This is a genomic window from Nocardioides humi (genome assembly GCF_006494775.1).
Lineage (GTDB): Bacteria > Actinomycetota > Actinomycetes > Propionibacteriales > Nocardioidaceae > Nocardioides > Nocardioides humi.
The window spans coordinates 6,073,160-6,183,286 of record NZ_CP041146.1 but is presented as its reverse complement, the minus strand read 5'-3'; the positions used below and the strand labels follow the sequence as shown (position 1 = coordinate 6,183,286).

At 72.7% G+C, this 110,127-nt stretch carries 115 protein-coding genes and 6 pseudogenes (2 of these 121 only partly in view); 70 read left to right on the top strand and 51 right to left on the bottom strand.

The features are described 5' to 3' along the window. A protein-coding gene (locus tag FIV44_RS29880) for a Zn-ribbon domain-containing OB-fold protein (protein ID WP_141007615.1) crosses the window boundary here: on the bottom strand, positions 1-772 show its 5' portion. 179 nt of this gene lie to the left of the window's left edge; the window shows 772 of its 951 coding nt (coding positions 1-772); the start codon lies at positions 770-772; its stop codon lies off the left edge, out of view. A gap of 80 nt (positions 773-852) precedes the next feature. Between FIV44_RS29880 and FIV44_RS29875 the strand changes: the two genes are divergently transcribed. Further along, on the top strand, positions 853-1,896 hold the full coding sequence (locus FIV44_RS29875; protein ID WP_141007614.1) for an LLM class F420-dependent oxidoreductase: 1,044 nt from the start codon (positions 853-855) through the stop codon (positions 1,894-1,896). A 99-nt stretch (positions 1,897-1,995) separates the two neighbouring features. Here the strand turns inward: FIV44_RS29875 and FIV44_RS29870 are convergent, their stop codons facing one another. After that, complete coding sequence (locus tag FIV44_RS29870) at positions 1,996-2,685, bottom strand: M24 family metallopeptidase (RefSeq protein WP_141007613.1); 690 nt, start codon at positions 2,683-2,685, stop codon at positions 1,996-1,998. 71 nt (positions 2,686-2,756) lie between these two features. On the opposite strand from FIV44_RS29870, the gene FIV44_RS29865 reads away from it, so the two are divergent. From FIV44_RS29865 to FIV44_RS29840, 6 genes are read left to right on the top strand one after another with little or no spacing between them, the layout of a single operon-like run. Further along, a complete protein-coding gene (locus FIV44_RS29865) occupies positions 2,757-3,146 on the top strand; it encodes a hypothetical protein (protein ID WP_141007612.1) in 390 nt (129 codons plus the stop codon). A 57-nt stretch (positions 3,147-3,203) separates the two neighbouring features. Then, positions 3,204-4,802: a fatty-acid--CoA ligase FadD8 gene (fadD8, locus tag FIV44_RS29860; RefSeq protein ID WP_141007611.1), complete on the top strand. Its 1,599-nt coding sequence runs from the start codon at positions 3,204-3,206 to the stop codon at positions 4,800-4,802. Positions 4,803-4,858: 56 nt separating this feature from the next. After that, a complete protein-coding gene (locus tag FIV44_RS29855) occupies positions 4,859-7,030 on the top strand; it encodes a serine/threonine-protein kinase (RefSeq protein ID WP_141007610.1) in 2,172 nt (723 codons plus the stop codon). A 7-nt stretch (positions 7,031-7,037) separates the two neighbouring features. Continuing rightward, a complete protein-coding gene (locus FIV44_RS29850) occupies positions 7,038-9,080 on the top strand; it encodes a serine/threonine-protein kinase (protein WP_141007609.1) in 2,043 nt (680 codons plus the stop codon). Positions 9,081-9,131: 51 nt separating this feature from the next. Continuing rightward, positions 9,132-9,632, top strand: coding sequence for a hypothetical protein (locus FIV44_RS29845; RefSeq protein ID WP_141007608.1), 501 nt, complete (start codon positions 9,132-9,134; stop codon positions 9,630-9,632). 12 nt (positions 9,633-9,644) lie between these two features. Then, positions 9,645-10,226: a cytochrome b/b6 domain-containing protein gene (locus FIV44_RS29840; protein WP_141007607.1), complete on the top strand. Its 582-nt coding sequence runs from the start codon at positions 9,645-9,647 to the stop codon at positions 10,224-10,226. Between the two features lie 19 nt (positions 10,227-10,245). On the opposite strand, the gene FIV44_RS29835 is transcribed toward FIV44_RS29840, so the two are convergent. Both FIV44_RS29835 and FIV44_RS29830 read right to left on the bottom strand, forming a co-directional pair. Next, positions 10,246-10,944, bottom strand: a complete 699-nt coding sequence (locus FIV44_RS29835; protein ID WP_141007606.1) for a type III secretion system chaperone family protein — start codon at positions 10,942-10,944, stop codon at positions 10,246-10,248. 34 nt (positions 10,945-10,978) lie between these two features. Further along, positions 10,979-11,761, bottom strand: coding sequence for a crotonase/enoyl-CoA hydratase family protein (locus tag FIV44_RS29830; protein WP_141007605.1), 783 nt, complete (start codon positions 11,759-11,761; stop codon positions 10,979-10,981). A gap of 46 nt (positions 11,762-11,807) precedes the next feature. On the opposite strand from FIV44_RS29830, the gene FIV44_RS29825 reads away from it, so the two are divergent. Genes FIV44_RS29825 through FIV44_RS29815 form a run of 3 tightly spaced genes read left to right on the top strand, consistent with a single transcriptional unit; the run spans position 11,808 to position 16,020 of the window. Next, a complete protein-coding gene (locus tag FIV44_RS29825) occupies positions 11,808-13,439 on the top strand; it encodes an acyl-CoA synthetase (RefSeq protein WP_141007604.1) in 1,632 nt (543 codons plus the stop codon). Further along, entirely contained in the window at positions 13,439-14,545 is a 1,107-nt protein-coding gene (locus FIV44_RS29820) for an NAD(P)H-dependent flavin oxidoreductase (RefSeq protein WP_141007603.1), read from the top strand. The genes FIV44_RS29825 and FIV44_RS29820 overlap by 1 nt, the downstream gene beginning before the upstream one ends. Before the next feature lie 14 nt (positions 14,546-14,559). After that, positions 14,560-16,020: an LVIVD repeat-containing protein gene (locus FIV44_RS29815; protein ID WP_141007602.1), complete on the top strand. Its 1,461-nt coding sequence runs from the start codon at positions 14,560-14,562 to the stop codon at positions 16,018-16,020. A 15-nt stretch (positions 16,021-16,035) separates the two neighbouring features. Here FIV44_RS29815 and FIV44_RS29810 read toward each other — a convergent pair whose 3' ends face one another. From FIV44_RS29810 to FIV44_RS29790, 5 genes are read right to left on the bottom strand one after another with little or no spacing between them, the layout of a single operon-like run. Further along, positions 16,036-16,389 carry a hypothetical protein gene (locus FIV44_RS29810; protein ID WP_141007601.1) on the bottom strand — a complete coding sequence of 118 codons (354 nt, stop codon included), beginning with the start codon at positions 16,387-16,389 and terminating at the stop codon, positions 16,036-16,038. Beyond that, positions 16,359-16,682 carry a hypothetical protein gene (locus FIV44_RS29805; RefSeq protein ID WP_141007600.1) on the bottom strand — a complete coding sequence of 108 codons (324 nt, stop codon included), beginning with the start codon at positions 16,680-16,682 and terminating at the stop codon, positions 16,359-16,361. The genes FIV44_RS29810 and FIV44_RS29805 overlap by 31 nt, the downstream gene beginning before the upstream one ends. Positions 16,683-16,734: 52 nt before the next feature. Continuing rightward, positions 16,735-17,568, bottom strand: a complete 834-nt coding sequence (locus tag FIV44_RS29800) for a transglutaminase family protein (RefSeq protein WP_141007599.1) — start codon at positions 17,566-17,568, stop codon at positions 16,735-16,737. A gap of 29 nt (positions 17,569-17,597) precedes the next feature. Further along, complete coding sequence (locus FIV44_RS29795; RefSeq protein WP_141007598.1) at positions 17,598-18,524, bottom strand: alpha-E domain-containing protein; 927 nt, start codon at positions 18,522-18,524, stop codon at positions 17,598-17,600. Beyond that, a complete protein-coding gene (locus FIV44_RS29790; protein ID WP_141007597.1) occupies positions 18,518-20,104 on the bottom strand; it encodes a circularly permuted type 2 ATP-grasp protein in 1,587 nt (528 codons plus the stop codon). The genes FIV44_RS29795 and FIV44_RS29790 overlap by 7 nt, the downstream gene beginning before the upstream one ends. 129 nt (positions 20,105-20,233) lie before the next feature. On the opposite strand from FIV44_RS29790, the gene FIV44_RS29785 reads away from it, so the two are divergent. Then, on the top strand, positions 20,234-20,848 hold the full coding sequence (locus FIV44_RS29785; RefSeq protein WP_141007596.1) for an SDR family oxidoreductase: 615 nt from the start codon (positions 20,234-20,236) through the stop codon (positions 20,846-20,848). Positions 20,849-21,357: 509 nt separating this feature from the next. On the opposite strand, the gene FIV44_RS33765 is transcribed toward FIV44_RS29785, so the two are convergent. From FIV44_RS33765 to FIV44_RS29765, 4 genes and pseudogenes are all read right to left on the bottom strand, one after another. Beyond that, positions 21,358-21,786, bottom strand: a complete 429-nt coding sequence (locus FIV44_RS33765) for an AMP-binding enzyme (protein ID WP_246087081.1) — start codon at positions 21,784-21,786, stop codon at positions 21,358-21,360. 99 nt (positions 21,787-21,885) lie between these two features. Continuing rightward, positions 21,886-22,865, bottom strand: a pseudogene (locus tag FIV44_RS33455) (AMP-binding protein); the annotation flags it as partial. Between the two features lie 7 nt (positions 22,866-22,872). Next, a complete protein-coding gene (locus FIV44_RS29770; RefSeq protein WP_141007595.1) occupies positions 22,873-23,886 on the bottom strand; it encodes an acyl-CoA dehydrogenase family protein in 1,014 nt (337 codons plus the stop codon). 18 nt (positions 23,887-23,904) lie between these two features. Next, positions 23,905-25,095, bottom strand: coding sequence for an acyl-CoA dehydrogenase family protein (locus tag FIV44_RS29765; protein WP_141007594.1), 1,191 nt, complete (start codon positions 25,093-25,095; stop codon positions 23,905-23,907). Positions 25,096-25,168: 73 nt separating this feature from the next. Here FIV44_RS29765 and FIV44_RS33450 point away from each other — a divergent pair, with 73 nt between their 5' ends. Genes FIV44_RS33450 through FIV44_RS29750 form a run of 4 tightly spaced genes read left to right on the top strand, consistent with a single transcriptional unit; the run spans position 25,169 to position 27,730 of the window. Next, positions 25,169-25,864, top strand: a complete 696-nt coding sequence (locus tag FIV44_RS33450) for a 3-ketosteroid-9-alpha-monooxygenase, oxygenase component (protein ID WP_281285784.1) — start codon at positions 25,169-25,171, stop codon at positions 25,862-25,864. Then, positions 25,822-26,304, top strand: coding sequence for a hypothetical protein (locus FIV44_RS33445; RefSeq protein ID WP_281285783.1), 483 nt, complete (start codon positions 25,822-25,824; stop codon positions 26,302-26,304). Before FIV44_RS33450 ends, FIV44_RS33445 begins: the two co-directional genes overlap by 43 nt. After that, entirely contained in the window at positions 26,304-26,606 is a 303-nt protein-coding gene (locus FIV44_RS29755; RefSeq protein WP_141007593.1) for a hypothetical protein, read from the top strand. The genes FIV44_RS33445 and FIV44_RS29755 overlap by 1 nt, the downstream gene beginning before the upstream one ends. A gap of 26 nt (positions 26,607-26,632) precedes the next feature. Further along, positions 26,633-27,730 (top strand): ferredoxin--NADP reductase, encoded by a 1,098-nt coding sequence (locus FIV44_RS29750; protein ID WP_141007592.1) that lies wholly within the window; start codon positions 26,633-26,635, stop codon positions 27,728-27,730. Between the two features lie 128 nt (positions 27,731-27,858). On the opposite strand, the gene FIV44_RS29745 is transcribed toward FIV44_RS29750, so the two are convergent. Further along, positions 27,859-28,209 carry a VOC family protein gene (locus tag FIV44_RS29745; protein ID WP_219996223.1) on the bottom strand — a complete coding sequence of 117 codons (351 nt, stop codon included), beginning with the start codon at positions 28,207-28,209 and terminating at the stop codon, positions 27,859-27,861. Between the two features lie 189 nt (positions 28,210-28,398). On the opposite strand from FIV44_RS29745, the gene FIV44_RS29740 reads away from it, so the two are divergent. Then, a complete protein-coding gene (locus FIV44_RS29740) occupies positions 28,399-29,007 on the top strand; it encodes a DNA-3-methyladenine glycosylase I (protein WP_141007591.1) in 609 nt (202 codons plus the stop codon). Here the strand turns inward: FIV44_RS29740 and FIV44_RS29735 are convergent. Together FIV44_RS29735 and FIV44_RS30975 are read right to left on the bottom strand one after the other, a co-directional pair. Further along, positions 28,991-29,521: an NUDIX hydrolase gene (locus tag FIV44_RS29735; RefSeq protein ID WP_246086715.1), complete on the bottom strand. Its 531-nt coding sequence runs from the start codon at positions 29,519-29,521 to the stop codon at positions 28,991-28,993. The genes FIV44_RS29740 and FIV44_RS29735 overlap by 17 nt on opposite strands. Beyond that, on the bottom strand, positions 29,518-29,667 hold the full coding sequence (locus tag FIV44_RS30975) for a hypothetical protein (protein ID WP_181410890.1): 150 nt from the start codon (positions 29,665-29,667) through the stop codon (positions 29,518-29,520). Before FIV44_RS30975 ends, FIV44_RS29735 begins: the two co-directional genes overlap by 4 nt. Positions 29,668-29,672: 5 nt before the next feature. Between FIV44_RS30975 and FIV44_RS29730 the strand changes: the two genes are divergently transcribed. Beyond that, positions 29,673-29,906: a hypothetical protein gene (locus FIV44_RS29730; RefSeq protein ID WP_141007590.1), complete on the top strand. Its 234-nt coding sequence runs from the start codon at positions 29,673-29,675 to the stop codon at positions 29,904-29,906. Between the two features lie 24 nt (positions 29,907-29,930). On the opposite strand, the gene FIV44_RS29725 is transcribed toward FIV44_RS29730, so the two are convergent. From FIV44_RS29725 to FIV44_RS29715, 3 genes are read right to left on the bottom strand one after another with little or no spacing between them, the layout of a single operon-like run. Beyond that, positions 29,931-30,602, bottom strand: a complete 672-nt coding sequence (locus FIV44_RS29725; RefSeq protein ID WP_141007589.1) for an MBL fold metallo-hydrolase — start codon at positions 30,600-30,602, stop codon at positions 29,931-29,933. Continuing rightward, positions 30,599-30,931: a DinB family protein gene (locus FIV44_RS29720; RefSeq protein WP_141007588.1), complete on the bottom strand. Its 333-nt coding sequence runs from the start codon at positions 30,929-30,931 to the stop codon at positions 30,599-30,601. Before FIV44_RS29720 ends, FIV44_RS29725 begins: the two co-directional genes overlap by 4 nt. Further along, on the bottom strand, positions 30,931-31,302 hold the full coding sequence (locus FIV44_RS29715) for a maleylpyruvate isomerase N-terminal domain-containing protein (RefSeq protein WP_181410889.1): 372 nt from the start codon (positions 31,300-31,302) through the stop codon (positions 30,931-30,933). Before FIV44_RS29715 ends, FIV44_RS29720 begins: the two co-directional genes overlap by 1 nt. A 135-nt stretch (positions 31,303-31,437) precedes the next feature. On the opposite strand from FIV44_RS29715, the pseudogene uvrA reads away from it, so the two are divergent. The 3 genes and pseudogenes from uvrA (at position 31,438) to FIV44_RS29700 (ending at position 35,401) form a co-directional block, all read left to right on the top strand. Next, positions 31,438-34,454, top strand: a pseudogene (gene uvrA / locus FIV44_RS29710) (excinuclease ABC subunit UvrA). 33 nt (positions 34,455-34,487) lie between these two features. Then, positions 34,488-34,982, top strand: a complete 495-nt coding sequence (locus FIV44_RS29705; protein ID WP_141007586.1) for a Rieske (2Fe-2S) protein — start codon at positions 34,488-34,490, stop codon at positions 34,980-34,982. Then, the gene (locus tag FIV44_RS29700; RefSeq protein ID WP_141007585.1) at positions 34,979-35,401 is read left to right on the top strand and encodes a Rieske (2Fe-2S) protein; all 423 of its coding nucleotides are present in this window, start codon (positions 34,979-34,981) and stop codon (positions 35,399-35,401) included. The genes FIV44_RS29705 and FIV44_RS29700 overlap by 4 nt, the downstream gene beginning before the upstream one ends. Before the next feature lie 95 nt (positions 35,402-35,496). On the opposite strand, the gene FIV44_RS29695 is transcribed toward FIV44_RS29700, so the two are convergent. Beyond that, complete coding sequence (locus FIV44_RS29695; RefSeq protein ID WP_181410888.1) at positions 35,497-36,912, bottom strand: tetratricopeptide repeat protein; 1,416 nt, start codon at positions 36,910-36,912, stop codon at positions 35,497-35,499. 37 nt (positions 36,913-36,949) lie between these two features. On the opposite strand from FIV44_RS29695, the gene uvrC reads away from it, so the two are divergent. The 9 genes from uvrC (at position 36,950) to FIV44_RS29650 (ending at position 45,648) form a co-directional block, all read left to right on the top strand. Continuing rightward, complete coding sequence (uvrC, locus tag FIV44_RS29690; protein WP_141007584.1) at positions 36,950-38,950, top strand: excinuclease ABC subunit UvrC; 2,001 nt, start codon at positions 36,950-36,952, stop codon at positions 38,948-38,950. After that, positions 38,934-39,812, top strand: a complete 879-nt coding sequence (gene rapZ / locus FIV44_RS29685; protein ID WP_425465142.1) for an RNase adapter RapZ — start codon at positions 38,934-38,936, stop codon at positions 39,810-39,812. The genes uvrC and rapZ overlap by 17 nt, the downstream gene beginning before the upstream one ends. After that, positions 39,805-40,773: a gluconeogenesis factor YvcK family protein gene (locus FIV44_RS29680; RefSeq protein ID WP_141007582.1), complete on the top strand. Its 969-nt coding sequence runs from the start codon at positions 39,805-39,807 to the stop codon at positions 40,771-40,773. The genes rapZ and FIV44_RS29680 overlap by 8 nt, the downstream gene beginning before the upstream one ends. A gap of 45 nt (positions 40,774-40,818) precedes the next feature. After that, positions 40,819-41,805, top strand: coding sequence for a DNA-binding protein WhiA (whiA, locus tag FIV44_RS29675; protein WP_141007581.1), 987 nt, complete (start codon positions 40,819-40,821; stop codon positions 41,803-41,805). A gap of 126 nt (positions 41,806-41,931) precedes the next feature. Next, on the top strand, positions 41,932-42,930 hold the full coding sequence (gene gap, locus FIV44_RS29670) for a type I glyceraldehyde-3-phosphate dehydrogenase (protein WP_141007580.1): 999 nt from the start codon (positions 41,932-41,934) through the stop codon (positions 42,928-42,930). A gap of 25 nt (positions 42,931-42,955) precedes the next feature. Then, entirely contained in the window at positions 42,956-44,155 is a 1,200-nt protein-coding gene (locus FIV44_RS29665; RefSeq protein ID WP_141007579.1) for a phosphoglycerate kinase, read from the top strand. A gap of 1 nt (position 44,156) precedes the next feature. Beyond that, on the top strand, positions 44,157-44,954 hold the full coding sequence (tpiA, locus tag FIV44_RS29660; RefSeq protein ID WP_141007578.1) for a triose-phosphate isomerase: 798 nt from the start codon (positions 44,157-44,159) through the stop codon (positions 44,952-44,954). A 27-nt stretch (positions 44,955-44,981) separates the two neighbouring features. Next, complete coding sequence (gene secG, locus FIV44_RS29655; protein WP_141007577.1) at positions 44,982-45,218, top strand: preprotein translocase subunit SecG; 237 nt, start codon at positions 44,982-44,984, stop codon at positions 45,216-45,218. 70 nt (positions 45,219-45,288) lie between these two features. After that, positions 45,289-45,648, top strand: coding sequence for an RNA polymerase-binding protein RbpA (locus tag FIV44_RS29650; protein ID WP_141007576.1), 360 nt, complete (start codon positions 45,289-45,291; stop codon positions 45,646-45,648). Positions 45,649-45,761: 113 nt separating this feature from the next. On the opposite strand, the gene FIV44_RS29645 is transcribed toward FIV44_RS29650, so the two are convergent. The 5 genes from FIV44_RS29645 to tkt form a co-directional block, all read right to left on the bottom strand. Continuing rightward, positions 45,762-46,580 carry a hypothetical protein gene (locus FIV44_RS29645; RefSeq protein ID WP_246086714.1) on the bottom strand — a complete coding sequence of 273 codons (819 nt, stop codon included), beginning with the start codon at positions 46,578-46,580 and terminating at the stop codon, positions 45,762-45,764. A gap of 359 nt (positions 46,581-46,939) precedes the next feature. Next, positions 46,940-47,479 (bottom strand): 6-phosphogluconolactonase, encoded by a 540-nt coding sequence (gene pgl, locus FIV44_RS29640; protein WP_342778868.1) that lies wholly within the window; start codon positions 47,477-47,479, stop codon positions 46,940-46,942. Positions 47,480-47,684: 205 nt separating this feature from the next. Then, entirely contained in the window at positions 47,685-49,334 is a 1,650-nt protein-coding gene (gene pgi, locus FIV44_RS29635; RefSeq protein WP_141007574.1) for a glucose-6-phosphate isomerase, read from the bottom strand. A gap of 3 nt (positions 49,335-49,337) precedes the next feature. Beyond that, positions 49,338-50,444, bottom strand: coding sequence for a transaldolase (gene tal, locus FIV44_RS29630; RefSeq protein ID WP_141007573.1), 1,107 nt, complete (start codon positions 50,442-50,444; stop codon positions 49,338-49,340). Between the two features lie 33 nt (positions 50,445-50,477). Continuing rightward, positions 50,478-52,589, bottom strand: a complete 2,112-nt coding sequence (gene tkt / locus FIV44_RS29625; protein ID WP_141007572.1) for a transketolase — start codon at positions 52,587-52,589, stop codon at positions 50,478-50,480. A gap of 112 nt (positions 52,590-52,701) precedes the next feature. On the opposite strand from tkt, the gene FIV44_RS29620 reads away from it, so the two are divergent. Continuing rightward, positions 52,702-53,649, top strand: a complete 948-nt coding sequence (locus FIV44_RS29620; RefSeq protein WP_246086713.1) for a heme o synthase — start codon at positions 52,702-52,704, stop codon at positions 53,647-53,649. Between the two features lie 186 nt (positions 53,650-53,835). Here the strand turns inward: FIV44_RS29620 and FIV44_RS29615 are convergent, their stop codons facing one another. The 6 genes and pseudogenes from FIV44_RS29615 to FIV44_RS29590 form a co-directional block, all read right to left on the bottom strand. Further along, positions 53,836-54,717 (bottom strand): COX15/CtaA family protein, encoded by an 882-nt coding sequence (locus FIV44_RS29615; RefSeq protein ID WP_246086712.1) that lies wholly within the window; start codon positions 54,715-54,717, stop codon positions 53,836-53,838. Between the two features lie 2 nt (positions 54,718-54,719). Continuing rightward, positions 54,720-55,490, bottom strand: coding sequence for an ABC transporter permease (locus FIV44_RS29610; protein WP_141007569.1), 771 nt, complete (start codon positions 55,488-55,490; stop codon positions 54,720-54,722). After that, entirely contained in the window at positions 55,487-56,428 is a 942-nt protein-coding gene (locus tag FIV44_RS29605; RefSeq protein ID WP_246086711.1) for an ABC transporter ATP-binding protein, read from the bottom strand. Before FIV44_RS29605 ends, FIV44_RS29610 begins: the two co-directional genes overlap by 4 nt. Before the next feature lie 24 nt (positions 56,429-56,452). Next, positions 56,453-57,826: pseudogene (locus FIV44_RS33760) on the bottom strand (flavin monoamine oxidase family protein); the annotation flags it as partial. Positions 57,827-58,246: 420 nt separating this feature from the next. Further along, positions 58,247-58,582, bottom strand: a pseudogene (locus FIV44_RS33755) (nitrilase-related carbon-nitrogen hydrolase); the annotation flags it as partial. A 118-nt stretch (positions 58,583-58,700) separates the two neighbouring features. Continuing rightward, on the bottom strand, positions 58,701-59,009 hold the full coding sequence (locus FIV44_RS29590) for an Lrp/AsnC family transcriptional regulator (RefSeq protein ID WP_141007568.1): 309 nt from the start codon (positions 59,007-59,009) through the stop codon (positions 58,701-58,703). A 42-nt stretch (positions 59,010-59,051) separates the two neighbouring features. Here FIV44_RS29590 and FIV44_RS29585 point away from each other — a divergent pair, with 42 nt between their 5' ends. The 11 genes from FIV44_RS29585 (at position 59,052) to FIV44_RS29535 (ending at position 67,579) form a co-directional block, all read left to right on the top strand. Continuing rightward, entirely contained in the window at positions 59,052-59,417 is a 366-nt protein-coding gene (locus tag FIV44_RS29585) for a hypothetical protein (protein WP_141007567.1), read from the top strand. Then, the gene (locus FIV44_RS29580) at positions 59,410-59,829 is read left to right on the top strand and encodes a hypothetical protein (protein WP_141007566.1); all 420 of its coding nucleotides are present in this window, start codon (positions 59,410-59,412) and stop codon (positions 59,827-59,829) included. Before FIV44_RS29585 ends, FIV44_RS29580 begins: the two co-directional genes overlap by 8 nt. 78 nt (positions 59,830-59,907) lie before the next feature. Next, positions 59,908-60,903: a leucine-rich repeat domain-containing protein gene (locus tag FIV44_RS29575; RefSeq protein ID WP_141007565.1), complete on the top strand. Its 996-nt coding sequence runs from the start codon at positions 59,908-59,910 to the stop codon at positions 60,901-60,903. Between the two features lie 89 nt (positions 60,904-60,992). Further along, complete coding sequence (locus tag FIV44_RS29570; protein WP_246086710.1) at positions 60,993-61,691, top strand: helix-turn-helix transcriptional regulator; 699 nt, start codon at positions 60,993-60,995, stop codon at positions 61,689-61,691. After that, entirely contained in the window at positions 61,688-63,106 is a 1,419-nt protein-coding gene (sufB, locus tag FIV44_RS29565; protein WP_141007564.1) for a Fe-S cluster assembly protein SufB, read from the top strand. The genes FIV44_RS29570 and sufB overlap by 4 nt, the downstream gene beginning before the upstream one ends. Positions 63,107-63,189: 83 nt before the next feature. Further along, complete coding sequence (sufD, locus tag FIV44_RS29560) at positions 63,190-64,371, top strand: Fe-S cluster assembly protein SufD (protein ID WP_141007563.1); 1,182 nt, start codon at positions 63,190-63,192, stop codon at positions 64,369-64,371. Beyond that, entirely contained in the window at positions 64,368-64,703 is a 336-nt protein-coding gene (locus FIV44_RS29555) for a non-heme iron oxygenase ferredoxin subunit (protein WP_141007562.1), read from the top strand. Before sufD ends, FIV44_RS29555 begins: the two co-directional genes overlap by 4 nt. Then, positions 64,700-65,458: a Fe-S cluster assembly ATPase SufC gene (sufC, locus tag FIV44_RS29550; RefSeq protein ID WP_141007561.1), complete on the top strand. Its 759-nt coding sequence runs from the start codon at positions 64,700-64,702 to the stop codon at positions 65,456-65,458. Before FIV44_RS29555 ends, sufC begins: the two co-directional genes overlap by 4 nt. A gap of 2 nt (positions 65,459-65,460) precedes the next feature. Further along, a complete protein-coding gene (locus FIV44_RS29545) occupies positions 65,461-66,732 on the top strand; it encodes a cysteine desulfurase (protein ID WP_141007560.1) in 1,272 nt (423 codons plus the stop codon). Between the two features lie 2 nt (positions 66,733-66,734). Next, positions 66,735-67,214: a Fe-S cluster assembly sulfur transfer protein SufU gene (sufU, locus tag FIV44_RS29540; protein WP_141007559.1), complete on the top strand. Its 480-nt coding sequence runs from the start codon at positions 66,735-66,737 to the stop codon at positions 67,212-67,214. Continuing rightward, on the top strand, positions 67,214-67,579 hold the full coding sequence (locus FIV44_RS29535; RefSeq protein ID WP_141007558.1) for a metal-sulfur cluster assembly factor: 366 nt from the start codon (positions 67,214-67,216) through the stop codon (positions 67,577-67,579). Before sufU ends, FIV44_RS29535 begins: the two co-directional genes overlap by 1 nt. A 4-nt stretch (positions 67,580-67,583) precedes the next feature. On the opposite strand, the gene FIV44_RS29530 is transcribed toward FIV44_RS29535, so the two are convergent. From FIV44_RS29530 to FIV44_RS29520, 3 genes are all read right to left on the bottom strand, one after another. Then, positions 67,584-68,801: a type II toxin-antitoxin system HipA family toxin gene (locus FIV44_RS29530; protein ID WP_141007557.1), complete on the bottom strand. Its 1,218-nt coding sequence runs from the start codon at positions 68,799-68,801 to the stop codon at positions 67,584-67,586. Beyond that, on the bottom strand, positions 68,798-69,025 hold the full coding sequence (locus FIV44_RS29525; protein ID WP_141007556.1) for a helix-turn-helix transcriptional regulator: 228 nt from the start codon (positions 69,023-69,025) through the stop codon (positions 68,798-68,800). The genes FIV44_RS29530 and FIV44_RS29525 overlap by 4 nt, the downstream gene beginning before the upstream one ends. Positions 69,026-69,186: 161 nt before the next feature. Continuing rightward, positions 69,187-69,684: an SRPBCC family protein gene (locus FIV44_RS29520; RefSeq protein ID WP_219996220.1), complete on the bottom strand. Its 498-nt coding sequence runs from the start codon at positions 69,682-69,684 to the stop codon at positions 69,187-69,189. Between the two features lie 41 nt (positions 69,685-69,725). Here FIV44_RS29520 and FIV44_RS29515 point away from each other — a divergent pair, with 41 nt between their 5' ends. Both FIV44_RS29515 and FIV44_RS29510 read left to right on the top strand, forming a co-directional pair. Further along, positions 69,726-70,340, top strand: a complete 615-nt coding sequence (locus FIV44_RS29515) for an acVLRF1 family peptidyl-tRNA hydrolase (RefSeq protein ID WP_141007555.1) — start codon at positions 69,726-69,728, stop codon at positions 70,338-70,340. A gap of 207 nt (positions 70,341-70,547) precedes the next feature. Next, entirely contained in the window at positions 70,548-71,966 is a 1,419-nt protein-coding gene (locus FIV44_RS29510; protein WP_141007554.1) for a glycoside hydrolase family 16 protein, read from the top strand. A gap of 38 nt (positions 71,967-72,004) precedes the next feature. Here the strand turns inward: FIV44_RS29510 and FIV44_RS29505 are convergent, their stop codons facing one another. After that, complete coding sequence (locus FIV44_RS29505; RefSeq protein ID WP_141007553.1) at positions 72,005-72,463, bottom strand: GNAT family N-acetyltransferase; 459 nt, start codon at positions 72,461-72,463, stop codon at positions 72,005-72,007. A 33-nt stretch (positions 72,464-72,496) separates the two neighbouring features. Between FIV44_RS29505 and FIV44_RS29500 the strand changes: the two genes are divergently transcribed. The 5 genes from FIV44_RS29500 to FIV44_RS29480 all read left to right on the top strand — a co-directional run bounded on the left by FIV44_RS29500 (position 72,497) and on the right by FIV44_RS29480 (position 77,687). Beyond that, a complete protein-coding gene (locus FIV44_RS29500; protein ID WP_141007552.1) occupies positions 72,497-73,402 on the top strand; it encodes an ABC transporter ATP-binding protein in 906 nt (301 codons plus the stop codon). Next, positions 73,399-74,967, top strand: a complete 1,569-nt coding sequence (locus FIV44_RS29495; RefSeq protein ID WP_141007551.1) for an ABC transporter permease — start codon at positions 73,399-73,401, stop codon at positions 74,965-74,967. Before FIV44_RS29500 ends, FIV44_RS29495 begins: the two co-directional genes overlap by 4 nt. A 47-nt stretch (positions 74,968-75,014) precedes the next feature. Beyond that, positions 75,015-75,596 carry a TetR/AcrR family transcriptional regulator gene (locus FIV44_RS29490; RefSeq protein ID WP_141007550.1) on the top strand — a complete coding sequence of 194 codons (582 nt, stop codon included), beginning with the start codon at positions 75,015-75,017 and terminating at the stop codon, positions 75,594-75,596. A gap of 120 nt (positions 75,597-75,716) precedes the next feature. Further along, positions 75,717-76,745, top strand: a complete 1,029-nt coding sequence (locus FIV44_RS29485; RefSeq protein WP_141007549.1) for a hypothetical protein — start codon at positions 75,717-75,719, stop codon at positions 76,743-76,745. A 36-nt stretch (positions 76,746-76,781) separates the two neighbouring features. Continuing rightward, positions 76,782-77,687 (top strand): phosphotransferase, encoded by a 906-nt coding sequence (locus FIV44_RS29480; RefSeq protein ID WP_141007548.1) that lies wholly within the window; start codon positions 76,782-76,784, stop codon positions 77,685-77,687. A gap of 35 nt (positions 77,688-77,722) precedes the next feature. On the opposite strand, the gene ypfJ is transcribed toward FIV44_RS29480, so the two are convergent. Further along, positions 77,723-78,697, bottom strand: a complete 975-nt coding sequence (gene ypfJ, locus FIV44_RS29475; protein WP_141008134.1) for a KPN_02809 family neutral zinc metallopeptidase — start codon at positions 78,695-78,697, stop codon at positions 77,723-77,725. A gap of 72 nt (positions 78,698-78,769) precedes the next feature. Here ypfJ and FIV44_RS29470 point away from each other — a divergent pair. Then, positions 78,770-80,367: pseudogene (locus FIV44_RS29470) on the top strand (ABC-F family ATP-binding cassette domain-containing protein). Positions 80,368-80,376: 9 nt separating this feature from the next. Here the strand turns inward: FIV44_RS29470 and FIV44_RS29465 are convergent. The 3 genes from FIV44_RS29465 to FIV44_RS29455 are packed head-to-tail and all read right to left on the bottom strand — an operon-like array spanning position 80,377 to position 83,203. After that, positions 80,377-81,921, bottom strand: coding sequence for an FAD-dependent oxidoreductase (locus FIV44_RS29465; RefSeq protein ID WP_141007547.1), 1,545 nt, complete (start codon positions 81,919-81,921; stop codon positions 80,377-80,379). Further along, positions 81,918-82,784, bottom strand: coding sequence for an FAD:protein FMN transferase (locus tag FIV44_RS29460; RefSeq protein ID WP_141007546.1), 867 nt, complete (start codon positions 82,782-82,784; stop codon positions 81,918-81,920). The genes FIV44_RS29465 and FIV44_RS29460 overlap by 4 nt, the downstream gene beginning before the upstream one ends. Next, positions 82,781-83,203, bottom strand: coding sequence for an FMN-binding protein (locus FIV44_RS29455; RefSeq protein WP_141007545.1), 423 nt, complete (start codon positions 83,201-83,203; stop codon positions 82,781-82,783). Before FIV44_RS29455 ends, FIV44_RS29460 begins: the two co-directional genes overlap by 4 nt. A gap of 144 nt (positions 83,204-83,347) precedes the next feature. Here FIV44_RS29455 and FIV44_RS29450 point away from each other — a divergent pair, with 144 nt between their 5' ends. Together FIV44_RS29450 and FIV44_RS29445 are read left to right on the top strand one after the other, a co-directional pair. Continuing rightward, the gene (locus FIV44_RS29450; RefSeq protein WP_219996218.1) at positions 83,348-84,073 is read left to right on the top strand and encodes a helix-turn-helix domain-containing protein; all 726 of its coding nucleotides are present in this window, start codon (positions 83,348-83,350) and stop codon (positions 84,071-84,073) included. A gap of 51 nt (positions 84,074-84,124) precedes the next feature. Beyond that, the gene (locus tag FIV44_RS29445) at positions 84,125-85,006 is read left to right on the top strand and encodes a hypothetical protein (protein WP_141007544.1); all 882 of its coding nucleotides are present in this window, start codon (positions 84,125-84,127) and stop codon (positions 85,004-85,006) included. Between the two features lie 23 nt (positions 85,007-85,029). Here FIV44_RS29445 and FIV44_RS29440 read toward each other — a convergent pair whose 3' ends face one another. Next, positions 85,030-87,588, bottom strand: a complete 2,559-nt coding sequence (locus FIV44_RS29440; RefSeq protein ID WP_141007543.1) for an ABC transporter permease — start codon at positions 87,586-87,588, stop codon at positions 85,030-85,032. A gap of 1 nt (position 87,589) precedes the next feature. Then, complete coding sequence (locus FIV44_RS29435; protein WP_246086708.1) at positions 87,590-88,354, bottom strand: ABC transporter ATP-binding protein; 765 nt, start codon at positions 88,352-88,354, stop codon at positions 87,590-87,592. Positions 88,355-88,436: 82 nt separating this feature from the next. On the opposite strand from FIV44_RS29435, the gene glpK reads away from it, so the two are divergent. From glpK to FIV44_RS29420, 3 genes are read left to right on the top strand one after another with little or no spacing between them, the layout of a single operon-like run. Next, a complete protein-coding gene (glpK, locus tag FIV44_RS29430) occupies positions 88,437-89,966 on the top strand; it encodes a glycerol kinase GlpK (protein WP_141007541.1) in 1,530 nt (509 codons plus the stop codon). Further along, positions 89,963-91,720, top strand: a complete 1,758-nt coding sequence (locus FIV44_RS29425) for a glycerol-3-phosphate dehydrogenase/oxidase (protein ID WP_141007540.1) — start codon at positions 89,963-89,965, stop codon at positions 91,718-91,720. The genes glpK and FIV44_RS29425 overlap by 4 nt, the downstream gene beginning before the upstream one ends. Continuing rightward, entirely contained in the window at positions 91,720-92,481 is a 762-nt protein-coding gene (locus FIV44_RS29420; RefSeq protein WP_141007539.1) for an SDR family oxidoreductase, read from the top strand. The genes FIV44_RS29425 and FIV44_RS29420 overlap by 1 nt, the downstream gene beginning before the upstream one ends. Here FIV44_RS29420 and FIV44_RS32955 read toward each other — a convergent pair. Then, positions 92,367-92,675, bottom strand: coding sequence for a hypothetical protein (locus tag FIV44_RS32955; protein WP_246087087.1), 309 nt, complete (start codon positions 92,673-92,675; stop codon positions 92,367-92,369). The two genes, FIV44_RS29420 and FIV44_RS32955, sit on opposite strands and share 115 nt — an antisense overlap. Positions 92,676-92,806: 131 nt before the next feature. Beyond that, positions 92,807-93,241, bottom strand: a pseudogene (locus FIV44_RS32945) (SURF1 family protein); the annotation flags it as partial. Between the two features lie 104 nt (positions 93,242-93,345). On the opposite strand from FIV44_RS32945, the gene moaA reads away from it, so the two are divergent. Then, complete coding sequence (gene moaA, locus FIV44_RS29410) at positions 93,346-94,338, top strand: GTP 3',8-cyclase MoaA (protein WP_219996217.1); 993 nt, start codon at positions 93,346-93,348, stop codon at positions 94,336-94,338. A 19-nt stretch (positions 94,339-94,357) separates the two neighbouring features. On the opposite strand, the gene FIV44_RS29405 is transcribed toward moaA, so the two are convergent. Both FIV44_RS29405 and FIV44_RS29400 read right to left on the bottom strand, forming a co-directional pair. Then, a complete protein-coding gene (locus FIV44_RS29405) occupies positions 94,358-94,570 on the bottom strand; it encodes an acetone carboxylase (RefSeq protein ID WP_141007537.1) in 213 nt (70 codons plus the stop codon). Next, positions 94,560-94,853 (bottom strand): DUF3099 domain-containing protein, encoded by a 294-nt coding sequence (locus FIV44_RS29400; RefSeq protein ID WP_141007536.1) that lies wholly within the window; start codon positions 94,851-94,853, stop codon positions 94,560-94,562. The genes FIV44_RS29405 and FIV44_RS29400 overlap by 11 nt, the downstream gene beginning before the upstream one ends. Before the next feature lie 43 nt (positions 94,854-94,896). Between FIV44_RS29400 and FIV44_RS29395 the strand changes: the two genes are divergently transcribed. The 3 genes from FIV44_RS29395 (at position 94,897) to fabI (ending at position 96,849) form a co-directional block, all read left to right on the top strand. Beyond that, a complete protein-coding gene (locus FIV44_RS29395) occupies positions 94,897-95,112 on the top strand; it encodes a dodecin (protein ID WP_141007535.1) in 216 nt (71 codons plus the stop codon). A gap of 242 nt (positions 95,113-95,354) precedes the next feature. Further along, positions 95,355-96,065, top strand: a complete 711-nt coding sequence (locus tag FIV44_RS29390; protein WP_181410887.1) for a beta-ketoacyl-ACP reductase — start codon at positions 95,355-95,357, stop codon at positions 96,063-96,065. Between the two features lies 1 nt (position 96,066). Continuing rightward, positions 96,067-96,849, top strand: a complete 783-nt coding sequence (gene fabI, locus FIV44_RS29385; protein ID WP_141007534.1) for an enoyl-ACP reductase FabI — start codon at positions 96,067-96,069, stop codon at positions 96,847-96,849. Between the two features lie 74 nt (positions 96,850-96,923). Here fabI and FIV44_RS29380 read toward each other — a convergent pair whose 3' ends face one another. Then, positions 96,924-97,601 (bottom strand): YwaF family protein, encoded by a 678-nt coding sequence (locus FIV44_RS29380; RefSeq protein ID WP_141007533.1) that lies wholly within the window; start codon positions 97,599-97,601, stop codon positions 96,924-96,926. 17 nt (positions 97,602-97,618) lie between these two features. On the opposite strand from FIV44_RS29380, the gene FIV44_RS29375 reads away from it, so the two are divergent. After that, entirely contained in the window at positions 97,619-98,128 is a 510-nt protein-coding gene (locus FIV44_RS29375) for a SixA phosphatase family protein (RefSeq protein WP_141007532.1), read from the top strand. On the opposite strand, the gene serB is transcribed toward FIV44_RS29375, so the two are convergent. Both serB and FIV44_RS29365 read right to left on the bottom strand, forming a co-directional pair. After that, the gene (gene serB / locus FIV44_RS29370; RefSeq protein ID WP_141007531.1) at positions 98,129-99,352 is read right to left on the bottom strand and encodes a phosphoserine phosphatase SerB; all 1,224 of its coding nucleotides are present in this window, start codon (positions 99,350-99,352) and stop codon (positions 98,129-98,131) included. Positions 99,353-99,366: 14 nt separating this feature from the next. After that, on the bottom strand, positions 99,367-100,116 hold the full coding sequence (locus FIV44_RS29365) for a hypothetical protein (RefSeq protein WP_141007530.1): 750 nt from the start codon (positions 100,114-100,116) through the stop codon (positions 99,367-99,369). A gap of 30 nt (positions 100,117-100,146) precedes the next feature. On the opposite strand from FIV44_RS29365, the gene FIV44_RS29360 reads away from it, so the two are divergent. From FIV44_RS29360 to FIV44_RS29345, 5 genes are all read left to right on the top strand, one after another. Beyond that, on the top strand, positions 100,147-100,944 hold the full coding sequence (locus FIV44_RS29360; RefSeq protein WP_141007529.1) for an ABC transporter ATP-binding protein: 798 nt from the start codon (positions 100,147-100,149) through the stop codon (positions 100,942-100,944). A gap of 63 nt (positions 100,945-101,007) precedes the next feature. Next, the gene (locus tag FIV44_RS30970) at positions 101,008-101,148 is read left to right on the top strand and encodes a hypothetical protein (protein WP_181410886.1); all 141 of its coding nucleotides are present in this window, start codon (positions 101,008-101,010) and stop codon (positions 101,146-101,148) included. A 48-nt stretch (positions 101,149-101,196) separates the two neighbouring features. After that, complete coding sequence (locus FIV44_RS29355; RefSeq protein ID WP_141007528.1) at positions 101,197-101,670, top strand: NfeD family protein; 474 nt, start codon at positions 101,197-101,199, stop codon at positions 101,668-101,670. Beyond that, a complete protein-coding gene (locus tag FIV44_RS29350; RefSeq protein WP_141007527.1) occupies positions 101,667-102,737 on the top strand; it encodes an SPFH domain-containing protein in 1,071 nt (356 codons plus the stop codon). Before FIV44_RS29355 ends, FIV44_RS29350 begins: the two co-directional genes overlap by 4 nt. Then, complete coding sequence (locus FIV44_RS29345) at positions 102,734-103,540, top strand: sulfite exporter TauE/SafE family protein (protein ID WP_141007526.1); 807 nt, start codon at positions 102,734-102,736, stop codon at positions 103,538-103,540. The genes FIV44_RS29350 and FIV44_RS29345 overlap by 4 nt, the downstream gene beginning before the upstream one ends. Here FIV44_RS29345 and FIV44_RS29340 read toward each other — a convergent pair. Continuing rightward, positions 103,533-103,925 (bottom strand): DUF4267 domain-containing protein, encoded by a 393-nt coding sequence (locus FIV44_RS29340; protein ID WP_141007525.1) that lies wholly within the window; start codon positions 103,923-103,925, stop codon positions 103,533-103,535. The two genes, FIV44_RS29345 and FIV44_RS29340, sit on opposite strands and share 8 nt — an antisense overlap. A 50-nt stretch (positions 103,926-103,975) precedes the next feature. On the opposite strand from FIV44_RS29340, the gene FIV44_RS29335 reads away from it, so the two are divergent. Further along, a complete protein-coding gene (locus FIV44_RS29335; RefSeq protein WP_141007524.1) occupies positions 103,976-104,371 on the top strand; it encodes a DUF4190 domain-containing protein in 396 nt (131 codons plus the stop codon). Here the strand turns inward: FIV44_RS29335 and FIV44_RS29330 are convergent. Further along, positions 104,353-105,357, bottom strand: a complete 1,005-nt coding sequence (locus tag FIV44_RS29330; RefSeq protein WP_141007523.1) for an alpha/beta hydrolase — start codon at positions 105,355-105,357, stop codon at positions 104,353-104,355. The genes FIV44_RS29335 and FIV44_RS29330 overlap by 19 nt on opposite strands. A 46-nt stretch (positions 105,358-105,403) precedes the next feature. On the opposite strand from FIV44_RS29330, the gene FIV44_RS29325 reads away from it, so the two are divergent. The 4 genes from FIV44_RS29325 (at position 105,404) to FIV44_RS29310 (ending at position 109,175) form a co-directional block, all read left to right on the top strand. Beyond that, positions 105,404-106,117, top strand: a complete 714-nt coding sequence (locus FIV44_RS29325) for a PP2C family protein-serine/threonine phosphatase (RefSeq protein ID WP_141007522.1) — start codon at positions 105,404-105,406, stop codon at positions 106,115-106,117. A 77-nt stretch (positions 106,118-106,194) separates the two neighbouring features. Further along, positions 106,195-107,349 carry an LLM class flavin-dependent oxidoreductase gene (locus FIV44_RS29320; protein ID WP_141007521.1) on the top strand — a complete coding sequence of 385 codons (1,155 nt, stop codon included), beginning with the start codon at positions 106,195-106,197 and terminating at the stop codon, positions 107,347-107,349. After that, positions 107,346-107,993 carry an FMN reductase gene (locus FIV44_RS29315; RefSeq protein WP_141007520.1) on the top strand — a complete coding sequence of 216 codons (648 nt, stop codon included), beginning with the start codon at positions 107,346-107,348 and terminating at the stop codon, positions 107,991-107,993. Before FIV44_RS29320 ends, FIV44_RS29315 begins: the two co-directional genes overlap by 4 nt. 30 nt (positions 107,994-108,023) lie before the next feature. Next, entirely contained in the window at positions 108,024-109,175 is a 1,152-nt protein-coding gene (locus FIV44_RS29310; protein ID WP_141007519.1) for an acyl-CoA dehydrogenase family protein, read from the top strand. Positions 109,176-109,262: 87 nt separating this feature from the next. On the opposite strand, the gene FIV44_RS29305 is transcribed toward FIV44_RS29310, so the two are convergent. Continuing rightward, entirely contained in the window at positions 109,263-109,790 is a 528-nt protein-coding gene (locus FIV44_RS29305; protein WP_141007518.1) for a YbhB/YbcL family Raf kinase inhibitor-like protein, read from the bottom strand. Between the two features lie 71 nt (positions 109,791-109,861). Between FIV44_RS29305 and cobA the strand changes: the two genes are divergently transcribed. Then, positions 109,862-110,127, top strand: partial view of a uroporphyrinogen-III C-methyltransferase gene (gene cobA, locus FIV44_RS29300; RefSeq protein WP_246086707.1) — the 5' end (the start) only. The gene runs 961 nt beyond the window's last position; only the first 266 of its 1,227 coding nucleotides appear in the window; it begins with the start codon at positions 109,862-109,864; its stop codon lies off the right edge, out of view.

Genomic DNA, 110,127 nt, shown 5'->3' with positions numbered 1-110,127 from the left:
CCGCTCCGTCGAGCAGGATGTACGCCGAGACGTAGGGCGGCGTGATCTTCTGGCCCAGGAAGGGCACGTTGACGATGCAGAAGGTCGTCACGGTGCCGGTGTCGGACAGCTCGATCTCCTCGACCGTCGGCACGCCGTCGACCGGGCAGGCCGGCCGCGGCGGCACGTACACCTTCCGGCACTGCGGGCAGCGCTGGCCGACGATCCGGCCCTCGGCGAGGCCGCGGAAGAAGGCGGACTCCTCCGGGGAGGCGGCGTAGGTGTAGTCGAGGCTGACCGGCGTGACGATGCCGGTGACGTCGCCCTCGGTGGCCGGGGGCACGAGGGCGCTCGCCGTACCGGTGTCCGGCTCGAAGACGACGTCGGTGATCGCGCCGGTGCGCTCGGCGGCCCAGCGGGCCCGGACCCGCAGGCCGGTGCTGATCTCGTCGGGGCTCGCCACGTCGACCGCGTGCAGCAGGGGCGCGTCGGCGCCGTCGAGCGTGACGAGCGCGAACGCGAACGGGCGGTCGAACGGCTGCCCGGCGACCGGCTCGCTGACCCACGTCCACGAGGTCACCGTGCCGGTCTCGGCGACGTCGACGAAGTCGGTCGTCGCGCGGTGGGTGAGCGGGTCGAACTCCGGGGGCGGTACGACGACGCGACCGTCGCTGAGCAGGGCGCCGACGAACCGGCCGTCGCGGAGCCCGGTGAGGAAGCGGCCGAGCACGGGGCCGACCGATCGGGTGTAGTCGAAGGACACCGTCACAGGTGCCGAGAGGGTGCGACTCATGAGCCAAAGTGAAACATGTTCTGCCAGAAAGTGAAACACGTTCTAGAAATGGATCTACGTCATCCGCCATGATGCGGAGCATGAAACTGGGCTTGCAGCTGGGGTACTGGTCCGCACAACCGCCGCAGGGCGTCGGCGAGCTGGTCGCCGCCGCGGAGGACGCCGGCTTCGACGCGATCTTCACCGCGGAGGCCTGGGGGAGCGACGCGTTCACGCCGCTGGCGTGGTGGGGCCGGGAGACCTCGCGGGTCCGCCTCGGCACCTCGATCGTCCAGATGTCGGGCCGCACGCCCGCCTCGATCGCCATGCACGCGCTGACCCTCGACCACCTCACGAACGGCCGGGTGATCCTCGGCATGGGCGTCAGCGGTCCCCAGGTCGTGGAGGGCTGGTACGGCGTGCCCTTCGCCAAGCCGCTGGCCCGTACCCGCGAGGTCGTGTCGATCATCCGGCAGGTGCTGGCCCGCGAGGCGCCGGTGACCAACGCCGGCCCGCACCACCCGCTGCCGTACGACGGCCCCGGCGCGGTCGGCCTCGGCAAGCCGCTCAAGCCGATCGTGCACCCGCTGCGCGTCGACCTGCCGATCTGGCTGGGCGCCGAGGGCCCCAAGAACGTGGCCCAGACCGCGGAGATCGCCGACGGCTGGATCCCGATCTTCTACACGCCCAAGAGCGCCGGCATGTACCAGCCGTGGCTCGACGAGGGCTTCGCGCGGCCGGGCGCGCGTCGTACCCGCGCCGACTTCGAGATCGCCGCGACCTGCCACCTGCAGATCGTGGAGACCTCGGCGCAGAGGCAGGCGGTCATCGAGGCCATGAAGCCCTTCGTCTCGCTCTACATGGGCGGCATGGGCGCCAAGGAGCAGAACTTCCACCACCAGGTCTTCACGCGGATGGGGTACGGCGAGCTGGCCGACGAGGTCCAGGAGCTCTACCTGTCCGGCGAGAAGGACAAGGCGACCGCGCTCATCCCCGACGAGCTCGTCGACGACATGCACATCATCGGCACGCCGGTGGAGGTGAAGGAGCGGGTCGCGCAGTGGGAGGAGACGGGCGTGACCACGCTGCTGCTCTCGTGCCGGAGCGCCGGTGAGATCCGGCAGATCGCGGAGCTGCTCGCCTGAGCTCCGGCAGTCGTCGCCGGCATCCGAGCGTGGTCGACCGCGATCCGGCGCCGCTGCGCGCGGGACGGCCGCAGCAGGCCGTGCCGGGGCCGCGTCTTCCTAGATGTCGAGGAGCTGCTCGAAGAACCCGCCGAAGCCGCGGTCGCGGTCGACCAGGTGGATCTCGAGGATCCAGTGGCACGGGTGGCCCGCGGCGTCGGCGCGGCGCATCGGCTGGTCGTTGTCGGTGGTGATGTAGCAGTCGAGCTGGTCGCCGTTGATCCGCTCGTGGGGGAACTCGCCGACCAGGTGGCCGGCGTGCGCGGCGCCGTGGCCCCAGCCGGCCTCGGCGATCAGGCCGAGGACGTGATCGAACAGCTGTGCGCCGGTGATGTCCGGCGTGGCCAGGAAGTGCGCCCGGCCGGCCTCCCAGATGCGGGGGAGGTCGGCGGCCAGCCGGTGCTTGTGCGGGTCGTCGCCCAGGACGTACGTCCGGCCGAAGTCGGCCTCCCACTCCTCCAGCAGCGGTCCGAAGTCGAAGAAGAGGATGTCGTCCGGGGCCACGACCCGGTCGGGCGGGTTGGAGCGGTAGGGCTCGAGCGTGTTCACGCCGGCCCGCACGATCCGCTTGTGCCAGAACCGCCGGACGCCGAGCAGCTCGCCGGCCAGGTCGCGCACCTCGTCCGAGAGCTGTCGCTCGGTCTTCCCGGCGACCACCAGCCCGCGGGCCTCGATCTCGGCGAACAGGTGGGCGGCTTTGGCCTCGGCATCGCGCAGCGCGGCGATCCGGTCGGCGTCGACGAGGGACACCTCGCGATCCTACGACCCGCCGAGGGCGCGGGCTCTGGCCGTTGTCGGCGGCGCGGGCTACCGTCCTCGGCATGAGGCGCGAGCCGCACGAGAACGTCGCCACCGTGCTGGTCGACCCTGCCCTGCTGCCCGACCTCGAGCTGGAGCTGGTCGAGCTCGACCTGTGGGTGTGGCCGGTGCGCTCGGCGCCGATCTGCATCGACGGGCCGCGGACGGCCTTCCAGGTGCGCCGACGCCTGGTCGAGGCGCAGCGCGGCGCGTGGGACTGCGCCGCGGACTGGACGCCGGTGTGGATCAGCTTCGGCGAGCGCTGGGCCTCCGGCGACGACCCGCTGCCGTGGGCGGCGCACCGCGCGCTGTGGCAGGTCCTCGACGCCCATGCCGAGCAGGTCCGCTTCCACCGCCGGCTCGGCGGGGTGCGGCCGCTGGTGGCGCCGGTCGAGCGGCGCCCCGCGAGCTGAGCCGCTCGGCGGACCGGGGTCCTTGCCCGTGAATAGAACACGTTCTAGTCTGCGAGGGTGACCGACACGCTCCGCACCCCCGCCCACAACGGCCACCTCATGGTCGCCGCCCTCAAGCGCCACGCGCACCGCCCGATCGTGCACCTGGGCGACGTGACGCTGACCGGCAAGGAGACGGCGGACCGGATCTCGCAGTACATCCAGGCGTTCGAGTCCCTCGGCGCCGGACGCGGTACGCCGGGCGCGCTGCTCGCGCTGAACCGGCCCGAGGTGCTCTTCATCCTCGGCGCGGGGCAGACCCAGGGCTTCCAGCGCACGTCGCTGCACCCGCTCGGGTCGGCCGACGACCACGCCTACGTCATCAACGACGCCGGGATCACCACGCTCGTGATCGACCCCTACTTCGCCGGGCGCGCGGTCGAGCTGCTCGGCAAGTGCCCGGGCCTCAAGCAGGTGCTGACCATCGGTCCGGTGCCGCCGGAGCTCGCCGAGGTCGGCACCGACCTCACCGAGGTCGCCGCGACCTTCGCGCCGCAGCCGCTGCAGGCCGCACTGCTCGAGCCCGACCACATCACCTCGATCACCTACACCGGCGGCACGACCGGCAAGCCCAAGGGCGTGGTCGGCACGGTCCGGGCGTTCTCGACGATGGCCCAGATCCAGATGGCCGAGTGGGAGTGGCCCGAGGAGCCCCGGTTCCTCATGTGCACCCCGCTCTCGCACGCCGGCGCGGCCTTCTTCGTCCCGGTCGTCCTCCGGGGCGGCACGCTGTTCGTCTCAGCGCGCTTCGACCCCGCGGAGGTCCTCAAGACCATCGAGGAGAGGCGGATCAACTCGCTGATGCTCGTGCCGACCATGCTCTACGCGCTGATGGACCACCCGGACTCGCACACCCGCGACCTGTCCTCCCTCGAGACCGTCTACTACGGCGCGTCGGCGATCAACCCGGTCCGGCTGAAGGAGGCGATCGAGCGGTTCGGGCCGGTCTTCGCCCAGTACTACGGGCAGTCCGAGGCGCCGATGGTGATCAGCTACTTCCCGAAGGGCGACCACGTCGACGCCGACGGGAGGCCGGTGGAGAGCCGGCTGACGTCGTGCGGCCGGCCCTCGGCGTACCTCCGCACGGCGCTGCTCGGCGAGGACGGCAACCCGGTCCCGCAGGGCGAGCCCGGCGAGATCTGCGTCGCCGGGCCGCTGCTCTCGGCCGGCTACTGGCAGCTGCCGGAGGCCACCGCGGAGACCTTCCGCGACGGCTGGATGCACACCGGCGACGTGGCGCGCGAGGACGAGGACGGCCTGTGGTACATCGTCGACCGCACCAAGGACATGATCGTCACCGGCGGGTTCAACGTGTTCCCGCGCGAGGTCGAGGACGTCGTCGCCGAGCACCCCGCCGTCGCCCAGGTGGGCGTCATCGGCACCCCGCACGAGAAGTTCGGCGAGGCCGTGACCGCGGTCGTCGTCCTGCGCGAGGGGCACGAGCTCACCGACGCCGTCGTCGCGGAGATCAAGGACGCGGTCAAGGAGCGCAAGGGCTCGGTGCAGGCGCCCAAGGACGTGATCGCGGTCGACGCGCTGCCGCTCACCGCGCTCGGCAAGCCGGACAAGAAGGCGCTGAGGGCGCGGTTCTGGACGGGGGAGCGCAGCGTGGGCTGAGCCCCGCAGCCCCGGGGCGGCGATTCCGTGCGCCGCATCGGGGTAGGAGGCGACCCATGACTCGGGTGCCGCGTCCTGGCGACGTCATCGGCCGCTACCGCCTCGTGCGCGAGCTGGGTCGCGGCGGCATGGGCGTCGTGTACGCCGCCACCGACACCCGGCTGGACCGGCCGGCGGCGCTCAAGGTGATGCTCGGCCACATCGCGGGCGAGGAGGCCTTCCTCGCCCGCTTCGCCCGCGAGGCGGCGACCCTGGCCCGGATCGAGTCCGCCCACGTCATCGAGATCTACGACTACGGCGAGTGCGACGGCCTCCCGTACATCGCCACGCAGTACGTCGACGGCGGCGACCTCGGCTCCGCGCTCGCCGCCCGCGGCCCGCTGCCCCCGCGACCGGCGCTGGAGGTCTGCGCCCAGGTGGCCGAGGGCCTGGCCGCGACCCACGCGGCGGGCGTGGTGCACCGCGACGTGAAGCCCGGCAACATCCTGCTGCGCGACCCGGGCGCCGCCGACCTGCACGTCCACCTCTGCGACTTCGGCATCGCGCAGACCGCCGCCGCGAAGCTGACCGCGACGGGCGTCGTCGCCGGGACCTGGGCCTATCTCGCGCCGGAGCGGGTCCAGGGGGCGGCCGGCACGCCGGCCAGCGACGCCTACGCGGTGGGCTGCGTGCTGTGGGAGTGCCTCACCGGCGCCACGCCGTACGTCGGCACCGCCCTGCAGATGGCCTACGCGCACGTGTCGGCGCCGGTGCCGCAGCTCGCCGGGACGGGCGCGCTGGCCGAGGCGCTCAACCGGGTGCTCGGGCGCGCCCTCGCGAAGGATCCCGGGGAGCGCTACGACGACCTGCGGGCGATGGCCGGCGAGCTGCGCGCCGCCCTGTCGCTCACCGCGCTGCCCGGCTTCGAGCCCCGGGCGACGGTGCAGCCCGTCCCGCCGGCGCTGCCGCGGATGCGTCGCCGGCGCGGGCGCGTCCTGGCGGCGGTGGGAGCCGGCGTCGTCGTGGCGCTGGTCGCGGGTGGTGCGGTGTGGGCGGTACGCGGCGGCGACGAGCGCCCCTCCGGCGGCGCCGAGGAGCGGGGCCGGGCCGGCGAGGTGGTGACCGGCGACCTGGACGGCGACGGGCTCGGAGACCTGGCCGCGTCGACGGTGACGGTCGACGATCGCGAGGAGCGTGTCCAGTGGCGGTCGCGGGGCACGGCCTTCGGCACGGGGGAGCGGACGGCCGCGGAGGGCTATCTCGACGCTGTCGCGGGCGACTTCGACGGCGACGGGCGGCTCGACACCGCGCTCGTCTCGAGCTCGGTGGAGTACGAGCCGGCGTACGCGCTGATCGACTTCGGCGACGGCCGCGACGAGAAGGTGGCGATGGAGCTGCCGCAGGCGCCGCACGACCGCGGCGCGCAGCCGACCCTCGTGGGCGACTTCGACGGCGACGGCCGCGACGACCTCGCCTTCGCGATCCAGCCCGAGGACGCCGACGAGGCCCCGCCGCTGGACCTGGAGACCGGCCGGACCGCGACCCAGACCTGCACCCTGTGGGTGGTCCGCGACGTCGCGGGGAAGCCGCCTCCCGCCGAGTCCTGGCACGAGGGCGTCCCGTGCTTCGTCCCGGAGATGGCGGTGGGCGACCTGCAGGGCGACGGCCGCGCCGACCTCGTCGTCCTGATCGACCCGGACACGTCGTGGGAGGGCTCGGTGTCCGAGCGGCCCCGGCTGCTGCCGCTGCTCTCCGACGGGTCGAGCCTGGCCGCGGGCGCTCTCGTCGACCTGGCCGGCCAGCCCTACGGCCGGGTGCGGCTGACGGCGGGCGATCTCGACGGCGACGGCGACGACGAGGTCGTCGCCGCGGTCGAGGCGCCGGACGACGACGAGCAGGTGGGCGTCGCCGTCGAGGTCCGGGTGCACGGGGCAGACGAGAGCGGTGCTCTCGGGGACGGCCAGGTCTGGCTGAGCACCAGGCGCTACGAATGGGGGCTGGATCCCGCGCTGCTGTCGGTCTCCGACGTCGACGGCGACGGCCGGGACGACGTGCTGTTCGCGCTGGTGATCGACGACGCCCTGAGCTACCCGGAGGACGGGCCGCGGCCGGGCGAGGACGTGCCCGTCGACGTGCTGCTCTCCGACGGAGCCGCCCTCGCGGAGCCGGCCCAGTGGGCGGTCTGCGCCGGGTGTGCGGGCTACTTCAGCCTCTACGGGCCGGTCGCGGTCACCCGGTCGGGACAGTGACCGTCGCGTGAGCGATCTCGGACCGGGCTCCGTCGTCGGCGACTACCGGCTGGGCGAGCGGATCGGCATGGGCGGCATGGGCGTCGTCCACGGGGGCGTCGACCTGCGCCTGGACCGCCGCGTGGCGATCAAGATCCTGTCCGGCCGGCTGGCCGGCGACCCCGCCCAGCTGGCCCGCTTCGATCGCGAGGCACGGGCGCTGAGCACCCTCGACTCGCCGTACGTCGTGCGGATCTTCGACCACGGAGTGGCCGGCGGGGCGCCGTACATCGTGACGCAGTACGTCGGCGGCGGCGACCTCGGACGCCTGCTCTCCGTCCGCGGCCCGATGCCGGTGGCCGCGGCCGCGCGGGTCTGCGGACAGGTCGCCCGGGCGCTCGCCGCCGCCCACGCGGCGGGCATCGTGCACCGCGACGTCAAGCCGGGCAACGTGCTGATCGCCGATCCCGAGGCGCCGCGCCCGCATGCGCTGCTCGCCGACTTCGGCGTCGCGCACACCCGGGACGCCCGGCTGACGGTCGCGGGCGCCGTCGTCGGCACGGCGGACTACCTCGCGCCCGAGCTCGCCGACGGGGCGGAGCCGTCGACGGCCAGCGACGTGTACGCCCTCGGGTGCCTGCTCTGGGCCTGCCTCTCCGGCGGCGCCCCGCCGTACGGCGGCAGCGAGATCGAGGTCGCGCTGGCCCACCGGTCGGCGCCGGTGCCGCAGCTGCCCGGCCGCGGCGCCGGCGTACGCCAGGTCAACACGGTGCTGCGGCAGACGCTGGCCAAGCATCCCGCCGACCGCACCACCCGTGCCGACCGGGTGGCCGAGCTGCTCCGGGAGATCGCCGAGGGAGCCGACGGAGCCGACGGAGCCGGTGGCGCTCCGGGCCGTCGGACCGTGCCGCGGGTGGCGGTGGGCATCGCCGCGGCGGTGGTCGCGGTGGTCGCGGTGGCCGCGCTGGGGACGGGCGTGCACCTGCTGCGGGACCGCGGCCCCACTCCCGGGGAGTCGACCCGGCCCGCGCCGGACGTCTCGTCCGGCGCCCCGGCGGCAGAGGGGCCGGAGCTGACGGTCACCGCGCCGGCCGCGGGGGCGACGCGCGCGGACCTCACCTGGCGCACCGGCGTGACCGGGTTCAGCGGACCGGCGACCGCGACGTCCGACCTGGCCGAGGGCGCACTGCCGCTGCTGGCCGACCTCGACGGGACGGGAGCGGCGCAGCGCGTCGACCTGCGGCTGCGGGCCGACGGTCGCGGCCGCTCGGTGCCGGTGGTGACCCGTCACGACGACGGCCGGGTGTTCGAGGGGACCGCGCTGCCGGCGAGGCGGCTCGCGGTCGCCGTGGCGGACGTCGACGGGGACGGCGACGACGACCTGGCCCTGGTCGGCGCGAGGGCGCCGCTGCGCGTGTGGGTGATGCCGGCCGAGGAGGGCGGGTACGGGCCGCCCGCGCTCTGGCTCGAGGCGGACCGCCCCCGATCCGTGGTCGCGGTCGAGGCGGGCGACCTCGACGGCGACGGCGACGACGATCTCGTCGTGCGCGCCGCGGGCCGGCCGGACCAGGACGCGGGATCGCTGGAGCTCCTGCGCGCGGAGGCCGGCGGACGGTTCGCGGCGACGCCGCCCGCGCTGCTCCAGGCCGGGCCGCTGGACGACGTGACCATGCGGGTCGCGGACGTCGACGGCGACGGCCGGGCCGAGGCGGTGCTGTACGTCGCTCCGTACCGCGACCGCGACGTCCGGGTCGACGTGCTGACGTACGCCGACGACGGCTGGTCGCCGCCGGTGCGCTGGCTCGCCTACGAAGGGGCCGACATCTGGCTGATCGAGGACTGGCGCGCCCTGCTGACGGTGGTCGACGTCGACGCCGACGGGCGCGACGACCTGGTGCGGATCAGCGGACCCGACCCCGACAACGGGTGGCTCCTGGACGTGCTCCGCTCCAGCGGCCAGGCGTTCGAGCGCCCACCGACGGCCACGACGTGGGCCTGCGGCGAGCAGTGCTCGCTGGCGCCGGTCGTGGTCTGGGCGCGGGCCGGCCTGGCGGCGGTGGCGCGCTACTAGAGGTTCCGCCAGCAGACGGCGCCTGCCGGGGGAGCCTCTAGGATGCCCGTCATGCGTCCTCTCTCGCGGGCGGTCGCGGTGGCGTTCCTGGCCGTCGCGCTGCTGGTCACGTCGTCCCCCGCCCCCGTCCATGCCGCCGGCAGCGTCGTCGCCGAGCGGGCGAAGCCGAAGGGGCCGGGCGGCACCTACACCGGCGCCGAGACGCCGACGGAGCCGAACCCGCTCGACCGGCTGGAGATCGGCTTCGAGGTGTCCAAGAACGGCCGCAAGATCAAGAAGTGGCTGGTCACCATGAACGTGATCTGCGGGCTCGACGTGCGCCTGATCGCGCAGTCCATGCCCACGATGAAGGTCAAGAGGAACGGCCGGTTCCACAGCGTCTACGCCGGCACGCTCGACGGCACGGACTACCGCGTCGAGGTCGGCGGCAAGCTGGTCGCCAAGAAGCGCAAGGTCAAGCAGGGCACCCTGTCCTACGAGGTCGGCTGGTGCCAGCGCGGCAACGACGCCGGCAACCCGTTGCGCTGGAAGGCCAAGCGCACCGGCCGGTGACCGCGACCGGTCATGCGCCTGCGCAACGATGAGCACGGCTACGGCGCGGTCACCCGGGCACTGCACTGGGTGACCGTCCTGCTGCTCGCCGCGCAGTTCGTGGTCGGCTACACGATGGAGGCCGACGACGACCGTGTCGTGCGCGTCGACTGCGACCCGCCGGGCGAGGACCGCAGCGGCGGCGACACCAGCGACGCCGAGGAGGACCTCCTCGACCGGCTCGAGGAGGAGTGCGAGGAGCGCCAGGAGCGCCTCGAGGAGGCGGCGGAGGACCGGCCGAGCCCGGCGCACGTCACGCTCGGCCTCCTGCTGCTCGTGGTGGCGCTCGCGCGGGTGATCTGGCGCCGGCTCACCCCGCTGCCGCCCTGGGACCCGCGCCTGGGCCCGGCCGGCAGACGACTGCTGCACGCCAGCGAGGTCTCCCTGCTGACGATGCTCTTCGCGCTGCCGCTGACCGGGCTGCTCCTGGTGATCGGCTCCGACGACCTCGTGCCGCTGCACGTCGCCGCGCACGTGGGGTTCTTCGCCGCGCTCGCGGGGCACCTGGCGGTCGTGCTCGGCTACCGCCTGCTGCCCCGGATGCTGCGGCTCTAGCGGCGCCATCCGGGCGCGGTCAGCGCGGCTGCTCCCCGCGCAGCCGGTCCCACACGGGGGAGGGCACCCGGTCGAGCAGCGCGTCCATCATGTGCAGCTTCGCGTCGACCTCGGCCGGGGTGTGCGTGCCCGCGCGGATCACGAGCAGGGAGTCGCCGGCGATCCGCCAGGAGACCTGCGGGTGGTGGCGCATCACGTCGCGCACCTCGGAGAGCAGCACGTCGGCCGCGAACTCCGGCGACGGCGAGTGCACCGTGAAGTGGTGGTCGAACTCCGGGTCGCCGATCTCGATGTCCCGGCCGGTCAGCGAGTCGACCCAGCGGCGCAGGGTGCTCGTCGGCCCGACGGCCAGGTCGGGCGCCCGGACGCCGAGGTTCAGCGCGACCACGGAGTAGGCGTGCTGGCGGCGGTCGTCGCCGGAGCCGGTGGTGAAGGTGTAGTCGAAGGCGGTGAACGGCCGGCCGTCGTACCGGCCGAGGAGGACGTTGGACGCGCGGCGGCCGTGTCCGCGTCCGAACGGCCCGCCGGCGAACCGGTCGACCAGGCCGGGGTCCTCCGCGCGGTACTCCCACTCGCGCTGGTGCGCGATCGCCGCCAGCCCCTGCCGGCGCTCGGCGGCGCGCTTCTGGGCCTCGACCGCCGCGACGACGATCAGCACGACGACGGCGGCGAAGACCAGGCCGAGCAGCCCGAGGAGGGCGAGGGGGACGACAGCCATGCCGCCATCCTGCCCGGCATCGGCGTGCCTTGAACTACCTCCCCTTGAACTCCGGCGCCCGCTTCTCCAGGAACGCCCGCGGCCCCTCCTTGGCGTCCTCGGAGGAGAAGACCGCGGCGCCGATCCTCGCGTCGTCGGCCCAGCAGTCCTCCTCGTGCCTGCCCTCGGAGTCGCGCATCGTCTTGAGGATCGCCTGGACGGCGAGCGGGCCGTTGGCGGCGATCCGGTCCGCGATCTCGTGGGCCTTGGCCAGGGCCTCGCCGTCGGGGACGACGTGCCCGATCAGGCCGAGCTCCTTCGCCTCGGGCGCGAGCAGGGTGCGACCGGTCAGCAGCAGCTCGGCCGCGACGGTGTAGGGGATCTGGCGGGGGAGGCGGACCGCCGAGCCGCCCAGCGGGTACAGGGACCACCGGGCCTCGGCGACGCCGAACTTGGCCGACTCCCCGGCGACCCGGATGTCGGTTCCCTGCAGGATCTCGGTGCCGCCGGCGATCGCCGGACCCTCGACCGCGGCGATCAGCGGCTTCGTCAGCCGGAAGCCCTTGAGCAGGCCCTTGATCGTCGTGGGGTCGTAGGCGCCGGACTCGAAGCTCTCCGACGGGGGCCTGTCGTCGGCCGCCTTGAGGTCCATGCCCGCGCAGAAGTAGCCGCCCGCGCCGGTGAGGATGCAGACCCGGATCTCCGGGTCCTCGTTCACCCGGTCCCAGGCGTCCTCCATGATCCGTAGCATCTCGCCGGACAGCGCGTTGCGCCGCTCGGGACGGTTCATGGTGACGACCAGCTTGTGGCCGTCCTGCTCGACGAGGCAATCACTCATGTGAACAACGCTAGCGAAAAAGTGAAACGTGTTCTACTGTCGGCGCGTGGCCCTGAACATCGCCGATCTCTTCGAACACGCCGTCGACGCCGTGCCCGACAAGCCCGCCGTTCAGGTGGGGGACCGCGTCATCTCCTTCGCCGAGCTGGAGGCGCAGTCCAACCGGCTCGCCCACTACCTGCAGGCCCAGGGCATCGGTCCGGGCGACCACGTCGGCCTCTACGCCAAGAACAGCATCGAGCACGTCATCGCCCTCATCGGGATCCTCAAGGCCCGCGCCGTGGCGATCAACGTCAACTACCGGTACGTCGCCGGCGAGCTCGAGTACCTCTTCGACAACGCCGACCTGGTCGGTCTGGTCCACGACCGGGTCTACGCGCCGCTGGTCGCCGAGGTGCTGCCGAAGGTGGGCGCCATGAAGGCGGTGATCGCGGTCCCGAACCCGCTGGAGCCGGACGACGCGAGCGACATCGCGTCGTACGGCGGCGTCACCCTCGAGGAGGCCCTGGCCGGCCGGTCCGACGCGCGCGACTTCGGCGAGCGCAGCCCCGACGACATCCACATCATCTACACCGGCGGCACGACCGGATTCCCGAAGGGCGTCATGTGGCGCCACGAGGACTTCTGGCGGGTGCTCGGCGGCGGCATCGACTTCATGACGTCCGAGCCGCTGGAGGAGTACGACCAGTCGAAGAAGGCGCTGCAGGACAGCCTCGTCACGCTCCCGCTCAGCCCGCTGATGCACGGCGGCGCCCAGGCCTCGCTGCTCATGCACCTCTTCGCCGGCCAGGTCACCATCCTCGAGCCCAAGTTCGACCCGGTCCGGACCTGGGAGCTCGTCGACCAGCACGGCGTGCAGATGCTCTTCATGACCGGCGACGCGATGGCGGTCCCGCTGATCGACGCCTACGAGGAGGGCGGCTTCGACGGCCAGACCCTCTTCGCCATCGCCTCCAGCGCCGCGATCTTCTCCAAGTCGGTGAAGGAGCGCTGGATGAAGCACTTCCCGAACGCCGTCTTCACCGACTCCGTCGGCTCGTCGGAGACCGGCTTCCAGGGCACCGGCCTGCAGGACGCGAGCGCGCTGTCCACGGACGGCCCGGTCATCTCGCTGCCGCCGACCACGGTGATCATCGGCGACGACGACCGGATCCTCGACCCGGCCACGGACGTCGGCAAGATCGGCCGCACCGCCCGCTCGGGCAACGTCCCGGTCGGCTACTACAAGGACCCCGAGAAGTCCGCGAGGACCTTCGTCGAGATCGACGGCGTCCGCTACTCCATCCCCGGCGACAACGCCCGGATCGAGGAGGGCAACCGGATCACGCTGCTCGGCCGCGGCTCGAACTGCATCAACACCGGCGGTGAGAAGGTCTACCCCGAGGAGGTGGAGCAGGCGATCAAGGCCCACCCAGGCGTGTACGACGTGCTGGTGGTCGGCCTGCCCGACGAGAAGTACGGCCAGTGCGTGGCCGCGGTCGTCGAGCCGCGCCCCGGTCACACCGTGGAGCTGGAGGAGCTGCGCACCTTCCTGCGCGCCCATCTCTCGGGCTACAAGCTCCCGCGCGCGCTGACCATCGTCGAGGAGATCCCGCGCAACGCCACCGGCAAGGCGCAGTACCCGCGGGCCAAGGAGCTCGCCCTGGCCGACCGGACGAACGTAGGGGAGAACGCCTGATGCGCACCGCGCTGTGCGATGCCTTCGGCATCGACCACCCGATCTTCGCCTTCACCCCGTCGGAGCACGTCGCCGCGGCCGTGTCGCGCGCCGGTGGCCTCGGCGTGCTGGGCTGCGTCCGGTTCAACGACACCGACGAGCTGGACCGCGTGCTGACCTGGATGGACGACAACACCGACGGCCGGCCGTACGGCGTCGACGTGGTCATGCCGATGAAGATCCCCACCGAGGGCACCTCGGCCGACCTGTCGTCGTACATCCCCGAGGAGCACCGGAGGTTCGTCGACGAGACCCTGCTCGAGCTCGGCGTCCCACCGCTGCCGGAGGGCGAGGGCCGCGAGGGCGTCCTCGGTTGGCTGCACTCGGTCGCACGCTCCCACGTGGACGTCGCGCTGCAGCATCGGCCGGTGCTCATCGCCAACGCGCTCGGCTCGCCGCCGGTCGACGTCATCGAGCAGTGCCACGAGGCCGGCCTCAAGGTCGCCGCGCTCGCCGGCGCGCCGAAGCACGCGCTCAGCCACGTCGCCAACGGCGTCGACATCATCATCGCCCAGGGCTACGAGGCGGGCGGACACACCGGCGAGATCGCCAGCATGGTGCTCACGCCCGACATCGTCGACGCGGTCGGCCCGGACGTCCCCGTCCTCGGCGCCGGCGGGATCGGCTCGGGGCGGCAGATCGCCGCGTCGCTCGCGCTCGGCGCGCAGGGCGTGTGGACCGGCTCGATCTGGCTCGGCACCGAGGAGTACCGCAACCTGGCCGGCAACAAGGGCTGGGAGACCGCCTTCCTGCGGGCGACCTCGTCCGACACGGTGCGCACCCGGATCTACACCGGCAAGCCGGCGCGCCTGCTCAAGACGAAGTGGACCGAGGCGTGGTCGGAGGAGGGCGCGCCGGCGCCCCTGCCGATGCCGCTGCAGAACCTCCTCGTCGCCGACGCCCACAACCGGATCAACGCCTCCGGCGACCCCGACGTGATCTCGATGCCGGTCGGCCAGATCGTGGGCCGGATGAACGAGGTGCGGCCGGTCGCCGAGGTGATCGGCGAGCTGGTCGCCGAGTTCGAGGCGACGGTGAAGAAGCTCGACGGGATCGCCGGCATCTGACGAAGGGGAACGCCATGGGGACGGTGCGCGGCTGGATCGGCGACCCGGTACGACGACGGGTGAGCGTGGCGCTGGCCGCGGCCGCCGTCCTGGTGGGCGGCGCGTTCGCCGCGGCCGCCGACCCGCCCGCGGTCCCGCAGCCGGTGGCCGAGGCGACCTGCGGACCCGGCTCCCGCCCGGAGACCACCGCGCTGCAGGGGCGCGCCCCGAAGGCGGACTTCGCCTCGGGCCGGGCCCAGCAGGGCTACACCTGCAACACCGTGGAGGTCGGCCACCACGGATCCACCGGCGGGTTCAAGACGCTGCGCTACACCGACGCCCAGGGTCACACCTGCGCGTTCTACGACTCCACCCGGATGCTCGGCCTCGACGTCGTCGGCAACCTGCTCAACGGCACCGGCCTCGGGGTGGTCGTCCTCGACATGTCGGACCCCGCCCACCCGCGCAAGACGGCCAACCTGATCACGCCCGCGATGCTGAGCCCGCACGAGTCGCTGCTGGTCAACGCGGAGCGCGGCCTGCTGGTGGGCGTGCTCGGGACGCTCGCCACCGCGCCCGGCGTGCTCGACGTGTACGACGTGCGCACCGACTGCCGCCGTCCGCGGCTCCTCTCGACCACGCTCTCCGGCGTCCTCGGGCACGAGAGCGGCTTCGCGCCCGACGGGAACACCTTCTGGACGGCGGGCGCGGCCGGCTTCACGATGACCGCCGTCGACCTGACCGACCCGCGCCGGCCCCGGACCCTGATGACCAAGGCCGGCGTCGTCGCCCACGGGCTGCGGTTCTCCGACGACGGCGCCACCATGTACGTCGCCAACATGGGCACTCCGTCGGCCAACGCCGTGCTCGACGACCCGAGCCTGCAGGTCTACGACGTCTCCGAGGTCCAGGCCCGGGCGCCGCGGCCGTCGATCTCCCTGCTCGGCGAGGTCGACTGGCCCGGCATCTCCATCCCGCAGGTCGCCGAGCCGTTCCACCGCGACGGACGCCGGTACGTGCTCGAGGTCGACGAGTTCACCGACTGGTTCGGGGACGGCTGGACCGTGGACTTCCGCAACGGCCCGGTCGGGGGTGCGCGGATCATCGACGTCACCGACCCGAGCGTGCCCGCGGTCGTCTCCGACATCCGGCTCGAGGTGCACCAGCGGGAGAACCGGACCCAGGAGGTCCTGTCCGACCCGGGCTCGGGCCTGCCCATCGGCGGCTACTCCGCCCACTACTGCTCCGTCCCGACCCGCGAGGCGCCGAAGCTCGCCGCCTGCTCGATGATCGGGTCCGGCCTGCGGATCTTCGACATCAGCGACGTCCGGCACCCCCGTGAGGTGGCGTACTTCAACAAGCCGGCGAAGGGCGGCGCGAGCGCGCTCTCCCAGCCCGCGTGGGACCCGGCCGGGGACGCCGTCTGGTACACCGACGGCACCAGCGGCTTCTACGTCGTCCGGCTGACCAACGGCGTGGAGGACCTGCTCGACTGAGCTCCGGCAGCGGGCTCAGGGGATCAGCTGGCCGGCATAGGCGCAGTCGGTGCCCGACTGGGTGGCCGTGATCTCCAGGCCGACGGTGCGATGGGTGCTCAGGTCGGTGAACCACAGGGTGCCGACGATGGCGCTCGTCGGGCTCACGTTGCTGAAGTAGATGGTGCTCGTGCTGGCGACCACCTGGGCGGTCGTGCCCGACGGGCCGAATCCGAGGATCCCGCCGATGCGCATCACCGGACCGCCGGCGTACGCGGCGGTGAAGCGCGGCCCGTAGGCGTCGCACGCGGCGCTCACCGTGAGGCCGTCCAGCGCGGCGATCGTCCCGTGGCTGCCGTTCACCGTGCTGAACGCCCGGTCGAAGTCCACCGTCCCCGGTCCCTGGGCCCCTGGGGTCCCGGCAGGCCCTGGGGTCCCGGCAGGCCCTGGGGTCCCGGGACGCCCTGCGGGCCGGACGCCGGTGCGGCGGGGGCGATGGCGCGGGGCTTGGTCCCCTTCGGGCACGCGCCCTTCTTCGAGGCGCCGCGCACGACTCCGGCCTTGGTGGCGCAGACCGTGACGGTGTCGGGGGCGGCGGTGGTCGCGGCGTACGTGATGGTCGCGGTCCCGGCCACCAGGAGCAGGGTCAGGACGGCGACGAGCCAGCGTCGAGGGATGCGCATGGACGCATGATGGGGCCCGGACCGCCTCCGCGACAGTAGGGATCGGTCGTGATCAGGCCAGCCGGGTGATCTGCACGTCGACGAACATCCGCGAGGTGCCCGCGCCGGTGTAGATGCCGCTGAGCGGGCGCACGTCGGCGTAGTCGCGCCCGGTGGCGACCACGACGTGGCGCTCGCCGGGCGGCTGGTCGTTGGTGGGGTCGTAGGCCTGCCAGCCGCCGGCCCACCACTCGACCCACGCGTGCGACTCGCCGTGGGTCTCCTCGCCGACGACCGGGTCGGTGCGGGGCAGCAGGTAGCCGGACACGTACCGGCTGGGGATCCCGGCCTGGCGGAGGGCGCCGACCGTGAGGTGCGCGATGTCCTGGCACACGCCGCTGCGCTGGCTCCAGGCGGTCGCGGCCTCCGCGTGCACGTCGGTCGACCCGGGGCGGTACTCGACGCCGTCGTGGACCAGCCGGCAGACCTCGCGGGCGACCTCGGCCGGTGCGGCGCCGTCGGCGACCAGCCCGCGGGTCAGGGCGGCCAGGTCGGCCGGGGGACGGACCCGGTCGGTGAGGGCGAGGTACTCGCCGAGGTCGTCGCCGGGAGCGGCGAGGTCCTCCCAGGAGACGACCGGCCCGGCCGGCGGCGCCGCCTCGGTCCGGACGACGGAGGTGGCGGTCACCACGAGCTCGCGGTGGGGCGCGAGGACCTCGAAGGCCGTCACCATCGTCCCCCAGTAGTCGCGATAGGTCTGCGCCCACGGGTGCGGCTCCACCTCCACCCGGGAGTGGGTGACCGTCTGGCGGGCGGCGGTCTGCGGCGTCATCCGGGCCTCGTTGTACGACGCGCTGACCAGCCCGTCGTACTCGAAGCCGGTGACATGCGCGATCCGGAGCTGCATGGTCGGGTTCCTCACTGTCGGCACCGCCCTCACTGCCGGGTGCCGTGCCAGGCGAGCGCCTCGGAGCCGGCGAAGAAGTGGCGGGTGATGGCGTCGGTGGCGGCCGCGCACGAGCGCTGGAAGCGGTCCATGGCGCCGGGCAGGTCCGCGAGCAGGTCGTTGACCGAGCGGTACTCCAGCTCCGAGCGGGCCCGCCCCAGGATGCGGCGGGCATCGCTCTCCACGCCGGCGCGATGGGCGTCGGACTCGAGATTGGCCAGGCACCGCTCGGCGCCGGTCACGGAGTAGGCGACCGAGCCGGGGAAGAGCCGGTCGAGGAGCAGGAAGCCCACGACCTCCCGGTCGATCTCCAGCCCGCGCCGGGCCCGCAGGAACGCCTCGTGCGCCCCGCACGCCCGCAGCGTGGTGGTCCAGGCGTGGCCGGGGGAGAGCGCGGCGCTGGCCAGCAGCCGCGCGGTCATGTCCGCCCGCTCGAGGGTCCGGCCGAGGACGAAGAACTGCCAGCCCTCGTCCCGGGTCATCGTCGCGTCCGCGGTGCCGTTGATCAGCGCCGCCTGGTCGCGCACCCAGCGCAGCCCCCGGTCGCGGCGCATCGCGCGGAACGAGCCGGAGTCGATCGCGCGGTACGTCGTGTTGATCGCCACCCACAGCGGCTCGGACAGCGTCTCGCGCGCTCGCCACGCGCTCTCCCTCGCCGCCTGCAGGCAGGCGGCGATGGACTCCGGCGAGGACTGGTCGTGGGCGAGCAGCTCGACCAGGCGCGTCACGTCGAGGTCGTCGTCGCCCGGCGGGCGCGCGCCCATGATCGACAGCACCGCGCGGCAGGTGGCGGCCTCGTTGGCGGCCGGGTCCTCCAGCACCAGCTGGGTCTGCACGTCGAGGATGCGGGCGGTGTCGTCGGCCCGCTCGACGTACCGCCCGATCCAGAACAGCGACTCCGCGATCCGGCTCAGCACGGCCCGGGCCCCGTCTGCTGCTGCTGTTCCTGCTGGGCCTGCCGGCCGGTGAGGTCGCGCAGCGCCGGGCCCGCGACCTGGGGCGACGCCTGCTCGGGAGCAGGTACGACGGCCGCCGGCGCGGACGCCGGCACGGGACGGGTCGTCCGCCCCGCCAGCACCCAGGTGTCCTTGGAGCCGCCGCCGCGCGAGGAGTTCACGATCAGCTCGCCCTCGGGCAGGGCCACCCGGGTCAGCCCACCCGGCAGCACCCACACCCGGTCGCCGTCGTTGACCGCGAACGGACGCAGGTCCACGTGCCGCGGCCGCATCGCGCCGTCGGCGTACGTCGGGACGGTCGACAGGCTGACGACCGGCTGGGCGATCCAGGCGCGCGGGTGCGCGCAGATCTCCGCGCGCAGCCGGTCGAGCTCGCTCCGGGACGCGGCCGGGCCGATCACGATGCCCTTGCCGCCGGAGCCGTCGACCGGCTTGAGCACCAGCTCGTCCAGCCGGTCGAGCACCTCCTCGCGGGCGGCGTCGTCGCCGAGCCGCCAGGTCTCCACGTTGGGCAGCGCCGGCTCCTCGCCGAGGTAGTAGCGGATCAGGTCGGGGACATAGGTGTAGATGAGCTTGTCGTCGGCGATCCCGTTGCCGATGGCGTTGGCGAGGGTGACATTGCCGGCGCGGGCGGCGTTGACGAGCCCGGGGCAGCCGAGCATCGAGTCGGCCCGGAACTGCACCGGGTCGAGGAACTCGTCGTCGACCCGCCGGTAGATCACGTGCACCGGCTCCAGGCCGCGGGTGCTGCGCATCAGCACCCGGCCGCGGCGGCACTCCAGGTCGCGGCCCTCGACCAGCTCCACCCCCATGGTGCGGGCGAGCAGTGCGTGCTCGAAGTAGGCGCTGTTGTACACGCCGGGGGTCAGCACGACGACGGTCGGGTCCGCGACGCCGGCCGGCGCCGCCGCGCGGAGCGCCGCGAGCAGCGCCTGCGGGTAGCCCGCCACCGGCCGGATCCGGTGCGCCGACATGACCTCCGGCAGCACCGAGCCGATCGCGCGCCGGTTGGTCATCACGTAGGAGACGCCCGACGGCACCCGCACGTTGTCCTCGAGCACGAGGAACCGGCCGTCCTCGTCGCGGATCAGGTCGGTGCCCGCGACGTGGCAGCGGACGCCGTTGACCGGCACGATGCCGGCGGCCTCGCGGTGGAACGCGCCCGACGACACCACTGCGCTGCGGGGGAGCACGCCGTCCGCGAAGACCCGCCCGACGCCGTACGCGTCGGCGAGGAAGGCCTCCAGCGCCCGCACCCGCTGCTGCACGCCGGCGTCGATCCGGGCCCAGTCGTCGGCGCCGATGATCCGCGGCAGGATGTCGATCGGGAACGCCCGCTCCTCCCCGCCGATGTCGAAGGTCACCCCCTGGTCGAGGTACGACGTCGCGAGGGTGTCGATGCGCGAGCGCAGGTCGGCGCCGTCGAGGGTGTCGAGCGAGGAGCGGAGGGCGTCGTACTCGGGGCGCACCGCGGCGCCGTCGTACATCTCGTCGTACGCCCGGGTGCCGTGGTCGGGCGCCCACTCCACCGCCGTTGCCATGGCCGAACGCTAGGGACGCGGTGTCACCGCCGTGTTTCGCCGGCGTCACACCCGCGCACGGGGGTATCCGGCGTGTCATTAGATTGATCACATGACGCGCAACGTGCTGATCGCCGGAGCCGGCCCGGGGTGAGCGGCTCGCTCGCCCGCCTCTACGCCGCCGAGGGCGGCAGCGTCGGCCTGCTCGGCGCCGACGAGGACGTGCTCGCCGCCCTGCGCGCCGACGTCGAGGCCGCGGGCGCGACCGCCGGCTCGACGCTGGTCGACCTCACCGACGACACCGCGACCCGGGCCGCGGTCACCCGGATGGGCGAGCACGTCGGCCACCTCGACGTCGTCCACTTCAACCCGTCCGCCTACCGCGAGAAGGACCCGCTCTCGCTCACGGTCGACGAGCTGCTCGAGGACGTCCGCCTCGGCGTCGGCGCCCTGCTCCCCGTCCTGCAGGCCGCCCGCCCGTTCATGGGGCCCGGCGGCCGGGTCACCGTCACCGGCAGCATGGCCGCCGACACGCCGTGGTTCGGCGCCGCCTCGCTCGGCGTGCAGAAGGCCGGCGTCCAGAACCTGGTCCACAGCATCGACGCCGTCCTGAAGGACGACGGCATCCGGGCCGTGTCGGTCACGGTGCGAGGCCTGCTGAAGGACGAGGGACCGTTCGCGCCCGACAACGTCGCCAGGGCGCTGCGGGCCGCGATCGACCAGGACGAGGACGACTGGCGGACCGAGATCCCCTACGCGGGCTGAGCCGGTCGGTGACGAACGACGGCCCGGGCCCGGCGCGCGGGCCGGACGTCACTTCAGGGAGCCAGGCGAACCTGGACACCATCGCGGCCTGGCTGGCGCTGGAGGATCCGTGGCCGGACCGGGTCGACCTGGTTCTCCTGTTCGGCGGCTCGATGCCGCGGACCTGGCAGGTCGCGGCCGACGCGGTGGTCGCCGGGCGGGCCGGGACCCTGATGCTCGTCGGCGGTCGCGGCCACACCACGGACGCGCTGCTCGCGGCTCTCGGCGTCGACCCGAGCTCTCCCGAGGGACGGACCACGAGCGAGGCGGACCTGATGGCGTCGTGGCTGCGAGCGAGCCACGGCATCGACGAGGTCCTCCTCGAGACCGCGACGACGGACACGGCTACGGGCCCCGCGGGTCCGGCTTCATCGCCCACGTCGACATCCCGGACGAGGTCGCCGCGGCCTACAACGCCCTGCGGACCGCCCACCCGGAGTGGGAGCGTGCGATGCCCGTGCATCGATCATCTAGGACGCGTACGACGTCCCGCGCTCGTCCCGCACCCACACCCCGCCACCGGCCGGGTCGACGCCGGCGGCGGCGAGCTCGCGCTTGACCACCTTGTTGGTGGCGGTGCGCGGCAGCGCGTCGACGACCCGCACGAACCGCGGCCAGGCCTTGGCGGACAGGTCGTCCTGGGCGGCGAGGAACTCCTCGAGGCCCTGCGGCGTCAGCGGCCCGCGCAGGATCAGCGCGGCGGCGACCTGGTCGCCGACCCTCGGGTCGGGTACGGCGTACACGGCCGCCTCGCCGATCGCGGGGTGGCGCAGCAGGATCCGCTCGATCGGGGCGGCGGCGAGGTTCTCGCCGTCGACGCGCAGCCAGTCGCCGGTGCGGCCGGCGAAGTGGACCCAGCCGTCGGCGTCGCGGTAGGCGAGGTCGCCCGACCAGTACATCCCGCCGCGCATCCGCTCCGCCTCGGCGGCCTCGTCGTTGTAGTAGCCCGCGAAGGCGCCCGCCCCGGCGGTGTTGACCAGCTCGCCGATCGCCTCGTCGGGGTTCACCAGCCGTCCGGCACCGTCGAAGACCGCGTCCGGCGTCTCCTCGCCGGTCTCGGGGTCGAGCACCTTGATGCCGTCGAGCGGCATCCCGAGCGCCCCGGCGGGCATGCCGGGGCGCCGCTGGACGATGACGGCGTTCTCGGTGGACGAGTAGGAGTCGACGACCTCGCACCCGAACCGCCGGCCGAAGGCGGCGATGTCCCCCTCGTTGGCCTCGTTGCCGAACACCAGCCGCAGTGGGCTGTCGCCGTCGTCGGGGTGCTCGGGGTGGCCAGCACGTAGGTGAGCGGCTTGCCGACGTAGTTCGCGTACGTCGCCCCGAAGTCGCGTACGTCGCGGAGGAAGCCGCTCGCCGAGAACGGCGCGACCGCGAACGCCGCGCCGGTGGTCAGGGCGGGCGCCCAGCCGGCCATCACCGCGTTGGAGTGGAACAGCGGCATGGACACGTAGTGCACGTCGTCGGGCGTCAGCCCGAGCCGTCCGACGAGGTGGGTGCCGGGCCGGGTGATCTTCTCGTGGGTGATCTTGACGGCCTTGGGCGAGCCGCTGGTGCCGCTGGTGAAGATCAGCATGAACAGCGAGTCCGGCGTGGGCGCGGCGTCCGGGACCGGCACGGCGGCCCCGGCGAGCGACTCCATCGCCGGAGCGGGGGAGTCGACCACGACCTGGCAGTCCGCCTTCGCGATGTCGGCGTCGAGGGCCGCGCCCCGGCGCGTGGAGTTGAGCCCGACCAGGACGTGCCCGCCGAGACCCGCGGCCGCGAGGTGCAGCGCGAAGGCCGGCCCGTTGGGCAGCAGGACGCCGACGTGCGGCGGCCGTCCGCGATCGAGCCGCGCCTCGAGCCGCTCGGCCAGCCGGGCCGCCGCGGCGACGTACTCGCGCCAGGAGAGCGACCGGGCCGCGCCTGCCTCCCGCCAGCGCAGCGCCGGCCGCTCGTCCTCGGCGCGGGCGAGCAGCAGGTCGCGAACCGTCACGTGGCGGTCACGCGAAGGAGCGGCCGATCGCCAGCGCCTGCTCGGTCGCGCCGCCGAAGAGGAACTCGAACCGCTTGCCACTGGTGAAGTAGCGGTGCGCCTCGCCGTCGAGGTCGATGCCGACGCCGCCGTGGACGTGGACGGTGGTGTGCGCGATCCGGTGGCCGGCGTCGGCGGCCCACAGCTTCGCGGTGGCGACCTCGGTCGCGGCGGGCCGTCCCTCCTGCAGCCGCCAGACCGCCTGCCAGAGCGTGAGCCGCTGGCCGAGGACGTCGATGAACCCGTCGGCGAGCCGCTGCGAGACGGCCTGGAAGGTCCCGATCGGGCGGCCGAACTGCTCGCGGGTCTTGGCGTACTCCGAGGTCAGCCGCAGCGCGCCCTCGGTGACGCCGAGCTGCTCGGCGGCCGACAGCGCGACCAGCAGCCGGCCCAGGCGCTCGGCCGCCGCGGCGTCGCCGACCCGCTCCGCCGGCGTGGCGGCGAAGGTGATCAGCGCGGCGGCGTCGCCGTCGCTGGTCCGCTGCGCGACCCGCTCGACGCCCTCGGCGGAGGCGTCGACGAGGTAGACGCCCACGCCGTCCGGCCCGGTCGCGGTCACGAGGAGCGCGTCCGCGGCCATACCGGCCCGGACCAGGGTCTTGGTGCCGGTGAGGGCGCCGTCCGCGGACGCCGTCACGGTCGGCGCGGCCGGCAGGTGAGCACGCTCCTCGGCGACGGCCGCGGCGTAGAGCCCGCGATCGGCGCTCAGGCCCGCGCCGGCCAGCAGTGTCGTGCACGCGGCGTGCACGGCCAGTGGGACGGGCGCGATGTGCCGGCCGACCTCGACGAGCACCCGGGCGAGGGTGATCAGGTCCAGGTCGGCCCAGTCGAAGGCCTCGCCCAGCGTCGCCCACAGGTCGCGGTCGAACCGGTCGCCGCCGGCCTCGACCTCCTTGAGCCGCTCGTTGGTGGTCTTGTCGGCGAGGATCCGCGCCGCGAGCTCGGCGGCCTCGTCCTGCTCGGGGGTGAAGAGGAAGTCCATGGTCTGCTCCTTCGGCGCTCAGGCTCGCTTGGCGGCGGGCAGGCCGAGGCCGACGTACCCGATGATGTCGCGCTGGATCTCGTTGGTGCCGCCGCCGAAGGTCATCACGAGGGCGGAGCGGTGGTAGCGCTCCAGCCGGCCGGCGAGCACGGCACCGGGCGAGTCCCCGGTGATGCCGGCGTGCGGCCCGACGATCTCCATCAGCGAGCGGTAGACCTCGGTCGCCAGCTCGGATCCGTAGATCTTGGTCGCCGACGCCTCCGCGGGGGAGAGCGGTACGCCGTGGTCGGCGTCGGCCGCGAGCTTCCAGTTGATGAGCGAGAGCGCCTCGACCCGGGCGTGCGCGCGGCCGAGCGCGATCTGCACCCACTCGGTGTCGATGACCCGGGAGCCGTCGGGGTCGCGGGTCTCGGCGGCCCAGTCCCGCACCAGCTGCAGCGAGTGGACCAGGGGAGCGGCCGAGGTGAGGGCCACCCGCTCGTGGTTGAGCTGGTTGGTCATCAGCGCCCAGCCGCCGCCGCGCTCGCTGATCAGGTTGGAGGCGGGGACGCGGACGTCGGAGTAGTACGTCGCCGACGTGCCGACCCCGGCGACGGTGTGCACCGGCGTGTACGAGAGGCCGGGTGCGTCGGCCGGCACCAGGATCATCGACAGGCCCTTGTGGCGCGGGGCGTCGGGCTCGGTGCGACAGGCCAGCCACAGCCAGTCGGCGTACTGGATGAGCGAGGTCCACATCTTCTGGCCGTTGATCACCCATTCGTCGCCCTCGAGGGTCGCCTTGGTCCTGAGCGAGGCGAGGTCGGTGCCGGAGCCCGGCTCGGAGTAGCCGATCGAGAAGTGCAGCTCGCCGGCGAGGATCTTGGGGAGGAAGTACTCCTTCTGCTCGTCGCTGCCGAAGCGCATGATCGTCGGGCCGACCGTGTTGAGCGTCAGGTACGGGATCGGCACGCCGGCGATGGCGGCGGCGTCGGTGAAGATGAGCTGCTCCACCATCGAGCGCGCCTGCCCGCCGTACTCCTTCGGCCAGCCGATCCCGAGCCAGCCGTCCTTGCCGATCTGGCGGATGACGTCCTTGTAGACGCTCGCCTCGCCGAACTCGCCGGTGGCCGAGGCCAGGCCGGCGCGGATCTCGGGGGTGACGAGCTCGGCGAAGTACGCGCGGAGCTCGTCGCGCAGGGCCAGCTGCTGCGGCTCCAGGTCGATGTGCATCGGGTCTCCTGTGACGGTTCCGGGGGTGGGCCGGTTGTTGTCAGTCTAACGGCAAAACTGTAACGTGTTCTACATGACCGACACCCGACTTCTGGATCAGGGGAATGCGCCCATCCGTTTCGCGCGCGGGTGGCACTGCCTCGGACTCGCCGAGGACTTCCGCGACGGCAGGCCGCACGCGATCGAGGGCTTCGGCACCAAGCTCGTGGTGTGGGCCGACTCCCAGGGCGAGCTCAAGGTCCTCGACGGCTTCTGCCGTCACATGGGCGGCGATCTCACCCAGGGCGAGGTCAAGGGCGACCACATCGCCTGCCCCTTCCACGACTGGCGCTGGAGCGGCGACGGCAAGTGCAAGGAGATCCCGTACGCCCGCCGGGTGCCGCTGCGCGCGCGCACGCAGCGCTACGAGACCTCCGTGCGCAACGGGCAGCTGCTGATCTGGAACGACCCCGAGGGGTCCGCGGCCGACCACGACCTGCTGCCGCCGGAGCTGCCCGACGTGATGACGGACAAGTACACGCCGTGGTCGTGGCACGTGAAGGAGATCAACGGCTCCCACTGCCGCGAGCTGATCGACAACGTCGCGGACATGGCGCACTTCTACTACGTGCACTTCGCCTTCCCGACGAGCTTCCGCAACATCTTCGAGGGCCACACCGCCACCCAGTTCATGGAGTCGAAGGGGCGCCCGGACAAGGCCGGGGCGGCTACAGCGGCGAGGACTCGATGCTGCGCTCCGAGGCCACCTACTACGGCCCGTCGTACATGATCAACTGGCTGGAGGTCGACTACAAGGGCTTCGTCACCGAGGTCATCCTCATCAACTGCCACATCCCGACCGGCCCGGAGAGCTTCCGGCTGCAGTACGGCATCAGCGTGCGCAAGCCCGAGGGGCTCGACGAGAAGTCGGTCGACTACATCGCCGAGGCCTACACCAAGTCCTTCGGCGACGGCTTCCTCCAGGACGTGGCGATCTGGGAGAACAAGGTAGCCGTGCAGAACCCCCTGCTCTGCGAGGAGGACGGTCCCGTCTACCAGCTGCGCCGGTGGTACGAGCAGTTCTACACCGACATCGCCGACGTCAAGCCGGAGATGACCGACCGCTTCGAGTTCGAGGTCGACACCACCAAGGCCAACGAGTACTGGCACGCGGAGGTGGCCGAGAACCTCGCGAAGATGGCGGCCGACGGCGAGCACGCCCACCACTGATGGCTTCCTTCGTCCCCACCAGCCCCGACACCGTCGAGGACCAGCGGCTCTACACCGAGGCCCGGCTGGTGGAGGTGGCCTGCCTCGACTGCCTGGCCCGGGTGCTGGTCAAGAAGAACAGCGAGCACCACACCTCCGTCCAGTGGAGTGGACGATCTCAGGCGGATTGTCAAGAGTTCCAGCGACGAGGCGAGTCGCCCGGAAGGCGGGACGTGCACAAGCCGTGCCCGCGGATGATGGCTAGCATCGAGGACGCGGTTCGGGCCGGCGATGTCCCGATCGGCGCGTACGACGGCTACTGAGCCATCTTTACTCGTAGGGGAGTTCTGTGGACATCGAGTCCTTCGTGCTGGACGTCGTCGACGTGGTCGAGGAGACCGCCGACGCGAAGTCGATCAGCTTCGGCGTGCCCGCGGGCGCGGAGGAGAAGTTCGCCTACAGGCCCGGCCAGTTCCTGACCGTGGCGGTGCCGAGCACCCAGACCGGCATCGCCGCCCGGTGCTACTCGCTGTCCAGCAGCCCCCACGACGGCGGGCCGCTCACCGTCACCGTCAAGCGCACCGCCGACGGGTACGCCTCGAACTGGATCTGCGACAACCTCGCCGTCGGCGACACGCTGCGCGTGCTGCCGCCGTCCGGCATCTTCACGCCCTCCTCGATCGACGCCGACCTGCTGCTCCTCGCCGGCGGCTCCGGCGTCACGCCGATCATGTCGATCACCCGCACCGCGCTGGCGCACGGGTCGGGGAGGATCGTCGTCTTCTACGCCAACCGCGACGAGAGCTCGGTGATCTTCGCCTCCGAGCTGACCCGGCTCGCCGCCGACCACCCCGACCGGCTGCAGGTGATCCACTGGCTGGAGTCGGTGCAGGGCATCCCGACCGAGGCGCAGATGAGGGCGTTCTGCGCGCAGTACGGCGGATTCGACTCGTTCGTGTGCGGTCCCGCGCCGTTCATGAAGATGGTCACCACCGTGCTCAAGGAGCTCGAGGTCCCGCGCAGCCTGCGCCACCAGGAGAAGTTCGTCTCCCTGGGCGGCAACCCGTTCGGCGACATCGCCGAGCTCCAGCAGGCCGAGGAGGAGATCGCCCTCGCCGAGTCCGACGAGGACGGGTCGGCGGCGGACGTGTTCGCCGACGCCCCGGCCGGCCCGGTCAAGATCGAGGTCGAGCTGGACGGCGAGGAGTTCACCTTCGACGACTGGGACCCGCGCACCAAGCTGCTGGACTTCCTCGAGAGCAAGGGCGTCAAGGCGCCGTACTCCTGTCGCGAGGGCGAGTGCTCCGCCTGCGCCATCCGGCTGATCGAGGGCGACGTCAGGATGCTCCACAACGACGTCCTCGACAAGGAGGACCTCGAGGACGGCATCCGGCTCGGCTGCCAGTCCGTCCCGCTGACCGACACCGTGAAGGTCAGCTACTCCTAGCGCGGCCCTCGTTGGGAGCGGCCGCCCGCTGCACCCCCCGAGGATGCAGCCGGCGGCCGGTGAGCGCCGTGTGACGGCCCTCACCGACTACATGTGCGCGGACGGCCGGATCGTTACTCCCCGGATCGCTACTCCTTGCCGGCGACGCAGAACTCGTTGCCGTCCGGGTCGCTGAGCGTGACCCAGCGGAACCCGGGCATCTCGCGGTCGCCGACATGGCCCGCCCCGGCCTCCCGCAGCAGGGCGACGGCCCCGTCCAGGTCGTCGGCGACGAAGTCGACGTGCAGCCGGTTCTTGCCCGGCGTCGGGTCCGCGACCTTCTGGAAGCCCAGCCGGGGCCCGGCGGGCAGGGCGACGACGACGAACCAGCCGTCGTTCTCCTCGAGGATCTCGCCGCCGGTCTGCGTGGCCCACCACCGGGCGAGCGGTAGGGCGTCGGTCGTGTCGACGGTGATCATGGCGGGTTGGAGGACGGGCATGGGAGGCTCCTTGGGTCTGCTCCGGTTGGGGTGCTCGGGACGCTAGCGGCGCCCGCCGACAGCGGTCGGTCGGCGGGTCTCTGCCGGTGGTGTGCCGGCGGCCTGTGGGCGGATCTGTGGGCGGATCTGTCGGCGGATCTGTGGGCGGGTCTGTCTGCGGGTCTGTCGGCGGCGTGGGAGGGTCTCGGCATGAGCGTTGCCGTGCCCGGGCCCGACGGCCTGCCCCGCTGCCCGTGGGCGGTCTCCGCCCCCGAGTTCCCCGCCTACCACGACACCGAGTGGGGATTCCCGGTCGCCGACGACCAGCGGCTGTTCGAGAAGGTCAGCCTCGAGGGCTTCCAGTCCGGCCTGAGCTGGCGCACCATCCTGGTGAAGCGGCCGGCCTTCCGCGAGGTGTTCGCCGGCTTCGACCCCGAGGTCGTCGCGGCCTATGACGAGCGCGACGTCGAGCGCCTGCTCGGCGACGCCCGGATCATCCGCCACCGCGGCAAGATCGAGGCCGTGATCAACAACGCCGCCCGCGCGGCCGAGCTGGTCGCGGAGCGGGGCTCCCTGGCGGCGTACTTCTGGGGGTTCGAGCCTCCCGTCGAGGAGCTCGGCGACCCGCAGACCCTGACCACCTCGCCCGCCGCGGTCGCGATGTCGAAGGACCTGAAGAGGCGCGGGTGGCGGTTCGTGGGACCCACCACGGCGTTCGCGTTCATGCAGGCGATGGGACTGGTCAACGACCACGTGGCGGGGTGCGTGACCCGGGACGAGGTCGCCGCCGCGCGGGCGGCGTTCACGCCTCCGGCATGATCCGGCTCCCGAGGAGGGCGAGCGTGTCCGGCACGAACGGCCTCGTCGCCACCATCTCCCGCAGCTCCTCGACCGTCACCCACGCACCCCACGCGACCTCCTCGGGCTGCCAGGTGATCGGGCCGTCGTACACGCACGTGTAGGCGAACGCGTGGTACGACGTGTCCTCGTCGGCGTAGTCGCCCTCGCCCCACGGCTGCAGCGCGACGCCGGTCACGCCCAGCTCCTCCGCGGCCTCGCGCACCGCCGCGTCGTACGGGACCTCACCGGCTTGGAGCACGCCGCCGGCCGCGAAGTCGTACCGCCCCGGGAACACGTCCTTGGTCTCGGTGCGCCGGTGGACGTAGACCTGCCCGGCGGCGTTGCGGACGACCACCAGCGTCGCCGCGTGACGCAGGTTGCGGGCCCGCACCTCGGACCGCGGTGCGACCTCGCCCGTCGGGCGCCCGACGGTGCCGTACAGCGCGACCTGCTCGTCCACCGGCGCTCCGGACTGCTTCTCTTCGGGACTCAAGAGAACCTCGGCAGCAGGCCGTGCCGATCCTGGCGGTCGTGAAGGAAGATCGTCAGGTCGACGACGTCAAGATGTTCGTGCACGACGTACAGCACGCTGTACGGGAAGTGCGCGTGCATGTGCATCGCGCGTGTCGCGCCGCTCAACGGCCGTGCTGCTCACGGAGCTCCGCGCGGAAGTGCTCCCAGGTCCGGCCTGCGCCGGGCTCGGCGACGGCGACCGCCTGTCGCTCGTCGATCTGATCCGCCAGGGCCGGATCCAGAGCGTCCTGCGCTGCCTCGAACAGCTCACGTCGGTCGTCAGCGCTGAGCCTGACAACTTGCTCGAGGAGAACCGGATCGACCATGGTGCAAGGCTATCTCGTGCTGCCGACGGAGTCCCCTGATCGCGGTACGGCTGTGGAGATCGACTACCAACCCCGCTCTCTCCACTCCGCCAGGTGCGGCCGCTCGACGCCGAGCGTCGAGTCGTTCCCGTGGCCGGGGTAGAACCAGGTGTCGTCGGGGAGCGTGCCGAAGAGCTTGGTCTCGACGTCGTCGATCAGCGTGGCGAACGCGTCGGCGTCGCCGAAGGTGTTGCCGACACCGCCGGGGAAGAGCGAGTCGCCGGTGAACAGGTGCGCCGGACCGGAGGGGTCGCGGTAGAGCAGGCAGATCGAGCCGGGGGTGTGGCCGGTGATCCGGATGACCTCGAGCTCGCAGGAGCCGACGGCGACCGTGTCGCCGTCGGTGACCCGCCGGTCGACGGCGACGCCGGTCTGCTCGGTGATGGCGTCGGCATCGGGCTGGCCGGCGACGACGGAGGCGCCGGTCTCCCGTACGACGTCCGCGAGCGCCCGGTGGTGGTCCCAGTGCTGGTGCGTCGTGACGACCGCGGTCAGCCCGTCAGTGCCGATGAGGGGCAGCAGGACCTCCGGGGAGGCGGCGGCGTCGATCAGGACCTGGTCGCCGGTCGAGGCGCAGCGCAGCAGGTAGCAGTTGTTCGACATCTTCTCGTCGACGGCGACCTTGGTGATCGTCAGCCCGGCCAGCTCGCGGACGTCGGCGGACCCGCCGACGGTGACCTCTCCGGTGTAGCTCATCGTCCCTCCAGGCTCGGCAGCGTTCCTTCCGAACTGGACAGTACCGAGCCGGGGTCGCGGCCGGTGGCCCACCATGCGAGTGCCCGGATCGGGCCGGTCACGGTGTGGGTGCCGGGTCCGCGGGCGGCGGCGTAGCCGAAGGTCCAGCTGTAGCGGGCGTCGGTCGCCTCGACGTGGAAGCCCTCGGACCGCCAGCGGTCACCGTCATCCCTGAGGAACTGTCGCGCGGTGTCCATCGGCCAGTCCGCCCAGGAGTACCCGGCGCCGAGGTCGGCGTGGTGGATCTCCACCTCCCGCAGCCGGAGGAACGGCACCGCGTCCGCGGGCATCAGCCGACCGCCGGGGTGCGCTCGAAGGTGGTGCCCCGAGCCAGCCCCTCGGCGACGTCCACCACCTCGTCGAGCGCCGCGCACCCGGCCACCAGCCGATCGAGTACGACGCCGGCGGGCTCGGCCGCCAGCACGTCGATGTCGCCGTCGCGCGCCTCGTCGGAGGGGTACATCGTCACCGGCGATCCGTCGCGGAACCCGCGGAGAACGCCGGCCAGCCCCTCCGCGTTGAGCGCGAGGTGGGCGAGGACGTGGGCGCGGGTCCACCCGGCGCACAGGGACGGGGCGGGCCACGCCTCGGCGGGCAGGGCACGGGCGGTGGCGAGCAGCCGGCCGGTGGCGGAGGCCAGGGCGGAGGAGGTGGAGGTCACGCGCCCATCATGCCCGCGAAATATCGTTGTCGGCGGTGGGTGAGAAGGTGGTTCCCGTGCGTGGCGACTTGCCTGCCGACGTACCATGGCGAACACTTGTTCGAACACGTCTACCTTCGAGGAGAAGGACCGGTAGTGACCGATCAGCTGATCATCCGCGGGGCACGCGAGCACAACCTCAAGGACGTCTCGATCGACCTTCCCCGCGACTCCCTGATCGTGTTCACCGGCCTCTCCGGCTCGGGCAAGTCGAGCCTGGCGTTCGACACGATCTTCGCCGAGGGCCAGCGGCGGTACGTCGAGTCGCTCTCGGCGTACGCCCGCCAGTTCCTCGGCCAGATGGACAAGCCCGACGTCGACTTCATCGAGGGACTCTCGCCGGCGGTCAGCATCGACCAGAAGTCCACGAGCAAGAACCCGCGGTCGACGGTCGGCACGATCACCGAGGTCTACGACTACCTCCGCCTGCTCTACGCCCGCGCCGGCCGCGCCCACTGCCCGACGTGCGGCGCGCCGATCGAGCGGCAGACCCCGCAGCAGATCGTCGACCGGATGCTGGCGCTCGAGGAGGGCACCCGGTTCCAGGTGCTGGCGCCGGTCGTCCGTGGCCGCAAGGGCGAGTTCGTGGAGCTCTTCCGCCAGCTCCAGGCCCAGGGCTTCTCCCGGGCCCGCGTGGACGGCGAGACCCACAACCTCGACAGCCCGCCGACCCTCGACAAGAAGTACAAGCACACGATCGAGGTCGTGGTCGACCGGCTCGCGGTCAAGGAGTCGGCCAAGCGCCGGCTCACCGACTCGGTCGAGACCGCGCTCGGGCTGGCCGGCGGCCTGGTCGTGTTCGACCTGGTCGACTCCGGCCAGGAGCTCAGGTTCTCCGAGAAGATGGCGTGCCCCAACGAGCATCCCATCGAGACCGACGACCTCGAGCCGCGCTCGTTCTCCTTCAACTCGCCGTTCGGCGCCTGCCCGGCCTGCACCGGCCTCGGCACCCGGATGGAGGTCGACCCGGAGCTCGTCGTACCCGACCCGACGGCGACCCTCGCCGAGGGCGCGCTCCAGCCGTGGAGCCACGCCCACGTCGCCGACTACTTCGGCCGCCTGCTGATCGCGCTCGGCGACGAGCTCGGCTTCGACGTCGACACCCCCTGGGAGCAGCTCGCGCCGAAGGCGCGCAAGTCGATCCTCGAGGGCCACCCGACCAAGGTCCACGTCGTCACCCGCAACCGCTACGGCCGCGAGCGGTCCTACTACGCCGACTTCGAGGGCGTCCGCACGTACGTCGAGCGCCGGCACCGCGAGGCCGAGAGCGACACGAGTCGCGAGCGGTTCGAGGGCTTCATGCGCGAGGTCCCGTGCCCGGTCTGCGCCGGCAGCCGGCTCAAGCCGGTGTCGATGGCGGTCACCCTCGGACCGCGCGACCGCGGCGGCAAGAACATCGCCGAGGTCTGCGCGCTGCCCATCAACGAGGCGGCCGCCTACCTCGCCGACCTCGACCTGTCCGCCCGCGAGCGGCAGATCGGCGAGCGGGTGCTCAAGGAGATCCAGGAGCGGCTCAACTTCCTGCTCGACGTCGGCCTCGACTACCTCTCGCTCGACCGGCCGTCGGGCTCGCTCTCGGGCGGCGAGGCGCAGCGGATCCGGCTGGCGACCCAGATCGGCGCCGGCCTGGTCGGCGTCCTCTACGTCCTCGACGAGCCGTCCATCGGCCTCCACCAGCGCGACAACCAGAAGCTGATCGAGACCCTGGTCCGGCTCAAGGACCTCGGCAACACCCTCATCGTCGTCGAGCACGACGAGGACACCATCCGGGTCGCCGACTGGATCGTCGACATCGGCCCGGCGCCGGCGAGCACGGCGGCCAGGTCGTCCACTCCGGCACGGTCAAGGAGCTCCTGGAGCACCCGGACTCGATGACCGGGCAGTACCTCTCCGGGCGCCGCGAGATCCCCGTGCCCGCCGTACGCCGCCCGCGCACGAAGGGCCGCGAGCTCAAGGTGATCGGCGCCCGCGAGCACAACCTCCAGAACGTCGACGTCGCCTTCCCGCTCGGCGTCTTCACCGCGGTCACCGGCGTCTCCGGGTCCGGCAAGTCGACCCTGGTCAACGACATCCTCTACACCTCGCTGGCCAAGCAGATCTACAACGCCCGCGCCATCCCCGGGCGGCACCAGAAGATCACCGGGCTCGAGCACGTGGACAAGGTGATCCACGTCGACCAGTCGCCGATCGGGCGTACGCCGCGCTCCAACCCGGCGACGTACACCGGGGTGTTCGACCACGTCCGCAAGCTGTTCGCGCAGACGCCCGAGGCGAAGATGCGCGGCTACCAGCAGGGCCGGTTCTCGTTCAACGTCAAGGGCGGGCGCTGCGAGGCGTGCGCCGGCGACGGCACGATCAAGATCGAGATGAACTTCCTGCCGGACGTCTACGTCCCGTGCGAGGTCTGCCACGGCGCCCGCTACAACCGCGAGACGCTCGAGGTCCACTACAAGGGCAAGACCATCGCCGAGGTCCTCGACATGCCGATCGAGGAGGCCCAGGAGTTCTTCGCCGCGGTGCCGCCGATCGCGCGGCACATGAAGACGCTGACCGAGGTCGGCCTCGGCTACGTCCGGCTCGGGCAGCCGGCGACCACCCTCTCCGGCGGCGAGGCGCAGCGGGTCAAGCTGGCGGCGGAGCTGCAGAAGCGGTCGACCGGGCGCACGGTCTACGTCCTCGACGAGCCGACCACGGGCCTGCACTTCGAGGACATCCGCAAGCTTCTCGGCGTGCTGTCGGGCCTGGTCGACAAGGGCAACACGGTCCTGGTCATCGAGCACAACCTCGATGTGATCAAGACCGCCGACTGGCTGATCGACATGGGTCCCGAGGGCGGCTCGCGCGGCGGCACCGTGGTCGCCGAGGGCACGCCCGAGGACATCGCCGCGACGCCGAGCAGCTACACCGGGCAGTTCCTCCGGCCGCTGCTCGACGGGCGGGCCGCGCTGCAGCCGTCGGCACCGAAGCGGGCGGCGGCAGCGCCGGCGAAGAAGGCGCCCGCCAAGAAGGCACCCGCGAAGAGGGCGATGGCGACGAAGGCGGCGCCGGCGAAGAAGGCGGCGCTCGCCAAGAAGACCGCCGCCCGGAAGAGCACGGCCAGGGCGAAGTCCTAGCTCGCTCTCAGACAGCGCCCGTAGCCTGACGCCATGACTTCCTCGGTGAGCAGGAGACGTGCCCTGGCCGGTGCCGCGACCCTGGGCGTCGGCGTACCCCTGCTCGCCGCCTGCGGGGACGACGGCTCGACGGCGGACGACCCCGCGGGCGACCCGAGCTCGGACGCGCCGTCGGCCGACCCGTCCTCGGCGCCACCCGCCGAGACCGACACCGCGTCCACCGCGCCCGACGGAGGCGCCCTGGACGGCCTGGTCGCCGCCGACGAGGTCCCGGTCGGCGGCGGGGTGATCCTCGAGGACGAGGAGCTCGTCGTCACGCAGCCCGCGGCGGGCGACTTCAAGGCGTTCGAGGCGATCTGCACCCACCAGGGCTGCCTGGTCGGCTCGGTCACCGGCGGCCAGATCGTCTGCCCCTGCCACGGCAGCACCTTCTCCATCAGCGACGGCTCCAACGAGGGCGGCCCGGCGTCGGGCCCGCTGGCCTCGGTCGCGGTCACCCTCGTCGACGGCCAGGTCCAGCGCTCGTGAGGTCGCTGGCCGAGGTCCGGGCCAACCGCCGCATCGTCTTCTCCGGCCTCGGCGCGCTCGGCGTCGCCACCGCGCTCGGAGGCTGCGCCGGCAGCGGCGGGGGCAGCTCGTCCGGCCCTGCGGTGGACGCCGGCACCGAGCTCGCCGCGACCTCCGAGGTCCCCGTCGGCGGCGGCCTCATCCTGGCCGACGAGAAGGTCGTGCTGACCCAGCCGAGCGCCGGCACCTTCGAGGCGTTCACCGCCGTCTGCACCCACCAGGGCCTGCTGGTCACCTCGGTCGAGGACGGCACGATCCATTGCGCCAACCACGGGTCGTCCTACTCGGCGAGCACCGGCGAGGTCGAGGGCGGCCCGGCGCCGTCCGCCCTGGCGAAGGTGGACATCACCGTCGAGGGCGACCGGATCCTGGCCGCCTGAGCGTCGGCGACCTGCGCTCGTGGCCGGTCCGCGGGCCGGGTGCACGAGTGGGTCGGGCGGCCGGGAGGTCGGCTGCGGGGCGCGAGTGCGGGGCGCTAGAACCTGTTTCGATTGGGCAGAGACTGCATGTCTCGGGCCGGAATTGTTGCGGTTTGGGACCAAACCGCAACATTCGGCGGCCCACCCGGACGCCCGGAAGCCCCCGGCTCGGGCCGGCGCGGGGCGGCGATCCCGGGCGAGGAGGCGGTCGCCCGCCACCGCTGGTCGCGGGGCGACACCCGCCGGTCCAGCCGGTCGTCGAGCACCCGGCGCGCCTCGTCGTACCGTCCCGCGCGCAGCAGCGCCGCGATCCGGGCCTCCTCGACGATCTCCCGCTGGGCGTCGGATCCGCCGAGCCGCCAGGTCGAGGAGGCCAGGGCGGCGAGCCGGTCGGCGGCCGCGGAGCAGCGCCCGGCGGCGAGCAGGCCGAGCGCGGCGGCGAGGGGTGCGACGACCTCGCGGTGCGTCGGGTTGGGGTGCGCCGCGCACCAGGTGGCCAGGTTGCGCAGCCCGACCCGGTCGCCGGTGGCGAGCAGCGCGACGGCGGCGTGCAGGCCGAGGAAGGCGGTGCCGGGCCGCTCCAGCACACCGCGGCCGGTGACGGCGACGACCTCGTCGAGGGTGGGTACGTCGGTGGCGTCCGGCGTGATCGCCCAGCGGAAGAGCAGCGACCCGCTGTCGACGAGGGCGCGGCAGCCGACGGCGTGCCGCGGCTGGAGCTGGGTCTCGTACCGCGCCCGCACCGCGTCGAGGTCGCCGATCGACAGCTCGTGCAGCGCGGCGTGCCAGGAGAAGTGGGTGAGGCTGTCGGTGGCGGCGCCGTCGCCGACGATCCAGGCGTCCATCCAGGCCAGCCCGGCGGCGTGGTCGCCGGTCTCGTAGTGCGCGTGCGCCCGCGCGTGCGCGGCGTGGCCGCCGGCCGGCTCGAGCGCGAGCGAGCGGCAGGACAGCTCCATCGCCTCGTCGAAGCGTCGCTGCTCCTGGCGCACGAAGGCCATCAGGCCGGTGATCCACGGGTCGTCGCCGTACGCCGGCGCCGCGTCCTCGACGATCCGCCACGCCTGCTCGGGCACGTCGGTGACGCCGGCGAACGCGATCGTCGGCATGGCCACCGAGAGCAGCAGCGCGTCGCGCGGGTACGCCGCCAGGTGGGCGATGAGGGGAGCGCCGTCGCCACGCAGGTGCCGTTCGACGGCGTGGACGTGGCTGCGCTCGCGCTCGGTCGCGCGGCCGGCGTGCAGGCGGGCGTCGGCGAGCCGGGCGGCGATGTCGACCTGGACGCACATCTCGTGGCCGAGCAGGGCGAGCGCGGCATGCCCGAGGGCGAAGGTCGGGTCGAGGGCGATGGCGGTGGCGATCCGGTCGGCCGCGCCGGTGCGCAGCCGGAGCAGGTCCCGCACCCCGTCGACGTACGCCGCGGCGGCGAGCGGTCCGGTGGTGAGGTCGTAACCGTAGGCATCCCGACATCGCATAAGTCAAGTAAACCACGTGACTAACGACGATAAAGACATGTCGGTGCATCTCCGTAGGGTTGTTCTCGTGTCACCCGCGTTGAGCTACCGGCCGAAGCCCGGCTCGATCCCCACCCAGCCCGGGGTCTACCGGTTCCGCGACCGCACCGGCCGGGTCGTCTACGTCGGCAAGGCGAAGAACCTGCGGGCCCGGCTGTCGTCGTACTTCCAGGACATCGCGAACCTCCACCCCCGCACCGCGACCATGGTCACCACCGCGACCTCGGTCGAGTGGACGGTCGTCGGGACCGAGGTCGAGGCGCTGCAGCTGGAGTACTCCTGGATCAAGGAGTACGACCCGCGGTTCAACGTGAAATACCGCGACGACAAGTCCTATCCCTGGCTCGCGGTCACCGTGTCCGAGGAGTTCCCCCGGGTCATGGTCGGGCGCGGCGCGAAGCGCCGGGGCACCCGCTACTTCGGCCCCTACAGCCACGCCTGGGCGATCCGCGAGACCGTCGACATCCTGCTGCGGGTCTTCCCGATGCGCTCGTGCAGCAACGGCGTCTTCAAGCGATCCAGCCAGATCGGCCGCCCTTGCCTGCTCGGCTACATCGACAAGTGCTCGGCGCCCTGCGTCGGCAACGTCTCTCCCGAGGACCACCGCGCGATCGTCGACGACTTCTGTGAGTTCATGGCGGGCCGGACCCGGCCGTTCATGAGGCGTATCGAGCAGGAGATGTACGCCGCCTCCGACGCGCTCGACTTCGAGAAGGCCGCCCGGCTGCGCGACGACCTCGGCGCGATGAACAAGGCCCTCGAGAAGCAGGCCGTCGTCTTCGGCGACGGCTCCGACGCCGACGTGATCGCCCTGGCGGAGGACCCGCTCGAGGTCGCCGTCCAGGTGTTCTACGTCCGCGGCGGCCGGATCCGCGGCCAGCGCGGCTGGGTCGCCGACCGCACCGACGAGGGCGACACGGCCGCGCTCGTCGAGGACTTCCTGCTCCAGCTGTACGCCGGCGTGGCGCCCGAGGACGCGCGCGACGCTGTACCTCGCGAGATCCTGGTCCCGGCGCTCCCGGCCGAGCACGCCACCTTCGAGCAGCTGCTCTCCGACCTGCGCGGGTCGCGCGTGGAGATCCGGGTCCCGCAGCGCGGCGACAAGCGGACCCTGCAGGAGACCGTCGCCCGCAACGCCACCGAGTCGCTGGCGCTGCACAAGACCAAGCGGGCCAGCGACCTCACCACCCGCAACCGGGCGCTCGCCGAGATCGCGGAGGCGCTCGAGCTCGACGAGGCGCCGCTGCGGATCGAGTGCTACGACGTCTCCCACATCCAGGGCACCGAGATCGTCGCCTCCATGGTGGTCTTCGAGGACGGCCTGGCCCGCAAGGGGGAGTACCGCCGGTTCGTGATCAAGGACCAGGACGGCTCCGACGACGTCCGCGCCATGCACGAGGTGATCACCCGCCGGTTCCGCCGGTTGCTCGACGAACAGGCGCGCTCGGAGCTGCGACCGGGCGACCCCGAGGCCGGCACCGGGCCGATGCTGGTCGATCCCGACACCGGACGCCCCCGGAAGTTCGCCTACGCGCCGGGACTGGTGGTCGTCGACGGCGGTGCGCCGCAGGTCGCCGCCGCGCAGCGGGCGCTCGACGAGCTCGGCATCGACGACATCCCCGTCTGCGGCCTCGCCAAGCGGCTGGAGGAGGTGTGGGTGCCCGGCGAGGAGGACCCGGTCATCCTGCCCCGCACCTCCGAGGGCCTCTACCTCCTGCAGCGGGTCCGCGACGAGGCGCACCGGTTCGCGATCACCCACCACCGCAACCGGCGGTCCAAGTCGATGGTCGAGAGCCTGCTCGACGACGTCCCCGGCCTGGGCGAGGTACGCCGCCGGACGCTGCTGCGCCACTTCGGCTCGCTGCGCAAGCTCCGTGCCGCCACCGTCGAGGAGATCGCCGCGGTGCCCGGCGTCGGGCCCCGGACCGCCACCGCGATCAAGGACGCCCTGGACGCCGACCGGCAGCCGGACAGTCGGCACAATGGCGCCCATGGATGACAGCACGCACGGGCAGCTCGTCGTCGTCACCGGCATGACCGGCGCGGGCCGCAGCACCGCCGCCAAGGAGCTGGAGGACCTCGGCTTCTTCGTGGTCGACAACCTGCCCCCCAGCCTGCTGCCCGACGTCGTCCGCCTCGTCGACGAGACCCACGGACCGGCCCAGCCGGTGGCGGTCGTGGTCGACGTACGCTCCGGCTCCTTCTTCCAGGGCCTGCGCAGCGCGCTCGCCCACGGCGTCGCCGGCCGCGACACCACGCTGGTCTTCCTCGACGCGACCGACGAGGTGCTGGTCCGCCGGCAGGAGGCCGCGCGCCGCCCCCACCCGCTCCAGCAGGGCGGCCGCCTGCTCGACGGCCTCCGGCGCGAGCGCGTGGTGCTCGCCGACCTGCGCTCCGAGGCCGATCTGGTCATCGACACCACCAGCCTCAACGTCCACCAGCTGACCGACCGGATCGCCGACTCCTTCGGCACCACCGAGGCCACCCGGCTCCGGGTCTCGGTGGTCAGCTTCGGCTTCAAGTACGGCATCCCGGTCGACGCCGACTACGTCGCCGACATGCGCTTCCTGCCCAACCCCCACTGGGTGCCCGAGCTGCGGCCCCGCACCGGCCAGGACGCCGAGGTGGCGGCGTACGTCCTCGGCCGCCCGGGCGCCGCGGAGTTCGTCGACGCCTACGTGCCCCTGCTGGCCGGCGTCGCCGAGGGCTACCTCCGCGAGGGCAAGCGGTTCATGCGGGTCGCGATCGGCTGCACCGGCGGCAAGCATCGCAGCGTCGCGATGACCGAGGAGATCGCCCGCCGGCTGGGGGAGCAGGGGTACGTCGCCCGCGCGATCCATCGTGACCTCGGCCGTGAGTGAGCGGGCGCAGGCGGTCGTGGCGCTCGGCGGCGGCCACGGCCTCCACGCCTCGCTGAGCGCCCTGCGCCAGCTCGTCGACGACCTCACCGTCGACGAGCTCACCGCGGTCGTCACCGTCGCCGACAACGGAGGCTCGTCCGGGCGGCTGCGCGGCGAGTTCGGGGTGCTGCCGCCCGGCGACCTGCGGATGGCGCTCGCCGCCCTGTGCGGCGACGACGCGTGGGGCGACACCTGGGCGCGGGTGCTGCAGCACCGGTTCGCCGGCGACGGCGAGATGCGCGGCCACGTCGTCGGCAACCTGCTCATCGTCGGCCTCTGGGAGCTCCTCGGCGACCACGTCGACGCGCTCGACTGGGTCGGGCGGCTGCTCGGCGCGAAGGGCCGGGTGCTGCCGATGGCGATGACGCCGATGGACATCACCGCGGAGGTGCGCGGCCTGGTGCCGGGCCGGCCCGACGTGCTCACCTCCGTGCGCGGACAGGTCGAGGTCGCCACGACCGACGGCGTCATCACCTCGATCGCGCTCGACCCCGCGGACCCGGAGGTGAGCCCGGCCGTGGTCGACGCGATCGCCGAGGCGGACTGGGCCGTGCTCGGGCCGGGCTCCTGGTTCACCAGCGTCCTCCCGCACCTGCTCGTCCCGCGGCTGCGGGAGGCCCTCGTCGCCACGGACGCCCGGCTGGTCGTCGTCCTCAACCTCGCGGAGCAGGCCGGCGAGACCGGCGGCTTCGGCCCGGCCGATCACCTCGCGGTGCTCGCCGAGCACGCCCCCGAGCTGGGCATCGACGTCGTGCTCGCCGATCGCGGCTCGGTCGGCGACGACCTCGGCGAGCTGGAGGAGACGGTGGCGGCGCTCGGCGCGCGGCTGGTGGTCGACGACGTCGCGGCCGACGACGGCTCCCCGCGGCACGACCCGGTGAAGCTCGCGGCGGCGTACGCACGGATTCTCGGCCTGCGCTGACGGGCTCGGCCCGGGGTCGTTGACCACCGTGGGAGGATCGGGCTCATGGCGATGACGGCACAGGTGAAGGCGGAGCTGGCCAACATTCCGGTCACGAAGGTCTGTTGCCGCAAGGCCGAGGTGGCCTCGATGCTGCGCTTCGCCGGTGGTCTGCACATCGTCGGCGGCCGGATCGTGGTGGAGGCCGAGCTCGACACCGGCGCCGCCGCCCGCCGCCTGCGCAAGGACATCTCCGAGATCTACGGGCAGGGCTCCGAGGTCGTGATGGTGCAGGGCAACGGCTTGCGCAAGGGCAGCCGCTATATCGTCCGGGTCGTCAAGGACGGCGAGGCGCTGGCCCGCCAGACCGGACTGCTCGACCAGCGCGGCCGTCCCGTGCGCGGCCTGCCGCCGGCGGTCGTGTCCGGAGGCGCGTGCGACGCCGTGGCCGCGTGGCGCGGCGCCTTCCTCGCCCACGGCTCGCTCACCGAGCCGGGCCGGTCGTCCTCGCTCGAGGTCACCTGCCCGGGCTCCGAGGCGGCGCTCGCGCTCGTCGGGGTCGCCCGCCGGCTCGGCATCCAGGCCAAGGCCCGAGAGGTCCGCGGGGTCGACCGGGTCGTGATCCGCGACGGCGACGCGATCGGCCAGCTGCTGGCCCGGCTCGGTGCCCACGAGACGCTGATGGCCTGGGAGGAGCGGCGGATGCGCCGCGAGGTCCGTGCCACGGCCAACCGGCTCGCCAACTTCGACGACGCCAACCTGCGCCGCTCCGCCCGGGCCGCGGTCACCGCCGGCGCCCGGGTGCAGCGGGCGATGGAGATCCTCGGCGACGAGGTCCCCGACCACCTGCGGATGGCGGGCGAGCTCCGCCTGGAGCACAAGCAGGCCTCGCTCGAGGAGCTCGGGCAGCTCCACGACCCGGTGCTCACCAAGGACGCCATCGCCGGGCGGATCCGCCGGCTGCTGGCGATGGCGGACAAGCGGGCCGAGGAGCTCGGCGTACCCGACACCGAGGCGTCGCTGACCCCGGAGATGCTCGCCGGCGACGCCTGACGCGCTCGGGTGCCCGAGGGCTCGTCCCAGCATGTGATGCGGGTCACCCCCGCCCACCGCCGGCCGCCCCCTGCGGGATAGGGTCGAGGCACCGCTGAAGACCTCGCTCTCTCACAGGAGAACCCCATGACTGTTCGTGTCGGAATCAACGGATTCGGTCGGATCGGCCGCAACTTCTTCCGCGCCGTGCGCGCGAGCGGAGCCGATATCGAGATCGTGGGCGTCAACGACCTCACCGACAACGCGACCCTGGCCCACCTGCTGAAGTACGACTCCATCCTCGGCCCGCTCGACGCCGACGTGGAGTCGACCGACGACGCCATCATCGTCGGCGGCGCCGAGATCAAGGCGTTCGCCGAGCGCGACCCCGCCGCGCTGCGCTGGGCCGACCTCGGCGTCGACATCGTCGTCGAGTCGACCGGCTTCTTCACCGACGCCACCAAGGCCCGCGCCCACGTCGACGGCGGCGGCGCCAAGAAGGTGATCATCTCCGCGCCGGCCTCCCACGAGGATGTCACCGTCGTGATGGGCGTCAACGAGGGCGACTACGACCCGGCCGCGCACACCGTCATCTCGAACGCGTCCTGCACCACCAACTGCCTCGGGCCGATGGCGAAGGCGCTCAACGACGGGCTCGGCATCGTCAAGGGCCTGATGACGACGGTGCACGCCTACACCGCCGACCAGAACCTGCAGGACAACATCCACAAGGACCTGCGCCGGGCCCGCGCCGCCGCCCTCAACATCGTGCCGACCTCGACCGGCGCGGCGAAGGCGATCGGCCTGGTGCTGCCGGAGCTCAAGGGCAAGCTCGACGGGTACGCCCTGCGGGTGCCGACGCCGACCGGCTCGCTCACGGACCTGTCGTTCGAGGCCTCGCGGGAGACGTCGGTCGAGGAGGTCAACGCGATCGTGAAGGCGGCCGCCGACGGCCGGTTCCTCGTCTACTCGACCGACCCGATCGTGTCCTCCGACATCGTCACCAACCCGGCGTCGTGCATCTTCGACGCGCCGCTCACCAAGGTGATCGGCAACCAGGTCAAGGTCGCGGGCTGGTACGACAACGAGTGGGGCTACTCCAACCGGCTGGCCGACCTCATCCTGCACGTCGGCGCGAGCCTCTGACACCCGGCGCTAGGCTCTGACGCTTGTGACTGACTTCAACGGCCTGGGCGACGTACGCGGCAAGCGCGTCCTCGTCCGCTCCGACCTGAACGTGCCGCTGGACGGCAGCCGGATCACCGATGACGGCCGGATCCGTGCGAGCGTGCCGACGATCAGGGCGCTGGCCGACGCCGGCGCCCGCGTCGTCGTCACCGCGCACCTCGGCCGGCCGAAGGGGGAGCCGGACCCGGCGTACTCCCTGGCTCCGGTCGCCGCCCGTCTCGGCGAGCTGCTCGGCGTGCCGGTGGCCTTCGCCACGGACACCGTCGGCGCCTCGGCGCAGGAGACGGTCGCGGCGCTGGCCGACGGGCAGGTCGCGCTGCTGGAGAACGTCCGGTTCAACGCCGGCGAGACGAGCAAGGACGACGCCGAGCGCGGCGCCTTCGCCGGTCAGCTCGCGGCGCTGGCCGACGCGTTCGTCTCCGACGGGTTCGGCGTCGTGCACCGCAAGCAGGCCAGCGTCTACGACGTCGCGCAGCGGCTCCCGCACGCCATGGGCGGTCTCGTCGCGGCCGAGGTCGAGGTGCTGCGTCGCCTGACGGTCTCGCCTGAGCGGCCCTATGTCGTGGTGCTCGGCGGCTCGAAGGTCTCCGACAAGCTCGGCGTGATCGACAACCTGCTCGGCAAGGCCGACCGGCTGCTCATCGGCGGCGGGATGGTGTTCACCTTCCTGAAGGCCGACGGGCTCGAGGTCGGCAAGAGCCTGCTCGAGGAGGACCAGCTCGACACCGTGCGGGCCTACCGGGCCCGGGCCGAGGAGCTCGGCGTCGAGATCCTGCTGCCCACCGACATCGTGGTGGCCGACGCGTTCGGGGACGAGGCGTCGGCCCGGGTGGTCGCCGCCTCGGAGATTCCCGCGGACGCGCTCGGGCTCGACATCGGTCCGGAGTCCGGCGCGGCCTTCGCCGCCGCGCTCGCGGACGCCAAGACGGTGTTCTGGAACGGGCCGATGGGGGTCTTCGAGCAGCCGGCCTTCGCGGAGGGCACGCGCGCGGTCGCCGATGCGCTGACCAAGGTCGACGGGCTCTCGGTCGTCGGTGGCGGCGACTCCGCGGCCGCCGTACGCACCCTCGGGTTCGACGAGGCCGCGTTCGGTCACATCTCGACCGGCGGCGGCGCGAGCCTGGAGTACCTCGAGGGCAAGGAGCTGCCCGGCATCACGGTCCTCGAAGAGGAAGGCGCCTGACATGGCCGCTGCACGCACCCCGCTGATGGCGGGCAACTGGAAGATGAACCTCAACCACGCCGAGGCCGTGGTGCTGGTGCAGAAGCTCGCCTGGACGCTGTCCGACAAGCGGCACGACTACGGCAGGGTCGAGGTCGCGGTGATCCCGCCGTTCACCGACATCCGCTCGGTGCAGACCCTCGTCGACGGCGACCGCCTCTCGATCCGGTACGGCGCCCAGGACGTCTCGCAGCACGCCGGAGGCGCCTACACGGGCGAGATCTCGGCGGCGATGCTCGCGAAGCTCGGCTGCTCCTATGTGGTCGTCGGGCACTCCGAGCGCCGGCAGTACCACACCGAGACCGACGAGATCGTCAACGCCAAGGCGAAGGCCGCGCTGGGGTCCGACATCACCCCGATCGTCTGTGTCGGCGAGGGCCTGGAGGTCCGGCAGGCCGGCGAGCACGTGCCGTACACCATGGCGCAGGTCGAGGGCTCGCTCGCCGGGCTGTCGAAGAAGCAGGTCGCCGGGCTGGTCATCGCCTACGAGCCGGTCTGGGCGATCGGCACCGGCGAGGTGGCCACCCCCGACGACGCGCAGGAGGTCTGCGCCGCCATCCGCGGGCAGGTGCGGGAGTCCTACGGCGACGAGGCCGCGGACGCCGTACGCATCCTCTACGGCGGCTCGGTGAAGGCCGCGAACGTCGCCGGGATCATGGCCAAGCCCGACGTCGACGGCGCGCTCGTCGGCGGCGCGAGCCTCGAGGCGGACGAGTTCGGCGGCATCTGCCGGTTCTACGACATGCCGGTGCTGTCGTAGTACCGGACCTGACGTAGGATTCCTCGCGTGTCGACGCTTCTGACTGTGCTGCTCATCCTGACGAGCCTGATCATGATCCTGCTGGTGCTGCTGCACAAGGGTCGGGGCGGCGGCCTCTCGGACATGTTCGGTGGCGGCGTCTCGAGCTCGCTCGGCGGCTCGTCGGTCGCCGAGCGCAACCTCGACCGGTTCACGGTCGGGATCGGCGTCATCTGGTTCGCCTGCGTGATCGCGCTGGGCCTGCTGCTCGCCTATCAGAACTGACAGCACAGACCGTCTAGAGCAACCGCATCCGGCGAGGCCGGGGCGTCCGAGGGCTTGAGGAGAGAATCCGTTGGCTGGTGGTGGGAACGCGATCCGCGGTAGTCGCGTCGGTGCGGGTCCGATGGGCGAGGCCGAGCGTGGCGAGGCCGCTCCCCGTCAGGCGGTCACGTACTTCTGTGCGAACGACCACCGCTCGGTGATCACCTTCTCCGTCGAGGCGTCCGTCCCGGACTCGTGGGACTGCCCCAAGTGCGGCCTCCCCGCCGGCCTCGACTCCGAGAACGCGCCCCCGGCGCCCAAGATCGAGCCGTACAAGACGCACCTCGCCTACGTGAAGGAGCGCCGCTCCGACAAGGAGGCCGAGGTCATCCTCGACGAGGCCATCCAGCTGCTCCGCTCCCGCCGCAAGTCCGGCGAGATCATCTTCTAGCGCGACCCGGCGCATCCTGACCTGATTCTCGCGCTGACCCGGCTGCTCCTGACCCGGGATTTGCGTCGACCCGGCGCATCCTGACCTGTGGTGGTCGCCGACCCGGCGCATCCTTACCCGACACGTGAGCATCGCTGACTCGGACGACGGCGGGCTTCGACGATGCCGCGACGCAGGACTGCCTCGGCATCGGCCTTCGGCCCGAAGAGGTTCTCCTTCCTGAGCGCCTTGATGAGGTACGGCGTCTCGGCCTCGACGAGCGCACGCCGTTCGCGGTCGTGCCGCAGCTGGTCAGGCGTCGAGTGCCACTCGTCGCCGTCGTACTCCGCTGCGAACCACAGCTCCTCATTGCCGAGATCGAGTCTCGCCAGGAACATGCCATCGGCGTTGTGAACCTCGAGCTGGGGAACGGGTGTGGGCAGATTGGCCTGGATCCATCGGAGCCTGAGGATCGACTCGGGCGGCGACTCGGCGCGGCCATCGGCGTACCCGGCCATGACGCGAAGCGTCCGCACCCATCGCATGCCCTTGAACCGCGGAACGCCGTCGATCAGCTCGCCCGCCGAGAACAGACCGAGACGGAGCATCTGGTCCATGGCGGCCAGTGAACGCTCGACGAACCGGCTCCGGCCGAGATCCCAGGTCGTGCGCAGCGGCGAGGTGACACGGAGTCCGTTGATCTCCACGATGTCGCCGCGACCGAAGGTGCGCTCCCCGCTGTCCGCCAAGCCGTTGCGAAGCCGACGGCCAGCGGCGGGCAGGAAGACACGAACAGGGGCGATGTGGATGTGCTCGTTCGGCGCCAGAACCATCTCCGCGCCGTGCAGCCAGCCGGCGTGGCGGTCGCAGACCACAGCGTCGGGCGGTACGACGAGCTTGAGGGCCGAGCAACGAAGGTCGAGACTGTCGGGCACCGGGCTCGCGACGTACACGCTCTTGATCAGGCGCCGGATGAAGCCCTGGCCGACGAGCCAGGTGAGGTCCTTGCCGAGGAGACCTGCCTCTCGGCCGGCCATGGTCGTCGTGAACGGGCGGTCCAGCGGCAGCGGGAATCCGGCGGGGAGGAGGGCGAGGCCCTCGAAGTCGGCACGTTTCATGGCGAGCCTCGTGCCCCTACCGGCCTGTGGATCAATCATGTGCCCCGAGGACCTGTGGATGGGAGCGTGAATCGCGTGCAGTTTCGAGCCAGGTCGGCGAAATTCGCAGGTCAGAACGTGCCGGGTCGGTGGCGTTTGCAGGTCAGGATGCGCCGGGTCGGCGCGAATCCCGGGTCAGTTCGAGCCGGGTCGGGTCAGATCAGGGTCGCTGCGTCCGCGTCGAGGAACCAGACGGTCTCGGCCCTGCCGGTGACGCCGCGGGCGGGGGTCTCGCGGAGGGCGGCGGCCGCCTGGCCGGCGGGGACCTCGGCGAGGGCGCGGCGGACGGCGTCGGCCTTGGGCTCGCCGCTGACCAGGAACCACACCGACTGGGCGCGGTTGAGGGCCTCGAAGGTGAGGCTGACCCGGTCCGGCGGCGGCTTGGGGGAGTCGTGGACGGCGACGGCGATCGCGTCCGTGGCGTCCAGGCCGGGGTGGCCGGGGAAGAGGGAGGCGATGTGGCCGTCGGGGCCGACGCCGAGCATGAGGACGTCGAAGTCCCCGCCGCCCTCGGCCCGGACCGTGTCGGCGTACGACGCCGCGGACTCCTCCGCGGAGCCGGCCTCGGACGAGGCGGGGGCGGTGTGCACGCGGAAGGCGCCGACCTCGTCGAGGAACGCCGCCCGCGCCTGGTTGACGTTGCGGTCGGGGGAGTCGGCGGGGACGAACCGCTCGTCGCCGAACCAGAGCACCACCGCCCCCAGTCGACGCCGGAGGCGGGCGCGAGGCGGGCCACCTCGCGGTGGATCGCGTCGGCGATCGAGCCGCCGGTGAGGCCGATGTGGGGGACGTGGCCCGCGGCCTGGGCGTCGGCGATCCGGTTGAGGAGCTCGCCGGCGACGGCGGTGGCGAGCGCGGCGGCGTCGGGGTGCACCTCGATGAGGGGCTGGGGGGTGTCGGTCATCGGCGGCGGTGCTCCCGGTAGTAGTCGATCATCGCGCGGGTGGAGGCGTCCTGCTCGGCCAGCACGGCGGCGTCGCCGCCGAGGGCGGGGACGATCTGCAGGGCGAGCTGCTTGCCGAGCTCGACGCCCCACTGGTCGAAGCTGTCGATGCCCCACACCACGCCCTGGGTGAACGTGATGTGCTCGTACAGCGCGATCAGCTGGCCGAGCACGGACGGCGTCAGCGCGGGCGCCATGATCGAGGTGGTCGGCCGGTTGCCGGAGAACACCCGCGCGGGTACGACGGCCTCGGCCGTGCCCTCGGCGCGCACCTCGTCCGCCGACTTGCCGTACGCCAGCGCCTTGGTCTGGGCGAGGAAGTTGGCGAGCAGCAGCTCGTGGACATCGGTGGAGCCGTCGGTGAGCGGGTACGACGGCGTCGCGAACGCGATGAAGTCCGCCGGGACGAGCCGGGTGCCCTGGTGCAGCAGCTGGTAGAAGGCGTGCTGGCCGTTGGTGCCGGGCTCGCCCCAGAACACCTCGCCGGTGTCGGTGGTGACCGCGGTGCCGTCCCAGCGCACGCTCTTGCCGTTGGACTCCATGGTCAGCTGCTGCAGGTACGCCGGGAACCGGTGCAGCGACTGCGCGTAGGGGAGGACCGCGTGGGACTGGGCGCCGAGGAAGTCGGTGTACCAGACGTTGAGCAGCCCCATCAGCGCCGGGACGTTGTCCTCCAGCGGGGTGGTGCGGAAGTGCTCGTCGACCGCGTGGAAGCCGGCCAGGAACTCCGCGAACCGCTCGGGACCGATCGCGACCGCGAGCGAGGTGCCGATGGCCGAGTCGACGGAGTAGCGCCCGCCCACCCAGTCCCAGAACCCGAACGCGTTGGCCGGGTCGATGCCGAAGGCCGCCACCTTGTCGAGCGCGGTGGAGACGGCGACGAAGTGCCGGGACACCGCCTCCTCGCCGGCGCCGAGTCCGTCGAGCAGCCAGGTCCGGCACAGCCGGGCGTTGGTGAGCGTCTCCAGGGTCCCGAAGGTCTTGCTGGCCACGATGAACAGCGTCGTCGCGGGGTCGAGCCCGGCGAGGGTCTGCGCCGCGTCCGTCGGGTCGATATTGCTGATGAACCGGCACTCCAGGCCGTCCTGGACGTACGCCTTGAGCGCCTCGTACGCCATCACGGGTCCGAGGTCCGAGCCGCCGATGCCGATGTTGACGACCGTGCGGATGGGCTGCCCCGTGAAGCCGCGCCAGGCGCCCGAGCGCACGTCGTCCGCGAAGGCGTAGACGCGACGCAGCACCTCGTGCACCTGCGCGACGACGTCCTCGCCGCCGACCTCCGGGCCCTCGGCGTCCGGGGGCCGGCGCAGCGCCGTGTGGAGCACGGCACGGTCCTCGGTGACGTTGATCCGCTCGCCGCGGAACATGGCGTCCCGCCGCTCCTCGAGACCGACCTCCGCGGCCAGGGAGCGCAGCGCCTTCCAGATCTCGGGCGTGACCAGGTTCTTGGAGAGGTCCACGCGCAGGTCCGCGGCCCGGACCGTCGAGCGGCTCACCCACTCGGCGTCGGTGAGCAGGCCGGGCAGGTCGGGCCGGAAGCCCGACGCCAGCTCGGCGAGCCGCCCCCAGGCCTCGGTCGCGGTCGGGTCGACGGGAGCCGCGCCCACGGCTCAGCCCTTGGCCTTGTCCATCTGCGTCCGGACGGTGGCGACGAGCTCGGTCCAGGAGGCCTTGAACTTGTCGACCCCCTCGGTCTCGAGGACCACGAACACGTCGTCGAGGTCGATCCCGGCCGCGGCCAGCTGGTCGAACACGGCCTGCGCGTCGGCGGCCCGGCCGGTCACCTGGTCGCCGGTGACGTCGCCGTGGTCGGCGAACGCCAGCAGCGTCTTCTCGGGCATGGTGTTGACGGTGTCGGCGACGACCAGGTCGGTGACGTAGAGCGTGTCGGGGTACGCCGGGTTCTTGACGCCCGTGGACGCCCACAGCGGCCGCTGGGGGTTGGCGCCCGTCCCGGCGAGCGCCTGCCAGCGCGCGGAGCCGAGCACCTCCTCGAAGGCGGCGTACGCGAGCCGGGCGTTGGCGACGGCCGCCTTGCCGCGCAGCGCGAGCGCCTCGTCGGTGCCGATCTTCTCAAGCCGCGCGTCGATCTCGGTGTCGACGCGGGAGACGAAGAACGAGGCGACGGACTGGATCGTGGACAGGTCGACGCCCGCCTCCTGCGCCTGCTCCAGCCCGGAGAGGTAGGCGTCCATGACGGCGCGGTAGCGCTCGACCGAGAAGATCAGGGTGACGTTGACGCTGATCCCGGCCGCGATGGCGGCGGTGATCGCCGGCAGCCCCTCGAGAGTCGCGGGGATCTTGATCAGCGCGTTGGGACGGTCGACGGCCGCCCACAGCGCCTTGGCCGAGGCGATGGTGGCCTCGGTGTCGTTGGCCAGCGTCGGCTCGACCTCGATGGACACCCGACCGTCCGCGGGGTGGGCGGCGGCCACCGGGGCGAGCACGTCGCAGGCGTTGCGGACGTCGTCGGTGGTGAGCGCGAAGATCACCTCGTCGACGCCGGAGCCGCCGGCGACGAGGTCGCGCACCTGGGCGTCGTACCGCTCTCCGTCCGCGATCGCCCCGGCGAAGATCGTCGGGTTCGTGGTCACGCCGACGACCGAGCGCTCCCGGACGAGGTCGGCGAGGTTGCCGGTCTCGATCCGCTCGCGGGACAGGTCGTCGAGCCAGATGGACACCCCCGCGTCGGCGAGGGTCTTCAAGCGATCACTCATGAGTTCCTCCTGCGGGTGGGTGCTGCGGGTAGGTCAGTCGCGGGCTGCCGCCGCGATGCTCTCGCGGGCCGCCTGCACGACGGCCTCCGGCGTGAAGCCGAACTCGCGGAACAGGGTGGCGGCGTCGGCGCTCGCGCCGTAGTGCTCGATGCCGACGATCCGGCCGGCGTCGCCGACGTACTCGCGCCAGCCCTGCTTCACGCCGGCCTCGACGGAGACCCGGGCCTTGACGGTCGGCGGGATCACGGAGTCGCGGTAGGCCTGGGTCTGCGCCTCGAACCACTCGATGCACGGCATCGAGACGACCCGGGCGTGGACGCCCTCGGCGGCGAGCTGCTCGCGGGCGGCGACGGCGTACTGGACCTCGGAGCCGGTCGCGATGAGGACGACGTCGGACTGGCCGCCCTCGGCGTCGAGCAGCACGTAGCCGCCCTTGGCCACATCGTCGGTCGTGGCGTACCCGTCGGTGCCGCGGGGGAAGATCGGGACGTTCTGGCGGCTCAGGACCAGGCCGGCCGGGCGGTCGCTGTTGCGGAGGACCTGGAGCCAGGCGGCGGCGGTCTCGTTGGCGTCGGCGGGCCGGACTACGTCGAGGCCGGGGATCGCGCGCAGGGCCGCGAGGTGCTCGATCGGCTGGTGGGTGGGGCCGTCCTCGCCGAGCCCGATGGAGTCGTGGGTCCAGATGTAGATGACCGGCGCCTGCATCAGCGCGCCGACCCGGACCGCGCCGCGCATGTAGTCGGAGAAGGTCAGGAAGGTGCCGCCGAAGACGCGGGTGCCGCCGTGGACGGCGATGCCGTTCATGACCGCGCCCATGCCGTGCTCGCGGATGCCGAAGTGCAGCACCCGTCCCTGGTAGGGGTCGGCCGGCCACTCCTCGACCCCGCGGTCGAGGGGGAGGAAGGACTTGGCGTCCTTGATGGTCGTGTTGTTGGAGCCGGCGAGGTCGGCCGAGCCGCCCCACAGCTCCGGCATGACGGGGGCGAGGGCGTTGATGACCTTGCCGGAGGCGGCGCGGGTGGCGACGCCCTTGGCGTCGGCCTCGAAGACGGGCAGCGCGTCCTCGACGCCGTCGGGCAGGCGGCGGTCCTCGAGGCGGTGGAGCAGGGCGGCCTGCTCGGGGTTCGCGGCGGCCCAGGCGTCGTACGCCGTGCCCCACTCGGCGGCCCGCGCCTTGCCGCGCTCGATCAGCCCCCGGGTGTGGGCCAGGACGTCGTCGGGCACCTCGAAGGTCCGGTCGGGGTCGAAGCCGAGCACCGCCTTGGTGGCGGCGACCTCGTCGGCGCCGAGCGCCGAGCCGTGGGCGGCCTCGGTGTTCTGGGCGTTGGGCGCGGGCCAGGCGATCACGGTCTTGAGCACGATGAGGGACGGCTTGTCGGTGACCGCGTCGGCGGCCTCGAGGGCGTCGTACAGCGCCGGGACGTCCTCCTCGTAGTTGGCCAGATCGTTGTGGTCGGTGCCGGTCCAGTCGACGGTCTGGACGTGCCAGCCGTAGGCCTCGTAGCGCTTCGCGACGTCCTCGTTGAAGGCGATGTGGGTGTCGCCCTCGATCGAGATCCGGTTGGCGTCGTAGATGACGGTCAGGTTGCCGAGCTGCTGGGTGCCGGCGATCGAGGACGCCTCGCTGCTCACGCCCTCCTCGAGGTCGCCGTCGGAGGCGAGCACGTAGACGTGGTGGTCGAAGATCGAGGGGCCGTCGCCGGCCGCGGGGTCGAGCAGGCCCTTCTCCCGGCGCGCGGCCATGGCCATGCCGACCGCGTTGGCGACGCCCTGGCCGAGCGGGCCGGTGGTGACCTCGACGCCGACCGTGTGGCCGAACTCCGGGTGGCCGGGGGTCTTGCTGCCCCAGGTGCGCAGCGCCTCGAGGTCGGCGAGCTCGAGGCCGAAGCCGCCGAGGAAGAGCTGGGTGTAGAGGGTGATCGAGGAGTGGCCGCAGGAGAGGACGAACCGGTCGCGGGCGATCCAGGCGGGGTCCGCGGGGTCGTGCCGCATGACCTTCTGGAACAGCAGGTACGCCGCGGGCGCCAGGCTCATCGCCGTACCGGGGTGGCCGTTGCCGACCTTCTGGACGGCGTCCATGGCGAGCACGCGCGCGGTGTCGACGGCCCTGCGGTCGAGATCGGTCCACTCCAGCTCCGGGATCATGGTGTCGAGCCTACTCAGGGTCGTGGCGAGCACGACACCGGCTCGGTGCCCGGCCGGAGATGGACTCGGGCTACACTCGGACCGCTTCAGCCCCTGCCCGCGAGGACCTTTCGTGACCTACGTCGACCCGACCAGCCCCGAGCTGCTCGCCGGAGACGAGGGACCGCACCGGGCCACCTTCCGCGATGTCGTCATGGCGTACGTCGGCCTCACCAAGCCGCGCGTGATCGAGCTGCTGCTGCTCACCACCGTGCCGGTGATGTTCTTCGCCGCGCGGGGCGTGCCGCCGCTGGGCCTGGTCCTGGCCACCGTCGTCGGCGGGACGCTGTCCGCCGGCTCCGCCTCGGTGTTCAACTGCGTCTACGACCGCGACATCGACGAGCAGATGCGGCGTACCCGCCGCCGGGCGCTGCCGCGCCACATCGTCTCGCCGGGTGCCGCGCTGGTCTTCGGCGTGGTGCTCGGTGTGCTGTCGACGGTGATCCTGGCCGTCTGGGTCAACCCGCTGTCGGCGGTGCTGTCGGTGAGCGCGAACGCGTTCTACGTGTTCGTCTACACGATGCTGCTCAAGCGCCGGACCACCCAGAACATCGTCTGGGGCGGCATCGCCGGCTGCTTCCCGGCGCTGATCGGCTGGACCGCCGTGACCGGCGAGCTCTCGTGGGTCCCGGTGGTGCTGTTCGCCGTGGTCTTCTTCTGGACCCCGCCCCACACCTGGGCGCTGGCGCTGCGCTACCGCGAGGACTACGCGCAGGTCGACGTCCCCATGCTCCCGGTGGTCAAGCCGGCCCGGGTCGTGGCGCTGCAGATCGTCGTCTACAGCTGGGTGATGGTCGCGACCTCGCTGCTGCTGTGGCCCGTCGCCGACACCGGCCCGCTCTACCCCGTCGCGGCCGGCGTCCTCGGCGGCGTCTTCCTGGCCCAGGCCCACGGCCTGCACCGCCGCGCCAAGACGTCGAACGAGCTGAGCGTGCTCCAGCCGATGCGGCTGTTCCACTCGTCGAACCTGTACCTGTCGCTGCTGTTCGTCGCTGTCGCCATCGATCCGCTGCTGCACTGAGGCGCGGGTCTGTGGCGCGGGGCTGCATGGATCCCCGGATGTCCGGGGATCCATGCGGTTGTCAGGTGTTGCAACCCCTGACAACCGCATGAACCGCCCTCCGCCAGTGACGCGTGGGACGCGAGTGACATCCGCCCGGGGCTGGCCGGACACCGGATCCGGCGGAAGGCGGAACGAGCGAGCCGATCAGCGCCGCGGCCGCGTGGTGACGACCACCCGGGCCAGGCCGGCGGAGACGAGCGCGGCGCCGAGCATGTGCAGGCCGACCAGGATCTCGGGCAGGTCGGTGAAGAACTGGACGTAGCCGAGCAGTCCCTGCGCAAGCTCGACGGCCAGGAGCACGCCGGCGAACATCGCGAGGACCCGCTCGCCCCGCCGGTGCGCGACGACCAGGAGGGCGATCGTCGAGAGCACGAGTACGCCGACGGAGACGCCGTGGACGTGGGAGACGACCTCGGGGTCGAGACCGGTGCGCTTGGAGTCGAGGTCGCCGGAGTGCGGGCCCGAGCCGGTGACCACGGTGCCGAGCCAGAGCACGACCCAGCCGGCGGCGAAGGTCGCCCACGCCAAGCGGAGCGACGGCCCGGACGCCGCCGCGCGTACGGGGCCGGTGAGCTCGTCGAGGATCCACACGCAGACCGCGACCATGGCCATCGACACGAGCAGGTGGAAGGCGACGATCCACGGGTTGAGGTCGGTGAGCACGGTGATGCCGCCGACGACGGCCTGGGCCGGGATGCCCGCCAGGACGACGAGCGCGAGGGTGCGCACGCGGCCGCCGCGCTGCCAGGCCGCGACCACGAAGGCGAGGGCGATGACGAGGAGGACGTAGGTGAGCAGCCGGTTGCCGAACTCGATCACGCCGTGGATGCCGAGCGCGCCGTGGGCGGTGTAGGACTCGTCGGTGCACTTCGGCCAGGTCGGGCAGCCGAGCCCGGAGCCGGTGAGCCGCACGGCGCCGCCGGTCACCACAATGCCGATGTTCGCGACGAGGTTGGCCCACGCGAGCGGCACCAGGCGCGCGCCGACGACGCGCTGCAGGTCGGCCAGTCGGGTCGTGGTGCTCACGGTCACTCCCACTTGAAGGTACGGGCGGTCAGGGCGGAGCCGAGCCCGGCCCAGGCGAGGAGCACCACGAGATCGCGGACGGCGACCGCGCCGTCGCACGCGGAGCGGACCGCCTCGCCGAGGGCCCCGGAGGGCAGCCAGCGCACGACGTCGCCGAGCCCGCCGTACATGGTGACGGGCAGGATCACGGCGCCGCCGGCCAGCAGCAGGAGGTAGACCAGGTTGGCGGCGGCGAGCGTGGCCTCGGCCCGCAGCGAGCCGGCGAGCAGCATGCCGAGCGAGGCGAAGGCGGCCGTACCGCACAGCGCGGCGAGCAGGAGGGCGAGGACGCCGCCCGCGCCGGACGGGCCGGACCAGCCGAGGGCGAGCCCGACCCCGCCGATGACGACGAACTGGAACGCCTCGACGAGCAGCAGCGCGAGCACCTTGCCGCCCAGCAGCGTGGTCCGGGAGAGGGGGGCGGTGCCCAGCCGCTTGAGGACGCCGTAGCGCCGCTCGAAGCCGGTGGCGATCGCGAGCGAGGTGAAGGCGGTCGACATCACGGCGAGCGCGAGCACCCCGGGAGTGAGGACGTCGATCGGGCGGCCGTCGAGGTCGAGCCCGACCCGCTCGGCGCCGCGGACCGCGCCGACGAGCACGATCACGGGGATGACGACGGCGAGCAGCAGCTGCTCGCCGTTGCGCAGCATGAGCCGTGCCTCCATGCCGGCCTGCGTCAGCAGCTGGCGGACGACGGGCGCGGCTCCCGGCGCCGGGGCGAAGGTGCTGCTCATCGGAGCTCCTCCCTGCCGGTGAGCTCGAGGAACACGTCCTCCAGGTTGCGCTGGCCCAGCGACAGCGACTCGGGCAGCACGTCGTGGGTCGCGCACCAGCTCGCGACGGTGGCGAGCGTGGTGCTGTCGGCCGGTCCTGACAGCTGGAGGCTGAGCGGGTCGAGCACGGTGAGCTCGGTGCCCTCGCCGAGCTCCTTCACGAGGGCCTCGGGCGCCCCGGGCGGGAACGGCTGGGTGACGACGATCCGGATGGTGGCGACGGTGCCGCCGCGGGTCAGCTCCAGCGGCGTGCCGCTGGCGACCAGCCGGCCGCGGTCGAGGATGTGCACCCGGTCGGCGAGCCGCTCGGCCTCCTCGAGGTAGTGCGTGGTCAGCACGACGGTCACGCCGTCGGCGCGCAGCTCCTCGAGCAGCTCCCACACGGCCCGCCGGATCTGCGGGTCCATGCCGGCGGTCGGCTCGTCGACGAACACCAGCTCGGGGCGCCCGACGAGCGCGAGCGCGAGGCCCAGGCGCTGCTGCTGACCGCCGGACAGGCGCCGGTACGGCGTCCGGCCGCACTCGTGCAGCGCGAGCCGCTCCATGAGCAGGCCGACGTCCTGCGGGTGCGCGTGCAGCCGGGCGAGGTGGCGGAGCATCTCCTCGGCCCGGGCGCCGCTCCAGGCGCCGCCCGACTGCAGCATCACCCCGATCCGCGGCAGCAGCGCCGACCGCTCGCGGACCGGGTCGAGGCCGAGCACGCGCACGGTGCCGCCCTGCGGCCGGCGATAGCCCTCGCAGGTCTCCAGCGTCGTGGTCTTCCCGGCGCCGTTGGGACCCAGGACGGCGGTGACGGTGCCCCGGTCGACGGTCAGCGACAGGTCGTCGACGGCGACCGTGTCGCCGTACCTCATCACCAGGCCGTCGACCTCGACAGCATGGTCCTGAGCGAGTGACACGGCGGACAGTCTAGGAACGGCCTCTCACAGCCCGTCGGGCAGGGCCAGCGGCGCGAGCTCGGCGAACCGGTCCCCCGGTCCGGGGTTGCCGGGAGCGCTCGTGCCGCCGAAGTGCCGGACCACGCCCCACACGGCGTTGAGCGCGGTGGTGACCGCGCCCTCGGCCCAGCCGGCGGTCCACGAGATGTCGTCGCCGGCGAGGAAGATCCCGCGGCGGTGGGCGGGCAGGTCGTCCTGCACGAAGTGCGAGAACAGCCGCCGCTGGTAGCGGTAGTGGCCGGGCAGGTTCGCCTTGAACGCCCCCATGAAGTTCGGGTCGGACTCCCACGACACCGTGATCGGGTCGCCGACGATGTGCGCGGCGATGTCGACGCCCGGGTAGATCTTGCGCAGCGAGTGCAGCTGCAGCCGCACCCGCTCCTCGACCGGCAGCGCCAGCCACTTCAGGGCGTCGTCGTTCCAGGTGTAGGACAGGCAGATCGAGGCGGCGCCGTCGTCCTCGAGGAGGTACGTCGCCCGGTTCAGGCGGTCGGTGAGCGTCATGCTCATCACGTGGCGCCCGGTGCCGGGGTCGACGTCCCTCCAGAACGGCCGGTCCACGCGCACGAAGGTCTTCGAGGACTGCATGTAGTGGGTGCGCTCCATCGCCATCCACAGGTCGGGGGAGAACAGCGTCTCGTCGACGTCGATCCGCGCCGAGAGCAGCCACACCTGGCAGGTGACGACCACGGCGTCGTACGCGCGGGTGGTGCCCCAGCGGTCGGTGACCTCGAGCCGGCCGCCGTCGCCGCGCGCGATCCGGGCGACGCCCGGCAGCGGCGCCCCGCCGTGCAGGCCCTCCAGGGAGGTGCCGGCCCGCCAGTGCGCGCACTCCGGGGCGTCCCGCCAGAGGCCGACGGGCAGCTGCTGCGCGCCGCCGTGGACCAGCTGGTGGTCCTCGTCGGCGTGGGTGAAGATCACCCGCAGGATCTCGAGCATCGAGTTCGGGAAGTCGGTGTCCCAGCCGCCGGTGCCGAAGCCCACCTGCCCGAACACCTCGCGGTGCCGGAAGCTGCGGGAGCCGAACGCCTCGCTGCCGGCGAGGAGGCCGGAGAAGGTCTCCTCGTCCAGGGTGGGGACGAGCTGGTTCCACAGCTCCTTGATGCGGGGTACGTCGCGGCGCGCGATCGCGTCCTGCACGGCGGCGAAGCCGACCTCCCCGAGCGCCTCGTGCCAGGCGTCCGCGACGTCCTCGAGGAACGGCGGCAGGTCGTCGTACCCGCGGGCGTAGAACGACTCGCCGCCGAGCTCGACGACCGTGCTCGGCGTGGCCTCGGACAGCGGGTTGGGGAACGGCGAGGTCCGCAGCCCGAGCCGGTCGACGTAGTGGAACAGCGCCCGGGACGAGAGCGGGAAGCGCATGCCGCCGAGAGCTCCGCGATCGGGCAGTGCGGGCCGCCGAACGGCTGGGAGCGCAGCCGGCCGCCGATCCGGTCGGCCTCGTAGACGACCGGCTTCAGCCCCATCCGCATCAGCTCGTAGGCGGTGACCATGCCGGACAGGCCGCCGCCGACGATCGCGACCTCGCGGCCGTGGTGCTCGGCCGGCACCGAGCCGAGGCCGGCGGGGTGGGCGAGGTGCTCGTCGTACCCGAAGGGGAAGTCGGGCCCGAGCATGGTGACCGCGGCGGGCCGGGTGAGCGCCGCGTCGGGCGTGGTCTGGCCGGTCGTCATCGGGCCAGGCCTCCGTAGACCTCGGGCCGGCGGTCGGCCAGGTGGGTGTTGGCGCGCCGGGCGTCGTCGAGCCGGGGACGTAGGCGGCCGCCTCGTCCGGGCCGTACAGGTGCGTCTTGCGGTGCCGCGCGAGCACCGTCCCGTCGCGGTCGACCAGCTCGGCGGCGATGTGGACCCGCTCGCCGTCCCGCTCGGGCCAGCTCCACGCGATCGCGAGGCCGTGGCGCCGCGCGACGCCGGCCACGGCCCGCGCCATCGGGCCGCCGGCCGGCTCGGCGAGGGCGGCCGCCTGCGGCGCGATGTCGTAGCCGGTGAGGGTGAACTCGGGGCACACGAGGAGCCGGGCTCCGCGCCCGGCGGCCTCGGCCGCCACGGCGTCGAGGGCGCCGAGGGCGGCGGGCACGTCGAGCAAGGGGCCGTCCGGCTGCCAGACGGCGACCACGAGCTCGGCCGCGCGGCCGGCGACAGGGGAGTCGGTCACGCGTCCACGGTAGGACCGCGGCCGCGCACGATCGATGCCTCGGGATTGCAGGTGGGCGACGATCCGTTGCGTCAGACGGTCAGGATGCGGCGATTCCTTGCGCCTCCCGGCGGAGCAGCGGTGACATGACCAGCTCGCTCTTGGTGCGCACCATGAACCGCTCCCGCGCGATCCGCTCGACGACCTGCTCGAAGTGGCGCACGTCGGCGGCGAGGATGTGCAGGATCGCGTCCGCCTCCCCGGTCACGGTCAAGGCCGAGACGATCTCCGGGTGCCGCTCGACCGCCGGCGCGGACAGCCCGACCCGGTGCCCGATCTGCGCGAACGTGGCCCGGCCGTCCTCCAGGAGGGCGTCGACGATGAGGCGGTCGAGCTGATCGAGCTGCATGCGGCTCATTGTCCCCGAGCCCCTGCGTCTACGCTGACGGCCGTGAATCCCTGGCTGTACGGCGTCGCGCTCGCCCTCGCCGGCGTGGCCGCCGTCGTGCTGGTCGTCGACCTCGTGCGCGACCGCGCGGCGCAGGACTCGCACTTCGTCGCGCTCGCCGTCCTCGAGCTCGTCATGGTGGTGCAGCTGGTCGTCGGGATCGTGGCCCTGTCCCGCACCGACCGGGACGTCGAGGGAGCCGTCTTCGTCAGCTACCTGGTCACCAACCTGCTGGTGCCGGTCGTCGCGGCCTTCTTCGCGCTCGCGGAGCGCTCCCGGGTCGGTACGACGATCCTGCTGCTCGGCGTGGCCACGGTCGCCGGCCTCGAGGTGCGGCTGTGGGACGTGTGGGGAGGTCGCGGTGCCTGAGCAGCAGGAGCCCCAGGCGCTCGCCGAGGGCTGGGGACGCGCGCTGGTGTTCGCCTACGGCCTGTTCGCCGTCGCGGCGACCGGCCGCTCGGCGGTCCAGCTCGGCATGGAGCCGGGCAGGGCGCCGCTGGCCTACTCGCTGTCGCTGGCCGCCGCCGTCCTCTACCTCGTCGCCACCACCTGTCTCCTCCTGGGCGGCAGCACCGGCTGGCGGGTGGCCGGCATCGCCGTCACGATCGAACTGCTCGGCGTGCTGTCGGTCGGCACGCTCAGCTATGTCGCCACCGACCTGTTCCCCGACAAGACCGTCTGGTCGCACTTCGGCCAGGGCTACGGCTTCCTGCCGCTCGTGCTGCCCTTCGCCGGACTGGCCTGGCTGCGCCACACCCGGCCGCGCCCCGAGGCCGATTGACGGCCGGTCGGTACCGCAACCTGGGGAAAGTCTCTCCTCGACCGCACCCGGAGCGCGGCGTCACCGCAGCCTGAGCACATGGTCGCCACGCAGTCCCGGAAGAGGGTCGAGCGCGCTCGCCCGCGTTCGTCGTCGGTGCTGGTCGCCGTCCTGTTGGTGCTCGGTGCGCTGGCGAGCCCGGGTGCCTCGGCGAGCGTGGCACGTACGGCGGCCGGTGGCGCGTGCACGAGCGCGAAGGGCGGCCTGACGGCCGCCGAGGAGTCCCTCGCCACGGCGCAGGCCCGCGTCGCCAAGGCGAGGAAGCAGCTCACGAAGGCCCGTGCCTCCCGCACGGCGGCCAAGGTCGCGAAGGCGAAGAAGAGGCTGAGGCTCGCCAAGCACCGGGTGAAGAGCGCCGCGGCCGGCGTGCCGACGGCACAGTCAGCCGTCGCGAGCGCCTGCGCGACGCCCGCCATCCCCGATCCCGAGCCCGGCCCGCAGCCGAGCGCGGGCTGCGTCGGCCAGTCCAGCATCCCGGTCCTCGAGTGCAACGCGCTGATGGCTCTGAAGGACGCCAACCCCGGCGGCACCGGTCTCGGGGACTGGGGTACCGGCGACCCCTGCGCCTGGGGTGCGGACGATGTGATCTGCGCGGGCGGGCATGTCCAGTACCTCGCGCTGCAGGAGCAGGGCCTGACCGTCCTCCCCGACCCGATCGAGGACCTCACCCAGCTCCGGATCCTGGCCCTGGCCGGCAACGAGCTGACCACGCTCCCGGCCTCGATCGGACGCCTCACGAACCTCGAGGTCCTCGGCCTCGGCGGCAACCGGCTCACGAGTGTTCCCGACGCGATCGGGAGCCTCGGCCGGCTCCAGGACCTGGATCTCTACGGCAACCGGCTGAGCGGCGACATCTCCGGCTGGGCGGCGCCGCTGCGCCACGCCCACGCCGACGTGGTGCTCGACCTGTCCGGAAACAGGTGCCTCAGCGTCGTGAACGAGGGCCTCGCCGCCTGGCTCGACAGCAAGAACAGCCTGGACTCGGACGGCGAGGTCGTCGCCGGCTGGCGCGACGGCTGCTCGCCGACGACCTGATCGACTCCTGTGACCCGGGTCGCTTAGGGCCGCCTCAGTAAGCCTCGCCTTGCTTGAAGGGCTGGAATCAATAACGGCACACTGGCGTTGTGGAAATCGTGCGGACCTCCGAGGACGGCGACCAGCCGACGCGCCAGCGCGTCGCGCGGTCGATCCTCGTCAACGGTCCGTCGACGGCCGCGGCGCTCGCCGAGCGCCTCGAGCTGACCCCGGCGGCGGTACGCCGCCACCTCGACCAGCTGCTCGCCGAGGGCGCCGTCGACGCCCGTGACCCGCGCCCGGTCGGCGCCCGCGGCCGCGGCCGCCCGGCCAAGGTCTTCGCGCTCACCGAGCGGGGCCGCGACGCCTTCGACCAGCAGTACGACGACCTGGCCACCGAGGCGCTGCGCTTCCTCGCCGAGACGGTCGGCGAGGACGCCGTCCGCGCGTTCGCCGAGCGCCGGGCCGCGTTCATCGAGGAGCGGTTCCCGGAGGTGCAGGCGGCGCACCCGGAGGCCTCGCCGGCCCAGGTGCTGGCGATGGTGTTCTCCGAGGAGGGGTACGCCGCCGCCGTCCGCGAGCTGCCGGTCGTGGGGGAGCAGCTGTGCCAGCAGCACTGCCCGGTCTCCCACGTCGCCCACGAGTTCCCCCAGCTGTGCGAGGCCGAGACGGAGGCCATCGGCCGCGTCCTCGGCACCCACGTCCAGCGGCTGGCCACGATCGCCCACGGCGACGGGGTGTGCACCACGTGCATCCCCGACGCCGGCACGGTCTCGTCCCGAGAGAAGAAGGAGCAGGTCACCTCATGACCTCGATCGAAGAACTGAACCCCGAGCTCAAGGGGATCGGTCGCTACGAGTTCGGCTGGGCCGACAAGAACGACGTCGGCGCCAACGCCAAGCGCGGCCTCAACCAGGACGTCGTCCGCGACATCTCCGGCAAGAAGAGCGAGCCGGGCTGGATGCTCGACCTGCGCCTCAAGGGCCTCCGGCTCTTCGACCGCAAGCCCATGCCCACCTGGGGCTCGGACCTGTCGGCGATCGACTTCGACAACATCAAGTACTTCGTGCGGTCCACCGAGAAGCAGGCCCAGAGCTGGGAGGACCTGCCGGAGGACATCAAGAACACCTACGACAAGCTCGGCATCCCGGAGGCGGAGAAGCAGCGCCTGGTCGCCGGCGTCGCCGCGCAGTACGAGTCCGAGGTCGTCTACCACCAGATCCGCGAGGACCTGGAGGAGCAGGGCGTCATCTTCCTCGACACCGACACCGCGCTGAAGGAGCACGAGGACCTCTTCAAGGAGTACTTCGGCACCGTCATCCCGGTCGGCGACAACAAGTTCGCCGCGCTCAACACCGCGGTGTGGTCGGGCGGCTCGTTCATCTACGTCCCGAAGGGTGTCCACGTCGACATCCCGCTGCAGGCCTACTTCCGGATCAACACCGAGAACATGGGCCAGTTCGAGCGGACCCTGATCATCGTCGACGAGGACGCCTACGTGCACTACGTCGAGGGCTGCACCGCGCCGATCTACAGCTCGGACTCGCTGCACTCCGCGGTCGTCGAGATCATCGTCAAGAAGGGCGGCCGCTGCCGCTACACGACCATCCAGAACTGGTCCAACAACGTCTACAACCTCGTCACCAAGCGGGCGGTGTGCGAGGCGGGCGCGACCATGGAGTGGGTCGACGGCAACATCGGCTCCAAGGTGACGATGAAGTACCCCGCCGTCTACCTCATGGGCGAGCACGCCAAGGGCGAGACGCTGTCCATCGCGTTCGCCGGCGAGGGCCAGCACCAGGACGCCGGCGCCAAGATGGTGCACGCGGCCCCGCACACCTCGTCGTCGATCCTGTCGAAGTCGGTGGCGCGCGGCGGCGGCCGGACGTCGTACCGCGGGCTGATCCAGGTCAACGAGGGCGCCCACGGCTCGAAGTCCAACGTCCTGTGCGACGCGCTGCTGGTCGACCAGATCAGCCGCTCCGACACCTACCCGTACGTCGACATCCGCGAGGACGACGTGTCGATGGGCCACGAGGCGTCCGTCTCGAAGGTCTCCGACGACCAGCTCTTCTACCTCATGTCGCGCGGCATGGAGGAGGACGAGGCGATGGCGATGATCGTGCGCGGCTTCGTCGAGCCGATCGCCAAGGAGCTCCCCATGGAGTACGCCCTCGAGCTGAACCGCCTGATCGAGCTCCAAATGGAGGGCGCTGTCGGCTGAGGCCTTCGGCGCTCAGCCCCCAGCGCCGTCGAAGGCTCGATGGTTGCGCATTCCCACCAGCATCACGCATTGAAGGAAACCCTGTGACAGTGACTGAAACGGCTGAGTCGGCCGTCAGGTCGGCTCTGGAAGCAGACCGCGTCGAGAGCCACCTGAACCCGCCCGCGTCGTACGACCTGGCCGACCACCCCGTGCCCACCGGGCGCGAGGAGGTGTGGCGCTTCACGCCGCTCAAGCGGCTGCGCGGCCTCCTCGACGGCGAGGCGTCCGACGCGCACCTGAAGTGGGACACCACGCTGCCGGCCGGCGTCACGCTGACCGAGATCACCGCCGACGAGGCCGTGGCGCTCGGCGAGCTCGCGCCCAACGAGCGTCCCGCCGCGCTGGCCGCCGCGAACGCCGGCGGCGCCGTGCTGCTGGACGTCCCGGCCGAGACCGTCGTCGCGGAGCCGGTGGTCATCCGGCTCACCGGCAGCACGGTCGAGGACCTGGTCTGGAGCCGCCTGGTCTACCGGATCGGCGCCCACGCCGAGGTGACCATCGTGCTGGTCCACAACGGGTCCGCGCGCTACTCCGCCATCTCCTCCTTCCTGGTCGGCGACGGCGCGAAGGTCAACGTGCTGAGCCTGCAGGACTGGGACGACGACGCGGTCCACCTGGGCCGCGACGCGATCCGGGTCGGCCGCGACGCCTCGGTCAAGCACACCTCGATCTCCTTCGGCGGCGACCTGGTCCGGATGCACGCCAACGTCGAGTACGCCGGTCCCGGCGGCGAGGCCGAGCTGCTCGGCCTCTACTTCGCCGACGAGGGCCAGCACCTCGAGCACCGGCTGTTCGCCGACCACAACGCGCCCAAGACCAAGAGCAATGTGGTCTACAAGGGCGCGCTGCAGGGCCAGGGCGCGCACACCGTGTGGATCGGCAACGTGCTGATCCGCAAGGTCGCCGAGGGCATCGAGACCTACGAGGAGAATCGCAACCTGGTCCTCACCGACGGCTGCCAGGCCGACTCGGTCCCCAACCTGGAGATCGAGACCGGCGAGATCGAGGGGGCCGGGCACGCCTCGGCGACCGCCCGGTTCGACGACCAGCAGCTGTTCTACCTGCGCTCGCGCGGCATCTCCGAGAAGGAGGCGCAGCGCCTGGTCGTGCACGGCTTCTTCAACGACCTGATCCGCAAGGTCGACATCCCCTCGATCGAGGAGAAGCTGCTCGAGACCGTCGAGGCGGAGCTCGCCAAGAACGTCCTCAAGGACCTCGCGTGAGCTTCGAGCGGGCGTGCGCGCTGGTCGACGTACCGGACGACGAGGCCCTCGGGGTCACCCTCGACCGGTACGACGTCGCGATCGCCCGCGACGGCGACGACGTGTTCGCGCTGCAGGACCTCTGCTCGCACGCCGCGGTCCCGTTGAGCGAGGGCGAGGTGACCGACGGCACCGTCGAGTGCTGGCTGCACGGGTCCTGCTTCGACCTGCGCACCGGCAAGCCCACCGGCCTCCCGGCGACCGAGCCGGTCGCCACCTTCCCCGTCGAAATCCGCGGTGACGACGTGTACGTCGACATCACCACCACCCTGAACGGAGTCACCCCATCATGAGCACCCTCGAGATCAAGGACCTGCAGGTCCAGGTGCAGACCGAGGACGGGCCCAAGGAGATCCTCAAGGGCGTCACGCTGACCATCAGGGACGGCGAGACCCACGCGATCATGGGCCCCAACGGCTCGGGCAAGTCCACCCTGGCGTACTCCATCGCCGGGCACCCCCGCTACGAGATCACCGGCGGCTCGGTGACCCTCGACGGCGAGGACGTGCTGGCCATGTCGGTCGACGAGCGCGCCCGCGCCGGCCTGTTCCTGGCGATGCAGTACCCCGTCGAGGTCCCCGGCGTCTCGGTCGCCAACTTCCTGCGCACCGCCAAGACCGCGATCGACGGCGAGGCCCCCAAGCTGCGCACCTGGGTCAAGGACGTCAACGGCGTCATGGAGCGGATGAACCTCGACGCCTCCTTCTCGCAGCGCTCGGTCAACGAGGGCTTCTCCGGCGGGGAGAAGAAGCGCCACGAGATCGCCCAGCTCGACCTGCTCGACCCGAAGGTCGCGATCCTCGACGAGACCGACTCCGGCCTCGACATCGACGCGCTCAAGGTCGTCTCCGAGGGCGTCAACCGGTTCCGCGAGCGCGAGGGCAAGGGCGTCCTGCTGATCACGCACTACACGCGCATCCTGCGCTACATCAAGCCCGACCGCGTCCACGTCTTCGTGGCCGGCAAGGTCGCCGAGTCCGGCGGCCCGGAGCTGGCCGAGGAGCTGGAGGCCAACGGCTACGAGCGCTTCCTGACGGCGGCGGTCTGATCATGACCCTCGACGGCCTCCTGCCCGAGCTGGAGGTGATCCGCAAGGACTTCCCGATCCTCGAGCGCACGCTCGCGGGGGGTCTGCCGCTGGTCTACCTCGACAGCGCGAACACCTCGCAGAAGCCGCAGGTCGTCATCGACACGATGGTCGACCACCTGGAGCGGCACAACGCGAACATCGCGCGGGCGATGCACCAGCTCGGCGCGGAGTCCACCGAGGCGTTCGAGGCCGCCCGGGACCGGGTGGCCGCGTTCATCGGCGCGCCCGAGCGGGACGAGGTGATCTTCACCAAGAACGCCTCCGAGGCGCTCAACCTCGCCGCCAACGTCCTGGCCTGGCCCGGCGAGCGCCAGGTCGGCCCCGGTGACGAGGTCGTCATCACCGAGATGGAGCACCACTCCAATATCGTGCCGTGGCAGCTGCTCACCCAGCGCACCGGCGCGACGCTGCGCTGGTTCGGCATCACCGACGACGGCCGGCTCGACCTGTCGGCCGTCGACGAGCTGATCGACGAGCGCACCAAGGTGGTCTCGCTGACCTGGGTCTCCAACATGCTCGGCACGATCAACCCGATCGGCGAGATCGCCCGGCGCGCGCACGCCGTGGGCGCGCTCGTCGTCGTCGACGCCTCGCAGGCCGCGCCGCAGCTGCCGATCGACCTCGCGGCGATGCCGGCCGAGGAGCGCCCCGACCTGCTCGCCTTCACCGGCCACAAGGTCGTCGGGCCGACCGGCATCGGCGTGCTCTGGGGCTCGCGCGCGGTGCTGGAGGCGCTGCCGCCCTTCCTCGGCGGCGGCGAGATGATCGAGACCGTGCGGATGGAGGGCTCGACGTACGCCGGCATCCCGCACAAGTTCGAGGCCGGCACCCCGCCCATCGTCGAGGCGATCGGCCTCGGCGCCGCGGTGGAGTACCTCGGCCACATCGGGCTCGACGCGATCCACGCCCACGAGAGGGCGATCACCGGCTACGCCCTGGAGGGCCTGCAGTCGGTGAAGGGGCTGACCGTGCTCGGCCCCCTCGACCCGGCCGCGCGCGGCGGGGCGATCTCGTTCGAGCTCGAGGGCGTGCACCCGCACGACATCGCGCAGGTGCTCGACAGCCGCGGCGTCGCCGTCCGCGCGGGCCACCACTGCGCGAAGCCCGCCCACGCCCGGTTCGGCGTGCAGAGCTCGACGCGGATGTCGTCGTACCTCTACACGGAGCCGCGGGAGATCGACGCCCTCGTCGAGGGGCTGGAATACACCCGTTCCTACTTCAAGTTGGACTGACGATGACCACGGCGAACGGTCAGGACCTGGACGCGCTGTACCAGGAGATCATCCTCGACCACTACAAGAACCCCCACGGCAAGGGCCTGCGCGAGGCCCACGAGGCCGAGGTGCACCACGTCAACCCCACCTGCGGCGACGAGGTGACGCTGCGCGTCCACCTCGAGGACGGCGCGGACGGCAAGGTGGTCGCCGATGTGTCGTACGACGCCCTCGGCTGCTCGATCTCCCAGGCCTCGGCGTCGGTGCTCTACGACCTCGTCGTCGGCAAGCCGGTCGACGAGGCGATGGCGATCCACCAGGAGTTCCTCACCCTGATGCAGGGCAAGGGCACCGTGGAGCCGGACGAGGACGTCCTCGAGGACGGCATCGCGTTCGCCGGCGTGGCGAAGTTCCCGGCGCGGGTGAAGTGCGCGCTGCTGTCGTGGATGGCGTGGAAGGACGCGACGGCACAGGTCGTCGCAGAAGACGGAGGCAAGTGATGACCGACAACAGCGACCTGCCCGAGGTCCCCGAGGCCAGCACGAACGCGTCGTCGAACGTCGCCCTGGCCGACATCGAGGAGGCGATGAAGGACGTCGTCGACCCCGAGCTCGGCATCAACGTGGTCGACCTCGGCCTCGTCTACGGCATCCACGTCGACGAGGGCACCAATGTCGTGCTCGACATGACGCTGACCTCGGCGGCCTGCCCGCTGACCGACGTGATCACCGACCAGACCAACTCGGCGCTGGAGGGCCTCGTCAACGACGTCGCCATCAACTGGGTCTGGATGCCCCCGTGGGGCCCGGACAAGATCACCGAGGACGGCCGTGAGCAGCTGCGGGCGCTGGGCTTCAACGTCTGAGGCTTCAACGTCTGAGCTGCCCGCGACGGTGGTCGATCACCCGCCGCAGCTTGCGGACGCGTCCGGCGTCGAACGGTAGCCGGTCGAGCTCGCCCAGCCAGCGGTCCGCGCGCTCGGTCAGCTCGTCGAGCATCCGGCGCGTGGCCCGCTCCGGCACGCCCAGCCGCGTCCCGAGCGCCACGAAGTCCTCGCCCCCGAGGCGGGCGTCGGTGCGTCCGTCGACCGCGAGCGCCATGGTGTGGTCGCCGTACACCTGTGAGCACGGCAGGTCGTAGGCGGGCGAGGCCCGCCACTCCCCGGAGAGGTCCTGCAGCACGGTGAAGTTCTTCGCGTGAGCGTCGCCGTTCCCGGTGAGGAAGGCGAAGGCGAGCTGCCGGAGGAGGTCGCGTCCGGCCACCGCGGGCGCGTCGCAGACCGCGGTGAGGGCCGCGAACACGCGATCCGCGCCGAGCCGGTACTTGTCCGCCGGCGGGCGGTCGGCCGCCTGGCACCCGTCCTCGACGGCCAGCGCGCGGACCTTGCCCTCGACGGTCACCCGGTCGAAGCGTCGGACCAGCAGGCCGGGGGCGCCGTCGCGGTCCGTGACCAGCTCGTGGGCGGGCACGGTGAGCCCGGACCTGCGGGCGGCGTCGAGGAAGAAGGCCTCGTTCTCGACGAGGTGGGGGAGCTCGCCGACGGGGTTGAGCTTGAGGATGTGCCGCTCGCCGGCGCGGGCGATCGGCAGGTTGATCATGGCGGCGCTGGTCTTGTCCTGCACGCCGGGCAGCGCGGCGCGCTGGGCCCGGACGCCCAGCTCGTCGAGCAGCTCGGCGAAGCTGGCGCGACCGATGTCGTCGATGGCGATCCGGGGCGGCACCTCGGTAGGCGCGGCGCCGTCGGGGACCGCCTGGACGTCCCCGATCGCGTCCGCGCCCACTGCGAGGAGCAGGGTCAGCTCGTCGTCGGCCGAGGTCTTGGTCTCGCGTCGCAGCACGCCCAGCCGGCGGCCCTCCGGCAGGAGCCCGGCGAAGTACGACGGCAGCGCGCCGCCCGGGGTCACCACCGGGTCGGGGGTCACCGGCAGGCTGGTCGCGACCGGCTGGCCGCCCGCTTCGAGCCACGCGGTCCGGTAGCGGAACTCGACGCCCTCGGCCACGCGGGTGAGCGTGGCGGCGTGCTCGCCGGCCTTGTGGACGTCGGCGCGCTCGACGAAGCGCAAGGACTCCAGATCCGTGGCGGTCATCGGATCTCGCCATCGGCGCCGCGATGGAGCTCCAGGTGCAGGCCGAGCGCGTTGAGGACGGCCAGCACCTTGTCGAGCTGCACGGTCCGTTTGCCGTTCTCCAGGGAGTGGACGAAGCGCTCGGAGACGCCGGCCAGGTCGGCGACCTCCTCCTGGCGCAGGCCGAGCTGCGCCCGCCGGGCGCGCACCTCGGCGGCCAGCCTGCCGCCGGGGGGAGCGGTCATCGTCGCCTCCTCGTCGATACGGCCGCACGAACGTGCGGCCCGATCCCAGAATACGCGTCCAGAACGCCCCAGAATGAGTATTTCCGCACGAACGTGCGGCCACAGTCTGAAAGGATCCGTGATGACCCGGGAAACCGATGCAGGCTGCACGTACGTGCAGCTCAGCCGAACCGCTCGTCGGTGTAGCCACGCAGCCGCTTCAGGAAGTGGCGGAAGGCGGCATTGGAGACCAGGCCGCTGAGCGGCATGAAGTGGCGCCCGATGCCGCCGACGTCGAGCGCGAGGGTCCAGGTGAGCCGGCAGCCGCCGGGCGTGGGGACGATGTCATAGCGCTCGGCGAAGGCGCGGATCGACCGCTCCGAGGCCTCGTTGAAGCGGAAGGCCATCTGCCGCGGGGGATCCCAGACCAGGAACTCCTCGGCGCCCTCCAGTCCGGCCAGCATGGACACCGCCCGGGTGCTGCCGGCCCGAGGAGGCAGGGGAGAGGTCCACTCGACGTGCCGGATCACGCTGGCCCAGCGCGGCCACGCCTCGGCATCCGCGAACACCTCGAACAGCTGCTCCGGCGTGATCGCGAGGTCGACGCTGTTGGCGAAGCGGTGGGGTGCGCTGTCGACGAAGTCGACGCCGACGCGATCGCACGGGTGCAGGGCAGCCATGCCCCAAGGCTAGAACACGTTCTCGTCGGTACCGTGCCCCTGTGCTCGAGGTCCTGGTCCCGCCCGCGCGCTGGCCGCGCTGGCGGGCGAATTTCGCCGCCTCCCACGGCGACCCCGACCTCCGGGTCGCCGACGGGGCGCTCCATGGCGCGGCGCCGGACGGCTCCTGGTTCGCGGCCCGGCTGCCCTTCTCCCAGGAGTACGACGGCCCGCCCGACGCCGACGCGCTGGGCGAGCGGGTCGCGGCGCCGGCCGTGTGGGGCGTGCTGCTGGTCCGCAAGGGCGGGTTCGCCGTCGCCCGGGTCGAGGCCGGCGCGGTCGTGGCGAGCAAGGTCGGCCAGCGTCATGTGCAGGGCCGCACCAAGGCCGGAGGCCAGTCCCAGCAGCGCTTCGCCCGCCGGCGGGCGAACCAGGCGCGGGTGGCCTACGAGGCGGCCGCGGAGCACGCGCACACCGTGCTGGCCGGTGCGCGGGAGATCGTGACCGGCGGCGACCGGACCGCGGTGGCCGAGGTGCTCGCGGACCCGCGACTCCGCTCGCTCGCCGTGGTCGGGCCCTGGCTCGACGTACCGGATCCGCGGCGGGCGGTGCTCGACCGGGCGGTCCGCGACGCCGGGGCGCTGGTGGTCGCGGTGGAGAACGCTGCCCCGCACTGATTCGAGTCTTGGGTCGGATGGCTTCGTCGAGACCGGGTACAGCCACGTCATCCACATGCAGTGAGGAACAGAGCGTCGTTCTCGGGCTATGCCGACGCCTGACCTCGTGGCCGTGAGTTTCCGCGGCGCCTGCTCCCTGCTGCTCTCGTCCGTCCCAGCTCTCGACGCTGGGCGCCTGCGGATGCTGCGCGGAAAGGGGAATTTCTCATGGGGAACCCGTCGACCCTACGGCCGGACAGCCCGCCTCGAAGGCCGCGCCGCCACTGGCGGCCGACCCCGCTCGTCGTCGGCGCCGTCATCGCCGTCGCGCTCGGGCTCGGCGTGGTGCCGGACCAGGTCCAGCCCACAGCCGCCGAGCGCCGGGCGGCGCGGCCGACGATCAGCCTCCCGATCCAGCAGGGGGTGCGGCTCGCCTTCGCGGGCCGGGTCCGGCCACGGGCCGCCGCCCGGCTCCAGGTACGCCGCGCGACGGGCTGGAAGGACGTCGCCCGGGACCGCGCCTCGCGTCGTGGGCAGTACGTCGTGACGACCGTGCTCCCGAGCCGGACCCGCAGCTACCGGGTCGTCGCGGACGGGCGGGCGAGCGTCGTCCGCAAGCTCACGGTGGCACCGGCCGCTGCGCCGGCGCCCGGCGGCGCCGACGTGGCGCCTCCGGCGGCGGTGCCGACACCGGCCTCGCCCGCCTCGCCGGCCGAGCCCGACCCCCGGCCGGACCTGCCGACGCCCGACGTCCCCGCGGCCGAGCAGCGGCCCGAGGAGCCAGCGCAGGAGCCGGCGGAGAAGTCCCCGGAGGAGGCCGCTCCCGCGGAGCCTGCCGAGGAGGCCGAGCCGGCGGCGCCGTCCGACGACTGCGGTGAGCGGCCGCAGAAGTCCGACGACACCTACTGGTCCTGCACCTTCGTCGACGAGTTCGACGGCTCCACCCTGGACGGCGCCAAGTGGATGCCGCAGCAGACGTGGTTCAGCGGCATGGTCGGCGGGGACGCGGGCTGCTACGTCAGCAACCCGGAGACCATCAGCGTCGGCGGCGGGGTGCTGCGGCTGACCTCCCGCCGCAACCTGCCGCCGTTCACCTGCGTCAGTCCCTACGGCAGCTTCGCCTCCCGCGCGACCGTGGCGACCGTCGCCACCCGGTCGCGGTTCACCCAGGTCTACGGGCGCTTCGAGGCGCGGATGCGGGTGCCGGCGGAGCGCGGCATCGCGGGCTCGCACGCCGCCTTCTGGCTGTACCCCCAGGAGCACACGTACGGCGTGTGGCCGGCGTCGGGGGAGATCGACGTCGCCGAGTGGTTCAGCGCCCGGCCCGCGAACGTCTACCCGTCGGTCCACTACGAGGGCGAGGTGCCGCTGCTCAGCTCGGGCGGGACCTGCGCGATACCCACCGCCAGCAGCGCGTTCCACACGTACGCGGTGGAGTGGACGCCCACGGTGATGCGGTTCTACTACGACGACAAGCTCTGCTTCAGCCACCGCTGGACGCCGACGAGGCAGACGCCGCCGCAGCCCTTCGACCAGCCCTTCTACCTCGTCCTCACCCAGGTCTGGGGCGCGGCCTGGAACGCACCGGTCGCGGCCATGCCGGACAGCTCGACCCTGGAGGTCGACTGGGTGCGCGCCTGGCAGTGAGCGCCTGGTGACCGGACGCGGGCCGGCCGGCGGGCGGCTCAGAGCGCGAGGGTGAGGAACACGCTGTTCGGGTCGAGCGCGTAGCCCTCGAAGGGCCCGCACTCCCGGAAGCCGCGGGCGAGGTACAGCGCGCGGGCGGGGGCGAAGTAGTCCTCGGTCCCGGTCTCCAGGCTGAGCCGGGTGTGCCCCCGCTCGCGGGCCTCGCCCAGCACGTGGTCGAGCAGCCGCCCGGCCACGCCGCGGCGCCGGGCCGTGGCCGCGGTCCGCATCGACTTCAGCTCCGCGTGCTCGTCGGAGAGCCGCTTGAGGGCGGCGCACCCGAGCAGCGCGCCGTCGCCGTCGCGGGCGGTCCAGAAGCTCAGCCCGGGGCCGGCGAGCGCGTCCGGGTCGAGGGCGTGGACGCTCTCGGCGGGCGAGGTGGCGTACATGTCGGCGAGGTGCTCCTCGAGCAGGGCCAGGACGTCGGGCCGGCGGGGGTCGTCGGCGGCGATCTGCATGGTTCGATCCTCCCGTACGCGCATGATGGAGCCATGACGAGTCCCCTCATCGAGGTCCGCGGCCTCGTGAAGACCTTCGGTGCGTTCCGGGCCCTCGACGGGCTCGACCTGGCGGTCGAGCCGGGAGAGGTGCACGGCTTCCTCGGTCCCAACGGGGCGGGGAAGTCCACGACGATCCGGGTGCTGCTCGGCCTGCTGCGCAAGGACGCGGGGGAGGTGCGGATCCTGGGCGGCGACCCGTGGCGCGACGCCGCCGTGCTGCACCGCCGGCTCGCCTACGTGCCGGGCGACGTGAGCCTGTGGCCCAACCTGAGCGGCGGCGAGATCGTCGACCTGCTGATCCGGATGCGGGGCGCCGACCCGGCCGCGTCGCGGCGCGACGAGCTGGTCGAGCGGTTCGCGCTCGACCCGACCAAGCGCGGCCGGGCGTACTCCAAGGGCAACCGGCAGAAGGTCGCGCTGGTCGCCGCGTTCGCGACCGAGCCCGACCTGCTGATCCTCGACGAGCCGACGTCCGGGCTGGACCCGCTGATGGAGCAGGTCTTCAACGAGTGCGTCGCCGAGCACACCGCACACGGCGCGACCGTGCTGCTGTCCAGCCACATCCTCAGCGAGGTCGACCGCCTGGCCGACCGGGTCACGATCATCCGCGAGGGCCGGGTCGTCGAGACCGGCCGGATCAGCGACCTGCGCCACCTGAGCCGCAGCCGGATCGTCGCCACCCTGAGCGGCACCGTGCCCGACCTCGCCGGCACGCCCGGCGTCCACGACCTCGCCGTCGACGGGGCCCAGGTCACCTGCACGGTCGACCCCGACGGCCTGCCCGCGGTGCTGGCCGCCCTCACCGCCGCCGGCGTCATCGCGCTGACGAGCACGCCGCCCAGCCTGGAGGAGCTCTTCCTCGACGCCTACCGCGACCGGTCGGAGGCCGGACGGTGAGCCGCTCCCCGAGCACCGCCGGGTGGCCGCTGCTGCTCCGGCTCGCGCTGTGCCAGGACCGGATCCTGGCGCCGGTCGCCGTCGGCGTACTGGTGCTGATGAGCGTGGCGTCCGCGGCCGCGACCCCGGGCCTGTACGCCGACCAGGCCGACCGGGTGCGCGCCGCGGAGGCGATCAACGCGAGTCCCGCGATCGTCGCGCTCTACGGCCCGGTCCTCGACGTCACCAGCGAGGGCGAGCTGGCGATGACCAAGATGACCGTCCTGTACGCCGTCTTCGTGGCCGTCCTGTTCGTCGTGGTGGTGCGCCGGCACACCCGGGTCGAGGAGGAGACCGGGCGCACGGAGCTGGTGGGCGGCACCGCCGTCGGCCGGCACGCGCCCCTGGTCGCGACCGCCGTCGAGGCCGTGGCGCTGGCGGTCGCCCTCGGCGCGCTCACCGCGGCCGGCAACACCGTGTCGGGCCTGGACCCGGTCGGCTCGCTGGCCTTCGGCGCCGTGTGGGCGGGGACCGCGCTCGTCGCGGCGGGCATCGCCGCCGTGACCGCCCAGCTCTCCGCCAGCGCGCGGACCTGCGCGGCGTACGCCGCCGGAGCGGTCGGCGTGCTGTTCGTGCTCCGTGCGGCCGGCGACACCGGTCCCGGTTGGCTGAGCTGGCTCTCGCCGCTGGGGTGGAACACCCGGGTCCGGGCGTACGGCGACCAGCGCTGGTGGCTGCTGGCCTGCTACGTCGCGCTGGCCGCGCTCCTGCTCGCGGTCGCGGCCGTGCTCCGGTCGCGGCGCGACCTCGGCGCGGGCCTGGTGGCCGCTCGTCCGGGGCCGCGGACCGGATCGCCGCGGCTGGCCGACGCGTTCGCGCTGGCGGTCAAGGTGCACGGCACGACGCTCGTGCTGTGGTCCCTCGCGGCCGGCGGGCTGGGCATCGTGTTCGGGATGATCGCGCCGGGCATCGGCGACCTGCTGGACTCCGAGGTGGCGCAGTCGATCATCGACGAGCTGGGCGGCGCCCTGGCGGCCGCGATCCTCTCGGTCGTCGCGGTCGTGCTCACGTACTTCGCCGTGACGGTCGTCAGCCACGCCGGCCGCGACGAGGAGGACGGCCGCGCCGAGCTGGTCCTCGCGACCGCCACCAGCCGCGGCGGGTGGTTCGCGGCGTCGGCCACCCTCGCCCTCGTGGGCACCGCCTGGCTGCTCGCCGTGACCGGCGTCGGGCTCTGGATCGGGTACGTCGCCGCCGACGGGCCCGGCATCGGGAACCTGCTCCTCGCCGCGCTCGCCTGGGTGCCCGCGGCCTGGGCGGTGGGCGCGCTGGCGGTGCTCTCCCTCGCCGCCGGGCTGCGCTGGGCGCTTCTCGTCTGGGCCTGGCCCGCCGCCTTCCTCACGCTGAGCCTGCTCGGCGACCTGCTCGAGCTCCCGGGCTGGCTGACCGGGCTGTCGCCGTACTCCCATGTGCCGTCGCTGCCCGCCCACGCGTGGAGCTGGGGGAGCGCCGGCGGCCTGAGCGCGGTGACGGCGGTGCTGCTCGCCGTGGCGTGGTGGCGCTTCCGCGAGAGGGACATCGGCTAGCCAATTCTCACCTTGTTATATAACGTCGTCTGGATTAACCTGCCGGCATGGCGCGACCTCGAACGCACACCGCGGAGCTGCGGGAGCGGATCATGGCGTGCGCCCTGGACACGGTGGCGGAGCGCGGGGTCGCCGCCCTGGCGCTGCGGGACGTCGCGGAGCGTGCGGGGACGTCCACGGCGGCGGTGTACTCCCTGTTCGGGAGCAAGGAGGCGCTGCATCGGGCGGTGCTGATCGCGGCGTTCACCGACTTCGGTGCCGAGCAGGCGGCGCAGCCCGCGAGCGACGACCCCGTCGCCGACATCGCCGGGCTCGGTGCGCGCTACGTCCAGTGGGCGCTGGACCACCCCCGTCTCTACGAGGCGATGTTCACCGAGGGTGCCGCCGGCCTCGCGCCGACGCCGGAGCTCGACCGGGCGCGGCTCCAGGCGATCGCCGGGGTGTCCGACGCCGTCCGCCGGGCGTTGGAGGCCGGTGCGTTCCGGCCCGCCGACGAGGTCACCGTCGTCACCTCGCTGTGGGCCCAGGTGCACGGCCTGGCGGCGCTGACGACCGCCGGACAGCTCCCCGACGAGGCCGATCCCGCCGCCGCCGCGTGGGCCGTGATCGAGGGCTGGCTGGCGCCATGACCATGTCGCTGCACCTCGTCGAGCACCGGCTCCGGGACCTGCCCCGGCTGGGAGGATCGCTCCGCGCGCGACGCCTGCTTCGCGGACCCGTCCTGGCCCGCGCCGTACACCGAGGACGCCGTGGAGTCGTGGGCCGTCGCGCTCGACACCGTCCGGGTGATGCGCGGCGACTGGCACGGCTGGCGCCCGCAGGGCGGCCGCACCGAGCGCCTCACGGTCGACGAGCCGTTGGCCGTGCTCACCCTGGGCTTCGTGCGCCCACGCAGCGTCCCCGCGTTCGTGCAGGGCAACCGGCGGGTGCTGCGCGACCTCGACCGCAACCCGGACGAGACCTTCCGGCTCGGCCTCATGGACGGTCCGCTCGGGTTCGGCACGTTCACGCTGTGGCGCTCCGCCGACGGCGATGGCGCGGTTCGCCTACGGCGCCGGCAGCCACGACCCGACCCGGCGGCGCTTCGAGGGGGAGGGCAGGATCGACGACCACTTCTTCGTCCGTTTCCGCCCGGTGGCGGCGCACGGCACCTGGCGCGGCCGCGACCCGCTCGCCGAGGTGCGGTCCGTGACGGGGCTTGCCGCCATCGGGGACACTGGCCGGGTCGGTCGATCGTGAAGGAGTGCCGGAGCACGATGAGGAGCACCACGCAGCCGAGGAGCCGGGCCCGCGGCTCCCGAGGAGTCCGGGCCGTGGTCGGCCTGCTGAGCGCCGTCCTGGTGGTGGGCCTGGTCGGCTCCGCGCCGGTCGCGGAGGCCGCGCCGAAGGCCAAGCCCGGCCGCTACGCCGGCAACCTGCTCGGGGACGACGGCCGGCCGGTCGACGCGGAGTGGATCAGGTTCAAGGTCAAGAAGAAGAAGGTCGTCAAGCTGCGCAGCCGCGTCTGGCTGCACTGCTACACCTACCCGAACAGCTACTCCCAGCTCCCGGTCGTGTTCACCATGCCGAAGGCCAAGATCAAGAAGGGCCGGGTCGACCTCGCCTGGCAGGAGAGCTTCGTCGTCGACGGCGAGCCGGAGACCCTCGAGGGCCGGGTGCAGCTGCGGTTCAAGAAGAACGGCACGGTCACGGGGCAGCTCTCCGTCGACGTCGCCAACTGCGCGAGCCGGCTCGGCGACCCGCCGCACTGGGTGAAGCTGCGCGCGAAGCGGAAGTGACGCACTCCGAGGGCGACATCGGCTAGTTTCAGCCGCATGTGGCAGCCCGAGCCCGACTGGGTGGCGCTCCCCGGTGGCACCGGGACGTCCACCGTGGGCGTGTGGCGGACCGCGCTCGGCGGGCGGCCCGTGGTGGTGAAGCGGCTCGGCGCACCGGCGCCGGGCGACCCGGCCGTGCTCGCGGAGCGCTCGCACGCCGGCTACTGGCGCCGCGAGGCGGACGTCCTGATGACCGGCCTCACCACCGCGACGCCGGGTCTGCGGGCCGCCGGCGCCTCGATCGAGGAGGACGACGAGGGCGTCACGATCGTCCGCGACTGGGTGGAGGACGCGGCGTCCAGCGGCCTCTTCCTGGCCCTCTCGCTCGGCCGGTTCGCCGGCGCGGAGATCGGCCGCCCCGTGTTCCTCGCGACCCATCTGCTCCGCGACCGGCTCGCCCGGGTGGCCAGGCGGGGCGGCTGGCCGACACTGGCCCGGACCACCGTCGCCGACGTCGCCGAGCACCTGTGGAGCCACCGCGAGCGGATGCTCACCCTGGTCGACGGACTGCCGCAGGTGCCGCAGCACGGCGACCCGACGCCGCTGAACCTCCCCGGCCGCGAGGACGACGACGCGGTCGCGATCGACTGGGGCACGCTCGGCCACGGACCCGTCGGAGGCGACCTCGGCTACCTGTCGCTCGCCTCGCGCGAGGAGTTCGAGCCGCTGCTCGACGCCTATCTGCTCGGGCTGCCGGACGGCGTCGCCGACCGGGACGCCGTCGTGCTCGGAGCGCAGGTGGTGGCCGTCTACACGGCGCTGAGCCGGGCCGAGTGGGCGCTGGCCCGGGTGGCAGGAGGGGAGGGGGCGCTGGCCGGGAAGTACCGCCATCCCGCGGTCGCACCGCACCTGCGCGCCCTGCAGCGGACCTTCGGCCACATGGAGGCGCTGCTCGCGCTCTAGTGTCCGGCCGCTCCGCCGGGTCGCCCGGCCCGGGCTCAGACCTTGGGTGCGGCGAAGGTGTCGCAGGCGTCCAGGCTGCCCTGCTGGTAGCCGACCATGAACCACTTCTTGCGCTGCTCGGAGGAGCCGTGGGTCCAGGCCTCCTCGTTGACCCGGCCGCCGCTGCGCTTCTGGATGTAGTCGTCGCCGACCGCCTTGGCCGCGTCGATGGCCTGGTTGATGTCGTCCTGGGTGAGGTCGAGGATCAGCTTCTCGCCGGAGGCGTCCTCGGTCGTGGCGGCGTGGTTGGCCCACAGCCCGGCGTAGCAGTCGGCCTGGAGCTCGAGCCGGACGCCGTCGCTCTGCGGACCGGTCTGCTGGCTGCGCACCTGGCCCATGTAGCCGAGCAGGTTCGAGATGTGGTGGCCGTACTCGTGGGCGAGCACGTAGAACTCCACGAAGCTGCCCTCCGGGCCGCCGAGCTGGCCCTCGAGGACGTCGTCGAAGAACGTGGTGTCGAGATAGATGGACTCGTCGGTGGGGCAGTAGAACGGCCCCACGGCGGACGACGCGCTGCCGCAGCCGGTGTTGACCGACCCCGTGAAGGTGACCATCGCCCGCTCCGGCCGGAACTTCCCGCCGAGCTCGGACCCCCAGTAGTCGGTCAGGGAGTTCTCGATCGCGACCCGGGCGCAGTCCTGGCTGTTGTTGGCGTCCTCGCCGGTCGCGCAGTCGGCGTACCGGCCGGAGCCGTCCTGCGCGTCGCTGAGCCGGGTCGGTGAGTAGACCTGCGAGCTGCTGCCGAGCCCGCCGCCCCCACCGCCGGTCAGGTCGAGGCCCATGCACTGGGAGAGCACGACGAGCAGCACGATCAGGATCACGCCGCCGAGGCCGCCCTTGCCGAGTCCGCCGCTGGGGATCGGGATCCGCATCCCGCCGCCACCGAGGCCGCCCCCCGCGCCGCCACCGCCGCCGCTCCCGGCGTCGCGGACCCGGGACTGGTCGAGGCGGGCCTTCGGATTGAATCGCACCACGGCAGCACCCTATTCCAGAGTCCGCCGTTTTCAGCGCTGCCGAGCGGCCGTGGGAGACTGGGGCACGTCATGATCACGGTGCACCAGCTCGAGGTACGCGTCGGTGCGCGGCTCCTCATGGAGAACGTCAGCTTCCGGGTCGGCCCCGGCGACAAGGTCGGGCTCGTCGGGCGCAACGGCGCCGGCAAGACCACCCTCACGAAGGTCCTCGCGGGCGACGTGCTGCCCGCGGGCGGCTCGGTCGCCAACAGCGGCGAGCTCGGCTACCTGCCGCAGGACCCCCGGGTCGGCGACCCCGAGGTGATCGTGCGCGACCGGATCCTGTCCGCGCGCGGCCTCGACGACGCCGTACGACGGATGCGGGCCGCCGAGGTCGCGATGGCCTCCGAGGACCCCAACGAGCGGGACAAGGCGTTCCGGAGGTTCCAGCGCGCGCAGGACGAGCTCGACGCCGGGGGCGGGTACGCCGCCGAGACCGAGGCGCTCCAGATCGCGCAGAGCCTCGGCATCCCGGACCGGCTGATGGACCAGCCGCTCGGCACCCTCTCCGGCGGCCAGCGTCGCCGCGTCGAGCTGGCCCGGATCCTGTTCTCCAGCGCCGAGGTCCTGGTCCTCGACGAGCCCACCAACCACCTCGACGCCGACTCGATCCTGTGGCTGCGGGACTGGATGAAGTCCTACAAGGGCGGCTTCATCGTGATCTCCCACGACAACGACCTGCTCTCCGAGACGGTCAACAAGGTCTACCACCTCGACGCCAACCGCGCGGTCATCGACGTCTACAACATGGGCTGGCGCAACTACCTCACCCAGCGCGAGACCGACGAGGCCCGCCGCAAGCGCGAGCTGATGAACGCCCAGAACAAGGCGAAGACGCTCACCGACCAGGCCAACAAGATGCGCGCCAAGGCCACCAAGGCGAGCGCGGCGCAGCAGATGCTCCGGCGCGCCGAGCGGCTGCTCGAGGGCGTCGAGGGTGAGCGGCAGGCCGACAAGGTCGCGGCGATCAAGTTCCCGTCGCCCGCACCGTGCGGCAAGACGCCGCTCACGGCGCGTGACCTGTCGAAGTCGTACGGCGCGCTCGAGGTGTTCACCGCCGTGGACCTGGCCATCGACAAGGGCTCGCGGGTGGTCATCCTGGGCCTCAACGGCGCCGGCAAGACCACGATGCTGCGGATCCTGGCCGGCGTCGACCACCCGGACACCGGGATGGTCGTGCCGGGGCACGGCCTCAAGGTCGGCTACTACGCCCAGGAGCACGAGACCCTCGACGTGGGCCGCACCGTGCTGGAGAACATGCAGTCGGCTGCCCCCGAGCTCACCGACACCGAGGCCCGCTCCGTGCTGGGCTCGTTCCTCTTCTCCGGCGACGACGTGCACAAGCCGGCGGGCGTCCTCTCCGGAGGGGAGAAGACCCGGCTGGCGCTCGCCTCGCTCGTCGTCTCGGCCGCCAACGTGCTGCTCCTCGACGAGCCCACCAACAACCTCGACCCCGCCTCCCGCGAGGAGGTGCTCAACGCGATCCGCCGCTACGAGGGCGCGATCGTGCTGGTCACCCACGACGAGGGGCGGTGCACGCGCTCGAGCCGGACCGGGTGCTCATCCTCCCCGACGGCGTCGAGGACCTGTGGAGCCCCGACTACGCCGACCTGGTCGCCCTGGCCTGACCCGGGTGCTCAGTAGCCGCTGAACTGGTCGACCCGCGCCCGCGGCAGCGCGAGGCGGAGCGCGTTGACCATCCGGGGCGGGCCGCTGAGGTAGGTGCGCCGCCGGTGCCGGTCCGCCACGGCCGCCGCGATCAGCTCGGCGCTGAGGTCGGTGCCGGGGACGTGCTCCCAGTCGTCGGGTACGCCGGCCGGGCGGGTCGGCGACACGAGGACCACCCGGGCGGCGGTCGCGGCCAGCTCGTCGGCGTAGGGCACCGGGTCGGCAGTGGTGCCGTAGACGAGGACCACGTCGTCGTACCCCCGGTGGCGCTCGGCGCGCAGCTGGCTGAGGTAGGGCGTGACGCCGATCCCGCCGGCGACGAGCAGGAGCGGCGCCTCCCGGCGCGACCAGACGAAGTCGCCGCCGACCAGGGTCGCGCGGACCCGATCGCCGGGTGCGAGCGCCTGCAAGGCTGCCTTGAAGGCGCTGGGCGGGTCGGTCACCCGTACCGCGACGGTGATCTCCTCGCCCGGCGGGCTGCTGATGCTGAGGATCCGGCGCAGCCCCCGGCGGTCGCTGGCGGCGCCGGTCGCGCCGAGGTCGAGCTCGACGTACTGCCCGGGGAGGAAGCGCAGCCGGCGGTGCGGCGCGAAGGCGACCTCGACCGTGTCGGCGCCGATCGGGCGGACCGCTCGCACCTCGAGGTGGGTGCCGCGCTGGCCGCACGCGAAGGCGACCAGGTTGGCGGCCAGGAGGGCGATCTCGTAGCTGCCGCCGATCGGGCCGAGGTCGAGCAGGTACCCGGCGGCGAGCGCGGTGAGCGGCAGCGTGAAGACGACCGCGGCGACGAGGGCGGCGAGCACCTGGTGCGGCCGGCGGGGCGCCAGGGTGAGCGGCTCGGTGAGCATGAGGGCCGCGAAGAAGACCACCGGCGACGACTCGAGCGCGAACCGGAGGCCGTCGGCCCAGGGGAGCGCCTGGTCGTGCAGCGCCCCGGCGGTGAGCGCCGTGGCGGCCACGACGAAGACCGCCACGTGCAGCACCCGGCGCACCCGCCACAGCACGAGGACCCCGGCGACGACGACCCAGGGGAGCAGGACCTGGCTGCCGATCCACCAGGTCGTGAACGGCAGCGACTCCGGCGTGCCGGCGGCCCAGCCCACGAGCGCCAGGAGCACCACGCCGGCGGCGGCGGGGTTGAAGAGGTGGCGGGCGTGCCGGACGAGGACGTACTTGCTCAGGGTCGCGAGCACCGCGACGAGGCCCAGCCAGGCCAGCTCCGCCGGATCCGTGGTCGGCCAGTACAGGAACCACAGCAGGAGCGCGGTGATCAGCGCCGACTCCGGGTGCGGCCGCAGGCCGCGGAGCCGGGCCACCGCCTGGTTGGCGGCCACCGAGGCGACGACCAGGACGGCGAGCGTCAGCAGCATCGCGGGCAGGCCGAAGACGGTGCGGTCGAGGCGGCCGGTCGCCGCCAGGACGAGGGCGACGAGCACCAGTGCCCCGAGCGCGCCGGAGACGACGCGGTACATCGGGAGGCGCCCGAGCGCGGAGTCCAGTCGAGTGGCGATCACGTGAAGACCTCTCCGGTGAAGCCGTCGCCGACGTCGACGGTGCGGTCGCTGAGGAGGCGGACGGCCACGACGCCGAGGTCGGCGGCGACCCGGTCGGCCGCGGCGAAGAAGAGCGCCGTCGCGGCGCCGTCGGCGAGCAGGGCGGAGTCCGCGATCGCCCAGGTGGCGATCACCCGGCGGACCGGCTCGCCGGTGCGGGCGTCGAGGACGTGGTGGAGCCCGTCGCCCCAGGCCCGGCGGTTGGTCGCGGACGCGGCGATCGCCTGTCCCGGGGCGACCTCCACGACGCCGACGGCCGCCGCCGGGTCGGCGGGGTCCTCGAGGGCGACCCGGAGGGGGCGGTGGCCGGGGGCGTTCCACAGGTCGCCGCTGGCGTCGACCCAGTGCAGCGCGCCGGCCGGGCGGTCGAGCGCCTCGGCGACGAGATCGACGGCGAGCCCCTTCCCGGCGGCACCGATGTCGACCACGCACGGCGCCGGCAGCTCCAGCCGCTCCGGGGTCCGCACGACGTCGCGCCACGGGGGCGCGGCGACCGGAGCGCCGGCGACGAGGGAGTACGACGCGTCGTACCCGAGCGCCTCGAGGCTGCCGCCGACCAGCGGGTTGACCGCCCCTCCCGTGAGCGCGTCGAGCCGGTCGTAGAGGTCGAGCAGTCGCGTGGTCGCCGGGTCGAGCGGGATGACGCCGCCGCGCCGCGCGACGTGGGCGACCACCGAGTCCTCACGGAACCGGGACCAGGTGCGGTCCAGGTCGTCGAGCGCGCGGAGCGCGGGCGCCAGGTCGAGCGCGTCGCCGGCGACCTCCCACCGGGTGCCGAGCGCCGCGAACGCGTGCCCGGTCGCCGGCGGCGCGGCCGGGGTCACGGCTGGGCCGCGTCGGCGATCGCATCGAGGGCGCTGTTGAAGCCGCCGGACGACAGGGACGACCCGGCGACCTTGTCCACCGAGAGCGAGGCGATGCTCTTGCCGACCGCGACGTCGGCGATGCCGCTGGCGAACTGGGCCTGGAACTTCTTCGAGTTCGGGTTCACCCCGAGCGGGGTGACGGTGAGGGCGCTGATGGTGCCGTCGGCGTCGAGGGTCAGGCTGACCTCGAGCTTCTCGGCCCCGCCGGGAGTGGTGTAGCTGCCGGTGGCGGTGTAGTCGCCGGCGGTGTAGCCGCCGGAGCCCCGGTCGGAGTCCGCGGCGTCCGCAGGCTCGTCGGCGGCGGTGCAGGCGCTGCCGACGCCGGCCAGGCCGACGGCGGCCAGCCCGAGCAGACGGGAGGAGGAGGGCCTTCTCATGGGTGGTGGGACTCCTGGTGTCGGATCCGAAGATTAGGTAATGACAACCTTACCTTCGTCTGCTGAATGCCCGGAGACCCGGTCTCACCGCCGCGTCGTCGCGGGGTGCGCCGAGCAACGCCCGCGCTACTAGAGTGACCGCTGATGGAGTCGGCGGGCGTGAGCAGCTACACGACAGGGCGCGGCGCGCTGACCGGCGCGACCCTGTGGCGGGTCGTGTCAGAGGGCACGGAACAGCACGTGCTCCCGGACGGCGTGATGGACCTCATGTGGTTCGACGGGCGGCTCGTCGTCGCCGGCCCTGACACCCGCGCCATGATCGCCGCGACTCGGGCCGGAGACGTGACCTGGGGCCTGCAGTTCGCCCCGGGCGTCGCCCCGACGCTCTTGGGCGTGTCGGCGCGCGAGCTGACCGACCAACGCGTGGGCCTCGGCGACCTCGTCACGTTGCCACCACGGCTCCTCGGATCGCCGCCGAACGACGCAGCCGAGTCCCTGGAGCGGATCGTCATGGCCCTGTGGACACGAGCGGATCCGGAGGCCTCGACGATCCGCCTCGCGGCATCCATCGACCGAGCGGCTCGGCGGGGCCTGCGCGTCCACGAGATCGCAGAGCGACACCACCTGTCCGAGCGTTCGCTACGTCGCGTCAGCGACCGGCTGTTCGGCTACGGCCCGAAGACGCTCACCTCGATCCACCGCCTCCACCACGCCCTGCGGGTCGCCCGTGCCGGTCGTTCCCTTGGCGATGCCGCCCTCGCCGCGGGCTACGCCGACCAAGCACACCTCAACCGCGAGGCGAAGCGGCTCACCGGCCGGACCCCCGTGGCGCTCCTCCGACTCGACGACGGCCGACCGACCGACGGCTGATCTGCCGATTCGTCCAAGACGGCAGCAGCGCAGGCCGGCAGGGTGGTGGGCATGGGCATCGATCTCAGCCGCGCCGAGGCATTCATGACCTCGCACGCGCGCGTCCTCGACCGGCGGCGGTTCGAGGTGGCCAGCACCGGCAGCGACGCCGCGCGTGAGGCGATCATCCGTGGGCTCGACGCCTATCGAAACCCGGACGGGGGATACGGATGGGGGTTGGAACCGGATCTTCGGTGTCCGGAGAGCCAGCCCGGCGCCGCGCTCCACGCCTTCGAGGCGCTGGCCGCAGCCGGTCCTGCGACCTCCCCGCACACGACCGCGCTTCTGGGCTGGCTGGAGTCCGCCACCCTCCCGGACGGTGGGCTGCCCTTCGCGCTCCCCATCAGCGATCCCGTGGCATGTGCCCCCTTCTGGGTGCAGGCGAACCCCGCTGAGTCGTCCTTGCAGATCACCGCGGCGGTGGCTGCCCAGGCGCATCACGCGGCACGCTGGGACGGCTCCCTACGGAGCCATCCGTGGCTGGCGACGGCGACGCGGTACTGCTTCGAGCGGATTCGTCAGATCGACGAAGCTCCCTTCGCGTACGTGCTGTCCTTCTCGCTCCAACTCCTCGACATCGCCTCCGACACTCACCCGGAGGCTCACGAGCTGCTGGCCCACCTCACGCAGTTCGTCCCGAGCGACGGCGCCCTCGCCGTCGTCGGCGGAGCAGCGGACGAGACGGTCCACCTCCGATCCGAACCCGGACGACCACTCCGCGACCTCCTCGATCCACAGGCGGTATCGGACGAGCTGGACCGACTGGAACGAGCACAGCTCCCGGACGGCGGGTGGCCGATCGACTTCACGAGCTACTCCGCCGCCGCCACCCTCGAGTGGCGCGGGTACGCCACGGCCGGCGCAGTCGCGACATTGCGCGCGAACAGCCGCTGATCAGTCCGTCGACCGCGCCGCGCTCACTCCGTCGCGATGGCGTCCAGCACGTCGAGCCGGGCGGCGCGGATCGCCGGCACCACCGCCGCGAGCACGCCGACCACGATCGCCACGACGAGGAAGGCCAGCAGCTGCCCGATCGGCAGCCCGAGGCTGGTCAGGTCGTCCTTGAGCGACTGTTGGAGCAGGACGCCGATGAGCAGGCCGAGGACCATGCCGAGCACGGCGCCGAGGACCGCGATGGCGACCGACTCGAGGGTGACCATCCGGCGCAGCTTGGCCCGGCTCATGCCGACCGCGCGGAGCAGCCCGATCTCGCGGGTCCGCTCGATCACGCTCAGCCCCAGCGTGTTGACGATGCCGATCACCGCGATCACGATCGCCAGGGTCAGCAGGCCGTAGATGATGTAGAGCAGCTGGTTGACCTGCCCGCGGATCTCGTCGGCGAAGCCGGCCTTGTCGAAGACGCCGACGATGGGCGCCGGGGCGGCCGCGTCGTCGACGGCGTCGCGCACCGTGGCGGGGTCGACAGCGGGGTCGATGAGGATGCTGAGGTTGGTGTCCTGGCGCAGCACGCCGGCCGCGACGAGCTGGTCGATCGGGATGCTGACCTCGGCCGTGGTCTCCGCGGACTCGACGATGCCGGCGACCGTGAGGTGCAGCGTCGTACCGCCCAGGAAGCCGAGGTCGATCGCGTCGCCCACCCCGACGTCGAGGTCGCGGGCGAGGCCGCGGAACAGGACCGCCTCGGCTCCCGTCGGCGTCGCGTCGCCGGCCACGACGTCGAGGTCGTAGATCCGGCCGTACGCGGCGTCGTTGCCGGCGATGTTGACCGTCTCGCCCGCGGCCGGGCCCGACTGCACGCGGGCGGCGGCCCACTGCTGGCGGCTGACGACGTCGACGCCGGGGACCTGCGCGACGGCGTCCCCGATCTCGGTCGAGAAGGGCAGGAAGTTGGTGTTCTGCACGAGCAGGTCGGCGGTGAACTGCTCGTCGACCACGTCGTCGACGGACTTGTTGAGCGAGGCCGCGAGCACGCCGATGGTGGAGACCAGGGCCAGGCCGATCATCAGCGCCGAGGCGGTGGCGCCGGTACGACGGGGGTCGCGCAGGGCGTTCTCGCCCGCGAGCCGGCCGGTGGTGCCGAAGAGCGCGCCGAACAGCGAGCGGCACAGCGCGAGGACCGGCTTGCCGACGACCGGGCTGATCGCCGCGACGGTGAGGATCCAGATCACGGCGCCGACGCCGATCCAGGCGGCGTCCGAGCCGGGCGCGCCGGCGATCCCGGTGGCCGCGAAGCCGGCGCCGACGGCGAGCAGCACCGCGCCGACGAGGCTACGGCGACGCAGCGACCCGCGCTCGGGCACCGCGTCCGCGCGCATCGCCGCCACCGGGGCGACCTTGGCGCCGCGGCGCGCGGGCAGGTAGGCCGCCGCCATCGTGACGCCGACGCCCACGACGTACCCGGTCACGATCGTGCGGGGCGTGAGGTCCAGCGCGTCGCTGGCGATGTCGAGCCCGACCGAGCGGAACATCGCGGCCAGGCCGCGGGCCAGCACCAGGCCGAGGCCGATGCCGAGTGTCGTGGCGACCAGCGCCAGCACGAGCGCCTCGAGCAGGACCGAGCGGGTGACCTGGCCGCGGCCGGCGCCGAGGGCGCGCAGCAGCGCGAGCTCGCGGGTGCGCTGGGCCACCAGGATCGAGAAGGTGTTGACGATGATGAACCCACCCACGATGACGGCGATGATCGCGAACACCAGCAGGAAGGTGTTGATGATCCCGAGGAAGGCGCCCACCGCGTCCTGGGACTCCTCGGCCACCTGGTCGCCGGTGACCGCCTCGAAGCCCTCGGGCAGCACCTGCTGGGCGGCGTCGGCGAGCTCGTCCTGGCTGACGCCGTCGGCCGCGGTGAGGCTGATCTGGTTGTAGGCGTCCGCGCCCCCGAGGAACAGCTCCTGTGCCTCCTCGGTGGTGAAGATCAGCAGGGTCGCGCCCGCCGTGCCGCCGCCGTTGAACTCGGCGGTGCCGACCAGCTCGGCGGTCCGCTCCAGGGTCCCGAAGGGCGCGAGCAGCTTGACCTGGTCGCCCAGGCGGTAGTCGCCGGCCTTCGCGGCCGCCTCGTCGAGCACCATCTCGCCCGGTGCCTCCGGCCAGCGGCCGGACTGGAGCAGCAGCGCCCGCTCGCCGTCCATGTTGGGGCCGTCGGTGTGGTTGAAGGCGAGGGTCGGCGCGCCGGTCCCGCCGACGAGGGTCCCGTCGCTGGCGAGCAGGTTCATGCCGAACCCGGCGACGTCGCCGTCGGCGCGCGCCACCTCGGGCAGGCCAGCCAGCCGGGCGACGTCGTCCGGGGTCAGCGCGAGGCCGGACTGGCCGGACACGCCGCCGTCGAAGGACTCGGTGTCGACGGCGCGGACGACGCCGTCGGGCGTCGAGCCGTGGATGATGCCGTCGAAGGTCGTGGCCAGGCCGTTGCTGAAGACCAGGACACCCGCCAGGAACGCCACGCCGAGGATCACCGACAGCCCGCTCATGACGAGCCGCACCTTGCGGGCGAACAGGTTGCGCAGGGTCAGGCGCAGCACGTCAGGCCGTCCCGGCTGCCGCGGCGAGGTTCGTCATGCACTCCGAGATCCGGGCCACCCGGGCGGGCTGGTCGCGGTCGGGGTTGCGGATCTCGTCGACGATCCGGCCGTCGGCGAGGAACACCACCCGGTCGCAGTACGACGCCGCGACGGGGTCGTGGGTGACCATCACGATCGTCTGGCCGAACTCGTCGACGCTGCGCCGCAGGAAGCCCAGTACCTCGGCCCCCGACGTGCTGTCGAGGTTGCCGGTCGGCTCGTCGGCGAAGACGATGGCCGGCTGGCTGACCAGCGCCCGCGCGCAGGCGACCCGCTGCTGCTGGCCGCCGGACATCTGCGAGGGCCGGTGCCCGAGCCGGTCGCGCAGGCCGACGGTGTCGACCACCGTGTCGAACCAGGCCTGGTCCGGCTTGCGCCCGGCGAGGCTGAGCGGCAGCAGGATGTTCTCGCGCGCGGTGAGCGTCGGCACCAGGTTGAACGCCTGGAAGACGAAGCCGACCTGCTCGCGCCGCAGGGCGGTGAGCGCCTTGTCGCGCAGCCGGGACAGCATCACGTCGCCGATCTGCACGTCGCCGGAGGTCGGGGTGTCGAGCGCCGCCAGGCAGTGCATCAGCGTCGACTTGCCGGAGCCCGACGGGCCCATGATGGCGGTGAACTCGCGCGCGCCGATCTCCAGGGAGACCCCGTCGAGGGCGCGGACCTCGGAGTCACCGGCGCCGTAGCGCTTGTGGAGGTCGATGGCACGGGCGGCGACTGCGGTCGGCATGACTCCACCCTGACAGGTCGCGCCGACGACCCGCATCCGGAATGTCCCTGAGGCGTCCCATGGGTTCCGTAGGCTTCGGGTCATGGCGCAGGCACGCTTCGTGGGGGCGATCGACCAGGGGACGACGAGCACCCGCTTCATGGTGTTCGACCACGACGGCACCGAGGTCGCCCGGCACCAGCTCGAGCACCAGCAGATCCTGCCGCGCGCGGGCTGGGTGGAGCACAACCCGGTCGAGATCTGGGAGCGCACCTCCGCCGTCGTCCAGACCGCGCTCGGCAAGGCCCGCCTCGGCGTGGAGGATCTGGCGGCGATCGGCATCACCAACCAGCGCGAGACCACGATCGTGTGGGACCGCCGCACCGGCCGGCCGCTCGCCAACGCGATCGTCTGGCAGGACACCCGCACCGACGCGATCGCGGCGGCGCTGGACCGGGACGGGCGCGGCGACGTGATCCGGCACCGCGCGGGGCTGCCGCCGGCGACGTACTTCTCCGGCGGGAAGCTGCAGTGGCTGCTTCAGGAGGTCGAAGGACTGAGAGACGCGGCCGAGCGCGGCGACGCCCTCTTCGGCACGCCGGACACCTGGGTGCTGTGGAATCTCACCGGCGGGCCGGACGGCGGCGTCCACGTCACCGACGTCACCAACGCCAGCCGCACCATGCTGATGGACCTGGAGACCCTCGACTGGGACGACGAGCTGCTGGGCTTCTTCGGCGTCCCGCGGGCGATGCTGCCGCAGATCCGGGAGTCGTCGGCCACCACGCCGTACGGCGTGACCCGCGGCCGCGGCCCGTTCGGGGGCGAGGTGCCGGTGACCGGGATCCTGGGGGACCAGCAGGCCGCGACCGTCGGGCAGGTCTGCTTCGCGCCGGGGGAGGCGAAGAACACCTACGGCACGGGCAACTTCATGCTCCTCAACACCGGCACCGAGATCGTCCGCTCGAAGGCCGGGCTGCTCACCACCCCGGCCTACCGGCTGGGCGACCAGCCGTGCGTCTACGCGCTCGAGGGCTCGATCGCGGTCACCGGCTCGGCCGTGCAGTGGCTGCGCGACCAGCTCGGCATCATCAGCGGCGCCTCCGAGTCCGAGTCGCTGGCGCGGCAGGTCGACGACAACGGCGGCGTCTACTTCGTCCCGGCGTTCTCCGGGCTGTTCGCGCCCTACTGGCGCTCCGACGCCCGCGGCGCCATCGTCGGGCTCTCCCGGTTCAACACCAACGCCCACGTCGCCCGCGCCACGCTGGAGGCGATCTGCTACCAGTCGCGCGACGTCGTCGAGGCGATGTGCGCCGACTCCGGCGCGGAGCTGGAGGTGCTCAAGGTCGACGGCGGCGTCACGCTCAACGGCCTGTGCATGCAGATCCAGGCCGACGTGCTCGGCGTACCCGTGTCCCGGCCGGTGGTGCCGGAGACCACGGCCCTCGGTGCGGCGTACGCCGCGGGGCTCTCGGTCGGCTACTGGCGCGACACCGACGAGCTCCGGCAGAACTGGCGCGAGGACACCCGCTGGGAGCCGCAGTGGGACTCCGAACGCAGGGAGACCGGCTACGCGCAATGGAAGAAGGCCGTGCAACGCACCCTCGACTGGGTGGAGGTGGAGAGCCGATGACGCCCGCACCCCTCTCGCCCCGGGCGCGCACCTCCGCGCTCAAGCGGCTGGCGACACAGCAGCTCGACGTCCTCGTCATCGGCGGCGGCGTCGTCGGCTCCGGTGCGGCGCTCGACGCCGCGACCCGCGGCCTCTCGGTCGGCCTGGTCGAGGCCCGCGACTTCGCCTCCGGCACGTCGAGCCGCAGCTCCAAGCTGGTCCACGGCGGCCTGCGCTACCTGGAGATGCTGGACTTCCGGCTGGTCGCCGAGGCGCTCAAGGAGCGCGGGCTGCTCATGCAGCGGCTCGCCCCGCACCTCGTCCGCCCGGTGCCCTTCCTCTACCCGCTGACCGGGCTGGGCTGGGAGCGCTGGTACGCCGGCACCGGCGTCGCCCTGTACGACGCGCTGTCGAAGGCGAGCGGGTACGGCGACGGCACGCCGGTCCACCGGCACCTGACCCGCCGGGGCGCCCGCAAGGCGTTCCCGTCGCTGCGCAAGGACGCCCTCGTCGGCGCGATCCGCTACTACGACGCCCAGGTCGACGACGCCCGGCACACCATGTTCCTGGCGCGCACCGCGGCGACGTACGGCGCGGCGGTCGCCTCCCGCACCCGCGTCCTGGGCCTGCTCAAGGAGAGCGAGCGCGTCGTCGGGGCCGAGGTGATCGACCTGGAGACGGGGCGACGGTTCGAGATCCGCGCCTCGCAGGTCATCAACGCGACCGGCGTGTGGACCGACGAGACGCAGGCGATGGCGCGCGAGCGCGGGCAGTTCAAGGTCCGGGCGAGCAAGGGCATCCACCTCGTCGTGCCGCGCGACCGGATCCGCGGCGAGACCGGGCTGATCCTGCGCACCGAGAAGTCGGTGCTCTTCGTGATCCCCTGGAAGCGGCACTGGATCATCGGCACCACCGACACCGACTGGGAGCTGTCCAAGGACCACCCGGCCGCCAGCTCGAGCGACATCGACTACCTCCTCGAGCACGTCAACCGCGTGCTGGAGGTGCCGCTGACCCGCGACGACGTCGAGGGCGTGTACGCCGGGCTCCGCCCGCTGCTCGCGGGCGAGTCCGAGGCGACCTCCAAGCTCTCCCGCGAGCACGCCGTCGCCCACAGCGTGCCGGGCCTCGTGGTGGTCGCCGGCGGCAAGTACACGACGTACCGGGTGATGGCCGCCGACGCCGTCGACGAGGCGGTCCACGGCCTGGAGACCGTGCTCGGGCGCAGGGCGGGGGAGTGTGTGACCGAGCGGGTGCCGCTCGTCGGCGCCGACGGCTACCAGGCGCTGTGGAACCAGCGGCGCGCCCTGGCCGCCCAGTCCGGGCTGGCGATCAACCGGGTCGAGCACCTCCTGGAGCGCTACGGCTCGCTGGTCCTGGAGGTCCTCGACCTGATCGCCGCCGAGCCGGATCTGGGCGAGCCGCTGCCCGGCGCCGAGGACTACCTGATGGCCGAGGCGGTGTACGCCGTCACCCACGAGGGCGCGCGCCACCTCGACGACATCCTCACCCGCCGGATGCGGATCTCCTTCGAGACCTTCGACCGCGGCGTCGCGGCCGCACCCCACGTCGCGGCGCTGGTGCGGAGCCACCTGCGCTGGGACGCCGGCCAGACCGAGCGCGAGGTCGAGCACTACCTGAAGCGGGTCGAGGCCGAGCGCGAGAGCCAGCGGCAGCCCGACGACCACACGGCCGACGCGGCGCGCAAGGGAGCGCCGGACGTCGTCCCCGTGTCGCGGATAGCCGAGGAGATCGAGTCGATGGAGATTCCCTGATGGAGCTCGGACTGAAGGACCGCGTCCACCTCGTCACCGGCGGCACCCGCGGGCTCGGCCGGGCCACGGCGGAGGCGCTCGTGGCCGACGGCGCCCGGGTCGTGGTGTCGGGGCGCTCGGCGGAGTCGGTCGAGTCGACCGTCGCCGCGCTCGGCGGGCCGGAGCACGCCCGCGGCGTGGTCGCCGACAACGCCGCGCCCGACACCCCGGCGGCGCTGCTCGCCGCGGCGCAGGACGCGTGGGGCCGGGTGGACGGGGTGCTGATCAGCGTCGGCGGGCCGCCCGCGGGGCTGATCACCGCGATGACCGACGAGCAGTGGACCACCGCCTTCGGCTCGGTCTTCCTGGGCGCGGTCCGGCTGGCCCGCGAGGTGGGCGCCGTGCTGGGCGAGGGCGGCTCGATCGCGTTCGTCCTCTCCAGCAGCGTGCGCCAGCCGATCCTCGACCTGGCCATCTCCAACGGCCTGCGGCCCGGGCTCGCCATGGCGGCGAAGACGCTGGCCGACGAGCTCGGGCCGCGCGGCATCCGGGTCAACGGCCTGCTCCCGGGCCGGATCGGCACCGAGCGGATCGCCGAGCTCGACGCCGCCCGCGGCGACGCCGAGGCCGCTCGTGCCGAGGCGTCGGCGCAGATCCCGTTGCGGCGCTACGGACTGCCGGAGGAGTTCGGCCGGGTCGCGGCGTTCCTGCTCTCACCCGCGGCGTCGTACCTGTCCGGGGTGATGCTGCCCGTCGACGGCGGGATGCTCCGCCCGCTCTGACCGGCCTCGGCGGGAGCGCGACGGGAGAACGGGCCGCCGGAGCGGCGCTTGGTGCCGACCCGCTGGCCGCGGGGGCCCAGCCGGCGCTCGTCCCAGGCGAGATAGGCGAAGCCGCCGATGGCGAGCACCCCGAAGAACCACCACTGCAGGCCGTAGAAGAAGTGCGGGCCCTCGCCGAGCTCCGGCAGCTCCACCGCCGCCAGCTCGGTCTCGGGGCCGGGTCCTCGCTCTCGAGCGCCACGAAGCCGGTGAACACCTGCTGGCCGATCGCCTCGCCGATCGGGCCGCTCGCGATGGCGCGGGTGCCGTGGTCGTCGACCTGCGTGCTGCGCCCGCTGCCGTCCTCCCGCACCCAGCCGGTGACGGTCACCTCGCCCTCGGGCGGCGCCGGCAGGTCGTCGTACCCGATCCGGGGGTCGTCGGTGCCGAACCATCCGCGGTCCACGAGGAGGGTGGGGCCGCCGGTCGTCACCAGCGGGACGACGACCTCGACGCCGGGGTAGCCGTTGCGGGTGCGGTAGCGGACCACGACGGTGTCGTCGCGGTCGTAGGTGCCCGTCGCCGTGACCAGGCGCCACTCGTCGTCCTCGCGGACCGCACGGCCCGGGGCGAGCACCTCGTCGACGTCGGCGGGCGAGCGGTCCTCGTTGGCGCGGACGACCGCATTGCGCTCCTTGCGATCCTCCAGGCGGCCGAACTGCCACTCGCCGAGCCACCACGTCGCCCAGCCGACGATGATGATCGCGAGGAAGAACAGCACCCAGCGGCGGCTCAGCAGGAATCGCCACGAGGAGAGCCAGGACAGCACAGCACAACGTTAATCGGCCGCATCGCGCTCAGGCGCACCGGACTATCCTTGCTGGGGTGCAGCCCCTCATCGACCAGCACGGCCGGATCGCGACGGACCTGCGGGTGTCGCTGACCGATCGCTGCAACCTGCGCTGCACCTACTGCATGCCGCCCGAGGGCCTCGACTGGATGCCCGCCGACGACCAGCTCACCGACGACGAGGTCGTCCGGCTGATCGGCGTCGCGGTGGAGCGGCTGGGGGTGCGGGAGGTGCGGTTCACCGGCGGCGAGCCGCTGGTACGACGGGGCCTGGTCGACATCGTGCGGCAGGTGCGCTCCCTCGACGCGGGCGTGGAGATGTCGATCACCACCAATGCCCTGGGCCTGGCCCGCACCGCGCACGCCCTCGCCGCGGCCGGCCTGGACCGGGCCAACGTCAGCCTCGACACGGTGCGTCGTCGTACCTTCGAGACGATCACCCGCCGCGACCGGCTCGACGACGTGATCGCCGGCCTCGCCGCCGCCGAGGCCGCGGGCCTGGGTCCGGTCAAGGTCAACGCGGTCCTGCTGCGCGGGGTCAACGACGACCAGGCGCCCGAGCTGCTGGCGTGGTGCCTCGAGCGCGGCTACCAGCTGCGGTTCATCGAGCAGATGCCGCTCGACGCCCAGCACGGCTGGGACCGCGCGTCGATGGTGACCGCCGACGAGATCCTGTCCTCGCTGTCGTCCGTCTTCCGGCTCTCGCCCGCCTCCGAGCCGCGGGGGAGCGCGCCCGCCGAGCTGTTCCACGTCGACGGCGGTCCGGCCACGGTCGGGATCATCGCCTCGGTCACCCGCCCCTTCTGCGGCGACTGCGACCGGGTGCGGCTCACCGCCGACGGCCAGGTCCGCAACTGCCTGTTCGCCCGCTCCGAGTCCGACCTGCGGCTGGCGATGCGGTCGGGTGCCACCGACGACGATCTGGCCGACCGCTGGCGGGTCGCCATGTGGGGCAAGGCCGCCGGCCACGGCATCGACGACCCCACCTTCCTCCAGCCCGACCGGCCCATGTCGGCCATCGGCGGCTGACCGGCGGGGTCGTCGCGGGTCACCGGTGCGGGACGGTCTCCTTCAGGAACCCCCGCGCGCCGAGGAAGGCCTCGAGGGACTCCCGGTGGGCGTCGCAGGCGAGCCACGTCTTGCGGCGGTCGGGGGTGTGCAGCTTGGGGTTGTTCCACAGCAGCTGCCAGCGGGCGGGCTCGCGGCAGCCTCGAGCCGAGCAGATCGCCGCCGCGGGCCCCTCGGCCGGCTCAGCGGTCATGCTCGCCCGGCCCGAGCTGGCGCTGGGCGTCGCCGCCGCCGGTGAGGGGCAGCGCGGACGTCCGGCTGTCCTCGGCGTTGGCCATCACCACGGCGACGTACGGCAGGACGATGGCGCCGGCGATCAGGATCGGCCACAGCCAGTGGACGCCGGCCGCGCCGCTGATGGCCGCGCCGATGAAGCAGAGCGTGCGGATCGTCATCGCGATGACGTACTTCCGCTGCCTCCGCGCGAGGTCGGCCTGGGGACTGGAGCCGGCCGTGGTGATCCGGATGGCGTCCATGGCCCCCACCCTACGCCGGTGCCGCGCTGAGTACGCTGCTGGCATGTCGAACCGCACCTACCGCGTCAGCGAGATCGTCGGCACCTCTCCCGACGGCATCGACCAAGCGATCCACAACGGCGTCGAGCGCGCCGGCCAGACCCTGCGCCACCTCGACTGGTTCGAGGTCAGCCAGGTCCGCGGCCAGATCAAGGACGGCACCGTCGAGCACTTCCAGGTCACCATGAAGATCGGGTTCCGCCTCGAGGACGACGAGTAGCCCCGGCTTTCGTCCGCGGGCTCCGTTTTGGTGGGTTCCGCTCCGGTGTCGGGCCGCTATTGATGCGGTTTGGTCCCAAACCGCATCGATTCCGGGCTTCGGGTTGCGGTTTGTGACCAAACCGCAGCGCCTCGGAGTCACCCGATTCCGGCCCGTTTGTCGGAGTCCTACAACCACAGCCCGCGAACTTGGTGCCCACCGCCCACGAGCCGGCAGGCGTCGCCCCACTAGCGTCACAGAGCGTGAACTCACCACGCTCCGTCCTCGTCACCGGAGGCAACCGCGGCATCGGCCGCGCGATCGCCGAGGCCTTCGTCGCCGCGGGCGACAAGGTCGCCGTCACGACCCGGAGCGGAGGCGCACCCGAGGGTGCGCTCGAGCTCAAGGCCGACATCACCGACGCCGCGGCGGTCGAGGCGGCGTTCGCGGCCGCCGAGGAGGCGCACGGCCCGGTCGAGGTGCTGGTCGCCAACGCCGGCATCACCCACGACACCCTGCTGCTGCGGATGTCGGAGGACGACTGGTCGTCGGTGATCGACACCAATCTCACCGGCTCCTTCCGCCTCGCCAAGCGCGCCGCCAAGGGCATGCTGCGGCAGAAGAAGGGCCGGATCATCTTCATCTCCAGCGTGGTCGGCCTGCTCGGCTCGCCCGGCCAGGTCAACTACGCCGCCTCCAAGGCCGGCCTGGTCGGCATGGCCCGGTCGCTGGCGCGCGAGCTCGGCCCGCGCTCGATCACGGCCAACGTCGTGGCCCCCGGGTACGTCGACACCGACATGACCGCGGTGCTCACCGACGAGCAGAAGGAGGGGATCCGCAGCCAGGTCCCGCTGGGCCGGTACGCCGACCCGGCCGAGGTCGCGGGCGCGGTGCTGTGGCTCGCCAGCCCGGAGGCGGCGTACGTGACCGGCGCGGTGATCCCCGTCGACGGCGGACTCGGAATGGGGCACTGACATGAGCGGCATCCTCGACGGCAAGAGCATCCTGGTCGCGGGCGTCACCCTCGACACCTCGATCGGCTTCGCGGTCGCGAAGTTCGCGCAGGAGCAGGGCGCCACCGTCCTCGTCTCCAACTTCGGCCAGGCGCTGCGGATCACCCGCCGGATCGTCAAGCGGCTCCCGGAGCTGCCCGAGGTCATCGAGCTCGACGTCACCGACACCGAGCACCTCGCGGCCCTGCCGGCCGCGGTCCGCGCGGCTCTCGGCCCCGACGCCCGGCTCGACGGCGTCGTGCACTCGATCGCCTACGGCAACCCCGAGACGCTGCTCGGCGGCAAGTTCCTCGACGGCCCCTGGGAGGACGTCGCGCAGGCCGTGCAGGTCTCGGCGTACTCCCTGAAGTCCCTCGCCGTCGCCTGCCGTCCCCTGATGACGAGCGGCGGCTCCGTCGTCGGCCTCACCTTCGACGCCAGCGTCGCGTGGCCGGTCTACGACTGGATGGGCGTCGCCAAGGCCGGCCTGGAGTCGACCGCGCGCTACCTCGCCCGCGACCTCGGCGACGACGGGATCCGGGTCAACCTGGTCTCCGCCGGCCCGCTCCGGACGCTCGCCGCCAAGGCGATCCCCGGCTTCGAGGACCTCGAGTCGATGTGGACCACGAAGTCGCCGCTCGGCTGGGACAACACCGACCAGGAGCCCACCGCCAAGGCGGTCTGCGCCCTGCTCTCGGACCTGTTCCCCGCCACCACCGGCGAGATCGTCCACGTCGACGGCGGCTTCCACGCCATGGGCGCTTGAGGCACCCCACGGAGTTCTTCGCTTCCCCCGCTTCGCTCCTCCGCGAACAACTCCGCGGGGACCCCGCCCCGTGGTTACGGCCGTCGTGATGGCAGCCACCGCCGCGCGGCCGCGGTCATCAGCGCCCACACCGCCAGCACGATCGCGATCTCCTCGACGACATACCACGGCCACGGCCCGAGCAGGTCGAGGAGCGAGCGCCCCGGCTTGCGCATCAGGTAGCCGTAGTTGGTGTCGGCGACCAGGTTGAAGACGTATGCCACGACGACCCACAGCAGCGTGGTGGCGACGGCGGCCCGGTAGTCGCGCCAGCGCGGCACCAGGCGCAGTCCCACCACGAGGTAGACGGCCGCCCACACGATGAGCAGGTGCAGGGCCCAGAACGCGAAGTAGCGCGGGTGCGGCAGGTCCTCGTTGAGCGACGGCGTGACGATCCCCTGGATCGTGAGGGTCAGCCCCCAGAAGAAGGTCAGCGCCACCGGGAAGGGCCGGTGCGTCCACAGCGCCCAGGTCGCCGCGATCCACGCGAGATCGCACAGGTGCAGCGGCAGGGTCACCCCGAGCTCGAAGTTGAACACCAGGTCGATCACCTGGAGCGGCACGGTCGCGATCGGGATGAGCAGGGCGCAGGTCCGGCTGAACCGGGTGGGGCCGTCGTACGACGCGTGCCGGCGCCCCAGCACCACCACGACCACCAGTCCCACCGCGAACACCGCGAGCGGCATCAGATGGGTGATTCCGTACTGGGGCATGGGTCTACGATGCCCGGGTGGAGAAGCAACGGCTGCTCGTCGTCGTCCGACACGCCAAGGCCGAGCAGTTCGCCCCCTCCGACGTCGAGCGCGTGCTGAGCGCCCGCGGCCGGGAGGACGGGCGCGCTCTCGGCGCGTGGCTGGGCGCGAACGGCGTGGTCCCGGATGTCGCCTACGTGTCGTACGCCGCCCGCACCCGCGAGACCTGGGACGTCGTCGCCGCCGGCGCCGGATGGGGCCTCGCGCCGCAGCTCGACGGCAACCTCTACGGCACCGACGAGAGCGGTGTCCTGGAGCTGGTGCACAGCACGCCCGACGAGGCCGCGACCGTCGTCGTGATCGGGCACAACCCCACCATGGCGATGCTCGTCCAGCTGCTCGACGACGGCGAGGGCGAGGCGACCGGCGCCGCCGAGCTCGCGAGCTTCCCGACCGGTGCCGCCGCGGTGTTCACGCTCGAGGGCTCGTGGTCGGACGTCGTGCCGATGGGGTGCCGGCTCCGCGCCTTCCACGTCGGCCGGGGCTGATCACCCCAGCGGCGGGGCCGGCGTGACGATGCCCGCCGCGGCGTCGGCCGCCTCGATCTCCTCGCGGCTGATGCCGAGCAGGTACATGATCGCGTCCAGATAGGGCACGTTCAGCGCGGTGTCGGCGGCCTCGCGGACGACCGGCCGGGCGTTGTAGGCGATGCCGAGCCCGGCGGCGGCGAGCATGTCGAGGTCGTTGGCGCCGTCGCCGATCGCGATCGTGGCGGCCTCCGGTACGCCGAGGTCGGCGGCGAACTCCCGCAGCGCCTGCGCCTTCCCGGCCCGGTCGACGACGGGCCCGACCACCTCGCCGGTCAGCCGCCCGTCCACGATCTCGAGGGTGTTGGCGCGCGAGCGGTGGATGCCGAGGTCGGTCGCCAGCCGGTCGGTGATCTGGCTGAACCCGCCCGAGACGATCGCGAACCGGTACCCCAGCCGGCGCAGCGTGCGCACCATGGTCCGCGCTCCCGGGTTCACCACGATGGCGTCGTACACCTCGTCGAGGACGGACGCGTCGAGCCCGGCGAGCAGCTTGACCCGGGCCCGCAGCGACTGCTCGAAGTCGAGCTCCCCGCGCATCGCCCGCTCGGTGACGTCGGCGACCTCCGGGCCGAAGCCGGCGTGCTCGGCGAGCATCTCGATCACCTCGCCCTGGATCAGCGTCGAGTCGACGTCCATCACGATCAGGCGCACGCCGTGGCGCAGCAGGTTGGCCGGCTGGACGGCGACGTCGATGCCGTGGGCGGCGGCGTCGACCGCGAGCAGCTGACGCAGCTGGGCGGGCGGCGCGCCCGAGACGTCGAGCTCGATGGCCGTGACGGGGTAGCGGGCCATCCGCTCGATCCGGTCGATATTGCCGCCGCAGTCGGCGATCCGCCCGGCGATGGCCGCCATCGCGGACGCCCGGAGCGGAGCGCCGATGACGGTGACGTGGGCACGGTCCTCGTGGCGGGAGCGGTTGTCGCCCGAGCCCTTCTCGACCTCGACGGTCATGCCGAGCGCCTCGACGCTGGACTCGAGCCGGCGCCGCAGCCTCTTCCGGTCGCGCGGGGCCGTGACGAGCACGCCGAGGACCAGCCGGCCGCGCATCAGGATCTGCTCGAGGTCGACGACGCTCACCCCGGAGCCGGCCAGGCTCTCGAGCACCGCGGAGGTGACGCCGGGCCGGTCGGCGCCGGTGACGGTGATCAGGAGCGTGTCGTCCGCTGCATCGTGAGGACTCATGGCGGGGCGCAACGCTACCGGTGGGACGGGTCGTCGGACGACGGTGGCCAGCCGTCGGGCGAGCAGGCCGCGGTGAGCGCATGCCGTGCCGCGCGCTCCAGCGGCTCCAGTGCGGCCCGGCGCGCGGCCGCGTCGCCGGTGGAGAGGGCGCCGCCGTCGTCCTGGAGCGCGAGCCCCACGACCCGCTCGAGGTGCAGGGCCCGGCCGGCGAGGTCGACGCAGCGGCCCGGCGTACCCGGGGGAGCGGCCAGCGGTATGCCGGCCCGCAGGTCGTGCAGCTCGTCGGCCACCAGCGGCTGCCATCGGGCGACGTCGAGGTCCGCGAGCACGTTCGCGGCCGTCAGCAACGCCGCCCGCAGCTGCCGGTCGGCCTCGCCGAGGTCCGACGGCGGCCGGCGCTCGGCCGTCAGCACGGTCCACTCGACCGCCCGGCCGACCTGCCGTGGCACCAGCCCGATGCCGGGCAGGGAGCCGGGCAGCAGCGCCACCTCGCCGGCCTCGACCGCCGCGGTGGTCAGCTCCCGTGGCCCCCGCAGCCCGGCCGGGTCGCCCGGCGCGGGGAACGCCGCCGCGACCGCGTCGGCGCCGTGGTTGCGCGCCGCCGCCAGCTCGAGCAGCAGCGACGAGGGCCCGTCCGCAGCGCTCACGACATGGGTCACATCGTCGCCGTGGACGGCGTCGAGGACCTCGTCGGGACCGACCCGTCCGCGCAGCCAGGCCGTTCCCCACCAGGCCAGCCGGGCGGACACGGGGAGGGCGCTCACCCGCCGACCCTACTGGCTAAGGTGGCTCGCATGTCCGCCGTGCTGGAGCTCGCCGAGGTGACCGTACGCCGTGGGCAGGCCACGCTGCTCGACCGCGTCAGCTGGGTCGTCCGCGAGGGCGAGCGGTGGATCGTGCTGGGCGCCAACGGCGCCGGCAAGACCACCCTGATGCAGATCGCCGCCGCGCAGCTGCACCCCACCTCCGGGGCGGTCGGGCTGCTCGGCGAGCTGCTCGGCACGGTCGACGTGTTCGAGCTGCGGCCCCGGATCGGCGTCTCCAGCGCCGCGGTCGCCGAGCAGATCCCGCGCAACGAGACCGTGCGCGACCTGGTGCTGACGGCGTCGTACGCCGTGCTCGGGCGCTGGCGCGAGGACTACGAGCACGTCGACCACGCCCGCGCCGACGCGCTGCTGCGGGAGGTCGGCGTCGCCGCGCTCGCGGACCGCACCTACGGCACCCTCAGCGAGGGGGAGCGCAAGCGGGTCCAGATCGCCCGCGCCCTGATGACCGACCCCGAGCTGCTGCTCCTCGACGAGCCGGCCGCCGGCCTCGACCTCGGCGGCCGCGAGGACCTCGTCTCGACCCTGTCCGTCCTCGCCTACGACCCGCTGTCCCCGGCGACCGTCCTGGTCTCCCACCACGTCGAGGAGATCCCTCCCGGCTTCACCCACGTGATCATGCTGCGCGACGGCCGGGTCGTCGCCCAGGGTCCCCTGGACGACACCCTGACCGCCGAGGCCCTCTCCGCGACCTTCGGCATGCCGCTGGTGCTCGAGCAGCACGACGGCCGGTACGCCGCGCGGCGCAAGCACCACCACCGGGGCTGAGCGCCCACCGGGGAGGCCAAGGTCCGTGCGCCGAGCGGTCGGGAGGACCTGATCGTCACGGCCATGATCGGCGTCTTCGAGATCCGCCTGGGCACGCCGCGCCTGAGGCACAAGGTGCGGGTGGAGAGCCCCGAGGAGGCGGTGCGGCTGGTGGACGAGCTGCGGTCGGAGATCGAGCGGGGCGTCCTGCGGTGGACCCCCTGACCTCGGCGCGCCTGCCGGCGATGGAGGCCTCTCCACTAGGCTTCGTTCATGGACTGGCTGCGCGACCATCTCTGGGAAGCGTGGCTGGGCGCGGCCTTCGTGCTGGCCCTCGCCGAGCTGCTGAGCCTGGACCTGTTCCTGCTGATGCTGGCGGGCGGCGCCCTCGCCGGGGTCGCGACGGCGCTGGTGACCGACAACGTCGTCGTCCAGGTGCTGGTCGCCTCGGCCGCGTCGGTGCTGCTGCTCGCCGCGGTCCGCCCGCAGCTGGTACGCCGCCTCCACGGCGGGCCCGAGCTGGTCCTCGGGCCGGCCAGCCTGGTCGGCAGCCGCGGCATCGTCACCGAGCCCGTGTCCGAGCACCGGCCCGGCCGGGTCAAGATCGGCGGCGAGTCCTGGCTGGCCGTCGCGGAGCCCGCGGGCTCGGCGCTCGGCGTCGGCGAGACGGTGGAGGTCGTCTCCATCGTCGGCGCCACGGCCCATGTCCGTCCCGTGTCCGCCCCCGAACTCGAGGAGCCCCGATGACCGTCCTGGTCCTGCTCGTCCTCCTGCTCCTGCTGGTGATCACCGTGGTCGCGAAGGCGATCCGGGTGGTCCCACAGGCCTACACCGGCATCGTCGAGCGGTTCGGCAAGTACAAGGAGACCCTGCCGGCGGGCCTCAACTTCGTGGTGCCGTTCATCGACAAGGTCCGCTACGTCATCGACCTGCGCGAGCAGGTCGTGAGCTTCCCGCCGCAGGCCGCCATCACCGAGGACAACCTGACGGTCGACATCGACACGGTCATCTACTTCCAGGTGACCGACCCGATCGCGGCGACCTACGAGATCTCCAACTACATCCAAGCCATCGAGCAGCTCACCATGACCACGCTGCGCAATGTGGTCGGCGGGATGGACCTCGAGCAGACCCTGACCAGCCGCGAGTCGATCAACAGCGGGCTCTCCGCCGTGCTCGACGAGACCACCGGCCGGTGGGGGATCAAGGTCAAGCGGGTCGAGATCAAGGGCATCGACCCGCCGCCGTCGATCAAGGACGCGATGGAGAAGCAGATGCGCGCCGAGCGCGACAAGCGCGCGCTCGTGCTGTCCGCCGAGGGTCAGCGGCAGTCGGCGATCCTCACCGCGGAGGGCAACAAGCAGTCCGCGATCCTCAACGCGGAGGGTGAGCGGGAGTCGCAGATCCTGCGCGCGCAGGCCGACCGCGAGGCGCAGATCCTGCGGGCCCAGGGCGAGGGACAGGCCATCCAGACGGTCTTCCAGGCCATCCACGACGGCCGGCCCGACCAGTCGCTGCTGGCCTACCAGTACCTCCAGATGATGCCGCGCATCGCCGAGGGCGACGCCAACAAGGTGTGGGTCATCCCGTCGGAGATCACCAAGGCGCTCGAGGGCCTCGGCTCGTCGATCCACGAGATCGCCGGGATCCCCAAGGAGACCCCCGGCCCGGCCAAGCGGGTCGACATGGGGCCGACCGAGCCGGCGACCCCGCTCACCGGCAACAGCGAGGCCGTCGTCCAGGAGGCGATCGCCGAGGCCGAGAGCGCCGCGCACCCGGGCAAGCCCCCGGCAGGCGAGCCTCCCGCGGAGTGACGCCGCTCGAGATCGTCGCCGTCCTCCTGGCCGGCGTCGGTGCGGGCACGATCAACGCGGTGGTCGGCTCCGGCACCCTGATCACGTTCCCGACCCTGCTCGCGCTCGGCGTACCTCCCGTCACCGCCAACATGTCCAACAGCCTCGGCCTGGTGCCGGGCTCGATCGCGGGAGCCTTCGGCTACCGCCGCGAGCTGGTGGGCCAGCGCGAGCGACTGCTGCGGCTGCTCGCGTTCTCCACGGTCGGCGGCGTGGCCGGCGCGGTCCTCCTGCTCGTCCTGCCGCCCGGGGCGTTCGAGGCGGTCGTCCCCGTCCTGATCCTGCTCGGGATCGGCCTCGTGGTCCTCCAGCCGCGCCTCTCGCGCGCGGTCGCGGCCCGCGCGGAGCGGCGCGGCGAGGCGACGGACGGCCGGACCAGCGCCGTGGAGCGCTCGTGGTGGGTGCCGATCGCCGTCTTCGCCACCGGCGTGTACGGCGGCTACTTCGGCGCCGCGCAGGGCGTGCTGCTCATGGGCGTGCTCGGCATCGGCATCGCGGACGCCCTCCAGCGCCTCAACGGCGTGAAGAACGTGCTTGTCGCCGTCGTCAACGCCGTCGCGGGGCTGGTGTTCGTCGTCGTCGCCGAGCTCGGGCTGCTCGGGGCGGAGGCGAAGGTCGACTGGCTGATCGTGCTGCTCATCGCGATCGGCTCGGTGTGCGGCGGCCTGCTGGGCGCCGCGGTCGGCCGCAAGCTGCCCCCCGTCGCGCTGCGCGCGGCGATCGTCGTCGTCGGCCTGGTGGCCGTCGTGGTGCTGGTCAGCTGACCTTCGTGGCCCGTCGCTGGACCAGCGCGAGGACCCCCGAGCCCATGGCCCCGGCGGCGGCGCCGACGAGCATCCCGCTGGCGAGCTTGGTGACATTGCGCTGACCGAGCTCGATGAGCCCGTTGGCGAGGTCGGCCCCGTCGACCGCGATCCCGACCACGGTCAGGTTGCGCCGCAGGGCGCCCCGGGACACCAGCGTCACCGCGCCGAGCGCGAGCTCGCGTGCGCCGAACATCCGGCCCATGTAGTCGAGCTGCGGGTTGCCGGCCGGGTCGAGCCCGAACACGCGCGCGGTGGCCGAGGGAGCGGCCAGGGCGCCGACGCCGATGACGATGCGCCCGACGGAGAGTCCGGTGACGGGATCCATGCGGAAAGCTGCAGCCATGGGGAGAACATAGTGCCCCGGCGACCGGCGGTCATGGGATCCTTGCCCGCATGACGACTCCGCCCTCCGGCAACGACCCGTACCAGCCGTACGGCCAGCCGCCGAACCAGCCCTACGGACAGCCGGCGGCGCCGTACGGCTACACCCCGCCCCCGGCGACCAACGGGATGGCGATCGCCTCGCTCGTCGTCAGCATCGTCTCGCTCGTCGTCTGCGCCGGGTTCACCGGCTTCATCGGCGCGATCCTGGGTCACGTCGCCAAGAGCCAGATGAAGCGCACCAACGAGCAGGGCGGGGGACTGGCGCTCGCCGGCATCATCGTCGGCTGGCTCGGGTTCGCGCTGTTCATCGTCGGCGCCGTGCTGTTCGTCGCGCTCGTCGTGTGGGCCGAGAACTCGATCGACGACTGCTACACCGACTCCGACGGCTACTTCACCTGCGACTGAGCCGGCGGAGCTTGCGACGGAGAGCGGTCTCGGAGCACGTACGTCGTCAGCCAGCGCTCGATCTCGTCGTACGCCCGTGCCCGCGGCTCGCTCCGGGAGAGGACGACGTCGTGCACCGCGCCCGGCACGGCGGCGTACGTCACGTGCCGCCCGACGGCGACCGACCACCGCCGGATCTGCTCGACGTCGAGCACGATGTCGGTCGAGAAGACCTCCTCGTCCATCGCCCGCGGGTGCCCGGAGCGGTCGGAGGACAGCACCAGCACCGGCGCGGGCACGTCGAGCCCGGCGTGGAGGCGGGCCTGCCCCTGGCGGACGGCGCGCAGCCAGCCGAGCCGGACGGGGAACGAGTCGACCGGCTTCCAGGTGAGGTCGAAGTCCCATTCGCCGTGGTGGTCACGGTGCAGGCTCCGGCCGTAGTAGCCGCTGACGTCGCGGGGGAACACCTGCAGCGGCCGGCGCCGCCCGGCCTGCTCGAGGACCCGGTTGGCGACGGGCGAGCGCATCCAGGCCTTCCCCTGCAGGTCCAGCCACGGCGAGTTGAGCAGCAGCCCGGCCAGCTCGGCGGGCCGCCGGTCGTCGGCCCACAGCGCGACCACGAGGCCTCCGGTCGAGTGCCCCGACAGCACGACCCGCCGGTGGCCGTCCCGCACGGTGATCCGCTCCCAGGCGGCATCGAGCTCGGCGAAGTAGTCCGTGAGGTCGGCGACATAGGTCGCGGACTGGTGGGGACGCAGCGACCGGCCGTACTTGCGCAGGTCGAGGCCGTACATGTCGTGGCCGTGGTCGAGCCACCAGGCGGCGTACTCGGTGTGGAAGAAGTAGTCCGAGAACCCGTGGACGTGCAGGGTCGCCAGCTCGGTCGGCTCGTCGGCCCTCCGGCCGACCAGGGTCGCGACGACCTCGCCCTCGAAGTCGTCCTCCAGCGGGATCGTCTCGGCCGTCCAGGGCTCGCCCAGGATGTCGACGGTCGTCGTCTCGGTCACGGTGAGAGTCTAAGGACGACGCCCGGGCGACCTCTACGCTGTGCCGATGGACGATGCCGTCACCTGGGCCCGGCTGCGCGAGCGGCTGCAGGCCCGCGGGAGGATGCCCGAGCTGCCCGCGGGCTGGCGGCACCAGTCGGCGATGCTGTCCGCCGAGGGCTTCGCGTACGGCGGCGACTTCATCGTCAGCGACCTGCAGGGCTCCGGCGGGCTGCTCCGCACGGTGCTGGTCGACGTGTGCGGGAGCGGCGAGACCGCGGTGCCGGCCGCGCTGCAGTTCGCGGGCGCGCTGGAGAGCCTGATCCGGGTCGTCCCGGGCGAGGAGCTGCTCCGGGACGCGAACACGTACCTGCTGCGGCAGCCCTCGGACGAGTCGATCGCCACGGCCGTCCAGCTCGACCTGGACCTGGCGACCGGCCACTACCTCATCCGCAGCGCCGGTCACCCGCCCGCGCTGGTCTGGTCGGCCGCGGCGCGGGAGTGGCGGATCGACAACTCGCGGGGCACGGCGCTGGGCGTCAGCGAGACGCCGGAGCTGCGCGAGAGCGCCGGGGTGCTGAGTCCGGGCGACGCCCTGCTCTTCTACACCGACGGCGTGGTCGAGTCCCGCTCGACGGACATCGACACCGGCATCGCCTGGCTGCAGGAGACCGCCCGGACGGCGTACCTCGCCGGCTGGGAGGGCACCGCCCAGCAGATCATCGACCTCGTCGACCGCGGCGACGACGACCGGGCGGTGCTGGTCCTGTCCCGGTGCTGAGTCCGGAGCCGCGAGGGAATATGGTTGACATGTCATCTGTTGAACCGGATGACCATCACGACCACCAGGAGCGGACCATGCAGATCGGCATCTTCACCGTCGGCGACGTCACCACCGACCCGACCAGCGGGCGGACGCCGTCGGAGTACGAGCGGATCAAGGCCACCGTCGCGATCGCGAGGAAGGCCGAGGAGATCGGCCTCGACGTGTTCGCGACAGGCGAGCACCACAACCCGCCGTTCGTCGCGTCCAACCCGACGGCCACCCTGGCCTATATCGGCGCGCAGACCGAGAGGATCATCCTGTCGACCGCGACCACGCTGATCACCACGACCGACCCGGTCCTGATCGCCGAGGACTACGCCAAGCTCCAGCACCTCACCGACGGCCGGGTGGACCTGATGATGGGCCGCGGCAACACCGGCCCGGTCTACCCGTGGTTCGGCAAGGACATCCGCCAGGGCATCAACCTCGCCATCGAGAACTACGCGCTGCTGCGCCGGCTCTGGAGCGAGGACGTCGTGGACTGGGAGGGCCGGTTCCGTACGCCGCTGCAGGGCTACACCTCGACCCCGCGGCCGCTCGACGGCGTCGCTCCGTTCGTGTGGCACGGCTCCATCCGCAGCCCCGAGATCGCCGAGCAGGCGGCGTACTACGGCGACGGCTTCTTCCACAACCACATCTTCTGGCCGGCCTCGCACACCGAGCAGATGGTGCGCCTGTACCGCGAGCGCTTCGAGCACTACGGCCACGGCCGCGCCGACCAGGCGATCGTCGGCCTCGGCGGGCAGTTCTTCATGCGACCCAACAGCCAGGACGCGGTCCGGGAGTTCCGCCCGTACTTCGACAACGCCCCGGTCTACGGCCACGGCCCGTCGCTGGAGGACTTCACCAGCCAGACGCCGCTGACCGTCGGCTCGCCCCAGCAGGTGCTGGAGCGGACCCTGTCGTTCCGCGAGTACGCCGGGCACTACCAGCGGCAGCTGTTCCTCGTCGACCACGCGGGGCTCCCGCTGAAGACGGTGCTCGAGCAACTCGACCTGCTCGGCGGCATCCTGCCCGAGATGCGCAAGGGCTTCGCAGAGGGCCGGCCGGCCGACGTACCGGACGCACCGACCCACGCCTCGCTCGTCGCGGCCGCCGGGGGCGCCAAGGACGGCACCGTGCACGCGGAGGACACCATGACCGGCACCACCGACCGTGCCGAGGACGCAGAGGAGATCCGGGCATGACCCAGCACATCGTCGTCGTCTCGGCGGGACTCTCCGTCCCGTCGTCGACGCGGCTGCTCGCCGACAAGCTCGGCGACGCGGTGCAGGCCGCCGTGACCGCGCGCGGCCAGGAGGTCGACGTCCGGCACGTCGAGCTCCGGCCGCTGGCGCACGCGCTGGCCGACCACCTGCTGACCGGGTTCCCGACCGGCGAGCTCGCCGAGGCGATCGACGCGGTGCGCCACGCGGACGGGCTGGTCGTCGTGACGCCGGTGTTCTCGGCGTCGTACTCGGGGCTGTTCAAGACCTTCTTCGACGTCCTCGAGCCCGGCACGCTCGACGGCACGCCGGTCGTGATCGCCGCGACCGCCGGGACGGCCCGGCACAGCCTGGTGCTCGACCACGCGCTGCGGCCGCTGTTCGCCTACCTGCGCGCGGTCGTCGTACCCACCGGGGTGTTCGCGGCCAGCGAGGACTTCGGCGCGAGCGACGACGGCAGCCTCGACAAGCGGGTCCGACGGGCGGCCGGCGAGCTGGCCGCCCTGCTCGGGGCCGGGGGAGCCCTGTCGGCCGCCGCACAGCGCCGGAGCGTCGCCGACGAGTTCGCGGCGCCCACGCCGTTCGAGCAGCTGCTGCGCGAGGCGGGCGGCGACTCCGTGCGCTGACGGCGTTGACGCCGATGGCAGCATGAGCCCATGCGCCGCACCGTGTTCGACGAGGACCACGAGTCCTTCCGCCAGACCTTCCGATCGTTCCTGGAGAGCGAGGTCGTCCCGCACTACCAGGGGTGGTACGACGCGGGGATCGTCCCGCGCGAGCTGTACACCAAGCTCGGAGAGCTCGGCGTCTTCGGCATCGAGGTCCCCGAGGAGTACGGCGGGGCGGGCATCGAGTCGTTCAAGTTCTCCGCGATCCTGACCGAGGAGCAGGCCCGGGCCGGCGTCCAGCTGGGCGGGTCCAGCGTCCACGTCGAGCTGTGCCTGCCCTACCTGCTCAAGCTCGGCACCGAGGAGCAGCTGAAGCGCTGGATGCCCGGCTTCGTCGCCGGCGAGACCATGTTCGCGATCGCCATGACCGAGCCCGGCACCGGCTCCGACCTGGCGGGCATGCGCACGACGGCCAAGCGCGACGGCGACAGCTACGTCCTCAACGGCGCGAAGACGTTCATCACCGGCGGCGTGCTGGCCGACCGGGTCATCGTCTGCGCCCGCACCTCCCCGCCGCTGGAGAGCAACCGCCGCCACGGCATCTCGCTGTTCGCGGTCGACACGAAGTCGCCCGGCTACGCGGTGGGCCGCAAGCTCGACAAGATCGGCCTGCGCACCTCCGACACGGCCGAGCTGTCCTTCACCGACGTACGGATCCCGGCGGAGGACCTGCTCGGCGAGGAGAACGAGGGCTTCAGCTACCTCGGCCAGAACCTCCCGCAGGAGCGCCTCGGCATCGCCTACGGCGCCTACGCCCAGGCCGAGGCCGCGCTCCGCTTCACCCAGGCCTACGTCGAGGACCGCCAGGTCTTCGGCACCCCCGTCGCGTCCTTCCAGAACACCAAGTTCGAGCTCGCCGCCTGCCGCGCCGAGGTCGACGCCGCCCAGGCCGTCGTCGACCGGGCGCTCGAGGCGCACGACCTCGGCGAGCTGACCGCCGTCGACGCCGCCTCCGCCAAGCTCTTCTGCACCGAGGTCGCCGGCCGCGTGATCGACCGCTGCCTGCAGCTCCACGGCGGCTACGGCTACATGAACGAGTACCCCATCGCGCGGCTGTACGCCGACACCCGGGTCACCCGGATCTACGGCGGCACGTCCGAGGTGATGAAGCTGATCATCGCCAAGTCGATGGGGCTCTGACCTGCCCGCATGAATCCCCGGATGTCCGGGGATTCATGCGCTTGTCAGGGGTTGCAACCCCTGACAAGCGCATGAGTTGGGTCCGACTCAGTGCTGGTAGGTGCCCGTCACGATGGCGCGGCCGAGGGTCTTGAAGGCCAGGTTGAAGGAGACGACCGCGGCCGAGGCGTCGGAGTCCACGCCGAGCGTCTCCTCGCGGACCGCGTGCACCACGAAGTAATAGCGGTGCACCTGGTCGCCCTCGGGCGGCGCCGCGCCCATGAACGCCTTCGGGCCGCCGTCGTTGCGGCACATGAACGCGTTGCCGGGCAGCGACGCGCCCTCGGCGCCCGCACCGGCGTCCAGCGAGGTCACGTCGGCCGGGAGGTCGACCAGGACCCAGTGCCAGAAGCCGCTGGGGGTCGGGGCGTCGGGGTCGAAGCAGGTGACGACATACGACTTCGTGCCCTCCGGCGCTCCCGACCACGACAGCTGCGGCGAGGTGTTGCCGTGGGCGGCGACCTGGTCGTCCTTCAGCGGCCGGCCGTCGGTGACGTCGGCGCTGGTGACGGCGAAGGAGGGCACGACGGGGAGGAGGGCGTAGGGGTCCGGGGTGACCGGGCGATCGAGACTCATGTCACCGAAGTTAGTCCGCGTGCTGGGCCCGTGTCAGGGGGCACCCGGCGCATGTCGGGAGAATGTACGGCGTGAGCGACTTCCCGCCGTACCCCTCCGGCCTGCGCCTGGCCGGGCGCCGCGTCCTCGTCGTGGGCGGTGGCCACGTCGCCCAGCGCCGCGTCCCGCAGCTGATCGCGGTCGGCGCCGACGTCCACGTGGTGTCGCCGGTGGTCAGGCCGGCCATCGAGGGCCTGGTCGGCTCCGGTGAGATCACCTGGCACGAGCGGCCGTTCGAGGACGGCGACCTGGACGGTGCCTGGTACGTCATCGCGGTGACCGACGACCGCGCCGTCAA

Bases quoted from the DNA above. Each gene is read 5' to 3' on its own strand.
- FIV44_RS29490 (WP_141007550.1), top strand. From the start codon at position 75,015: ATGGCGCGACCTCGAACGCACACCGCGGAGCTGCGGGAGCGGATCATG.
- FIV44_RS29480 (WP_141007548.1), top strand. From the start codon at position 76,782: ATGTGGCAGCCCGAGCCCGACTGGGTGGCGCTCCCCGGTGGCACCGGG.
- tkt (WP_141007572.1), bottom strand. From the start codon at position 52,589: ATGATCCCGGAGCTGGAGTGGACCGATCTCGACCGCAGGGCCGTCGAC.
- serB (WP_141007531.1), bottom strand. From the start codon at position 99,352: ATGAGTCCTCACGATGCAGCGGACGACACGCTCCTGATCACCGTCACC.
- FIV44_RS29875 (WP_141007614.1), top strand. From the start codon at position 853: ATGAAACTGGGCTTGCAGCTGGGGTACTGGTCCGCACAACCGCCGCAG.
- FIV44_RS29840 (WP_141007607.1), top strand. From the start codon at position 9,645: ATGCGCCTGCGCAACGATGAGCACGGCTACGGCGCGGTCACCCGGGCA.
- FIV44_RS29815 (WP_141007602.1), top strand. From the start codon at position 14,560: ATGGGGACGGTGCGCGGCTGGATCGGCGACCCGGTACGACGACGGGTG.
- FIV44_RS29355 (WP_141007528.1), top strand. From the start codon at position 101,197: ATGGACTGGCTGCGCGACCATCTCTGGGAAGCGTGGCTGGGCGCGGCC.
- FIV44_RS29800 (WP_141007599.1), bottom strand. From the start codon at position 17,568: ATGCAGCTCCGGATCGCGCATGTCACCGGCTTCGAGTACGACGGGCTG.
- FIV44_RS29335 (WP_141007524.1), top strand. From the start codon at position 103,976: ATGACGACTCCGCCCTCCGGCAACGACCCGTACCAGCCGTACGGCCAG.
- FIV44_RS29530 (WP_141007557.1), bottom strand. From the start codon at position 68,801: ATGACCGCCACGGATCTGGAGTCCTTGCGCTTCGTCGAGCGCGCCGAC.
- FIV44_RS29845 (WP_141007608.1), top strand. From the start codon at position 9,132: ATGCGTCCTCTCTCGCGGGCGGTCGCGGTGGCGTTCCTGGCCGTCGCG.
- FIV44_RS29360 (WP_141007529.1), top strand. From the start codon at position 100,147: ATGTCCGCCGTGCTGGAGCTCGCCGAGGTGACCGTACGCCGTGGGCAG.
- FIV44_RS33765 (WP_246087081.1), bottom strand. From the start codon at position 21,786: ATGTACTGGTCGGGCGACCTCGCCTACCGCGACGCCGACGGCTGGGTC.
- sufU (WP_141007559.1), top strand. From the start codon at position 66,735: ATGACCACGGCGAACGGTCAGGACCTGGACGCGCTGTACCAGGAGATC.
- FIV44_RS29725 (WP_141007589.1), bottom strand. From the start codon at position 30,602: ATGAGCTACACCGGAGAGGTCACCGTCGGCGGGTCCGCCGACGTCCGC.
- FIV44_RS33450 (WP_281285784.1), top strand. From the start codon at position 25,169: ATGACCGACACCCGACTTCTGGATCAGGGGAATGCGCCCATCCGTTTC.
- uvrC (WP_141007584.1), top strand. From the start codon at position 36,950: ATGTCGGTGCATCTCCGTAGGGTTGTTCTCGTGTCACCCGCGTTGAGC.
- gap (WP_141007580.1), top strand. From the start codon at position 41,932: ATGACTGTTCGTGTCGGAATCAACGGATTCGGTCGGATCGGCCGCAAC.
- FIV44_RS29445 (WP_141007544.1), top strand. From the start codon at position 84,125: ATGGGCATCGATCTCAGCCGCGCCGAGGCATTCATGACCTCGCACGCG.
- FIV44_RS29790 (WP_141007597.1), bottom strand. From the start codon at position 20,104: ATGGCAACGGCGGTGGAGTGGGCGCCCGACCACGGCACCCGGGCGTAC.
- FIV44_RS29720 (WP_141007588.1), bottom strand. From the start codon at position 30,931: ATGCCCGCGGACGCGGTGCCGTTCCTCCGGCTGCGGGAGGTGGAGATC.
- FIV44_RS29510 (WP_141007554.1), top strand. From the start codon at position 70,548: ATGGGGAACCCGTCGACCCTACGGCCGGACAGCCCGCCTCGAAGGCCG.
- FIV44_RS29745 (WP_219996223.1), bottom strand. From the start codon at position 28,209: ATGCCCGTCCTCCAACCCGCCATGATCACCGTCGACACGACCGACGCC.
- FIV44_RS29610 (WP_141007569.1), bottom strand. From the start codon at position 55,490: ATGAGCAGCACCTTCGCCCCGGCGCCGGGAGCCGCGCCCGTCGTCCGC.
- FIV44_RS29320 (WP_141007521.1), top strand. From the start codon at position 106,195: ATGCAGATCGGCATCTTCACCGTCGGCGACGTCACCACCGACCCGACC.
- sufB (WP_141007564.1), top strand. From the start codon at position 61,688: ATGACCTCGATCGAAGAACTGAACCCCGAGCTCAAGGGGATCGGTCGC.
- FIV44_RS33445 (WP_281285783.1), top strand. From the start codon at position 25,822: ATGCTGCGCTCCGAGGCCACCTACTACGGCCCGTCGTACATGATCAAC.
- FIV44_RS29865 (WP_141007612.1), top strand. From the start codon at position 2,757: ATGAGGCGCGAGCCGCACGAGAACGTCGCCACCGTGCTGGTCGACCCT.
- FIV44_RS29350 (WP_141007527.1), top strand. From the start codon at position 101,667: ATGACCGTCCTGGTCCTGCTCGTCCTCCTGCTCCTGCTGGTGATCACC.
- FIV44_RS29310 (WP_141007519.1), top strand. From the start codon at position 108,024: ATGCGCCGCACCGTGTTCGACGAGGACCACGAGTCCTTCCGCCAGACC.
- FIV44_RS29830 (WP_141007605.1), bottom strand. From the start codon at position 11,761: ATGAGTGATTGCCTCGTCGAGCAGGACGGCCACAAGCTGGTCGTCACC.
- FIV44_RS29325 (WP_141007522.1), top strand. From the start codon at position 105,404: ATGGACGATGCCGTCACCTGGGCCCGGCTGCGCGAGCGGCTGCAGGCC.
- FIV44_RS29590 (WP_141007568.1), bottom strand. From the start codon at position 59,009: ATGCAGCTCGATCAGCTCGACCGCCTCATCGTCGACGCCCTCCTGGAG.
- FIV44_RS29575 (WP_141007565.1), top strand. From the start codon at position 59,908: ATGGTCGCCACGCAGTCCCGGAAGAGGGTCGAGCGCGCTCGCCCGCGT.
- FIV44_RS29340 (WP_141007525.1), bottom strand. From the start codon at position 103,925: ATGGCTGCAGCTTTCCGCATGGATCCCGTCACCGGACTCTCCGTCGGG.
- FIV44_RS29855 (WP_141007610.1), top strand. From the start codon at position 4,859: ATGACTCGGGTGCCGCGTCCTGGCGACGTCATCGGCCGCTACCGCCTC.
- FIV44_RS29695 (WP_181410888.1), bottom strand. From the start codon at position 36,912: ATGCGATGTCGGGATGCCTACGGTTACGACCTCACCACCGGACCGCTC.
- FIV44_RS29835 (WP_141007606.1), bottom strand. From the start codon at position 10,944: ATGGCTGTCGTCCCCCTCGCCCTCCTCGGGCTGCTCGGCCTGGTCTTC.
- FIV44_RS29740 (WP_141007591.1), top strand. From the start codon at position 28,399: ATGAGCGTTGCCGTGCCCGGGCCCGACGGCCTGCCCCGCTGCCCGTGG.
- FIV44_RS29765 (WP_141007594.1), bottom strand. From the start codon at position 25,095: ATGCACATCGACCTGGAGCCGCAGCAGCTGGCCCTGCGCGACGAGCTC.
- FIV44_RS29705 (WP_141007586.1), top strand. From the start codon at position 34,488: ATGACTTCCTCGGTGAGCAGGAGACGTGCCCTGGCCGGTGCCGCGACC.
- FIV44_RS29545 (WP_141007560.1), top strand. From the start codon at position 65,461: ATGACCCTCGACGGCCTCCTGCCCGAGCTGGAGGTGATCCGCAAGGAC.
- FIV44_RS29395 (WP_141007535.1), top strand. From the start codon at position 94,897: ATGTCGAACCGCACCTACCGCGTCAGCGAGATCGTCGGCACCTCTCCC.
- tal (WP_141007573.1), bottom strand. From the start codon at position 50,444: ATGAGTGATCGCTTGAAGACCCTCGCCGACGCGGGGGTGTCCATCTGG.
- FIV44_RS29500 (WP_141007552.1), top strand. From the start codon at position 72,497: ATGACGAGTCCCCTCATCGAGGTCCGCGGCCTCGTGAAGACCTTCGGT.
- glpK (WP_141007541.1), top strand. From the start codon at position 88,437: ATGGCGCAGGCACGCTTCGTGGGGGCGATCGACCAGGGGACGACGAGC.
- FIV44_RS29505 (WP_141007553.1), bottom strand. From the start codon at position 72,463: ATGCAGATCGCCGCCGACGACCCCCGCCGGCCCGACGTCCTGGCCCTG.
- FIV44_RS29535 (WP_141007558.1), top strand. From the start codon at position 67,214: ATGACCGACAACAGCGACCTGCCCGAGGTCCCCGAGGCCAGCACGAAC.
- FIV44_RS29455 (WP_141007545.1), bottom strand. From the start codon at position 83,203: ATGAGAAGGCCCTCCTCCTCCCGTCTGCTCGGGCTGGCCGCCGTCGGC.
- FIV44_RS29520 (WP_219996220.1), bottom strand. From the start codon at position 69,684: ATGGCTGCCCTGCACCCGTGCGATCGCGTCGGCGTCGACTTCGTCGAC.
- FIV44_RS29305 (WP_141007518.1), bottom strand. From the start codon at position 109,790: ATGAGTCTCGATCGCCCGGTCACCCCGGACCCCTACGCCCTCCTCCCC.
- whiA (WP_141007581.1), top strand. From the start codon at position 40,819: ATGGCGATGACGGCACAGGTGAAGGCGGAGCTGGCCAACATTCCGGTC.
- FIV44_RS29435 (WP_246086708.1), bottom strand. From the start codon at position 88,354: ATGCCGACCGCAGTCGCCGCCCGTGCCATCGACCTCCACAAGCGCTAC.
- FIV44_RS29450 (WP_219996218.1), top strand. From the start codon at position 83,348: ATGGAGTCGGCGGGCGTGAGCAGCTACACGACAGGGCGCGGCGCGCTG.
- FIV44_RS30970 (WP_181410886.1), top strand. From the start codon at position 101,008: ATGATCGGCGTCTTCGAGATCCGCCTGGGCACGCCGCGCCTGAGGCAC.
- FIV44_RS29315 (WP_141007520.1), top strand. From the start codon at position 107,346: ATGACCCAGCACATCGTCGTCGTCTCGGCGGGACTCTCCGTCCCGTCG.
- sufC (WP_141007561.1), top strand. From the start codon at position 64,700: ATGAGCACCCTCGAGATCAAGGACCTGCAGGTCCAGGTGCAGACCGAG.
- FIV44_RS29420 (WP_141007539.1), top strand. From the start codon at position 91,720: ATGGAGCTCGGACTGAAGGACCGCGTCCACCTCGTCACCGGCGGCACC.
- tpiA (WP_141007578.1), top strand. From the start codon at position 44,157: ATGGCCGCTGCACGCACCCCGCTGATGGCGGGCAACTGGAAGATGAAC.
- FIV44_RS29820 (WP_141007603.1), top strand. From the start codon at position 13,439: ATGCGCACCGCGCTGTGCGATGCCTTCGGCATCGACCACCCGATCTTC.
- FIV44_RS29405 (WP_141007537.1), bottom strand. From the start codon at position 94,570: ATGACCGCTGAGCCGGCCGAGGGGCCCGCGGCGGCGATCTGCTCGGCT.
- FIV44_RS29805 (WP_141007600.1), bottom strand. From the start codon at position 16,682: ATGCGCATCCCTCGACGCTGGCTCGTCGCCGTCCTGACCCTGCTCCTG.
- FIV44_RS29400 (WP_141007536.1), bottom strand. From the start codon at position 94,853: ATGGACGCCATCCGGATCACCACGGCCGGCTCCAGTCCCCAGGCCGAC.
- FIV44_RS29380 (WP_141007533.1), bottom strand. From the start codon at position 97,601: ATGCCCCAGTACGGAATCACCCATCTGATGCCGCTCGCGGTGTTCGCG.
- rapZ (WP_425465142.1), top strand. From the start codon at position 38,934: ATGGCGCCCATGGATGACAGCACGCACGGGCAGCTCGTCGTCGTCACC.
- FIV44_RS29525 (WP_141007556.1), bottom strand. From the start codon at position 69,025: ATGACCGCTCCCCCCGGCGGCAGGCTGGCCGCCGAGGTGCGCGCCCGG.
- fabI (WP_141007534.1), top strand. From the start codon at position 96,067: ATGAGCGGCATCCTCGACGGCAAGAGCATCCTGGTCGCGGGCGTCACC.
- FIV44_RS29770 (WP_141007595.1), bottom strand. From the start codon at position 23,886: ATGGACTTCCTCTTCACCCCCGAGCAGGACGAGGCCGCCGAGCTCGCG.
- FIV44_RS29425 (WP_141007540.1), top strand. From the start codon at position 89,963: ATGACGCCCGCACCCCTCTCGCCCCGGGCGCGCACCTCCGCGCTCAAG.
- FIV44_RS29755 (WP_141007593.1), top strand. From the start codon at position 26,304: ATGGCTTCCTTCGTCCCCACCAGCCCCGACACCGTCGAGGACCAGCGG.